Origin of the sequence: Xanthobacter sp. NM-25, assembly GCF_022138605.1 — a bacterium.
GTDB lineage: Bacteria > Pseudomonadota > Alphaproteobacteria > Rhizobiales > Xanthobacteraceae > Xanthobacter.
Genome location: NZ_JACBFS010000006.1, coordinates 53853 through 167426 on the forward strand (window position 1 = coordinate 53853; position 113574 = coordinate 167426).

Sequence of the window (113574 nt, forward strand, 5' to 3'; positions counted from 1 at the left end):
ATGGGTGAGGTGAGAGAAATGGGATATTATATTCCATGAAGGACACCCTACTCGATCCTAACGCTGCCTTGCCAACCTTAGACACTTGCATGCCTTCTTCCGATCCTTTGGCCGATTTGCCCGACCGTCCGGCGTTAGAGCAGCTTAGCCGGGCGCTATGGCAGCGCGGGACCTTACGCGGAGCGGCTGTCCTCGTCGGTGCCGGCGTCAGCCGCGGTGGGGTGCGGCTTCTCTCCGACGACGCCCCGCCTCCGCCCTTATGGTCTGATCTCGCAGACGACATGGCGCGCGAACTTTACGGTGAGCACAGCGCGAATGCGCCGAGGGACCCTCTGCGTCTTGCAGAGGAGTTTCGTGCCGGCCTTGGTGACGCGGCGCTGACGGACTTTCTGCGCCGCCGCATCCGCGACGACGCCTTCGAGCCGGGACAGATCCATCGCGACTTGCTCGACCTGCCTTGGGCTGACGTGTTGACCACGAACTATGACACGCTGCTCGAGCGCGCGGAGCCGGGCTCGCGGCGCAGCTACGATCTCGTTCTGACGGAAAACGACCTGCCCCACGCCCGGGGTGCGCGAATTATCAAGTTGCACGGCTCGCTGCGGGATGGGGCGGGCGTCGTGATCTCAGAAGAGGACTACCGGACTTACCCGCAGCGCCAAGCGGCGTTCGTGAACACGGCGCGGCAGGTGTTCATCGAAAACGAGTTGTGTCTGCTCGGCTTCTCGGGCGATGACCCAAACTTCCTTCAGTGGGCCGGGTGGGTGCGCGACCGGTTGAGCAGCCGCGCCCGGCGCATCTACCTCGTCGGCGCACTCGACCTCCCGCCCGTCAAGCGGCGCTTGCTGGAGGCGCACGGAGTTGCGCCGATCGACCTTGCCCCGGCAGTAAGGAACGAGCGGGCCGATCAGCGCCATACGGCTGCGATTTCCATGTTTCTCGCGCACCTCAAGGCCGCCCGGCCTGCGGAGCCGGACGATTGGAAGCCCGCATCGTATCAGGATTATCCAAGCTTGCGTGCCGGAGACCACAATGCGTGGTTCCGCAACTTGCGAAATCCTGAGAAGGTCGTCGAAGCGTTCCGTGCGGCGTTGGTGATCTGGCAAAAGGACCGGCGGATGTGCCCGAGGTGGCTGGTCTGCCCCCCCAACGTGCGTCTTTTGCTCCAGCATGGGACAGATGCCGTCGATAGTCTTTCGCTCGCCCTGGACACCTTGACCGTGAACGAGCGTCGGGACGCGCTGCTGGAGCTGGCTTGGCGCTACGATCGCGGAGTACGTCCGCTTCCACCGTGGCTGGCTGAACGCATGGAGGCGATTTTGACGCCCGAGGCGTTGGCCGAGGCCGAGCCGGAGTTAGTGCGCTCGCTCGCCCGAGCCCTGCTGGGTGCAGCGCGTGTGGCTGATGACGAAGCGGCACTCGCGACGCGCGCAGCGCGCCTCGAATCGTTTGCCGCGCCCGGCGATTTGCCCGCCCTCATCGCGGACGAGCGCTGCCTTTTCGCGCGCGACCGGCTCGATTTCGCGTTCGTGGCGGAAAACGCGAATAAGGTCGAGGGCGACGATCCCGTTTGGAGTCTGCGGCGGGCGGCATTGCTCTATTGGGTCGGGGAGGCGGAGGAGGCTCTGCGAACTATTGGCGCGGCGGTCCGGGAGTTGCGATCGCGGGTTTTGCGGAATCCGGACAGTGTAGCGCTTCGTTCGCGTTTGGCGTGGGCAAAGACGTTGGCTGATGCACTGCGCTGGGAGGACAAGGGCATTCTTCTTGCTGAATTGGACGACCTGGATCGCCTGGCGCTACGCAATTACGACCCCTGGGCGCAGTTGCGCGCGCTCGACGCCGAGGTCGATGATGGGCTCCGCAAGCGCTTGGAAGCGAGGCAGATCGAGCCCGGCTTTGAGGTGGGAACTTACAGAGACAACGGTAACACTGTCACCTTTAGTAACTCCGCGGAGGTCACGCCGTTTGGCGAGTTGCGCCACGTTGCCGAGCGGGCTGGATTGCCGATCCGTACGCGGCACGTGAACGTGCTTGGCACCAATCTTGCCGATGCGCTCCGGCTCGTCTTCGAGCCGACTGTGGCGTGGCACTCTGCGTTTCTTACGACAAAACCGAATTACTCTAAGGGGCCGATCGACATCCATCTTGGTCGCATTCCCGTCGCCCGTCTTGATGCGGATACGATCGCCGAGCTTCGGGAGCGGCTTGAACGCGCGGTCATCTTCTGGCGGGCGCGCGTTCGCAAGGGAACCAACGACTCAGACGACGTTGGCGTACTGCGCCTCTACGTCGAGGCGCTGTCCCGCGTGACGGCGCGCGACGACACTGACACCGCCAAAGCGCACGCTCGCCTCGCGGTAGAACTCGGAAGCGATGAAGGGCTGAAGCATTGGTGGCTAAACGAACCGATCAGCCACCTACTAAAACGCGCAGTCGCTGCCGTGCCCCCCGGCGAGCGCAGTGAGTTGTCATCGGAACTTTTGCGCTTTCCCCTGGCTGCGGAGCGAGACGCCGGCGGTCCATCGAGGTCCTGGTACGACCCGGCTCCGGATGCCTACCGCTTCATCCGCCGAAGCGGGAATGAGGCTATCTTCGACGCTCGCGTAGCCGCGTTCCTTCACCATCTGGCACCCGGTGCACCCTCTCGACCTGAGGCTGCCGTACGCCTGCTTGAGCTGCACGAAAATGGGCAGTTGACGGATGACCAGATTTCGTCATTTGCCGACGGACTTTGGAAAGACGTTCCACTGGACAACAACGCGTTGCCCGAGAGTACGAATCTGCTCTTGCATGCTTTCCTGATTGCACCCGCTCCATTTCACATAGACGCTCGTGCGCGTGTCTATGCGCACCTTTTCGGACCTGGTGAAGGAGCGGATCCGGTCCACCTGGTAAGTGCGGCCACGGGTCGAAAGCCTTACATACAGCCAAGCGAAGCGGACGCGGTCCGACTGTTCCGCAATGTGACCGGCTGGCGTCCAAAAGCGCTCGATCCCGACACCATCCACGATGTCTTCGCTCGTTCGGTGCTCGGGGAAGGGGACCAGATGATGGCCTCCGTCCTTGGCATCGTGGCCGCGCCCGCGCTTGCCCGGCATGATCGCACGGTTGAGCGGGCTGAGGCCGCGCTGACCTTTCTGGATGAGACAGGCCTGCTGGAAGCCCTCTCCGCTTTGCCCGTTTTCTACGGTCTGGACGCGGACATCGATCGCCGGATCGAGCACGCCTTTCGTCGGCCGCTTGCGAGCGGCGACCGCCGTGCTACACCCACCGCTGTCAACGCACTTGACCGGTGGCTGCGCCTATCCGAAACCGATCAGGCGTTACCCTTGCCCGATGTCCTGCGCGATCAGGCGCTTCGGGTGCTGGAGCGGGGGCGGATCGGCGGACTGCCCCATCTCATCTATCTCGCGCGTCGCCTGATCGAGGCGGGCTGCTGCGGTATTCCTGAACTCGATCGGATTACCGAAGTGCTCGATGAACTCCGCGAGACGACGGATTACGGTCCGCCCGATGGCGACGCGGATATTGAGTCCGAGCGGGTCGTTTCCTTACCCCTTGTCCGCGCTGAGTGCGTTCGCCTGGCACGAGCGCTGGAGGGGAAGGGAGTGACAACCGAGCCGGTCCATGCGTGGCGTGACCTCGCCGCCCACGACCCACTTCCCGAAGTTCGCAATGCCGTGCGTGAGGTGAAGGACGAATGACGTTTCTGTTCTGGGCTTAGCCACGGCGCAAGGGCCTGTAGCGTGTTCACCGGACATGCCCATCGCGCACATTTAGGGAACCAATCGGTGCCGTCTATTCCGATTTCCGCTTCTGGCCATGCTTACCCCTCGACGGCCCTTTCAGGGACATCGCGCTTTGCGACCTATAATGGTCGTTCTGCCCATCCATCAACGATCCAGTAAGCGCTTATTCGCTGAGGTGGGGTAGCCAGCCGGTCCTTAATGTCCGTCTGCGGTAATGTGCTGGTCTTCATGTCGTGATCCCGTTTCCCCCACCTCTTCGAACCCGGCATCCCCTTGGATGAACGCGGCCATCCGCTCACTCAGCTCCATTGGCGTCAGTCGGTGCTTCCCGCGGAGCGCGCATTCCCATACCCAGAGGCTCCGCCAGCCCGCCGCACGCAGGCCGGTAACCGCCGCCTCATCACGGTAGCGGTTGCCCGCGATTTTGGATGACCAGAAGTCCGTCCGGGTCGCGGGCATGCGGAACAGCGAACAGCCATGCCCGTGCCAGAAACAGCCATGGACGAAAATCGCTGTCCGATAACGGGGCAGGATGATATCGGGGCGGCCCGGGAGATCACGGCGATGCAGCCGAAACCTGAAGCCCGCATGATGCAACAGTCTGCGCACCGTCATTTCGGGCCACGTATCCTTCGCGCGCACCCGGCTCATGTTGAGTCGCCGCTGGTCCGGCGTCAGCTTATCGACCATCGCTCCCGGCCGCCTGATTCGGGGCGGCGGCATCCTCATCCGCCGGCGGCACCCCGACAGCGAGATCCGCGGGTACCGCCGGGAAGGCGGCGCTGAGCGCGGTAAACGCGTCCGAGCCTGCAGTCACCATCGCGACACTGTCCCTGAACTCATCTTTGAGGCTGGCGACGATGCCGGCGTGCAGCAGCCGTTCGCGTTGCCGCCCGATGAAGGTCATCAGGATCGGTGCATCGCCGTCGTTGCCGGCGATCGAGCGCAAAAGTACGAAATCCTTGCTGTCGAGAAACGCGCAGGCATTCGCGGTGATCTTGCGACCGCCGAGCCGCCAGTTTCTGCCGACCTTACCAATGTTGCGCCGCTCGCGGTTGCCATAACCGCCATAGACGCAGATCAGATCGAGATCGGAGCCGCCGCCGATGAACAGGCGCTCGCTCAGCAGGCGGCGCGCGACAGGGGTGGTAAGTGCGATCGCGCGCTGTTTGCTCGTCGCGCTCAGGCGGTGCATCGAGAAAATGCCGAGATCAGATTCGGCGAGTGAGCGGACGACGATGATCTCGTCGCGCTTCGCCATCAACGGCCAGCTCCAGCGGTTCGGGGCTCTCCGGCCTCGGCTTCCGTTTCCGCAATTTCACCGAGCAGTTGGCGGCGCAGCGTCGCCGCGACTGCTCTGGCGAGCAGGGGTGGTACGGCATTGCCGATTTGGCGGAAAGCTGGGTTCATCGTGCCGGCGAAGCGGAAACCGTCCGGGAAAGACTGCAGCCGGGCCGCCTCGCGCACCGAAATCGGCCGAGCCTGTCGACTGTCGTAATGGATATGGCTGTAGCTGTCCTTGCCGAGATGGGCGAGCAGCGTCCTCGCCGGCGTTGACGCTTCCATCTTGCGCCATTTGTTCGGGAACTTGCCGGCATCATAGGGCGGCACAAATTTAGCCTTGAGCGCCTTCCACGCCTCGCTGTCCTCTCTGGGACATTCGCCTTCGGCTTCGAGCCGGTTGAGCTCTGCTTTGAACAGGCTCAATGCATGACGGTGCGCCTCGGGATACTGGTCGCCCGGCTGAAGTCCGGCGAAGATCCGATAGTCCCGTGGGAGATAGCGGATGACATGGTCGCGGACATACGAGCCGCCTTCGAAGCCTTTCCAGCCGCGCATAAGTGTCACATAGTCATGCTGGCAGTCGTGCCCGCCATAGGGCAGGCTCGCATCGAGCCTGCGGGTGCCGCGGCGCAGCTCGCCCGCCGCCAGCAGTTCGCGCGCGAAGATTTCAGGAAGGTCGCTGATCGCCTGTTCCGTGGTAATCGCTGCGGGCAGGCTCTCATCGGCGTCCGGCGCAGCTTTATACGCGCTCCCGCCCGTAGCAAGCGTCAGCAAATCACGGCCGGTCGCCAGCTTGAGTGCGACCGCGCGTGAGCCCTGATAGCCTGACGGGAGATCGACCCAGTGGGTCGGCGCGGGAAAGTCGACATCGTCAGCAATCTCTTCACGGATCGCGATCAGGATCATCCGCTCGCGCATCTGCGGGACGCCATAGAAAGCGGCATTGAGCAGCGTGTAGCGCACGACATAGCCCTTTGCGGTGAGGATCTCACCGATCTCGGCCGCCAGATTATGCCCTCCATGATTGAGCATGTCGGGGACATTCTCGATCACCACGGCCAGTGGTGCGCAGACTTCAACATAGCTCAGATATTCGATGTAAAGCCGCGCGCGCGGATCATGGCGAAACGCTTCGGGATGTTCGGCGATCTCGCGTAGCTTCGACCGGCCGACACGAGCGAATGCCTGACAGGGTGGGCCGCCGACGATGACGTCAAACGCCCCTGACGCCGGTCCGAGCCCGAGTGCCCCGGCCAGATCATCGGGCGAGGTCGCGGTAATGTCGCGCGCAATGCTGTGCCGGTCTTCGCCGCCATGGAAATTGAGGCCATGCGATCGCGCCGCATCGGGGTCATTCTCGACCGCCGCGACGATCTCGTAGCCCGCCGCCTGAAACCCCAGCGAAATGCCGCCGCAGCCGGAAAACAGGTCGAGCACCCTCGGCTTCATGCCGGCGCGCAGGCGCTGAATCTTCTGCCGGATCAGTTTCGGATCGGCGTTCACGGCCGGTCAGTCCCGAGCGGCAGTTCGGGCCGGCCGGTTCGCGTCGATAGATAATGGAGAACCGCCTGTCGGATCACCCAGGCCGACGATACGTCATTGGCCACCACGACAGTCTGCGCCCGACGGTGGACGCGCTCGGGCAGCAGCACGGTGATTCGGATGTTTTTTCCAGTGGCCAAGATGCGCGGCCTCCCTGCGTTCCGAGACACCAACCCTAGCCAGCATGCACCGCTTTACATCATCTGTCTCCAACTCAATGGAACCGGAGACAGATGAACCCGTCAAAGCCCTGGTGGAAAGGCGCAATTGCCGTCATGCGCGGCCTGCGTGTATTCTGGTATTGGTTCGACTCCGGTGCACGTCGCCAGTAATGCGAATCAGATGCCAGCCACCGGGGACTTCCGTTGCGACCTGTCGAGATCAATCCATCCCCCCGCGCGCTGCTCCGCTCCCTTCGAGGGCTTGGCTATTCACCGGAAACGGCACTTGCCGATCTGATCGACAATTCGCTCGCCGCCGGCGCTCGCCAAGTCGATATCGGGCTCAACTGGCGTGACGGCGATCCGCTTGTCGAAGTCCTCGACGATGGCGCGGGCATGGACTTCGATCGCCTGATTGAGGCGATGCGGTTCGGTGGCGAAGGTCCGGATGCCGAGCGCGGCAGTGATGATCTTGGTCGGTTCGGGCTTGGGCTCAAGACCGCGTCGCTCTCCCAGTGCCGGGAGCTGACTGTTGCCTCTCGCCGGGATGGGGCCGTGGCACGGCTTGCCTGGGACGTCGATCGTGTCGGTGGTGGCTGGTGCGCTGATGCACCGGAAAACTCTCCCGCCGGTGAGCTTGCCGCACGGTTCGAAGAGGCGGGCGACGGCACATTAATCAGTTGGAATCGGATGGACCGCCTCGGTGGCCTTTCGGGTCTCGATCGAGACGGGTTCAACGACCGCATCACCAGCATCCGCGCGCATCTCTCGATGACCTTTCACCGTTTCCTGAGCGGCGAGGCACGGCGGCTCGCTATCGGCGTCAACGGGTTGGCGCTCCGCGCCTGGGATCCGTTCTGCCGCCAGCACGATGCGACCATGGTGCTGACGCGCGACATCATCCGCGGACCCGACCAGTCGATTGCGGCGCGATCCTACATTCTGCCGCACCGCGACCGCTTCACCAGCGAGCTCGAATGGGAGGAGGCCGGGGGGCCGGGCGGCTGGGTCGAGCGCCAAGGCTTTTATGTCTATCGTGGCGACCGTCTGGTGTCGCCGGGCGGCTGGCTGGGGCTGGGTGGCGCGCGTGCCTGGACGCGCGAGGAATCGAGCCGGCTCGCCCGCATCACGCTCGATCTGCCGACTACGATGGACGAGGCTTGGCGGATCGACATCCGTAAGTCACTCGCCCGCCCGCCGGCCTGGGCGCGAGCTCGGCTGGCCGGTATTGGCACTGACGCCCGCCGGCGCGCTCGCGAAGTATTCGCCTGGCGAGGCGGCGGTCCGACCGGGCGCCGCAGCGGGGCAAACAAAGACGGCGAGGTCTGGCCATGGGAGGCCAGAGGGGAGAAGTTGGTGCCGCGTTACCGTGTGCGGCGCGATCACCCAGCTGTTGCAGCTGTCTCTGAGCTACTCGGCGACGATGCGGCACTGCTCGAAGGACTTCTGTCGGCCGTGGAGCTGACCGTGCCAGTCGAGCGCATCTGGCTCGATGTTGCCGAACAGGGCGGGGCGGAACCAGAGCGGCCGACGAGCTCTGAAATTGCCGCACTGGCGGCACCGCTTGCCAGCCTCGTGCGCAGCATGAACAACCCAGGGGAAGCCGGAGAGCGTCTTGATTCGGTGCTGCGGTCACTCGGCGTGGTCACACCCGCGCTGCGCGCTGCAGTGATCCGGCATCTGGGGGAGAACTGACGTGATAGATCCGATCACACAGCTCGCGAACATAGCGCGAGTTGCGCTCGGCCCGCGCGCCGGCGACCGCACCCTGAGCGTCGAGGAAATCCGGGCGGTGGTGGCGGCGAGCGCACCTCTGGTCACGCTTGCCACCGGTCACAGTATCGGGAACAGCGAGATCGACGCGGCGACACGCGATCTGGAGGCGCTGTTCGTAGTGGCACAGGGGCCATCGATCCGGCTTCAGAATGATCAGCTGCCGCCGCCCTGGTATCTCGGCGAGAAGCGGCGGCCGGGCCACTGGTTGAAACGTTATCTCCAAAAACTTGCCGAGGACAATTGGGCGCCGTGCGCGCTTAAGGGGCTCGAGGAAAGCACGTCCGAGGTCATGGAGCTTGTCGATGATCCGAGGCGCGCCGGTCCGTGGGACTGGCGCGGTCTGGTCGTCGGCAACGTCCAGTCGGGCAAGACTGCCCATTATGCCGGGCTCATCAACCGCGCCGCCGACGCCGGTTACCGCGTCATCATCGTGCTGGCCGGCATGCACAATGTGCTGCGCCGCCAGACTCAGCTGCGCCTCGACCAGGATTTTCTCGGCTTCGATACGGCAGGGGTCAGCGGCAGCGGCGGGCGCCGCCGGATCGGCGTTGGGCTGTTGCCGGGACCGATCATGCTCGTTGACAGCCTGACCACGTCACAGCTCAACGGGGATTTCAACCGCGCAGTCGCGAAGAATTCCAATTTCGCGCCTGGCGAGCGGCCGTTCATTTTCGTCGTCAAGAAAAACGGCGGGGTGCTGAAGAACCTCAACCGCTGGATCGCGCGGCTCCCGGCGCTCTCGCGCGATGCCCCGCTGCTGGTGATCGACGATGAGGCTGATCAGGCCTCGCCCGACACCGGCGACCAGGGGTTCCTCGCCGACGGCAGTTTCGATGAGGATTATGATCCCAAGCGGATCAACGGTGAGATCCGCAAGCTGCTCGGCTCATTCAGCCGTAGCGTCTACGTCGGCTACACCGCGACGCCGTTCGCTAACATCATGATCCATGATGAGCGGACGGCTGAGAATTATGGCGCCGATCTGTTCCCCTCGACCTTTATCGTCTCGCTGTCGGCGCCGGATGATTATTTCGGGCCGCTCGCGGTATTCGGCCGCGACGACGATGCAGATTCGGTCGGGCTGCCAGTGATCCGGCATCTCGATCAGACGGCGGAGGCCTGGATTCCCGATCCGCACGACAAGACGTTGAGGCCGGTATGGCAGGGCGCGGCGCGGGTGCCGCCGAGCCTGTCAGCCGCGATGCGCAGCTTCATCCTCGCCTGTGCCGCGCGCGCCGCCCGCGGGCAGGTCAATACCCACCGAACCATGCTCGTCCATGTGTCGCGCTTCCAAGATGTCCATGACTTGGTCCACGCCCAGGTCGGGGCCGAGCTCCGAGCGATCCGCAACGCCGTCGGCGCCGGCGACACGGTCGAGCTGGCCGGGCTCAAGCAGCTGTGGAACGACGATTTTGTGCCGACAACTGATGCGATGGCATCGACCGTGTTTGGCCGGTCGCTTCGTCCGGTCAGCTGGAGCGAGGTGTCGGCCAGGCTTCCCGAGGAAATCGACCGCATCCAGGTGACCGTCGCCAACGGCCGCAGTCGAACCGGCATCGACTATGATGCGGCTGAGGCGGCGGGTCAGAGCCTATCCGTTATCGTCATCGGCGGCGACAAGCTGTCGCGCGGGCTGACTCTGGAAGGGCTTTCGACCAGCTATTTTCTACGCATCTCGCGCCAATATGACAGCCTGCTGCAGATGGGGCGCTGGTTCGGCTACCGGCGCGGCTATGCCGATCTCTGCCGGCTCTACACCACGCCGGACATGGAGGCATGGTTCCGCCATCTGGCGACTGTCAATGAAGATCTCCGTGCGCAGCTGGCGCACATGAAGATCACGCTCGCACGGCCGAAGGATTACGGGCTCAGCATCGCAACCCACAGCGTGATGACCGTCACTGCCGCGAACAAGCGCAGGTACGCCGTCGAGCGGCCGGTGAGCTACGGTGGGGAGGGCAAAATCCAGACCGTGCAGTTCCGCGATACCGACAATGTAAAGGCCAACGCAGTCGCAATCGACGCCCTGCTGGAGGAACTGGGCGCGCCCGGGATCGATCCGGCGCGGCCGGGCGGTCGCAGCAGCGCATCGGGGCTTATTTGGCATGGTGTCCCTGGTAGCCGCATCGCCGCACTGCTCAATGCTGTTGCATTCCCACCGGAAAGCACCGACGTCGACGGACTCCGGATGGGCGCCTATGTGAACGCACAGCTCGCCCGCGGCGAGCTCACCGAGTGGACCATATTCGTCCCGGCGGGAACCGGCGCGCCCGTCTCCGTCGGCGGACACAGCCAGCGTTCGGTGCGACGCTCGCCGATCTCCAAGACCGATACGCGGTTCATCACCAAATCGATCCTCAGTCCGCTCGATGAGGCGATCGACCTGACCGACGATCAGTATCGCCGAGCGCTTAAGAAGACCAACCGTATCCTGGAGGAGAAAGGTGAGCCGCCCGCCGCCCGTCCGTCCGGGCCCCAGATACGCGCGGTGCGCGGTGACGACCCGCGCCGCGGTCTTCTGCTGCTGTATCCGATCGACCCGGCCGATGCCGGCCTGGAACCGGGCACGCCAATCTATGGCATTGTCGTCAGCTTTCCGAGCTCGCCGACAGCCGCAGCCGAATGGCGACTGGAGAACTCCGTGCAGCAGCGTGGCACATCGTGAGCAGCGGTGCTGCCGGGCCTGCGGACCTGCTTGCTGAATGGACAGCACTGGAGGCCGTATCGCCGGGCGACCGGCTGTTCCGGAGCCGGCGGCTCGACCGGCCGCGCGGCATTGATCTGCGCACCGGCCTCAGGGAAACCGACGGCGCACCCTGTCTGATCGCGCGGCCGGAGAGTGTGTCCGAGGGACTCGCGCTGTTCGAGACCGGCGGACTAAGACTGGCGCGCGCGGCGGATCCGGGTGGCAATCTGCTGGTGTTGTCACTTGAAGAGCGGTCGCGCCGCGATCTGTTTGCGGAAGTGTGTAGCGACGTCGTGCGGGCGCTGGTGCTTAGCGAGGAGGAGGGTGAACTCGACCTGCTGTCCGAACTTGGCGCGCGTCTCGCGGCGTGGCGTGCGTTTCTGCGCGATCAATCGGGTGGCCTGACCCGGCAGGAGACGGTGGGGCTGATCGGAGAACTGCTGCTGCTTGAACAGCTCATCACCCGAGTGCCCGACGCCCTGGGCGTATGGAAATCGCCGGACGACGGCCTGCACGATTTCGAGAATTGCGGCCATGCGCTTGAGGTGAAAACCTCGCTCGGATCAGCGCGACGGCTGCATATCTCGGCGCTCGATCAGCTCGACTTCGCTGGCCTCGCGTCGCTCCATGTCACGCATGTCCGCCTGATCGAACAGGCCGACGGCGTCACGCTCGCACAGCTCGTCGAGCGGCTTTCCGCAGGCTTCGCATCTGATCGCGACCGGCGGAGGTTCGCCAATGCACTGCTGCGGCGCGGTCTCGCGCCCGGCGCCGATGGCGCTTCCGGACCTGCCGTTCTTCATGCCGGCATCGAATATTACGAGGTTCGTCCGGGCTTTCCGTGTCTCAGCCGATCGACCGTCCCGGCGGGGATCGCGGATGTCGCGTATCAAATCGAGGTGCAGGCGTTGGCCAGTTTTCTCGTCGACGGCAAGTTTGTCATGAACCGGCTGGGGGGCAGGAGTGATGGCTGAGGATGCGACCGCAGAATTCGCGCGAACACTGGCGGCCGAGATCGACGAGGCGCGTGATGATCCGGCCGTGGGTCTGCCATCGACCGAGGGGCTGTTCACCCGCATCGTCATCAACGAGCTCGAAGAAATCGGCCATTTCGAGGCCGCTTTCGACCTCCCACAAGAGGGCCGGGTCGGACGCTCGCCCTTTCAGATCAGCGGCTATGCGATCGATGAGGATGCCGGCCACCTGACACTGTTCGCGACGCATTATTTGGGCGACCTTCCGCCGCGGCTCGTGCCAGCCTCCGATCTGCTGAAGACCGCCCAGCGTGCCGGCACCTATGTCGCTGCCAGTATCGGAGGACTGGCCGATCGGCTCGAGCCGTCGAACACTGAGGCCGGCGATCTTGCGCGCAGTGTCGCCGCGCTTGGCGGGCGTATCGACCGGTTCCGCATCGTCGTGCTGACCGACGGCATCGCCGGCGGTACTCTTCCGGCTGCCATCCAAAGCTATGGCAAGGCCGTCGAGCTCGAGCTCTACGACATCGTTCGCCTCCACCGTGTGCTGGGTGAGGGGCAGACCCGCGCCGACATTGATGTTGATCTCGTGGGGCTCGCCGGTCACCGCATCGCCTGTCTGCCGGTGGCGTCGGGCGCGGGACATTATGAAGCGTACCTAGCCGCTTTCCCTGGCGAGACGCTCTCGCGCATCTACGACCGCTACGGTACCCGTTTGCTCGAACTTAACGTGCGTGCGTTCCTGGGGTTGTCTGGTCGCAAATCTGTCAATGCTGAGTTGCGCCGGACGCTGGTCGATCAGCCCGAGATGTTCCTCGCATTCAACAATGGCGTGGTGGCGACCGCTGACGAGGTGCTGCTCCAGCGCGAGGGCGGCGCGGTGTTCCTGACCGGGCTGCGCGGCCTGCAGATTGTCAATGGCGGGCAGACCACCGCGTCCCTGCACCGCGCGCGGCGCAAGGACAGCATCGGACTCGAATCGGTTGAGGTACCAGTCAAGATCATCCGGGTGACGGACGGTGATCTGGAAGAGATGGTCTCGTCTATTTCGCGCGCAGCGAATCGCCAGAATACCGTGCAGCAGGCCGATTTCTCGGCCAATGACCCATTCCATCGCGAGGTCGAGACGCTGGCCAACAACGCTTGGCTCGAATCCGGGCGCGGACGTTGGTTCTATGAGCGCGCGCGGGGTTCCTGGCTTGCCGCCGAGCAGAAAGCATCCTACCGCACCACCGAGCAGCGCCTGTTCCGCGAGCAAACTCCAAAGGCCCGCCGGCTCGGCAAACTCGATCTCGCGCGCTATCTGTCGGCCTGGAACGGATACCCGTGGCGTGTCGCCCATGGCGGCCAGAAGAATTTCCAGGCATTTATGCAGCGACGCAAGGAACAGAGCGCGCCACCGCCGGACGCGACTTGGTTCCGCCACCTCATCGCCATAACGATTCTCTATCGGAGTACCGAAAGGTTGGTCCGGACGAGGAAGTTTCCGGCCTATGGCGCCAATATCACCGCCTACTTGGTTGCGGCGCTCGGCGAGCGGACCGGCGGGCGTATCGATTTCGATTTGGTGTGGCGGCACCAGAGGCTGTCGGCTGAACTCGAGGCTCTGGTCACCGCCTGGGCGCCGCTGGTCGACGAAGTGCTGCGCGCCAGCGTCGGCAGCCGTAATCCGACGGAGTGGTTCAAAAAGGAGGACTGCTGGGCTGACGTGCGCACGCGTCTGCCCGCGCTCGTCGATCCGCTGCCGCCCGAACTCAGGGGGACGCCGGTGACAGGCGGCACGTCCACCGCTGATCAGCCCGCTCCCGGCCTCAATGTCGCGGACTACGATCGGATCGAGGAATGTATGCGGGTGCCCTCGTCAGTCTGGGTGGCAACCGCGGAAGCAGGCCAGCGCAGCGGCGTACTGCACTTCAAGCTCGCCGGCATCTGTATGACGCTCGCCAACTATGCCGCGGGCGGATGGTCGCGCCGGCCGTCGGTAAAGCAGGCGAAACATGGCCTGGAGAGCGTCGCGAAAGTGCGTGCAGCTGGTCTGTTCGACGAGGATCAGCGCGAGGTGGGGTGATGTATTGGCCTGCCCGTCCGCTTGAAATCTAATACATTGTGACGCTGCCGGATTATATGCTGACTCTAGCTTTCGATCACGATGGGCGCTTCCGCTAGGCTGCGCCGCATGGTTTTTCTCCTGATCGAAGGGCGTAACTTATTCACGGCCAGAATTCAGGGAAGCATGTCAACGGCTGGGAAGCAGGTGACGAGTGAAGCCGAGAAGAGCTGGACATCCACAGCTCGCACCCCGAGTAGGCGAGCATCCACTTCCTGAAAAGACGCTGATGTCTGCGTTGGCGCACATCGGTCAACGAGGCTGAATGCCCCAAATAGGTTACAAGGCGAGTGTACTTGCCCCCAGCTCCGCAAACCAGCGCGTTTTGGAGCGCGACAAGCATTTCCGGGAGTCATGCACAGGTGCTTGTCGCTTCCCGTCCCAGAGCTTCGACAAGCACCTGCAGGGCGTCGTTCAGCAGCGGCCACGCCCAGTCTTCATAGACCTCGCCCTCCGCGACAGAGAGCGACAGGGCACAGGATGTTCTTGAGGTGGCGGAGGCCGCGTGTGTGCCCGCCGCAAGATGGAGCGTCGGCGATAGGGTGAGACCGAGGCGCATCGCGTAGGGGTCATCGGTCGGACCGGCGACATGCCGCTCGCCGCCGGGGCCGCCCGGCTGATAGCTCATGCAGAGGGGCAACCGCTCCTGGATCTCGTCGTGGGGCCTGCCGAGGATGATGGAGGCGTTCTGCTTGTCTGCCGGATCAATGCTGAACACCACGCGCATGTCGGGCTCGGCCGCGTGGAGCTTGATGAAGAGGGCCGGATTGCACCACGCCCGGATGATGGCCTCGGACGGGGCGTGGATCAGGCGGCGGTGGCGGACGAGAAGCTGGTGCTGGCCGGTGGCGGAAACGTGCGGGAACATGAGACGACCTCTCGCGTGAGAAGAGCGCCTCATCCCGGCCTGGGTGGCTTTACGGAGAAGGTCGAGAGAAGAGCCCAGCGGAGGAAGCCGCTGGAGTAGAAGAGATGGGAAGAAAGAGGTCTGTTGTTGGTCTTGAGGCAGAGGGACCCAGGCCAGGGATGAGGCGCTGCCGAGCGGGAGTGCTGCGGCTCGCGTCATATAAAAAGGCGGCGCGGGCCGAAATACACGGCACCTCTTCAGGGTATGAACCCGCCGTGGCCGTGGGTTTTCAATCCGCTGCCTCTTGGATCAATGGCGCGATCCGGTCCGCCAGTTCGTCTTCGCTCAGCTCGCTTGCGGCCAGCGCCAGCCAAGTGGTCACCGCCGTAGCGTCGTCCATGGTGAGTTCGTAGCCGTTGAGGGCCAGGAACAGCTCGCACACCACGAAGGAGGTGCGCTTGTTGCCGTCCACGAAGGGGTGGTTCTTGGCGATGCCATAGGCATAGGCGGCGGCCAGTGTAGCTATGTCGGAGGTGGACACCTGCGCTCCGGCGGCCTCCTCCGGCTGCATGTAGTGATACCGGTTCTTCGGGCGATCGAGAGCTGTCTCCAGCAACCCTTCGTCCCGCACGCCCCGGCCGCCACCGTGCTCCGCAAGCTGGGCGTCATGAACGGCAAGCACCACCGCCTTGGTCACCCAGCGCGGCTCGTCCCGATGGTGCTCGCTCATTTCGCGAGTTCCCGGAGCACGTTGCGGCGCTTCTTCATGATCTTGCGGGCTTCCTCCATCTGCGTCTCGAACTCGGGCTCGTAGGGCGACAGGTGGTAGCCGTCCGGGGTCTCGGTCAGATAGAGGGTATCGCCCTGGCCCACCTTGAGGCGCGCCAGCACCTCCTTGGGCAGAACTGCGCCCACCGAGTTGCCGATCTTTCCAAGCTTCAGCGCGACCATGACCATGCTCCCTTCTGTATGAACGATTGTATGAACCATATGGCGGCATCAAGGCCAGTCCGCTCCGCTATTCCGGACAGGGAGCGGATCGGCCTCGTGCGGCTCACTCATCGGTGAACGGTTCCCAATCCTCGATGAGGCGATGGACCGGCGTGAAGTCGGTGTAGCGCTCGTGCAGGCGGGCGGCGAGGTCAGGGTCCCCGGTCTCGCCGATAGCCGCAATCACGGCCTCCAGCGTCAGGGCCATGAAGGGCACGCTGTCTGTCCGGTCGGCCAGCATGGTGCGGTAGAGGTCCACGGCATTCCAGACGTCGCGATTGCCGGCGGGAGCGATGACCACGAAGATGGCGCGGGCGCCCGGCCCCAGCCGTTCGCGGATGAGGGCTGCAAGCAGGTGCTCGGCGGTCAGCTGAACCAGCGGATCGGCCAGGAGGCCCGGCGCCTCGGGATCGAGGTGGAGGGCGCAGGTGCGGGTCAGCTCGCGGTAGCGCGCCGTGCTGCTTCGGCCCGGCTGGCGCATGGCCTCGGAATATTTCATCTCGATGGCAATGAAGGCCGGGCCGCCGTCCGGGGCAAGGCCACTCACGAAGAGGTCGAAGGCGGTGTAGTCGCCGAGATAGGTGGGGTCGCCCCGGCCGGGCGAGTGCTCGAAGGCGAGCTTCCTGACTTCGCCGAAGAAACCGGGGAAGAGGTGGTTGAAGAGGGCAAGGCCGTGGTCAAGTGCGGTCTGGCAGCGGGCAAACAGGTTGAAGGTGAGCGGCTGGCTCGACAGGAGGTTCTCCCAGAGCCTCTGCTCTTCGATGAAGGCGCCAATCTCCCGATAGGCCGTCGCGCGGCGGGTCAGGCGGGCGATGTCGGGGGTCAGGAGGTTGCGGCCCCGGCGGGCGTCGTCTGGATCGAGGCGGCTGCCGAGGATGCGCTGGCGTCCGTCCCTGCTCCGATGCCAGCCCGGTGCCAAGCCTCGGCTTTCCCGCCAGATGGATTGAAGCAGGCGGGCACAGCTCGCAAAGCGCGTGTCACCCGGCTCATTCACATGGTAACGCCGGAGAATATCCCGAGGCACAATCGGAAGAAGTGAATTGTCGTAACCATATGTATTATTGGGCATTTCGTCACCCGATTGCTGATCGGTGACGATATTTCCTGTCGGCCCGCGACAACATCACACAGCAGTGCGTTGATATGCCGCAGCGCGCTGACCACTCGAATTTCGGCGAGAAACGTATATATTATAAGCTTGGGCTGTGCCCAGGCAAAACGACCCAACGATGCCTGGAGGCTCAATTGCCAGACCTCTCCGAATTTGATCCCCACACTCCTCTCGCGGCGCGAACGCTAGACGAATTGTGGCTGCCTTACGCCGATCGGGACGAGCGGCAGATGCGAGATATGGTTTTCGGGCCCAATCAGGCAGCGTACGAGCAAAGCCTGAAACCATGCCGTGTAAACCGCCATATAACTCACACACAGCTTGAGAATGTTTACGATGCGGTCCTGTTCGCCAATGAGCTAGGGTCAGTTCTAAACGTCGAGATTACAGTGACATGGAGGTATGCAATAATTTTAGACTACAATGAGATTGAGATTAATTACAAAAAATTTTCGGATCGTCTCAGAAAATTTCTAGAGTATCATAACTGCCCCGTACATTATTATGCCATCTTTGAAAATGGTCCTAGTGAAGGGTATCATACTCATTTTGCAGCACATATCCCTGATCGCATTCGGCCCGAATTTAAAAGCTGGCGGAGGCGAGCTGCGCGGGATTGGGCAGTTGCACTTGATGTGAGCGCGCGTTTTCTGCATGTGCACATGCATCGCGACGACAATGTCGCAGCGCAGTGGAATCTTTTCAAGTACCTCATGAAGGGCCTCAATCCGAAGCTGTCCCGTCTCCAGAAACGAGTCATGCCTAAAGCGGATACAGCCAATTATTATTATGGGGTTCAGAAAAGAGAAGCTGGAGCAATCATGTTAAACCGGGTTCGGATCGCGCGGGCACTCGGACCTTTAGCCCGATCTAAACTACCATTTTATGATAGACCACATGCGATAGATGGCGTTTCATTTGCTGATAGGTATTCGGATCTGGTATTTCGTCGGCGTGGGGTGGTAAGGGCGTTACAAGCAATGGTGCTGATTTGATCAGCCTTCATTGCCGCTTGGAAAGCTGAGCATGACCTGACGGCCCCGGTTCCCGACCGGGGCCGTTCGCGTATTGAAGCGCGGAGACATGGAGGCGCAGGTCACGCGCTATCCGGTGAAGCGGCATAAAATCAGGTAGCAGCAATCTATTCGGCTGGCGCCGTGAAGCGCGGTCGGAGCTGAGGTAGCATCCCCACATGAACCTCTGTTATTTTTCATATCTGTTATTTCACCTCTTTTATTTCACCTCTCTTTTGGTGGATTTTCTCAAAAAATGGACGTAAACCGAATTCAAAATGGAGGTACAGAGGCATAAGTTATTTGGCGCCAATGCCTTAATGAAGGTCGCGGGGCTTAAAAGCGATTTTGGGAGGCCCCTATGCGCGCCAGCAGGGCGGCGAGGCCGTGAGCCGGTTCAGCGGCGGGGTGGCCGTCGCGGACGATGGTGCCCCGGCCGGGATAGAAATTCTATTCGTCGATTTTGAGCTGATAGGCGGTCTTGCGCTCGAAGCAGATGCCGAGGGCGTTCAGGCGATGGATGGCATGAACCATCCGGGGCGGGTCATCGGGCAGCGGGGCGTCGCTGGGGGAAAATGCTTCTGCTCATCTTGGTTTTCTCCTCCTGCTGCCGAGGTGGTGGCAGAGCGCACCAGGGCATGGGTGATCTGGGGCAGATGGTCAGGGGAGAGGGAGAGGGAGAGGGAGAGGGAGAGGGAGAGGGAGAGGACGGCAGGGGGATCGTCATCGCAGGGGGGTATTGCGAATATGGTGCGCGAGGCCGCGCGTGAGTAGTGCTGACCTGCGTCTCGTTTGCCGGGGGCGCCCTCGCGCCGTGCTGCTGGGCAAAATAAAAGCCTCCGCGCCGGGTTGAACGGCAGCGGAGGCTGTGAGAGTCCGATTTGTCGAAGGTCTCAGGTGTTCGTGGGTGGCCCGAAAGGTCCCCACGGTCCCGGATTGAATGTGGGCTCAGGTGGGAGTTCGTCCCGGCTGCGGCCCAGCAGCGCCAGCAAGGCGTCGATGCCCCGTTCGGGCAGCAGGCCGTAGCCGTGCCGGACGATCCGCCCACCGGTGAGGCAGAACGTCAGATCCTTTATTTTGAACACCTCCATGTCGTCATCCATTGTGAAGGGGATGTTGAAGATCTCCAACATCTCGATGAAATCTCCAATGGGGTCGTGTCCGCCGATCCAATCAGCGGGGAGGGCTTGGTTCTGCATGGTGATGTCTTTCGGTGTGTGGGAGGCTGCGGCGTCAATTGTCGGGCCGTGTCGTGCTGGCGGCATGGAAGGCGCACTCACCCGGCGCCGCTGGGCAAAGCATCCAGCCAATTGCGCGCCGCATCCATGGTGATGAGGGTGCGCCGGCCCACCTTCTTGATGCGGAGCTTGCCGCACTCGATTTCCTTGTAGGCCAAGGTGCGGCCGATGCCGGCCCACTTGCAGAACTCAAGAATGGAAAGGGCGCCGTGCCCGTCTGCCTGTGCCATCGCGATCTCCGTTGATGTGGCACTGGCCCATATAGAAGCGGCTTTTCCGCCGACTCATCGCAGGCCGCGAAAAAATTGGCGCGCCCGGTTCTGACGAAGCAGGCGATTACGCTCCCGCTGGGCTGCACCTGCTTGGGCGTGCAGCAGGAGCGGAGGCCGGCGTGGCGCGAATTCTGCGATCAGCGATAGTTGTTGGTATTTTAGTAGTGCTCTTTGCGGGCGAGGCCACCGCGCAGCAAGGCGTGACCTACGGCCGCTGGGCCGACAATCCGGCAGGGTGCGGCGACACCCAGCATAGCGGCGTCGTGAATTTCGAGGGGTTCGTCTTCAACAAGCTCGCCTGCCGCACGAAGACGACACGGACCTTCTATGGCGGCGAGGAGCGGGTGATGACCTGCGACATGGGCGAGACCAAAGGCAGCGAGGGGCTTCTCACCTTCGTCCGCACGTCCGACGCCACCCTGGAACTGGAAATGCACATCTTTGCCCCGGCGGCGCCGATCAATGGTCGGATCGCACTTTTCGCGTGTCCGACCCGCTGAGGCCGTGGGCCGGCGTCATTTTTTCGCGGGAGCGGCCCTGCCATCCCGCTCTGGCTGCGGATCAGAAAGCGATGCCCGAAAATGACGTGGCATGGGGCCATCATTCCCAGATCGGCTTCCTGTCAGAGGAGGAACATTCATGAGCATGATCGCTGTTGTCTTGATGCTTGCTGCGGCTCTTGTCCTCGGCTTGTTCCTGGCTGGTGCAGCCATGGGAGGGGCGCTGGAGGCCGGAGATCGCCACCGCTGAGAGAGCCGGGCTCTTTCAACGGTGAGAGGGGTAAAAATTATTCGGCTTATTTCGCAGCATTACTGGCGAATTGCATGCACGAACGCCGCTATCAAATACCACTGCAACCGCGCCATTGGGGGCGCCAGGCGCTTTGATCCCGACCAACTGCCCAATCACACTTTTTGCGTGCGCAGGCGCCGGTAATCATCCTGCTACGCCCAAGATTGACGTAGGTGTGTGGTAACCGTTCCGACCCACGCGATAACAGGGGGCGGAACATGCGCGCGACAGGACGATGGCGGGGTGGGCGGACGGACGCGGTGGCGGTTGCCGCTGCCCAGCTCTGAGGCCCGCTCATGCGTGTACGCATTCATCGCGGGACGAAGGAGATCGGCGGGACGGCGGTGGAGCTGGAGGCCGAGGGGCAGCGCCTGCTGCTCGATTGCGGCTTGCCGCTCGATGCCGAGCCCGATGTTCCTGTCGTGCTGCCGGAGGTGGCGGGCCTCGCGGCCCCTGATCCCTCCCTGCTCGGGGTCGTGCTCTCCCACGGCCACCGCGACCATTGGGGGCTGCTCGGCCACGCGGCCGGGGCCCCTCAGGTCTATATGGGGGCGGGAACCGAGCGCATCCTCGCCGCTTCGTCCTTCTTCATCAAGGACGTGCCGGCGCTGAAGGCGGCAGCGCATCTGGAGGATGGCCGGCCGCTCGCGCTCGGGCCCTTCACCGTCACGCCCCATCTGGTGGACCATTCCGCCTTCGACGCCTATGCCCTGACGGTAGAGGCCGGCGGGCGGCGGCTGTTCTATTCCGGGGACATCCGCAGCCACGGCCGCAAGGGCGCCCTGTTCGACCGGCTGGTGAATCGCCCGCCCAAGGACATCCACGTGATGCTCATGGAGGGCTCCAGCCTCGGCCGGCTCGATGAAGAGGCGCGCTTTCCCACCGAAGCGGAGATCGAGACGGAGCTGACCGGGGTCATCGCCCGCACGCCCGGCATGGTGCTGGTGGCAGCCTCGGCGCAGAACATCGACCGGGTGGTGACGATCTTCCGTGCCGCCAAGCGCAACGGGCGCACCCTGATGGTGGACCTCTATGCGGCCGAGATGCTGCACGCCACGGGGAAGGACACCATCCCGCAAACCTCCTGGCCGGCGGTGGCGCTGTTCACGCCCTGGCATCAGCGGGTGAAGGTGAAGAAGGCCGAGCGCTTCGACCTGATCGAGCGCCACAAGGCCGGCCGGGTGTTCCCGGAGGACCTCGCCGCGCACCCTGAACGATACGTCGTGCTGTTCCGGGGCAGCCTGCTCGATGACCTCGTGAAGGCCGAGTGCCTGGCGGGCGCCCACGCCGTCTGGTCGCAATGGGCGGGCTATCTGAAAGATGAGAAGACGGCCGCCCTCCTCGCGGCGCTGAAGGCGCAGGGCATCGGCTTCGAGGTCATCCACACCTCGGGCCATGCGGCCATCCCCGATCTGAAGCGGCTTGCCGGCGCCATCGCGCCGCAGGCCCTGGTGCCGATCCACACCTTCGAGGCGGATCGGTTCCCATCCTTGTTCGAGAATGTCGTCGTGCGGCGCGACGGCGAATGGTGGGAGGTGTGAATGGCTGAGTTCAAGCGGGGTATCCGCAAGAAGGGCATGATCGAGGCGTTGGCTGATCTGGCGACCCGGCCCGGCTGGTGGCGGGACGTGCTCCAGGACAAGAGCCTCGTCATCGGCGTGCGGGACGACTATCTCAACATCTATTGGCGCGGGCAGTCCATCTTCAAGGTGGAGATGAAGCATGACCGCATCATCGCCACCACCCATCCGAAGTATCTGCTCGATCCCGACCTTTCCGGTCAGGTGGCGCTCGACACCGAGACCGGCGCCTTCGCGCTGGACGGCCTCGACGCCCTGACCCGCATTTATGTGCCCGGCGAGACGCTGCCCAAGCTGAAGCGGGCTGCCGGTCTGTTCGCGGGGGACGAAAAGGCGGGCGTTCAGGCCATCGTCAATGCCAATCCCAACGTGGTGGATGTGGAAGTCGCCTTCCCCGCCGAGCCGGGCAGCCGCAGCGCACCCCGCATCGACATCGCCACCTTCGACGAGACCGATGCGGGCGTGAAGCTGGTGTTCTGGGAGGCGAAGGTGCTGGGCAATCCGGAACTGCGTACATCCGGGGAAAAGAACGTCGTCAAGCAGATCGAGACCTACCGGGCACGCCTTGCGCAAGACCCAGGTCAGGTGATCGAGACCTATCAGACCATCGCCGCCAACCTCGTCGCTATTGCCGGAATGAGCGGCGGCGCACGTACGGTCGCGGATGCGGTGCGCAAGGTGGCGGAGGGCATGCCGCTCGCCCTCTCGTCGCCTCCTGATGTGCGGCTGATCGTTTACGGCTTCGACAAGGACCAGCGCGACGGCGCCTGGAAGAAGCTGCTGGCGGACAATGCCGAACAGCTCAAGGACATCGAGATCCTCGCCCGCGGGAATCCCGGCGACATCCGGCTGTAAAGGTCATCAGGCGGTAGCTGCGGCGATCCCCGCTTTCAGCGCCCGCATGAGTTGCTCTGCGTCCGCCCCGGCCCGGTGCCGGGGCGGTTCTGCTTCCAGCGCGGCCATGGCACTCTCACGGTGCGCATCGGGCAGGCTGAGCAGGAGGGCTGACCAATTGCCGAGGGAGAAGCTCGGCTTCAGGCTGCTGGCGGTGAACAGGGTGCGCAGCCAATAGGCATCATAGGGGCCGCCGTCGCACCAGACGAGGCCACTGCCCAGCTTCTCATTGAGCAGAGCCGCGACATCCTGCGCGGCCATGCCGGCCGAAAGCTCGCTCATGGCGATGCCGTGGACCCGGCGTGACGCCAAGCTCCAATGGCCGAAGCACCGCCAATCGTCGGTGGGCCGGATCAGGGTGGACCAGACCGTGATGGGAGCGTCCTTCCGAGGCCACACCGCGACGCCCACCTCGATGGGATAGCTACGCTCCTCCAGGGAACTCGCCTCGAAGTCGATGATGCGCACGGGCCAGGAGAGGGTCATATCGTTCGCCATCCTTATCGATCTCGTGGTTCTTGACGGCATATCTGCGGGCCTGAGCTGGCGCTCGTGGCGCATGCGCACGGACCTCTCTTCGCAGAAGTCCCTGAGAAAGCTTGTCTCTTTCCAATGTGTTATGGAGGCCAAAACCGGCCGGAAACTCAAGATGCGCCGGAGCTGGCGGGCTGGCCCGAGACCTTGAATTTCGCGCCGCTGTAATGGGCATCGAAGGCGAAGCGGGTTCGCTCGGGGGGCAGGCGGAAAGCTTCGAGGATCGCTGTGCGGAAGCTGTCGCCGGACAGGTGCCGGTCGATATAGGCGGTGAAGACTTCATCGCGGACATGATAGACAACGCGCCCGCGCGGCCAGTCTTCATATTCGCCCATGAGCTTCAGCTTTTTCCGCAGGCTCGGCCAGAAATCGTAATGGGCCATCGCCTCGGTTTTGAAGTCGCCATAGTCCTCCGCCTCCGGCCACGGTGTGCGGCAGGTGAAAAGCTCGGGGCGGCCCGCCTGCATCACGAACCAGAAGATGCCAACGCAGGGAACCGCATCGGCGGAGTCGGAAGGGGCAGAGCCGATGCCAGTCTGTTGCTTCGAGGTCATCATGAAGGGCTCCCGCGCGGTCGCGAGTAAGGGTGGAATGCGGCGCACAGGGCACCGTGAGGCGCGGGGCTATTTCTTGATGTCGACGCGGGTGGCCACAGCAGAGGGGGCAGCATGACGGGGAACCCGCGACGCTTCACTTCGCCGCCGTCCCGGGGCTGCCCGCCGGGCAGAAATGATAGGTCGTGGGATCACCGGCCCCGGATGCTGCCTTGTCGTTATCCCGCGTCCTCACGATCAACATATCGGGAGGCTGCGGCGTGAGCTCATAGATGCGCGGTGAGAACTCGCCTTCGCTCTCGCACTCCATCTTCAGGATATAGGAGGCGGAAAGGGGCTGCACCGACCGGATCTTGCAGTGATTTTCGTATTGGTGCAGTTCCGTTTTGTCGATGTAGAGGTGATCCATCCCGTCGGGATCGCCGCAGCCCCCATATTCACCAAAGGAATAAAGACCGGGCCGGATTTGCGCCAGCGGCCCCTTCTGCGCAAAAGCCGGGCTGATGAAGCTGATGGCCAGCACAGCCAGGGCCGGAAGAGCGAAGGCCATGGGTCGTGCGATCGTCGGATGCGCTGCCATTCTGGGACCTCTGTGATGTCGCGGAACGCGTCGGTACCATTGCGAAGAGCAAAGGGGCGGCTCTGCATTTACGATGCTTGCTCAGCGTGAGGAGCAACGGCTTCGGCAGAAGACTTTCTGACTTCGGCGCTGCCCGGCGAGGTGACGACGCGAGCGGGATGCTCCTCACACAGCGCAGAAAATGAAGTTCCGGGCGCCGCCGCCGATCGCGGCGATGCCATGCACTACCGGGACTTCACGGTGGTGCAGAATTCTTTATTGAATGCCGAGTAAGTGGGGATTTTCTTGGTGTCGCAAACCTTAAAGCAGATTCCATCAAAGTCCTGACGATTGCGAACCGTGAAGATGTTATCCAGCGCGCTCAATCCCCGCTGCGTCGACATGGACATATCGCTGGTGTCGGTGCAGTCGGTGAGGTTCTTGCACGCGTCCAGAACCTGCCGATGCAGCCACCTGCACTCTTTGTCGGTCCATCTTTCCACGTCCGGGACGACGATCTGCGCCGACACGCTTGCTGGGAGCAACAAGGAGAACAGTGCAAGTGCGCTCAGGGAGAGACGCTTCGGAAAAGTCGACATTGTGACCTCGTCCTGTTCGATGGCGTTACGCCCTCAGGGCGCACCCTGTATTCACGTTGCTCGCTCAGTTTGTGACAGCAAGCTGCGCAGACGTTCCGGCCGCACCGCCTCCACATGGTCACGCCAGGGGGCCAGGAAATGCGCCAGCTCCATGAGACCGCCGGCCTCTAAGGTCACCTGAAGGCGCCCGTCTGCCAGCTCTCGCATCTCCTGCGTCGGATGGAAGGCGGTGTTGCGGGCCTCGGCGGCAGCGGCGGGAGCGAACAGCAACTCGATGCGCTCCGGCTCTTCCTGGAAGAAGCGGAAGGAACGGTCCGCATAGGCCCGAAGGTCGAAGCCTTCCGGCCGGCGGCCGGGCTCGTCCAGCTCGGTGGCATGGTCGATGCGGTCGAGGCGCAGCAGATGGGGCTTCGGCCGGTCAAGAAAACCCGAGACGATATAGTGACGCGTGCCCAGGATGAGACCGAACGGCACGAGGCGATAGAGATGCGGCTCTTCCTCCCCGATCTTGCGGTAGCGGACCTCCACCGCGCGCTCGGCCAGAAGGGCGTGGCGGATGGTCTTCAGCACCTCGGGCCGGCAGAGCTGCGCCGGGCCGGGCACATGGGCCCACACCTCCGTGCTCAGATGAGCTTCGATATCCGGGTCAAGGCGCAACGCCTCCTTCGGCAGCAGGGCCGCGCCGATCTTCCGCCGGAGACTGTCGAGCAGGTCGGCCCGTGCTGGGTCACGGGCCCGCATGGCCTCAGCGAGGTTGCTGAGTTCCGCCAGTTCCTCCGCCGTGGGCATGGTGAGGAAGCTGAAGCCCTTTGGCAAAGGCAGGCGGTAGCGCACCTTCGGTCCATTCGACTCGTAGTCCGGCAGGCGCTCCAGTTCGCCGAAGGCTTCCTCCACCAGATCGCGCATGCGCTCGGCGGTGCGGCGGGACAGCTCATATTCCTGCTGGATGTCGTCGATGGTCCGGCCGCTAGTATTCGCGGCAAGGTACAGCGCCAGGTCCAGGGCGACCTTCACCTTGCTGAAGCGGCTGTCCTCAGTGGGCTTCCTGTCCTTGGTGACCATGGGATGAATCCGCCCTTTCCGTTCCGCCTTCTGCCGACCCGTGCCTGACGCTGCGGCGCTGCAACTTGAGGGCGAGCGCGCGGAGGCACAATGCGGCATTTTATCTGAAATCTCGATTATCCGAAAAGCCGATTAACTGAGCGGCTCCCGTCGAAATCCCATTGGGGATCGGAAGCTCGATGTGCCGCGTGACCTGCGCCAGCCCCGCTATGCCTGCCTGCGCCAATTGGTGATCGAGGCCCGCAAGACAGCCGGCCTCACCCAGGCGGCCGTGGCCGAGCGGCTGGGCCGTCCCCAATCCTATGTGGCCGACATCGAACGCAATGAGCGCCGCATCGACGTGATCGAGTTCCTGGCGCTCGCCGAAGCCATCGGCGTCGACCCCTTGGGCCTGCTCCGGCAGGTGCGCGACGTGCCGGCCGAGTGAGATGGCGTGGCGGCCGGGGCCGAGAAGGCGCGCTTATGGTGTCATCTGAAGGCGCATCCAAAAACGCGTGGGCCCCCCTTTGTCCACATAGATGCGTCCCGTGCGGCGTTGGCCGTCGTAGTCCGTGAAGCTCACCTCATATCCGGTGAGGCCATCACCATCCGTCAGCGGATCATAGTGATCGATGATCAGGCATTGGCCGGCAGGAAGGCTCGGAAAGTGCCGGGTCGAAACCGAAGTGGTAAGTGGCCCGCCGGTCTCGGGATCGGAAAGCTGAGCGGTGATGCCGGCTGAAGTGACCTCGATCCCGGTCAGCGGATCCGCCCCCGGATTGGCGAGGCAGACGGACATGCGCCGGTCATCCCCGTGCCGCCGCAGCCAAAGGGCGACCTGCTCGCCTGGGCCTGTCGGGCAGGGGATGAAGCTGCCGAGTGGCTCGGGGCTGCGCGGCAGGAACGTCACCGGCACGCTGGAGATCTTTGGCACGAACGGGTTCCCCCGGCCGATGGCCTCGACGCTGGCAATCAGCAGGGTCGCGCCAGCTGTGTTGCAGGCCCGTTGCGCCGCCGCCAGGGCCGGACGCACCAGCCCGCCGTCATCCGTCTCGCAGAACTCACCGACGACAGTGACATCGCGCTGTGCGAGATCGGCCGCGACGGCAGCTTTTTGCTCGTCCAGCGCCACAGCGGACGCAGCTGGCTCGGCCGGACGTGTGCGGTAGTAGATCACGATCGTCTTGGCGGACATGCGGGACATCCTGGAAACGGCGGAACGGTTGCGGCGATGGACGGGAGTACCTTCTGCCGTCGTGCTATGAAGCCAGCCCCCGCGCCTGGAGGTTGGACCGCAGCCCTTCGACCCCGCCGAGGTCCCGCACCACGATGCGCACGTCGAGGGGCCACGTCCGCGCCAGCTCCAAGGCGCGCAAGATGGCGTCGTTGATCCAGCGGTCGTCATTGCCGAAGGCCCCGCCTCCGAGCCGGGTCAGGTACACGCGTTGCGAACCGCCGCGCGCGAGGTTCTCCAGGGCGCAGAGCAAGGTCGCCTCATAGGCGGCCTCCAGCACCAGCCTCGCGAAGATGGCCCACAGCGCCTTGGGCACGCTGCGCTGGTAGCTCACCGGCAAAGCCGAGCAGAACGCCTGCGTCACGCTCTGGCCGGGTGTCTCCGGTTCGTCCGTCACTTCCACATCGGCATGCACCCCGATCCGCAGCAGGCCACGCAGGGTGTCCAACCCTTCGGCGTCGAGGTCCGCCACGGCCGCGTCGATGGCGGCGAGGCCGTCTTTGGTGCACAGGGCATAGCCGTTGCGCATCTCCCACAGGTCGCTCACGGGTTGAGCCGTCAGCGCGCCGAGCCGGGCGCCGAGGTCCGCCAGCCCGTCGAGCTGCCGGTCGCGGGTCTGGCCGATGCCGTCGCCCACGGGGGCGAAGTAATTGCGGAAGATGGTGGCCGCACCGGCCGCAATGGCGCAGGCTGGCCCCTGGGTGGGGTCACCTTCATAGCCGGCGACACCATGCTCGGGGGTGACGCAGTAATCCATCATCTCCAAGAGGTTGAACTGGGAGGCCACCTGGAACAGCGCCCCGGCGCTCTCGTGCCGCCGATGCAACCGCCGGGCATCCGCCTGGATGAAGTCGACCTTCAGGCCGCCCGTGTCGCCCGGCACCACGGCGCGCCGCCGCAGCTCGTCCAGCGACACCAACTCCAGCGTGCCGATGCCGAAGGACCGGCCATTGACGTGCGAGTGCAGGCGTCCGTCCCGAACCTCCAAGCGGTCTCGCGTCTCGTGGTAGCCGGCCTCTTCAAAGCCCGTCAGTCTGCTAAACCAGCTCATGCGTCCCCGCGATGTGGTGTGCCGGGCGCTCAGCACGGCAGATCTCTACGTTTCTCTCGTGAGGCAAACTCATACACGTTCGCTGCGTCAATTCCGGTCGCAGGTCAGCTGGTGCGTGAGACGAGCCACCCGGATTCAACAGTTCGGGAGCCACAAGCGCGGCTGCGATCTACTCGACGTTATTGGAAAACCGCACTATCGCCGCTGACTGAAGACAGTGCGGATGAGCAAAGGCACCGTACCCTTCCCCATGTTCTCAATTGAGCCGTTCCCGATGCCCCGCGCGATCTCGCCGAAGACGGCGCAATGGCGCGGGGCTGCAAGGTGCTCGCGGCGATTACAGAACGATGCTGCCGGAGGCGAGAGACGACACCCCCGCGAGCTTGACGGAAAGGTCGGCCGTCTTGTCTCCGTTCACGTCGGCCTGGAGCACCCCCTTGGCGAAGCGCAGTTCCCCTGCCGTGCCCGAGAACGCCTTCGTGCCGATATAGACGAAGGTGTCGTTCGTCTTCGTGGCACTCCTGGCGTCGAGGGCAGACAGATCGATCTTGTCTCCCGCCTTGGCGGAAAAGTCGGTGATCGTGTCGGAGCTCTTCGAGGTGGAGTCGGCGAGCGCGGTATAGACGAAGATGTCAGCTCCGCTGCTTCCGATGAGGGTGTCCGCCCCGGCCTCGCCATAGAGCTTGTCGTTGCCCGACCCGCCCGTGATCTTGTCGTTGCCGGCGCCACCCTTCAGCGTGTTGGCTTTGGCGTTGCCGGTGACGACGTTGGCGAGGCTGTTTCCCACGCCGTTGATGGCCGCCGTGCCGGTCAGCGTCAGATTCTCGACGTTGGACGCGAGCGTGTAGCTGACCGAAGACTTCACGAGGTCGGCGCCCTCGCCCGCCTTCTCCACCACCTTGTCACGGGAGCTGTCCACCACATAGGTGTCGTTGCCTGCACCGCCGTCCATCGTGTCGTTGCCGGTTCCGCCATTGAGGATGTCGTTGCCCGCGCCCCCGTTGAGGGTGTCATTGCCGTCGTCACCGTTCAGGGCATCGTTGCCCCCCGCTCCCACCAGATTGTCGTTCCCGGAGCCTCCATCAATCCGGTCGTCGGCACCGATGTCGGACGCCCAGTCCCCATAGAGCCAATCAGCGCCATCGCCCCCAATCAGGCGGTCCTTTCCATCGGCTCCGATCAATGTGTCGTTACCGGCGCCGCCGTCCAGGGTGTCGTTGCCGGTTCCGCCGTCCAACGTATCGTTGCCGGCTCCACCATTGAGGATGTCGTTGCCCGCGCCCCCGTTGAGGGTGTCATTGCCGTCGTCACCGTTCAGGGTATCATTGCCACCCTCGCCCACCAGATTATCGTTCCCGGCCCCTCCATCGAGTCGGTCATCGCCGCCGACGCCAGATGACCAGTCTCCGTAAAGCCAATCATTGCCGTCGCCGCCAAGCAGCCGGTCATTGCCGTCGGCTCCGATCAGGTTGTCGTCGCCCGTGCCCCCGGTGATGGTGTTGTTCGCGGCATTGCCGGTTCCGGTGAAGGCCCCGGTCCCGATGAACGCCAGGTTCTCCACATTGGTGCCGAGGGTGTAGCCGGCCAGCGTCGTGCGCACCGTATCGGTGCCGCCGCCACTGGCCTCAGTCACCGTATCTCCGTAGGAATCAACGACATAGGTGTCGTTTCCGGTTCCCCCGATCAGCATGTCGATCCCGGCCCCGCCATCCAGCGTATCGTTGCCGGCTCCGCCGTTGAGGGTGTCGCCCCCGGCGCCGCCCTTCAGCACGTTGTTCCCGGAATTGCCGGTGATGACATTGGCGAGAGAATTGCCTGTGCCGTTGATGGCGCCCGAGCCGGTGAGGATCAGGTACTCAAGCTCCTGTCCCTCCATGTTGAACGACACCGAGCTCTGCACTGTGTCGGTGCCCGCGCCGTTGGCCTCGATCACCACGTCGCGGGTGGAGTCCACCACATAGGTGTCGTCACCGGTCCCGCCCGCGAGGGTGTCGTTGCCTGCGCCGCCGTCCAGCGTGTCGTTGCCGGCTCCGCCGTCGAGCCTGTCGTTGCCGGCTAAGCCAAAGATGGTGTCGTAGCTCGCGTCGCCCGTGAGCGTGTCGTTGCCGCTCGTGCCGTAGAGGGTGCGGACCGCGTTGGTCCCTGTCACGACGAAGTCTGCGTTCGTCAGCGCAAGGCCGGTCGAGAGCGTGGCGATCTGCACCGCGGCGCCGGAGCCCGTGCCGTCCGCATCATAAAGAAGCGCGCCGGTGGCCGAGTTGTAGATGATCCGGTCGCTGGCATCGTGAGCGGCCGAGCCGATATGGAACTGGTCTGCGCTCAGGGTGCCGGTGGTGAGGAGGGCGATGAAGACATAATTGTCCAACTCGATCGTGTCGTCAGCCACCGAGAAGTCGGTGATGATATCCGCCTCACCCGCAGTGCCGATGCTCGTATTGAAAACAAATGTATCCTTTCCGGCCCCTCCGGTCAGTGTGTCGATGCCATAGTGACCTTTGAGGATGTCGTTTCCGGCGCCGCCGTTCAGGATGTCGTCGCCGGCATTGCCGCTTAGCGTGTCATCGCCGATGCCGCCGTTGACCGTATCCTTGCCGGTGCCGCCATAGAGCGTGTCATTGCCGGCGCCACCCTCCACCGTGTCGTTGCCATCGCCGCCATAGACATTGTCGTCGCCATCGCCACCATCGACGATGTCGTTCCCGACCTGACCGTCGACCCAGTCATTCCCGGCTCCGCCATCCAACGTATCGTCGCCGGCATCACCGAGGACAGTGTCGGCGCCCCCATAGCCGTAGATGGTGTCGTTTCCGCTGCCGCCGGAGAGGGTCTCGTTCGCATCCGTGCCGCTCAACGTCGCCATGGTTCAAATCCCTGAAAATCAATCGGAGACAGGTCGCAGCAGGTTGCTGGAGGAGAAATGAACTCACGCCTCTCCGTCCCCGCTGCACGAAGCTTCAACTCAAGCCACCTGTCTGAAAGTCCGCTATCTGCAACACCCAATAGGCGTGCGGACGCTCGGTCACAAGCCGGGAGGTTGCATCCGAGCGGGTTTCTATGACAGGTGGAGGATCTTCGGAAGATCGATCGCGAAAGCGACACCAGCGTGCCGATTCCGAAGGATCGGCCATTGGCGTGCGAGTGCAGGCGTCCAGCCGGTCCTTTGTGTCGTGACAAGAGGCCTTTTCAAAGCCCGTCAGTCTGCCAAACCAGCTCATGCGTCCCCGCGATGTGGTGTGCGCCAGGGTGTGACCAACCCAATGGCAATCCGCATTTCTCTCGTGGGTTGAACTTATACACCGGCGCCACGTCAATTCCGGGCATAGGTCGAATGGGGCACCGAGCGGCCTCTGCACATCGGTGCAGCCAGCACGGGACCGATCCGTTCGAGTCAGGGGGACCGAGAAGGCGGGCTCGGTTCACGGGCTCGTGGATCAGCCCGCCCAGGTATTACGCCTCGCTGTGGCCTTCCGCCGGAACCTCCCGCTTCGGATCGCCCGGCTTCTGAGCCAGGAAGGTCGCCCACGCCTCCATCAACTGGCGCCGTTTCTCAAGCGCATCCGCACGCCGGTAGGCGCGCTCCACAGCGTCACCCACGGTGTGGGCCAGCGCCGCCTCCGCGACCTCGCGTGGAAACGGTGTCTCCTCACCCGCCCAGTCTCGAAAGGACGAACGGAAGCCATGCACCGTGTCCTCGTTCTTGAGACGCCGCAGCAGCATGTCCAGCGCCATCACCGACAGAGCCTTGCCCGGCTTTCCTCCGGGAAAGATGAAGGCGTCGCCTTCAGGGTGCTCCTGAAGCTCCTTCGCGCGCCGCAGCACATCCAGGGCTGATTCGGACAGGGGCACACGGTGCGCCCGCCCGGCCTTCATGCGGTGCGCCGGAACCGACCAGACCCTGGCGTCGAGATCAATCTCCGACCAGATGGCCTCTCGGATTTCCCCGGAGCGCGCGGCGGTCAGGATCAGGAACTCAAGCGCAAGGCTCGATGAACCCGAAAGGGCGTGCAATCGCGTCATGAAGGCGGGCACCGCCGAATAGGCCATAGCGGCGTGGTGACCGCGCTGAAGCTTCTGGCGTTTGGGCAAGAGGCTGTCGAGATGGCCACGCCAACGGGCCGGGTTTTCGCCCGACCGGTCGCCTTTGGCCTTGGCCGCATCCAGGACGCGCTCGATGCGCCCGCGCAGCCGGGAGGCCGTTTCGCTCTTCGTGGTCCAGATGGGCTTCAGCACCGAGAGCACATCCTCGGTGGTGATGTCCGCGACCGACTTGGACCGCAGCGGCGCCGCATACTCCGTCAGGGTCATACGCCATTGTTCGAGGTGCTTGGCATTCCGGAAGCCGGGGGCGATGTCGTTCACCAGGGCGTCCGCTGCCTCGCCGAACGTAGGAATGACCCGCTCACTTCGCTTCAGCTGCAAGGGATTGATGCCCTCCGCCAGCTTCGCCCTGGCCGCATCCGCCAATTCCCGCGCCCGCGCGAGGGAAACATCACGCGCCGAGCCAAGCCCCATTTCCAGCTGCCGGCCCTCCCATCGAAACAGGAAGATCCACCGCCGGCCGCCATTGCTGGAGATGGACAGGTAGAGGTTGCCGCCATCGGCATGGCGTCCGGGTGTGGTGAGGGTCGCCACAGTGCGTGCATTCAGTCGCTTGGTCTCGCGTCCCACATCCGCCACCCTACTGCCCCAGCATCTGCCCCAGCGCCGGGCCGGGATTGTAGCGGACGACACGGAACGCCGACAAACGCCAAGCGCTATAATCCACTGACGCTCATATATTTTCTAAATGTTGGCGGGAGTGGCCGGATGTCCGCGACATGAAGTAGGTCGGACCCCCTCTCCGCCACTTCGGTATAAAGCCGGGAACGCCGGTTCCCGCCGTTTTCCCTCCTTTGGTGGCTACCAGCGTTCGCAACAGGACGTTTTTGTTCCCTTTGATGTAGATCGCGTCATCCGCGACCTCGACGTGCTGGGCAAAGGCCCGGACGTGTTCCCGCCGATAGCCGCCCTTTCCAAGCCGGAGCCGGGTGCGTGCTTCGCTCGCCAGTTCCCGCACGGCTGCCCCTGTGAGACGCTGGTGGGTGGAGCTTGCGAGCATGGCTTCGATCCGCGTGGCGTCGGCCCGCGCCTGATCCCGAAGCGCCGTGAGGCCCGCAATGCGCTCGCCAAGGGAAGACTCGGCCGGGTCGAGCGAACCGGCTTCAATGGCGTCGTAGAGGCGCTTGAGGCGGTTGTCGGCTTCGGCCGCGCGATGGTTCAACTCGGCGATATGCTGGCTGCGCCGCTCGACGCCCTCCTGCCGGCGATCAAGAAGCGAGGCGAGCACGCCTTCGATTCGCTCGGGGTCGAGCAGCCTTTCCTCGATATGGCTGACCACGATGCGGTCGAGCTTATCCATGGGGATTGCGCGGCCCTTGCAGCCCGTGTCGCCCTGCCGCGCCCGTATCGAGCAGGCATAGTAGCGATAGCGGCCGTTCTTGCCGGTGCGCAGCGTCATCGCGCCTCCGCAATTGCCGCAATGGCAAATGCCGGTCAGCAGGTTCGGGCCGCTCACGACGCGCGGCGGCGTCACCTTCGGGTTGTTGACCTTCAAGCGGTTCTGAACGGCCTCGAATATCTCAAGGTCGATCAGCGGCGGTACTGCGACGGTGACGATTTCATCCTCGGGCTTCACTACGCCCTTGTTGGAGCGGCGATTGAAGCGATGCTCGCCGATATAGGTGCGTCGGGTCAGGACACGGTGAAGCTGGCCGATGCCCCAACGCCCGCCGTTGCGGGTGAACATGCGGTGCTTGTTCAGGTGGCTGACGATGTTCTTGACGCCCATGGGGCCGGACGTGCCATCGCCCTCCGATGCAAGGCGGAAGATCAGCCGCACGGTTTCGGCATGAAGCGGGTCGATCTCCAGCTTCTTCTTTGTCTTCGCGCCGCGCTGTTCGGCATCGACCACACGGTAGCCGATAGGCGGCAGCGAGCCGTTCCAGAAGCCTTGCCGCGCGTTCTCCTTCAAGGCCCGCATGACGTGCTTGCCGTTCTCCTTCGACTGGTATTCGTCGAACAGCGCCATGATCTGCCGCATCATAACGTGCATGGGATCGTCGCCCATTTCCTGCGTGATGGAGACCAGCTTGACGCCGTTCTTGGCGAGCTTCCTGACGTTGAACTCCAGCTCGAAGTGATCGCGGAAGAACCGGCTGAACGAATGGACCACGACAACATCGAAGGGCGCGGGCTTGGACGTGCCGGCCTCGATCATCCGTTGAAACTCGGGGCGGCGGTCATTGGTGGCCGAAGCGCCGGCTTCCACGAAGGTTTCGACAAGCTGGTAGCCGCGTGAGGCGCAATAGGCTTCGCCCTGCTTGCGCTGGTCAGGGATCGACACGTCATGCTCGGCCTGCCGCGTCGTGGAGACACGCAGGTAGAGCGCGGCGCGCAAAGCGACATGGGGACTTTGCATATTCATAGCGCACTTCCTTTCGCGGCCCGGCGCTCGATCAGCGGCAGTTCCAGCGCCACGCGATCATGCAGCACTTTGGGAACGACCTTCTGGCCCTCGCCGGGGTCCATGCGGACGAGGCCGTAGTTCGCCATCGTCTTGAGGGTTCGGGACAGGCTGGGCTTCGACCGCCCGGTGATCCGCGACAGTTCCTCCAACGAGCCGGGCGATTGCTCGTAGATGACGCGCAGCAACTCCCGGTTTCCGCTGGACAGGATTTGCGCGAAGGATTCCGTGGACGTGAACCACACCTTCGGGTCGCCGGGTGCGGGCTTTTCCTCGCCCTTGGCAATCCGCATGGTGCGGGCCTTCATTTCTTCATAGTCGGCAATCCCGACTTTCAAGGTGGTCATGTTACGCCTCGCTCCTTCAACACCGCGTCCACCGCCTGCCAGAAGTCGGCCAGCAGCGTGGCCGCGTCCTCGTAGGCGTAAGGCTTCACGGTCTGGAGGCGATGCCGATGGTCCATCGGCTCGCCCCTCCTGCCTCGGCCGACCGGATGGGCGTTATCGAAGCCGACCAGCCGCTCGCCCGAAGGCCCGTGAAGCGTGAGCGAGTAATCGAGGCCGTGCGGCCTCGAAGGCGATGCCGGAACGCGGGTGACAACAAACTTCACCCAATGGCCGCCCTCGGGATCGACAACGAGCACCTGCCCGTCGAGGTCCAGAAGCGTGTCGAGGCTCGGGTCACGATCCTCGCTCATGGCTTGCTGTTACCATCTGTTGTTAATGTCTGCAAGTCCTGATTGTCGGGATCGTCGATTGGGCCGAACAGCCGGTCGAGCACATCGCCGAAATACCGCTCGAAGATTTGCAGTTCTTCCTCTGTGATCGGCACCTTCTCGGGCCAGTTGTCGAAGACAGGCAACGACTCCACATCGACGATGCGAAGCGGCGACCTGCGGCGCTCCCGGCCGTCCGGCGTAGGTTCGTCGGCATAGTCGAAAAGGTCGTTGGGAAGTGTCTCGGGGACCGGCTGTCGCGGTCGCCCTTTGCGGGCGCGACGGCGCTCTGCGCACATGGAATCCTCCTTGGCTCGGTGTGGATTCCGGGGCGCTCAAGGCCCCGGAATTTGGCGAACCATGGAGGGCAGTCGGCGGGCTGTAGCGTGCCGCATTTGCGTCTATGCGCTGGCGGCACCCCTGCGGGTTGGGACTTAGCTTGCGGCGCGTCGTGCCTTGGCGAAACCGCGATCCGTGGCGATGAAGCGTTCAAGCATCGGCACGATGAGCCTGACAGGATCGGCGGCGGGCTGGCCCGTCTCGCGAGCCAACACCTCGGCGTAGGCGGCCAGATCGCGGTGGAGCGGCGCGGGAAGTTCCACGGTGATCTTCACGGGCTTGTCGTCGGGTAGCGGGCCGAGTTTGAGCTTGGTCATGGTCAACCTCCTGTCGGCTCGAACACAAGATCGCGGGTGACAATGATCCTGACCGGGAAGCCGGGCCGGATGGTCAGCGTTGGCGCAACCTGCAACTGGCGTTGCACGATCTGCTGGCCCGCCTGATTGACGGTATCCTGCGCCCCGTCGCGGATGGCCCGGATAAGCCGGTCTTCGTCGCTGGTCGCCAGCTCCGTGCCGACTGCAAGCAGCGTGGACAGCCCTGCGGCCTTCATCAGATCCCACCAATGATAATCGACGCCATCCTCAAGGCCGGCGTAGCCGCTGGCGTCCGCACCCGGCAGGCGCTCCAGAACGATGGAACGGCCGCCCGGCAGGATCAGGCGGCTCCACACCAGCAGGACGCGGCGCTGCCCGAAGGTCACGCCGTCATCATATTGGCCGATGATCCGCGTGCCCTGCGGAATCAGGAGCAGCGAGCCGGTCGGGCTGTCATAGACGTTCTCTGTCACCTGCGCGGTGATCTGGCCGGGCAGATCGGAACGGATGCCGGTTATCAACGCGGCGGGGATCACGGCCCCGGCCTGAAGAATATAAGGCGAGGCCGGCGGCGCGACGCGATCCGGGGCGACGGTCTGCCGGTCCACCGGCCCGTTGAGAAACGCCGCGTGGCGATCCTGTGTCGCGGGCTGCCCGCCGAGGCCAAGCCCTGCAAGGCTGGGCATGGCCGTTCCTGCCGGCGCTCCCGTGCGCGGGCCGGACTGGAAGAACACGTTGCTCAAGCGCGCGGCTTCTTCCTCGGCGCGTCGGCGTTCTTCCGCTGGATCGACGGCGGGCGTCGCCATGACGGGCGGCGCAACCGGCTGGCCCCGGTTCTGCGCGTCGAGGATCGGACGGCCCAAATCTCCGGGTAGCGCAGGGCCAAGCACCGGACCGGTATAGTCGCGCGGCAGGCCGGACAATCCGTCCGCCGTGGGTCGGTTCTCGGTCGAATAGAGTTCTTCGCCTCCCGGTCCCCCTTCACGGGTCTGTAGCGCGTAGATCAGCGCGCCGCCTATCCCGAGAAGCGCGACGGCTCCGACGCCTGCCAGCATCTTGCGGGACAGGCGTGTGACGCGGGGCGGCTCGGCGCGCAGGCGCATGGTCGGAGCAGTATTGGCTATGGTGTTGTCGGTCATGACGGGGAGCCTCCGGTCACGCTGGCAGGCTGCGCGTCTGCCGCCTGCGTCGGGTTGGTGCGGACGATCCTGACGACCTGCTGGCGATTGCCGCTGCCAAGGCGCAGCTCGGCCGCGCCGAACAGGCGGTCCACGATCAGGACGTTCTGGTGGATGCGGGAATTGACGATCTGCGGCTCGCCGTTCGTGCCGAGCACGAAAATGGGCGGCATCTCGCCCTGCACAATCCCGGCCGGGAAGACGACATAGACGCGGCGTCCATCATCGAAGACGGAAACCGGCCGCCATGGCGGGCTGTCGCCCTGCACCTGCAAGCCATAGCGATAGTTCCGCGCAGCCTCGGGCGGGATGATTGGCGCGGCCGGGACGGTCTGGCGCTGGCCGGCAGGCGGTGCCGGATAGGCCCATGCCACGGCGGGCATGTAGAGCGATTCCCGCGCGCGCAGCTCGATCATGTAGGTGCGTCGGTCGGTGGTAACGACAAGGTTGGTGGAAATGTCCGGCCGCGTCGGCTTCACGAGGATATGGACACGGCGGTTTGCGCCGCTGCCGCTCTCGGTGTCGCCGATGATCCAGCGGGCGGTGTCGCCGGCCGCGATCGGCCCCCCGCCTGTCAGGCTCTCGCCCGGCTCCAGCGCAATGGTGGTGATCTGCCCGACTGCGGCATAGACCTGATAGAGAGCGCCTTCGGACCACGGATAAATCTGGATGGCGTTGTAGTAGCCTTCCCGGCGCGGCTCGACGCGGGCGGCTGCATTGGCGTTTTCGACACGGCCGGTCGGCGTGCCGGCGACGGTTCCGCCGCGCGCCACGGTCCATGCCGGGGGCACATGCAAAGGCCGGGGCGTCTCGTTGGTGACGGCCGTCTGCACGGTCGGCAGCGGCGGCACGCTGGCGTCATAGCTGAATTGCGGCGTCCGGTTGGTGGCGCAGCCTGCGAGCATGGTCGCCGAAAGCAGCACGGCCGCGATTGCCGGGGTGCGGGTGATCGTCCTCATTGGCTCATCTCCCGCGACCACGAAATTGCATTGACGTAGATTCCAAGCGGATTGGCGCGCAGACGCTCGGCGTCGCGCGGCGACTGGATGACGATGGTGAGGATGGCCGTCCATCGTTCTGTGGTGGAAAGCTGGCCGTTCTCGAAATGGCGCTCGGTCCACGCCACACGGAAGCTGTTGGGGGACGCACGGATGACGCTCGACACCTCGACGGCGACCTGCTGGCGGCCGACCTTGGCGAAGGGATCATTGGCGCGGGCGTAGTCGTTCAATGCCGCCGCGCCGCGATCCGTGGTCCACTCATAAGCGCGAAGCCAGTTCTGGCGGACAATGATCGCGTCGGCCGGGATCGCGCGCACCTGCTCGATGAAGCGGCCGAGATGGAAAGCGATCTGCGGATCGGTCGGGCGATAGTCGGCGTTCGCGGGCGCGACGGTCTGCGCCTGACCGAGATTGTCCACCTGCACCACCCACGGCACCACGGTCCCGCGTGCGGACTGCCAGACAAGGGCGGACGCGAAGCCGGCAGACAGGATCAACGAGCCGAACGCCATGTAGCGCCAGTTTTTCGCCTGCACGCGGGCCGAGCCGATACGCTCGTCCCAGACTTGCGCGGCGCGCTGATAGGGCGTCTCGGGTTCCGGCGATTTGCCGTAATGGGTGGCTGGTCGTTTGAAGATGCTCATGAGCGGTCACTTTCGGAAAGGTTGATGGAGGAACCGGAGCCGTGGCTGTCGCCCGAGCGGACGGCATGGGCGGTCATGGTCGCGCCGTGGCTCATGGCCTGCGAGCGCCGCATCCGCTGCGCCCATGCGGGCGGGCTGCCGGCCGGGCCGGATGCTGCTGCGACAGGATGGGCGCTAGCGCCGCCGACCGTGCCTGCGGTGGATGAACCGCCCGTCACACCGAAGGCCGCGCGTGCGCCACCGGAAAAGCTGGATTTGACGGATTCGGCGGCTTTCGAGACGGTGCGCTTCAAGGGAGAGACGGCCGCCGATCCTGCGGCGCGGGCAACACCGCCAAGGCCGGAGGCGACGCCGGCCGCGCCGGACTGGCCGAGCGCGCCGACGCTATAGGCTGCGGTTGCCGCGCCCGCGGCCGTCGCGCCGCCGCGGACGGCCGTGGCCCCACCGGACAGGGCGGCAGCACCGCCCTTGGCGGCGAGCATGGCCCCGCCGCCAGCGGCAACGCCTGCACCTGCGACGGCAAGCCCGGTTCCCACGGCTGCGCCCGCGCCGAGCTGCGGGCCGCCAGAGACGATGCCGTTGGCAATGCCGGGGCCGAAGATGCCGAGGCCGAGCAGCGACAGCGCGGCGAGCACAATCGCCATGGCGTCGTCGATGGTCGGGGTCGCCCCGCCGAAACCGGCCGTGAATTGCGAAAACAAGGTTGAGCCGATGCCGATGATGACGGCGAGCACCAAGACCTTGATGCCGGAGGACACCACGTTGCCCAAGACCTTCTCGGCCATGAAGGCGGTCTTGCCGAAAAGGCCGAAGGGGATCAGCACGAAGCCGGCGAGCGTGGTCAGCTTGAACTCGATAAGGGTGACGAAAAGCTGGATGGCGAGGATGAAGAAGGCCAGCACCACCAGCGCCCATGCAAACAGCAGGCACGCGATCTGGATGAAGTTCTCGAAGAAGGCGATCCAGCCCATCAGGTCGGAAATGGAGTCGAGCAGCGGGCGGCCAGCGTCGAGGCCGGCTTGCGCCACGCGACCCGGCCGCATCAGGTCGGCAACGGAAAAGCTCGTTCCCGATGCCATCAGGCCGAGGCCGGCGAAGCTCTCGAAGACGATGCGCGCGAGGTTGTTCCAGTTGGAAATGATGTAGGCGAAGACGCCGATGAACAGGGTCTTTTTCACCAGCCGCGCGATGATGTCGTCATCCGCACCCCATGCCCAAAAGAGCGCGGCAAGCGTCACGTCGATGACGATCAGCGTCGTGGCGATAAAGGCGACCTCGCCGCCGAGCAGGCCGAAACCGCTGTCGATGTAGGAGGTGAAGACCCCAAGGAAATTGTCGATGACGCCCGTGTTGCCCATGGTCAGCGCGCCTCGCTGCGATCACGGCCGAGGAAGCGGTCGCGGGATTCAGCCCATGCGGCGAGGCAGCCGGCGTCACTTGCCGCCGCCTCGCCGAGCTGCTGGCAGCGGCGCAGGGTTTCGCGCAGGGGATCGGCCGGGGGCTGGAGGGCCGGCGCTGGGGGTGGCGCGGAAGGCTCGTCCTTCCGCGCCATGTCGATTGCGGTCGCCGTGACGGCGATGGCGATGAACACCACGGCCCCGAGCCGCACCAGCATCTTGCCGTCCATGGCGAGCCTCCCGGTCAGTTGTTGCCGTTGTTGAACATCTGCGCATTGCCCGGCTGGTAGCCGGTGCCGGGCGTCAGGAACCGCTCGCGCTGGATGCGGCCCTGTTCGGCGGCAGTCGCGCGCTCTGCCTCGGTCAGCGCGTCGGCGCGGCCGTTCGCGGAAATGACCGCAATCAGGTCGGAAAGCTGCTGCGACTGGAGCGCAAGAAGCTGGTTGCCGGCCTGCGTGGCTTGCAATGCCCCGGTCGCACCCTGACTTTGGCCGACCAGCGCGGACATTTCGGCGCGGTTGCTGTCGATGTTGCCGACCGCGCCGGCCTGAACGCGCATGGCGTCCTGCAAGCCGCCGACCGTGTTCTCCCACCGGCCGCGCGCATCGGCGACAAGCTGGGCGTCGGTCGCCGATAGCGAGACATTGCCATATTGCTGCTGGAACACTTGGTCGATCTGCCCGACCTCGAAAGCGATGTTCTGGGCTTGGCCGAGAAGCTGCTGCGTGCGCTGGACGTTCTGCTGGAGCTGCTGGAGCGAGGAATATGGCAGGCTCGCAAGATTGCGGGCCTGATTGATGAGCATCTGCGCTTCGTTCTGGAGGCTGGTGATCTGGTTGTTGATCTGCTCCAGCGTGCGTGCGGCCGTGAGCACGTTCTGCACGTAGTTGGTCGGGTCATAGACGATCCATTGCGCATGTGCCGGGCTTGCCAGCATGGGCGAAAGCGCGGCGGGCACGGCAAGCGCCAGCGCGAGGGCCGAGGCCCCGACGATCTTGGTATAGGTCATGGAAGAATCTCCTGCGTGGGGTGGATATCCGGCACGGCCGGCGCGGCGGATTCCGGCCGGTCGGCAAGATTGGTGAGGTTCGGGATCAGCTCAGCCGCCCAATCGACGCCACGCTCGCGCAGCCATGCGGCGAGGAAGCCGTCGCGGCCGTGTTCGTCGACGATCTGCGCAATGAGGGTCTGGTCGGATTTGGCGGATGCGGCGCAGAGCGCGAGGCCGACTTCGGACAGGCCAAGCTCGAACAGGCGATTGCCCCTGCGGCTTTGGCAGTAATAATCCCGCTTGGGCGTGGCCCGTGCGAGGATTTCGATCTGCCTGTCATTGAGTCCGAAGCGGCGATAGATGGCCGTGATCTGCGGTTCTATAGCCCGCTCGTTCGGCAGCAGGAGCCGCGTCGGGCAGCTCTCGATAATGGCCGGCGCGATGTTGCTGCCGTCGATGTCGGACAGGCTTTGCGTGGCGAAGATGACCGATGCGTTTTTCTTGCGCAGCGTTTTCAGCCATTCGCGGAGTTGGCCGGCGAACCCTTCGTCGTCCAGCGCAAGCCAACCCTCGTCGATGATGAGCAGCGTGGGGCGGCCGTCGAGCCGGTCGCCGATGCGGTGGAACAGGTAGGACAGGACGGCCGGGGCTGCGTCGGTCCCGACAAGCCCCTCGATCTCGAACGCCTGCACGTCCGCCGAGCCGAGGTGTTCGTCTTCGGCGTCGAGCAGCCGGCCATAGGCACCGCCGACGCAGAACGGGCGTAGCGCCTGTTTCAGATCGTTGGATTGCAGCAGCACCGCAAGGCCGGTGATCGTGCGTTCCTCGACCGGCGCGGACGCCAGCGAGGTCAGCGCCGTCCAAAGATATTCCTTGACCTCCGGCGTGATGGCGACGCCCTCGCGCATAAGAATGGCGGCGATCCAGTCCGCCGCCCATGCGCGTTCATAGGTGTCGTGGATGCGGGCGAGCGGCTGGAGCGAAACCGACGCCTCGGCCCCTTCTGTCAGCCCGCCACCAAGGTCGTGCCAGTCGCCGCCCATGGCGAGCGACGCGGCGCGGATGCTGCCGCCGAAATCAAAGGCGAAGACCTGGCTTCCGGCGTAGCGTCGGAACTGCAAGGCCATGAGGGCGAGCAGCACGCTCTTGCCCGCCCCTGTAGGGCCGACGACAAGGGTGTGGCCTACGTCGCCTACATGGAGACTTAGCCGGAACGGCGTTGAGCCTTCGGTCTTTCCAAAGAGCAAAGGGGGCGCACCGAAATGCTCGTCCCGTTCCGGCCCCGCCCAAACGGCGCTCAACGGCACCATATGGGCGAGATTCAAAGTGCTGATGGGCGGCTGCCGCACATTCGCGTAGGCGTGGCCCGGCAGGCTGCCGAGCCATGCGTCAACCGCGTTGACCGTCTCGGGCATGGCCGTGAAGTCGCGGCCCTGAACGATCTTCTCGACCAGGCGCAGCTTCTCGTCGGCAATGCGGGGATCGGCGTCCCATACGGTGATGGTCGCGGTGACATACGCCATGCCCGCCACGTCCGCCCCAAGCTCCTGCAACGCCATGTCCGCGTCGAGCGCCTTGTTCGCCGCGTCGGTGTCCACCAGCGCGGACGCCTCGTTCGTCATGACCTCTTTCAAGATCGCGGCGACGCTCTTGCGCTTGGCGAACCATTGGCGGCGGATGCGGGTCAGCAGCCGGGTCGCATCCGTCTTGTCGAGCAGGATCGCGCGGGTGCTCCACCTGTAGGGGAACGGCAGCCGGTTCATCTCGTCGAGCAGGCCCGGCGTCGTCGCGGTGGGGAATCCCACGATGGTCAGCACGCGCAGATGCGCGTCGCCAAGGCGCGGCTCCAGACCGCCGGTCAAAGGCTGGTCGGCGAGCAGCGCGTCGAGGTGCATCGGCACCTCGGGCACGCGCACGCGATGGCGGTTGGTCGAGATGGTGGAATGGAGATAGGTCAGCGTCGCGCCGTCATCCAACCAACGGCACTCGGGCATGAAGCCGTCGAGCAAGGCCAGAACGCGGTCAGTGCGGTCGATGAAACCGCGCAGCAGCTCCCACGGGTCCACGCCGGTTTTCTCCCGGCCCTCATAGAGCCATGTTTCGGCGCGGGCGGCTTCCTCGGCCGGGGGCAACCAGAGGAAGGTCAGGAAATAGCCCGACACGAAATGCGTGCCTGCTTCCTCGAAACCGGCCTTGCGCTCGGCATCGACCAGCGCCGATGCGGCATCAGGAAAGGTGCTGTCTGGATAGGTCGCCGCCTCGCTGCGCTGCGCCTCGACGAAGATGCTCCAGCCGGAGCCGAGACGGCGCACGGCGTTGTTGATGCGGCCGGCGACGGCGACCAGCTCGGCGGCGACAGCGGAATCCAGATCGGGACCGCGAAACTTCGCGGTGCGCTGGAATGAGCCGTCCTTGTTCAGCACGACGCCGGAGCCGACTAGCGCGGCCCATGGCAGATAGTCGGCGAGCCGGGTGGCGGTGCGGCGGTATTCGGCAAGGTTCATCATCGACGCGCCTCCCTCAAACCGCCAGATGGCCGGGGATGCGGAGATGCCGCCGCCCGACCTCGACAAAGAGGGGATCGCGTTTTGCTGCCCACACGGCGGCAAAATGGCCGATAGCCCAAATGGCGATGCCGACCAGCCAGAGGCGCAGGCCGAGGCCCACGGCCCCGGCCAGCGTTCCGTTCATGATGGCGATGGCGCGCGGTGCGCCGCCGAGCAGGATATGCTCGGTCAGCGCCCGGTGGACCGGGATTGAAAATCCCGGCACCGCGTCGAGTTGTTCAAGGCTGCCCGCCATCAGATGAGCGCCCCGCCGCCGAACGAGAAGAACGACAGGAAGAAGCTCGACGCTGCGAACGCAATCGACAGGCCGAACACGATCTGGATCAACTTGCGAAAGCCGCCGCCTGTATCGCCGAAGGCCAAAGTCAGGCCGGTCACGATGATGATGATGACGGCGATGATCTTGGCGACCGGCCCCTCGATGGATTGCAGGATGCTTTGGAGCGGCGCTTCCCATGGCATCGACGAACCGGACGCATGGGCAGCCGGGGCGAACATGAGGCTGATGGCAAGGGCGGATGCGGCGGTCGCAGCGAGGCGATAGCCGCGCGAAAACGTGCGGATCATGAAGATTCTCCTGTGCTGGTTTGGATTGGGGTGGTGATGCGGTAGTCGCCGTCCGGCCCCAGCCCTTCGACGCGGGCGAGTTCAGCCAGCCGGCGCGCGGAACCGCGCCCGGAAAGGACGGCAACGAGGTCGATTGTCTCGGCGATCAGGGCGCGCGGGACGGTGACGACAGCCTCTTGGATGAGCTGTTCAAGGCGGCGCAGCGCACCGATACCAGTGCCTGCATGGATAGTGCCTATCCCGCCGGGGTGCCCTGTGCCCCATGCTTTGAGCAGGTCGAGGGCTTCCGATCCGCGCACCTCGCCGATGGGGATGCGGTCGGGGCGCAGGCGCAGCGAGGAACGAACCAGATCGGAAAGCGTCGCAACGCCGTCTTTCGTCCGCATGGCGACAAGGTTCGGCGCGGCGCATTGCAGCTCGCGCGTGTCCTCGATGATGACGACGCGATCCGCCGTCTTCGCTACTTCGGCGAGCAGAGCGTTGGTCAGCGTGGTCTTGCCGGTGCTGGTGCCGCCCGCCACGAGGATGTTGGCGCGGTAGGAAACGGCTTCGCGTAACGTCGCGGCCTGATCGGCGGACATGATGCCCGCCGCCACATAGTCGTCGAGCGTGAACACCGCGACGGCGGGTTTGCGAATAGCGAAGGTCGGGGCGGCGACCACGGGCGGCAGCAGGCCCTCGAATCTTTCGCCAGACTCTGGCAGCTCGGCCGAGACGCGCGGGCTGCGGGCATGAACTTCCGCGCCGACATGATGTGCGACTAGTCGCACGATGCGTTCGCCATCGGCGGCGGACAGGCGCTCGCCCGTGTCGGAAAGCCCTTCGGACAGGCGGTCAATCCACAACCGCCCGTCCGGGTTCAACATCACCTCGACCACGGCCGGGTCTTCCAGAAACCGCGCGATGGAAGGCCCGAGCGCGGTGCGCAACATGCGCGCGCCGCGTGCGATTGCTTCCGGTTTATGGTGGTTGGCAGTCATGTCGGCCCCGGTTCTTGGCGGGGACGCGACAGGCGATCCCCGGATCGGGGTCGATTAAGAGAGGCCCAAATCCGGCCGGTTCAACAAGTATCTAGCTGCTTGCGGTGATCGGCGGCGAACGGCGGTAAATAGGATGGGTTAGCCTTTGCTTGTCGAGGCCATGGCAACCCGGCTCCGTGCTCGCGCGGCACTCCAAGCATGAATCGAATCGTGAGAAGTTGCTGTCGACGATACAGATGTTCGTGGTTTAGATCGCGGCCGTTCGGTCCATCCAAGCATGGAATTGTAGATGTTGGAGCTTGTGAAAACCCGCTGATTGTCTCGACTGGTCGAGGCATCTAGCTGCATCCTACCCACCACGATGCGTGTCATCGTGAGCTGCGAGGGTGCATAGGTGTATTTTTCGCAGGCCTAATCCATGAACATCTCACGCAGCGAACAGCGCGTTCTACACGTGCTGGCGCAGGGCGGTTGTATCCGTCATCTACGTGCCGACAACGGCCGCATCATTGAAGTCCTCTGCTTTACGCGCGACGGTCATGTGCTGACTGATTGCACGCCAGAGGTCTTCGCCAAACTCCGACGCAAGCGCCTGATAGAATCCAAAGCGTCCAGCCCCTATCGGATTTCGGATAGGGGCCGGCGCTCCGTTCGCGCTCAACTCGACAACCGCTAAGGAAGCTACATGTTGATCCGTAACGAAACTATCGATGACATACCGGCAATTAGCCGCGTCGTCACTGAAGCTCTAAAGATACTTGCGCAATCCACCGGAACCGAGGCAGGCATCGTTGAAAGGCTAAGAGCGGAGGGGGCACTTACCCTCTCGCTTGTCGCCGAGGATGAAGGCAAAGTGATTGGTTATCTCGCCGGCTCTGCGGCACGGATCGGGTCGCAAGATGGTTGGGGTCTGATCGGCCCGCTTGCTGTTCTGCCCACAAGGCATCGTCAGGGTATCGGCACGGCTCTGATGGCCGAAGCACTCAAGCGACTGCGGGCGACGAGCAAGGGCGCAGCGCTGGTGGGTGATCCCTCCTACTATAGCCGGTTCGGCTTTCGGGCCTTCCCCGAATTGGGCGTAGCTGGCGTTCCACCCGAGGTCGTCCAAGCCTTACCATTCGACGGCAATGAGCCTCGCGGCGAACTGATCCATCATCCGGCATTCGGTCTGGATCAACAGCGATAAAAAAGGCCGGGCTGTTTTCAAACAGGTGCAGCCCGGCCTATTCCTAATGATGGCGGGCTAAAGCTGTGTTTTGCTCGCATCGGTAATTTCAGGTTGGGCAGGATCACGGTCAAAAACCTCGGCGTCGCGCGACAGCTCCTTGAGGAACCTGTCGCCCGTCGCCAGACGCCGGCCGAGATTTTGCATGAAGCCCTCGAACCGCTCCGCGCCTTTGGCGCGGGCAGCGGATTGTGCGGCTCCCGTAAGCGGCGGTGTGATGGTCATCCAGAAATGGATGAACTGCGCGACCGTCTCGCCGAGGACGGCGAGATCTAGGTCGAGCGCGTCGATCTGGCGGCCGAGCTTGTCCAGGCGGCGAGACATGGCGGCTTCAAGCTGGTCGTCGGCATCACCGGACAGGTAGGACATGACCGCCGCCTCCACGATGGCGGATTTCGAGACATTGCGGCGCAGCGCCACCGAGCGGCGCAGCGCCATCGCCTCGATCTGCGGAATGAGCGCGGGGTCGAAATAGATATTCAGGCGGGTTCTGGTTGCCATGGGCGTATCCTCAAAGGTCGATTCCGTCATCGGGGTTCAGCGCCACCTGCCGCGCCACCATCCGCATACGCTGGCGCATGGCGCGGGCCTTGGCGGCGTCAACGTCCGGCTCGTCGTCCACAAACTCGAACTCCTGTTCGGGCGACGGCGGCGGGGCGACGATTTCCTCTTGGCTTGGCAGCTCCGGCTCGCGGCGGATGCCGGCATTGGCCGGATCGCCCTCGGCCCCGTGTGCGGCGTCGGTCGCGGAACGGCTTTCCGCCGCAACCACACGGCCGGACCAATCATCGGCAGATGGGCTGGGCGCCAGCGGAGCGGCGACCAGATCGGGCGGGGTCAGGATGCGTTCCTGAAACCGCACGTCCTCGAAATAGCGGGCCTTGGTCGCGCGGATCGGCGGTGTGCCCGCGACCATCACGATTTCGTCCGTTGGCGGAAGCTGCATGATTTCGCCCGGCGTGAGTAGCGGTCGGGCCGTTTCCTGCCGGGAAACCATCAAATGCCCTAGCCACGGCGCAAGGCGATGGCCGGCGTAGTTGGTGGAATCGCGCAGCTCGGTCGCGGTGCCGAGTGCGTCACTCACCCTCTTGGCGGTGCGCTCGTCGTTCGTGGCGAAGCTGACGCGCACATGGCAGTTGTCGAGGATCGCATTGTTCGGCCCATAGGCGCGCTCGATCTGGTTAAGGCTCTGCGCGATCAGGAAGCCTTTGATTCCATATCCCGCCATGAAGGCGAGCGCCGATTCAAAGAAGTCGAGCCGGCCGAGCGCCGGAAACTCGTCCAGCATCAACAGCAGCCGATGGCGCTTGCCCGAGGTAGTCAGTTCTTCGGTCAACCGCCTGCCGATCTGGTTGAGGATCAAGCGGATGAGCGGCTTGGTGCGGTTTATGTCGGACGGCGGCACAACCAGATAGAGCGTGACGGGCTGGCGGCTGCCGACCAGATCGGCAATGCGCCAGTCGCACCGCGCCGTCACCCGCGCCACCACGGGATCGCGGTAGAGGCCGAGAAACGACATGGCGGTGCTCAATACGCCCGACCGTTCATTCTCGGATTTGTTCAACAGCTCGCGCGCGGACGATGCGATGACGGGATGAACGCCTGCCTCGCCGAGATGCGGTGTGTCCATCATCGCGCGCAAGGTTGCCTCGACAGGGCGGCGCGGATCGGACAGGAAGTTGGCGACGCCCGCCAAGGTCTTGTCCTTCTCCGCATAGAGAACATGCAGGATCGCGCCGACCAGCAAGCTATGGCTGGTCTTTTCCCAATGGTTGCGCTTGTCGAGACTGCCTTCGGGATCGACCAGAATATCCGCGATATTCTGCACGTCGCGGACTTCCCATTCCCCTTGGCGGACCTCCAGCAGCGGGTTGTAGGCCGACGACTTTGCGTTAGTCGGATCGAACAGCAGCACGCGGCCGTGCTTCGCGCGAAAGCCCGCCGTCAGCGTCCAGTTCTCGCCCTTGATGTCGTGGACAATGGCGGATGCCGGCCATGTCAGCAGCGTCGGCACCACCAGCCCGACGCCTTTGCCGCTGCGCGTCGGGGCGAAGCATAGGACATGCTCGGGACCGTCATGGCGCAGATAGTCCCTGTCGTATCGGCCGAGCAGGACGCCATCGGGGCCGAGCAAGCCGGCGCTGCGGATTTCCTTGTCCTCGGCCCATCGCGCCGATCCGTAGGTGGCGACGTTTCGCGCCTCCCGTGCCCGGATGATCGACATCAAGATGGCGGCGGCGATGGCGAGGAAACCGCCGGACACGGCGATGATGCCGCCCTCGACGAAGATAGCGGGGGCGTAGGCGTCGAACGAAAACCACCACCAGAAGAAGGCCGGCGGGTAATAGATCGGCAGGCCCGCCAGCTCGAACCATGGTGCTCCAAGCTGCGGCTGGAAGCCGAGGCGGAACGCTACCCATTGCGTCGCCGCCCATGTCATCACCAGAACGATGGTGAAGACGACAGCGATCTGACCCCAAAGGATTCGGCCTCCGCGCAATGCAGGCTCCAGTCGGCAAAAGAGACGGAGCCGATCAGAGAGTAGGCAATTATGGGACAGGCAACCTGAAAGAGGATGCGGGAGGGCTACCGGATACTAGCGGCGGCAAATAGGACGGGTAGCCCCGTGCCCTCCTACACTGTTGCTTCTCTACTCTGGTCGAGACGAATCAGGAATCTTCCCCGGTCGGATCGACCGCCCCATCTCGTTTGCGAGACTGAGCAGGTTTCGCAGCGCCGCACCCCGATTGAACGGCGACCATACAGCCGAGAAAGGAATTGTCTCTGGCTCGTCCGCAATTGGGAGGAAGACTACGCCCGAAGTTGGCAACAACGATGTAGCCGCTCCAGCGATGGTTATGCCAAAGCCTTGTCCGACCATCGATAGCAACGTGCCGCGTTCAACATCGAAGCGTTGAATCGACGATGCGGGCCAGCGTCCGGCAAGACGTAGGACAACATGATCGTGCATCTGCGGGCCTGTGCCACCGACGCGAACAAGGAACGTCTCGCCTGCTAGATCAGGCCAAGTGACAGCAGGCCGTGAGGCTAGCCTATGCCGATCTGGCAACGCTGCGATGATTGGTTCAGTCCATATCTGTCGAGAATGGCAGTCGGGAGGCTCCGGCGAGCCGGCCACAAATGCGATATCGAGGCGGTCGGCACGAAGCTGCATAATTGCATCGCGCGCCGTTCCCTCTGTCATCTCGACCTCGATACCGGGATAGTCCTCCCGGTATCGCCCAATTAGTTCCGCGAGGAAGCTGTGAGGAATCAGAGCGTGGACGCCAATGCGGAGGCGACCGCATTCCCCTGACGCTGCTAGGCCGGCTGCCTTCACCGCATGGTCGAGTTGGTCCACGCCGGCCGCCACACGTTCGACGAAATGGCGTCCGGCCTCTGTCAGACGGACGCCTCGCGCATGGCGCTCAAATAGGAGAACACCAAGGTCTTCCTCAAGCATCTTCACCCGTGCGCTCATACTCGACGGGCTAACGCCAAGCGCCTTCGCAGCATGGCGAAAGTTCAAAAACTCAGCAACAGCGAGAGTCTGAATTAGTGACACCATGGGTATTCGCAACCCGAGGGAAGTTTTCCATTCTTGGCGAGAATCTGTCCTAGAGCGCCGCATGACGGTGCTCCGACAGATAAGAAAAAGTCGAACTGCCTGAAATGACGTTGGCGACTAGCGCCCAAGCCAATCGCGCGGATCGAATGGCAAAATGGCGGTTTCGGTAGGCGGTGAACTGGCCTGAATAGATGCGTCCGCCCCGCAACGAGGCGTGCAGCATATGCCGCGTATTTTCTGGATTGTGCATTGGAGAAGCCTTGCAAGCGTCGCAATAGCTTGCCGCTCCGCAATCGCTTATCCGATCACGGACCCAAACCGACAAGCACGAAGCCGCTCACTGTCAGCGCGAACGGCTAGCGACGTGCCACAATCTCCAACACAAGCCTCTCCATCGTAGGTAGGGAAAGGATAGTCATCGGCGTGCCTTATCGTCAACGCCGGAGAATTTGATGGCGATACAACCGAGGCAGGTTTGATTCACACACCAAGACCTCGTGTTTTGCCGAGCTGCCACGACACCGATCCGCCCTGCACGACGCCCATAACCTCACGGCCGAGCTGGCGGTCGATAACAGGCCGCCACGGGACAAGGGTAAATTCATGGGATTGCTCGACCACGGCGAACTTGCCGCTCGATAGCTGCACGGTGCCGGTGAACTTGCCGCGCACGTTCTCGCCGTCCGTGGCAGCGCGGAACGGCAGCCCCTTGCTCTCGACCATCTCCGCGCCGACGCGGGCAACCTCGCGCTCGCGCAGGGTGGCGAGAAGGTTGCGCCGATAGAAAATGCGGCCGTTCCGCGCTCGGGTGGCATCGCCCTGTTCGATATGATGCTCGCGCCGCTGGTCCATGGCGTCGCGCACCTGCTGGCCGAAGCCGGTCGGGGCAAGGTCGGCCGTCTCGCCATGGATCAGCCGCCGGTCCAGCCAGGTCGCGCCGTCCGATCCGATCTGCCTGTCCAGATTGACGGGAGATAGGACGCGAACGCTGGCCTGCCGGTCTCGGCCGGCATCGTAGTCGGCCGCTCGGCTGACCAGATCATCGGGGATGCGCCATTGGTCGGCGTCGATGCGTTCTACGATCCCGGCCCGGCGCAGCGCCTCCAGCCGGCGCACATGGGCATCGACATAGCCCTCATAGTCGCCGCCCGGAACGCGACCCTCGAACTTCGCCTGCTCCAGATGGCGACTCGGCCGATAGATGCCGTCCTCGGCGATGGCCGTGATGGTGCGGTCGGACGGCCGGGCCGTCGCCTCGGCCGGGCCGATCTCGATGGTGCTGCCTATGCGGGCGTCCTCCAGCCGCTCGGGCGCGATGCCGGCGATGTGGTGGGTGCGGCCGTCGATCCCGTCCACCACAACGGTCAGGCTCTCCCCCAGCTCGTCGGACAGGTGCTTGTCCACGACGCGGCCGACAACGGGCGTCTCGGGCGATCCATCATGGATTTGGAAGCTCATGGGATCGCGTTCGCCGCCTTGCGGGCCGAGCGCCCTCTGCATGGTGCGGATAATGTCGCCGCGCTCACCTAGCTCGCGCAGGGCCGGCTCCATGTCCTTGCTCAATTCCCAAACGCCGGGCGCGTGCTCGGTCGCCAGCCCCATCTTCTCTAGTTTGGAAAGACGACGCAGGCGCAGCGTCCGCTCAAACTGCCGCTTCGGTTCGGCCGGTTCATGGCGCAGGTCGAGGAAACGGGCATCGGCTTCCTCAGCCATGGCGCGGTCGATCCGGGTGAAACGGTCTTGGTCAATTTCGGCCGACAGCTTGCGGGTCTGCTCGATCTCCGTCACGGGACCGAGTTCCAGACTTGCAAGCTCGCTGGCGCGCTCGCGCAGGCCGGCGGAAAGGTAGTCGCCATTGATGACTAGATCCCCGCCGGTATCGTCGCGGCCGTTGACGACGATATGCACATGGGGATGGCCGGTGTTGTAGTGGTTGACGGCGACCCAATCGAGTTTCGTGCCGAGGTCCGCTTCCACCTGTTTCATGAAATCGCGGGTGTAGGCTGTCAGGTCCGACAGCTCCGCGCCGTCCTCGGGCGAGACGATGAACCTGAATTGGTGGCGGTCGTCCTTGCCGCGATCAAGGAAGGCGTCGCCATCGGCGCAGTCCTCGGTCGCAGAATAGAGCCGGCCCCGCTCGCCATCGCGTGACGTGCCGTCGCGCTGGACATAGCGCAGATGCGCGCGGGCGCGTCCGCCCTTCCACGCGGCCCGAACGCTGCGCTGCTTGACGATCACACGGCGGCTGCCCTGCTGGCGATGATGCCAGTTGCCGGATATGTTCCGGGCGCGCACGAAGCTCGCGCCCCGGCCGCGCTTCACGCCCTTGCCGCTGGCAACCATGGCGCGGGACCGCCCCGGCGATGACGGGCGCGCGGATGACGGCATGGAAGGATCGCGTGAGGCTGCTGCCTGATGCTGGCGGGTGATCTTCCTGACCTGCGTGAAAAAGCTCTTGGTCTTGCCGGCCTTCGGCGTGTCGGATCGGATGCGGCCGGGCTTCGGACGGAAGCGGTTTTCGTCGTCGGCGCTCAAGGGCGCGACTCCAGCCCAAACCGCCGGAAAACGGCCCATCTGCGCCTATGGTGCCGCTCGAAACCCAGCCAAGCTAGGGCTTTGCGCAAAATCGCGGCACGCGGCCCCTCAAAACCATGGTGCCGGAACCGGCCACCTAACCAGTGTGCAGACAACAATAATTTCCAGAAGCGGCCCGACATGGTGCCGTCTTCTTTAATCTTGCCCTCCGCCCTTTCTGCCTTTTCTGCCCCTCCTGCCGGGAATCCAGCCGGGCAAAAACGTGCCTGACTGGATGCTGAAACCAGCGTTGCCGAGCGCAGGAACGCCGCCCTCATGGCGTTTCCTCGTCGCTGGCGCTCGCCACGAAAATGCTGCCGTCCTGCGACTCCGCACGGGCGGGATCGCGCGCCGGGACGGCAGCGCGAGCGTCGCCTGATTGCACCTCGGACGGCGGCGCGGCGACAGCCCGCGTGTCGGCCGGACGCATAACGAACAGCGGTGCCTCGCGCCAGTCGGGCGGCGGTGCCGGTGGTTGCAACGGCGCATCCGATGGGGCCGCGCCGCCAAGGTTCGGGGCGAGCGCGGCGACATAGGCGCGCGTCTCGGCGGGAAGCGGTCGGCCCGTCGCGCGGTGCTCGTCGTAGCGGCCGGGACCGGCATTGTAGGCCGCCAGCATCGCCGCGACATTGCCATAACGGTCGAACATTTCGCGCAGGTAGGCGGTGCCGGCGAGGATGTTGTCGCGTGGGTCGTAGGGATCGCGGCCGAGGCCATGGCGGACGCGCAGGCCCGCCCATGTGTCGGGCATCACCTGCATCAATCCCATTGCTCCGGCCATTGAGACCGCGCGCACATCGCCCGTACTCTCGGCGCGCAGCACGGCGCGAATCCAGTGCTCGGGGATGCCGAAACGCTGCGACGCCTCGGCGATGTGGGCCGCATAAGGATGGGTAGCGGCCGGGCGCTCGACCGACGCGGATTGCGCGACAGCGACGCCCGATCCGGCGCAGACGGAAAGCGCGCCGGCCAATATCAGGACGGCAAAATGTCGTGCAGCCCTGTCTCCGCTTCGACACCAGCCTGCCAGCGTGCTCGCTGCGGTCAAGGGCGAGGCGCAAGCGCCGGCCGATGGCCGCCCCTGACCTTCGCTGCGCGCGCCGGCAGGCTGGTGGCCGAGCGGGACGGAGGGATGAGACGGCTTTTCCGCGAACAAAGGGATGACGATCTTGGACCGGATAGCGGGCCGGACGCGCGCGGCCATCATTCCTCGTCCTCGACTTTCCGGGGGTGCTTCCAACGCAGCGTCCAGACCGAAGGATCGTCGTTGGACTGGAACAGTTTGGCCCGGATCGGGAACGGGAAGATTGGTCCCTCCAATCGCATCGACACGAACTCGCCGGCATTTTCGCTGGAGTCTTTCCATGCGGGTCCGGCGTCCGGGCCGTCCTCGCTATCGAGGCGCACGCGATAGTCGGGCGCGTTTTTCACGTCGCTCGGCTTGGCCGGGACGATGAACAGCTTTTCGTGGAGGCCGAACGAATGAAGCTCTCCGGCATAGCCGGTTTCGGTGCGGGTGAAGGTGCCTATCTCTGCCATGGAAATCTCCTGTGATTGGCTTTCGGGGGATGGTTTCAGTGTGTCGGCGCGCGCCACTCGTAGCGGCCGACGCCTTCCTCATCGGTCCAGAGCGGGACCGCTCGGCCGATGACGGAAGCTGCGGGGATGGGTCCGAAATAACGGCCGTCGAGGCTGTCGCTGACCTCCCAATTCATGAGGAAAAGCTGATTGTCGCCGACGACGCGGCAGCCCTGCCAGACGGGCAGATCGCGGCCGAGGCTGTCGCGCTCCAGCGCCTCGCCCATCTCGATCCCATTCACCGTGATCGTGGATCGCAAGCGGCAAACCCGCTGTCCCGGCAAGCCGAGCACGCGCTTCAAGAGCGGGACGCCTCGCGCGATATAGCCGCGCTCGACCATGAAGCTGGCGAGCGGTTCGGGCGGCATGAGGACGACCAGCTCGGGCACGTCGAGCGCGTCGGCCGGCTCGACCGTGTAGAAGCCGACCGGCGCGCTGGCCGTGGCGTTCCAGATGAGTTTTGCGGGCCAATCGACGGCGCTGGTGGCGACGATGCCGATGACTGACAGCGCCGCCACCGTAAGGATGCGGCGGCGCGTCATGGGTCGATCCTTCGGCGATGAAGCCACGCAGCATGTCGCTCGGGGGTGTAGGCGTGTGGCTCCAGATTGGCGGTCAAACGGTTGTGGACGTGCCGCCAGTGCTCCGGCGAGGCGTCGGCCGGATCGAGGCCGAGCGATTCCACGGCGTCGATGGCGGCAAGCGCGCGCTGCACCTTCGGCCAGCCGTCGAGGCGCAACAGGATTTCGCCGCCGGGGCGCACGAACGGCAATGTCTGGAACGGCTCGCCCCTGCCGATGGCCCGCACAATGTCGATGCGGGAAACGACAGTGCCATGGTTGCCGCTCGCCCATCGGACGAAGGCGAAGACGCTGCCGGGCGCGAAGCCGACGACGCTTCGGCGGCGGTCGATGATCTGTTCGTAGCTCTTGCGGCCGAACCTTATCCAATGCTCGACCTTGCGTTTCTCGAAGGTCAGCTCGACCAATGTTGTGAAGGGCGCAGGCCCGTCCGGCAGCGGACGGCCGTGCGCGCTGCGATGGGCGCGACGGGTCATTGGTCGTCTCCGGCGATGTGCTGGTGGGAGTTGCGCGCGTGCGCTGCGTCAACGGCGGGCGTCATGGCTCGCCCCTTCGGGCAGAACCGGCACCACGCTTCGCCTGCGCGCGCGTCAAAGAAAAAGAGTTAGATTCTCTGTTAGATAAGTTAGCGGTCGGATTCCGCGTTTCAGGCCAAAGCGTTAGCTGCGGTTCGTGCGCCTGATGTGCCGATAGTGTTGCGCCTGATGTGCCGATACCCCGTGCGCCTGATGTGCCGATGGCATTAACAGGGTTATCAACAGTGCCTGCTGATAAGTTTTCGGGGCGGATGCGCAGCAGCTCGCGGCCGTTTTCCCGCTCGATCTGGAGCAGGTAGCCGGGGAGTTGCTGGCGGGCCGCGATCCGGCGCAGGTCGAGCGCGAAGTCGGACGGCCGGGCGAGGCTGCCGGATTTCTGGTGAAGGTGCGCAACCTCGAAAATCCAGCCGTGGCGCTGGTGCCCGGCGTGTTTTCGGGCGACGCGGTAAAGCCATCGCTCGATGCCGCCAGTCAGCCGGAAATAGGCCGGGTCGATGGTCAGGACCAGCGAGCGGTCGATGACGCTATTGTAGAACCATTCGGGCAGGACGAACTCCATGCCCTCGATGCGGCCGGCGCGCGTCGTCATTTCTTCCCACTCGTTGATCCATGAGAATTGCCGGCGACGCCAATGCGGGCCGTTGCGAATGGTTGTGGCGATGACGGTCGATTGCAGCCGCGCCAGCGCGGCTTTCAGAAGCCGGTATTGGTGATTGCCGGTCGGGCGTCCGATGGCGCGCAACAGGTGGTAGGGCGTGAAGCGGACGAAGCGCGAAGTCGTGAGGCCGTTGTTCTCGGCCGCGACGATCTGCGAGGCTGCCCATATGAGCACATCGGCATCCCATATCGTCGCCATGCCGTGCTCGGGTATCCCGAACACCTGCACCTCTATGTCGGCGGCCTTGTAGAGAATCGGCTTGGTGCGCGGGGTCTTCGCCAGCGAGAAGAACGGCCGTTCCATCAAGTCGCGCTGGTCGCGCGGCGGCGCATCGCCCGTTGCGACCACGAAGGGGTCTAGGCGGCTGCGCTCGCTGTCGTCGCTCGGCGGCGCGGGGGCGTGATCGTCCTCGCGCAGCATCTAGCACTCGTCCCGTTCTTCGGGCGTGAGTGGACGCGCGGGAAACACCGTGCCGGCGGTCTTGTCGCGGGTGGATTTGCGTTCACCCGCCGCGCTCCAGTCCTCCAGATCGCGGACGGTGTAGAGGACGCGACCGCCGACCTTGCGATAGGTCGGGCCGGTGCCGTAGGTGCGATGTTTCTCAAGGGTGCGGATGGATATGCCGAGGAATCGCGCGGCTTCCTTGGTGCGCAACAGGCGCGGCGGCAGGCCCGCAAGCGGGTTTGGCATGGATCACCTCCAGTCGGGATTGGGCTGCCGGAGGGCGGCAGCGGACTGTGGCGAACCATGGCGAGGGATCGGCGGCGCGTAGCGTGCCGCATTTGCGCCTATGCGCTGGCGGCACCCCCCTTTGGGGTGCTGCGCGCCGATAGGTGAGGGATTTCAGCGGCTCGTTGCCTGTTGCGCCGAATAGGCAAAGACATTCGCGCGCGGTTCAGCTAAGAACGTGGGTAGAGCAGACGCGCTGCTCCGGGGCGTCGAAACCCCTCACGAATGGCTGGTGCTGGCCAGAACTGCACCAACTCCTTGACCTATGGTCGGGGAGCCTGTGGCGTATACAACAGGCTTTCCGAGCTAAAGGCCATGGGGCCGTTTCGTGACGGTTTCGAACTCCCCGATCACCAAGAGTCAGAGAGAATCGTTTGCGGGGGCGCACCGCAGACAGTCTCTCTTGGATGTGGGGAACGGCTATGCGGGTTCACGTCGAACTCGATCCCGATGTGGATGACGAAGCGCCGACCGGCGACATCATAACCGTGTATGACGAGCGGCATTACGTCACCTATCTGCGGTTGCTGGATGCGAAGGCCGAGGGCGCAGACTGGAATGAAGTCGCCCGGATCGTGCTGCACCGCGATCCGGCTGCCGAGGAACTTCGGACCTATCGTTGCTGGCAAAGCCATCTCGAACGCGCGCAATGGCTTTCGCGTGAAGGCTATCGAAAGATTCTGGAACAGGCAGCAGCAAACAAGGCGTGAAAATTAGCGGGCTGCAAGCTGGCTTCCAGCCGGCTTTCTGTTGCGGATTTTAGAGCCGCTAAGAACATCAACCCCCATCTTCCTAGTCATGAGAAAGGATTTTCTAAGTTGGATATTCCTCGGATTTTTAACATCACCGAAAGTGCACACCGTATCCATAATCCGTTTACAGCCGACAAGTTCGCCACTCTTGGCGCAGCGTTGCGTTTGGAACCAGCAACCCATGTTCTGGACCTCGGTAGCGGTTCGGGCGAGATGCTGTGCACTTGGGCACGCGACTATAGGATTAGCGGCACAGGTATCGACATGAGCCAGTTGTTCACCGAGCAAGCGAAACTGCGTGCCGCAGAACTCGGGGTCGCCGATCAGGTGGAGTTCATTCACGATGACGCTACCGGCTATGTTGCTGACGAAAAGGCCGGAGTGGCGGCCTGCGTCGGTGCTACGTGGATCGGTGGGGGAGTCGCCGGCACCATTGAACTTCTGGCCAAGAGCCTCCACCCCGGAGGGATTATCCTCATTGGCGAGCCGTATTGGCTGCGGTTGCCGCCGACGGAGGAAATTGCAAAGGGATGCGGTGCCAGTGCGATCACCGATTTTCTGACGCTTCCCGAGCTTGTCGCGTCTTTTGATGGCTTGGACTATGACGTTGTGGAAATGGTTCTGGCAAATCAGGATGGCTGGGACAGGTATGAGGCGGCCAAGTGGCTAACCATGCGTCGATGGCTGGAAGCAAATCCCGAGGACGACTTCGCGAAAGACGTTCGAGCCCGGCTGACGTCCGAACCCAAACGCTATACTGCCTACACGCGCGAATACCTCGGCTGGGGCGTGTTCGCGCTGATGGCTCGGTGATGCCCAGCATTGCGGCGTAATGTAAACAGATGCCGCTGGGCCGACCATCAACGCTTGTTGGGCTTGATTGGATAGCGAAGTAGCAAGCGATAGCCGCCGCGCATCATCTTGATGCCGTGTGCGACCAGCCGGCGGGCCTTGTTCTTGCGCGGGTCGCTCTCAAAATCCTCCTTGGAGCCACGAAAGCCAAGCAGGACTTCGGCGATGGTGCGATAGCTCTCACCGCGAAGCCGGGCGTCGAGCGCGCGCAGGGATAGGATATGCCATTGCCGGAGTTGGGCGGGAACGGCTCGGAAATCGGGACCAGGTGCGCGGCCGTTGAGGGACCGCCAAACACGGCGGGCGGCGTGGGCGCGCAGCTCCAGAAAGGAATCCATCGGTAGGATGGCGGCGTAGAAGGCCGCCGCGTCCGGCATCGCCTCGGGTAGCCAAAATTGATGTGCGACGCCATCCACCTGCCAGATGCCATGCCAGCCATCGGAAGCGCGGCGTAGGTCGAGGCCGTCAAGATGTGCCAGCGTCAATATCGGTTCAGTGTCACTGTCATTGCGCTCAACCGGGGACAGCATCACCGCTTGCGGTAGAAGGTTCGGACTCCAGATCGGCGCTTGCCCATCATGCGGCGCGTCGGGATCGCATGGGAAATCGCAACCCCCAGCGATCCGCAAACACTTCAAGCTCGCGGCCGGGCAGTTGTTGGTTCAATGCGATGGCGTGGTAGTCCTGACGGTAATCGTCATTTCGGCGCAGATATTCCCAAGCGAAACCGGCGACCGGGATATGCTTTGCGTGCCGATAGGCCACAGGCAAACGCCAATCGATAGTAAGCATGACGCACCCTCTCTACTCAAGAGCGCAAACCGCGCCCGGAGTGAGAGCTTCCAAGACAGTCAATTTTAGAAAAAGATGGGATTATCTGACACGTTGTCCGCCCTAGGAGAACAGTTATATTATGTTTTTATTAACGATGTTTTTAATGGTATTCTAGACTTCAGAAATTCTGATCGTTGAACAGTGTCTTCGCCCGGATATGCAGGCGAAACCACTTACTACCTACTCGAAAACAGATGCACCTCGTCGCGTGCAGTTTCCACCGTGAAGAACTCGCCATTCATCTCGGCATCGCGTGCCATCGCGTCCCAATCGACATAGTAGCGCAGGGCCTCGGGGATCGTGACGCTCTCGGTGGTCAGCTCCTCCATGTAGTCGGCGAGGCTGGCGAACTGACCATGATAGCAGTCCTGCAAGGTGGTTTCGGCTTGGTCCATGTCGCCACCGAATTGCTCCAGCAGGCCCGCGCCTAGTGCGCCGTGCTCTGCGATGAAAGCGCCCATCCGCGCCACGTTGTCGATGCCGGCATATTCGCTGATGGTGACGCCCTCGAAACCCTCATAGTCATGGATGGCGTATTCCTCCGCGTTCTCGATGGGGGAACGCGCGAGCATCGCCGCTATCTCGTCCCTGATCGCGTCGGCGTCCTGATCCGCGTCGATCCAAACACCGTGCAGATAGCCGTTATTGTAAGCGGCAAGGCAGGCGATATAGATGCGGGGATTGCTGTCGGATACGTTGGTCATGTCTCTGATCCTCGGGTCTGAAGGTCAGCGAAGCGGAACGCCGCGCCTGACCTTCTGGCCGTCGCCGAGACTGGGGTAGCAAACAGCAAGGGCGGCCGGGGTGGAGGGGGATCACCCGGCCTGCACAAGCCCCTTGGGCGCGGAAGGCTGGGGATACCGCCCCGGGACGGTTCCACTTACCTTGCTGGCGCGAGGGCAACGCCCTTAGCAGACCTATCGAGGGTAACGCGGCGGCAGCCGCGCCGGCCCGGAGGCGAACGCGCTTCCACATTGCGCTGTAGAGAGCCGGAGGACCGCTATGAAAAATGCCCCGGCGCTCTTGCGCCGGGTCCGTCTTTCATATCAGCGAGCGAGCGCGGAACTGTTGGGCAATGGTGCAGCCAGTCGCATCAACGCCGACACGCCAACGAAACCGCCCCCGACCAGACCGAAGATTTGCCGCCAGATTTCAGATGGCACCGCCTCCTTGGTGATGCCGTAAACCAGCGCATACCCCGCGACGGCGGCAGGTGCGGCAAAGATCAGCGTCACGATCAAGCGCAGGATGGGAGTGCGCAACGTCTCGAACAGCAGAGCGGGGATGCCAAACGCCACGCCAGCAGAACCAAAGCCGACCAGCCCGGCACCTATCACGCCGGAGCCGGTCTGATAGGCGAATTGCGCAGCAGTCAATCCCCAGCATGAAGGGCAGAGCATAGACTGCGAGCTCATAGGCCACGACTCAAAGGACGGCGACTAGCGCCACGCTCATCAACATCACGGCTACCATGGTTCTGCTCCTTCACGGTCTGCGCGGATTGCCGTTCGTTACAACCGCCAATCACACGCTATGGCGCGAACGGCGGCGCGTTTATCCGGTTCTGGCCCAGCACGATAACTGTGCAATGGTTCTGCGCGCGCGTGATGCCGTTGTATAGCAGCCTGCGCAGATGTTCCGCGCCGCCTGTGGCGGTATGCGGCCAAAGCACGATGACGTTAGGAAACTCGCGGTTCTTGGCACGCTGGATTGTCATCACAAGATGACCACGTTGCTGCCGGAAGCCCAGACGAGAACGGTTGCGCACTGACTCCCGCACAAACTCGGCGACTTGCGCGGCGGTGAAAGCCGCTTGCCCATGTGCGCGGCGCAAACGGTCCATGCGATTGATGGCTTGCGCGATTGGCGCATGTCCGGCCAAAGGCGTGAGAAGCGCGCGAAGATCGGCGCAGGACGCCGTTTCCGGCAAGGCGATATCGGCCAGCAAGGCGTTCGCTTCTTCGTTGTCATGTCTATCCCATGTGTGCGGATACGGCCCGAAGGTCGCACCATTGTTGCGCGTCCACTGTCTTGTCTGAACGGTAGTAAGCGCCGCGCGGATAATTGCGTTGCTTCCATCCGGCGTGAGAATGACCACCGGGCCGTGGCGCTGCGCAATATCATTGGCAATTGCCCATGCGAGAAGCCCTGTGTTCGCCTGCGTTGCCGCTGCGTCTTGAAGGCGGAAGCCTGCACCGTTCCATGATGTTCGGTTGTTGAAGGTGTTAGCTGCCAGAACCGCCTTCATATCGCGGCCTTCGCGCACGGCGAGCGCGGCAGCCAGCAAGCCCTGCTGCGTGGTGCGCCGAACCTGCGTGAGACGGTGGGTTTGTCCCGCGCCTTCAAGCCAGCCCATGAGGGGCGCGGTATCGCGCCCGTTGTGAAGGCACTGGAAGGCGTCCGCCGCTGCCACGATCCGGCAAGAGGGCGAAAGCCCTTGCAGGATGCGCAAGCGGTGTTCATCAAGGTCTTGCGCTTCATCGACCAGAACGAGCGGGAAACTTCGCGCCACCCATTGGCGGACGGCATCGTTGTCCAGAAGGCCCGCCGCCAGCGCACATGGTCCGTCAAATTCGCTCAACGTATCGGCCTGCGCCTGTATCGCTTGCGTAATAAGGCTCCTGCGCCGCGCCGCCAGTGTTCGGGCGAACACATCGAAGGTTTGGCAATCGAAGCGCCGGCGGAAGGCCGGGTTCTCGCCAAGACGCGCATCCAGACGGCGGCGCGCGCCGTTCATAAAGGTGAGCGCCAAGAGCTTGTGGCCTTCACCAAGCACCCCGTCCTGAACGATCTCTCCCGCGCGGCCCACGAGATTGTGGGTCTTTCCTGTCCCTGCCGCGCCCTCGAAGAAATCGAACGTCATGCAGGCACAAACCGGAAGACGTGCATGTCGGCGGTCGAATCTGCCGCGATGCGCGTAAAGAGCGGCGTGTTGGCGTTTGCAGGATCGCGCAACACTTCGCACAAAGCGTTGAGCACCTGCGCGGCGCGTCCCCGGCAAGCCGCATTCCCCATAAGGATGATGGCGGCGCTCTCATGGGTCGGTGCATAAGACTTCCGGGTAAGCAAATAGGTGGTGAGCGCCTGCAAGTCGGCAAACGGCGTTCCGAGTGCCGTTCCAAGCGCGGCCAGCATTGCGGCATCGTCCGCGCCCGCAATCCATGAAACCACATGCTCCATCGCCCAGCCCTGCGGCCAGAACACGACCGCGCGCGGCGGCGGGTTGCTGGTTCTCACTGCATCGAAGTAGCCGCGTCCCTCATTGTCGCCGTCCACGAGGATGCAAGGCCGCGCGTGAACGGCCCGAACAAGCGCGAACGTGTCGGCAATTTTTGCGTCGATGGTCGGCACGACGCCTACGAAGGTGGAGAGAAGCGGCGCGCCGTCTCCGGCGTCCTGCCAGCCTTGATGCAGTTCAAGGGCGGTTTGCAGCGCCTCAAGCCATGCCACGTCCGAAACCCCTTCGGGGATCAGGATGCATTCGTGCATGAGCGCGGCCACGAGCTTCTGCCGCCATGCAAAGAGCAAGTGTTGCTGGTGATTGGTTGGCTGCGCAGGCAACGGGTCCATGAGCGGCTTGGCGTTCAGGATTCCCCCGCGCGTTTCGATAAAGAGCGTGTCGGGGGCGGGAAACATCGCGGCCACGATGGGCGAATGGGTGGTCACGATTGTCTGGTTACAGAGCGCATTGAGGCGGTTGACCAGCCGCTTCTGCTGCGAAGGCTGGATATGAAGCTCGGGTTCCTCGACGGCCAGAACAAATGACTGGCCCGTTTCCGCGCGCGCCTTGCCGAACTGCATGAGCAAGAGAAGGCTTTGCAACGAGACAAGCCCTGTACCCTGCCGCTGCGAGGGAAGGGTTGGCCCCGTGCCGTGCGCAAAGTGCGGGACAACGCTTTCCAGAACGGAGTCGCTGTCGGTCGAAGTCAGACGCAATTGGAGTCTGGGCGCACTCGCCATGAGCGAGCGCAACTCGTCATTGGCCGCGCCAACGATCTCGGAGAGTCCCGGCTGGTCCTCAAGCCGCGTCCCTTCGGGCGGAGTCCAGAGACGCGCGCGTTCGGCCCGGACGGCCTGCACGGGCATGTCCCCGCGCGTCGCCACCACGCGGCGGAACAACTCGGACGAAAAGGAAATCCACTTATCCCAAGTGCGCGAGGCCGGGACCAGAAAGAAGCCCAACTCTTGGAGAATCTTCGTGTGGATGGTGCGCAAGTGCGCGTCTTCCGCGAACGGATCGCCCAGCGTGGCCTCATCGTCCACAAAGAAGCGGATCGTCTCGGCTTCGAGCTCGTCCAAGTCGAACCGCGCGGCGAAGCCAATCTGCACGGCCAGGTCGGTATGCTGCGCGTCCGGCGCGGCGCTCAAGGTCTTGGCGTTCGGGTCGTACCATTTCTCAACGCCTCGTTCCGGGCTGAACCAAGAGGAATGGTGCTGCGGGTCGTTCGGCGTGAAGCCCGTCACGGTGGCGATGCAGAGGATGCGGGCCTGCTCGTCGGGTGCGCTGCCGTGAAAATCATGCTCAGTGAGGCGGCGCACCAGTCGGTCACGCCCAAACAGCAAGGCTAGCGCCTCGATGATGGTGGTCTTGCCGCTATTGTTAGGCCCGACCAGCACGGCATGGCGGCCCAGCGTAATGTCCGCCGAACGAACACCCCGGAAGCCGGAGATTTTGAGACGGACAATGTGCATTCCGATAGCCCTCGTTTTTTGGTCTGCGTCACAAGCCTCCGGTTGGGCCGTCTCCAAATCGTTCGGGCAAATGATCGCCGTTCGCCTATTTCAGCAGCGCATTGAGATGCTTGAACGCGGCCTCGAAGCGGTCCTTGGTGGCATCCGAAACCTTTGGCCAGAGCGTAACCGCGTTTTCCGAGAAATGGCGGGCTGGGCGGTAGTGGCCGAACGCGCCGGATTTGAACGGATTAGCTTGGAGATAGGCTTCGATGGCGCGAAGCGTGCGCGGCTCCTTGGCGTTGAGTGCGGAAGCCGGAATCGGCGCTTTCAGTTCCTTTGCAAACTCGGCGTTGACAAGGCTCACATAGAAGTCGCGCTCGAACATATCCTCCACGTCCGCCTCGTTCGTCCCGGCGAAGTCCGCGTAGGTGGCGACCTGCTTCTTCTTGAGCAGCTTCTTCTTGTAGAGGTCTTCAATCAGGGCGCGGTCGCTGTTCTGAATATCGAGCAGCGTGGCGACATTCATGCCTTTCTGCGGGGCGAGCAGCGAAACGAAAGCCGGAACCTTCCCGCTGCCGCCCGTGGGCGTAATCACCCAATCTTCGGAAAGGCCCGTGCGGCCTTCGCGCTCAAGCTGCGCAGATATGGCCCGCAGGAACAGCATGTCGGCGGGGCCTTCCACCACAAGCGAGTTGGGGCCGACGAAGAGCGTCTGCTGGATTTCGTAACCGAGCGCACCCTGCAAGGGAAACAGGCTGTCGTCGGTCGCATCGAACACGTTGGTGAGAACCTTCGTGCCGTCCTGATCCTTGGACAGCGGCTCCTTCGCGTCGATTCCCAAATCTTGCACGATCCGCACCCGCTCGAATTTCGCGGGGTCGATCATGAAGGGCGAATGAGTGGTGTAGATCAATTGGTGGGCGGACAACTCCGCCTCGAAGTATTTGAGAAGGTCGGCCTGCGCGCGCCCGTGCAGCGAAAGACCCGGCTCGTCGAGCAATAGGATGACGTTCTGCTTCTGGCGCTTAATATCCTCGTACCAAGCAAGGAACGAGAAGAACCAAACGAAGCCGCGCGAACGTGTGCGTAGCGGTGTGTGCGCCCAATGCACGGTGTCATACACTTCGCCCCAGACGTTGATGCCCTGCCGCATACCTTCCGGGTCTTCGGGCTTGGCGTCGCGCACATCGAACCGCATCTGGATATGGCGGTTCTGGGACCAGTACTTGACGATCCGGTTGGTCAGGTGGTTTCCGGCCCCTTCAAGCTTGTTTTTCAGTTCGGTCGTGTTTTTCGTTTCGACAAGCTTCCTGTGATCGAGGCGCGCCAGATTGATTAGCCCAAGCAGCGGATAATCGGAATCCTCAAGGGTTTTGGCGTCCTCGCGGGCAATCAGGGCGTTGAGATTGGCTTGCCCCTCCATCTGGTAGTATTCGTCGAAGTAGAGAAACTTCGGCGCACGCGGCCAAATCAGCGAATTGAAGATGTAGGAGCCAAGGCCCTTCTCGCGGACCTTCGCTACCAGCCCGTTGAGCGCCTTGACGGCTTCGGTGGCTTCCGCTGCGTCCAATGCTGCGGCGAACGCATCCCAATCCGCAGCCCCAGTAAGCGCGATCTTGAGGTGGTCGGGTAGCGCGGGATTGTCGGCAAGGTACTTGCGCGCGGCGACTTCATCCGTCACCAGCCAGAACTTGCTGTTCGTCTTCCCATAGTAAGTCTTGCGGGTGAAGGTTTTCCCCTTGAGCACCTTGGGTCCGAAGACGGATGTGACGGTCTCGGTATCGTCCGCGTCGAGTTCATACAAGCACTCAACGACAACCGCTTCGTCGCGGTCCCCGTTCTCAACCGCAAAGCGGTAATCCTCGACTTCGCGCTTGGGGTAATCATAGGTTTCATTGAACGCCGCATCTGCGGGAATGATCGGGTTCGTGCGGTAGAGCGCCGTGAGAAGCGTTGTTTTCCCGGCTTCGTTCTTGCCAACAAGGCAAGTGGTTTGCCCGTCCACCTTGATCGGGCCGGAATCCCAGATGCTACGAAATTCGCGGACGGTGTATTCCTTGAGTTTCATCTTCCATCCCCCCTTTGCCTCAATCTAACCGCTGTGCTTAGGTGAGACGCACTCTTAGTATTCGTCGTCCCTGCCGTTCGCTACGTTGGCAAAGATGCCCTATGCCAACGCAGATTCCACGTCGTCATCAGCCTCATCCTGAACCTTTGCAGCTCCAAGGCGACGACTTATACTGCGATAGGCGGTGCTAACTGCATCGCGCCACCCATCGGCAGCCAAGCTTAGGCTTTCCGGTTCAAGCGCCTTCTTCACGTCGTCGGAGGTCCACTCACGAATGAGTTGCTTCGCCTGGGCATAGACAACGGCGTAGCCCACGCGGCCCATCACCAGACGCTCCGACCATTGTCGTGCCAACTCGCGAACGATCTCTGGGTCTTCATAGGTCGCGTAGCGCAGTCCAAGGTGATCCTGTGCCGCGCTGACAGCCGAGTAAGTGAGATTCACAAACAGTTGGTTCGTTTCCCGAACATAGCGGGCGGATTTGCCGGTGATTCCCTTTTCAGCAACGTCATCTTCGTCCCTCAACGGTATAATCTCGGGGGCTTGCTCCAAATTCTTGGAGATATTGGCTCGCTTCGCCCCAGCAGGATTGAAAATAAGGTCGGTCGGACTGGTTGGTGTTTTGTTGCTGTCGCCCGCCGTGCCTTCCTTATGCTCTGGTCGAGCGCCCCTTGCGCCGCCTTCATCGACAAAATGTAGGCCATCCTCCATCTCGCGTGGGCTCTTGGTCTTGACCCGCAACTCGTTCAGCAGGTCTTGTAGCTCCTTTCGGAGGTCATCGGTCGAGGCGGACGACTTCGGCGCGAGCGAGTTGACTATTTCAATGAGCCATTCTGGCCGATTGCGGAATACAAGCTCGGCGAAGTCCTCGACCATGACTTGGCGCTGGTCGCTGCCAATAAGTTGCACGAAGCGGCGATACGGCTCATGCCGAACAGGGAAGCTGTCAGGCAGTTCGACATGGATGGAAATATGGCGGGCGCCGAATGGGATGCCGAACGCGGGCGCATCGGCAGCCCACTTCCGACCCTTCCGCACGTCGTACATCTCACCCCGGAATACAATGGCGGCGGTGCTCACCGAGGATGTCAGCGACCCCGATATCGACTTGTTGTGACCCCCGTCTTGATATGCAGGGTCATAGAGATAATGAAGACGAACTCCCTCGCCGACCTCAACTGCTTCAACGCGGCCGAACGCATCGGCACGCTCCGGGATCGGCTTGAACTGCCGCCGACCATCGCGCGGATGGGTGCCTTCGTGCAAATATACCTCTACGCCGGCCGGAAGACTGTAAAACCGATGGTATAGATATGTCGTAATCCACTGCCGATCCTGCTTCGGGTCGCCATCGTAGGGGTCAGCTACAGTGTCCTGATCCGGGCGGTTGCCGAACAGGACAACCTCCGTCCAATCTTCACCTAGCTGGTACTCACCCTCGTCGCGAACTTGTTCGGTAACGTCGACCACCTCCTCAAAGGAGTCCTCGACCGGAATCCATATCTTTCCGTAGATACCTTCGCGCTTTCCTAGGATTACTTGACTAACCACACCATCACGACAGGAGCGGTAGCGCATCCCAAGGGTGTTCGACGGAAGAGAAGCCACCTTCGCGCCCATGCCGAAGTTGCCCTCCATCGCCATGTCTTTGCCGAGCGAAGCGGCAAGATCGCAGATGTGGTCAAGCTCAGTGCTGCTCAAGCCTGGGCCTGTGTTCCAGATCGCCAGCTTTCGGGTTTCGCCACACTCTGCAACAGACTTGCCTTTGATCTCCACGATACGCCGACCGGCAGGCGCTTTCGCGGCGGCCTCTACGGCGTTCATCACCAGCTCCCGCAACATCATCGTCTTTGGGCACTGTTCGATTTGGCGCGTGACTGTGAAGTCAATGTCGCGGATCGTGATCGGCGTAATTTGCTTGATGTGGCTCACAACGGCCCCCCGCCTTAAAGCTTGAACTCGCCGCCCCCTCGGCCTGTGGACGTGCTGAAGCGCGCCTCGACCTCCGACACCGCGTCCCGCAGCGCCTTCACGATCTTCCGGACTTCCGCTTCCTCATAGACATAGGTTTGACGGTTCGAGAGGTTGCCAATGAGCCGAACCGCCTCAAGCGCCTTGTTGGTCCGCTTTTCGGCCAGCTCGCGAAACTTTGCGCGCTTGTTCTCGTCAGCCGTCATGCGTGAATCGCCTGAATATGTTGCTCTCATGCGATATATGTGTCGTAGGCTGCGGGTACAGTCAACATATTCTCGAAATATTTTCATAATATGTGCAATCCAGATCGACTCCTAGGTGACGGGGGTCGGTCAGAAAGCGCACAATTCGCGCCATTGACGCAGCACTGGATGACGGCACGTCGCCAGCAGTGCGAGGCACGCATCTGCACCAAATGTTGGGTGCCGCACCACGCGGCGACACCCGCGCCGGCCTGGAGGCGAACGCGCTTCCACATTGCGCCGCAAGGATTCGGAGGGCCGCCGGTGACAAAGCTTCGGCGCTTTAGCGTGGGGTCCGCCCAAATCCACGAATGAAGAGGAAGCGGTCGGAACCCGCTGTGATTTCAGCGGGCCCGGCCGATTTTTAGGCGTCATTTTGGAGGGCTATAGCGTAGACGTAGTTCTCGGCTTCATCGGCTTCGGCCCGCCACTTCAGACCGTCTCTGGGTATGCCGACTTCCCGCGAGAGGCCGAAGTAAGGGCGCGCAGCAGTTCGGCCTGCGATGTTATGACGCGAACATGGCGTTCTCCGACTTCGACGCGCGGGGCAAAAGCGCGCAGATGATCCCGCCGGTGGCCGCCGCCCTCCTGTCTGAGCCGACGCCGAGCGGTGGTGGCGAACTTTGGTAAAACAGCCGGCGTCAGCGCCATGCTGCCGGAGCTTTCGAGCGAGGCTTGTGCTCGCTCGAAATCGACTTGCGCTTGGTCGCGTAGCGCCCGGAGGGCGACGACGCGCTCCTTCAACGCCGGATGTTCAGGTCGATCGCCCGCTTCTATGGCCTCGTAGAGGCGTTTCAGGCCACGCTCGGCCTCCGCCGCCCGCTGGTCGCTCGACTTCGTGTCGGGCCAGTTCACCGATGACTTCCGCATCCTCACCGACGTCGACGACGGCGCCCGGGAATGCCTCACCCGGGTGTGCCCATCGGCGCTGGTGGTGGTGAGGGTCTCTTTGACGAAGCTTCCGTCGGTGTCGTAGGCCTTCACGCGGATCGAGGTGGTGCCGTCGCCATTGGCCGTGGTGGTGCTCTGGACGAGATAGCCGTCGGCGTCGGCGGTCAGCACCACGTCGGCGGCGGTGCCGGTGGTGCCGTTGGCGCGGGTGAAGGTGGTGGAGCCGAGCACCTGCGTGCCGTCGGGCAGCACCGCCATGGTGTTGTCGGGCTCAAGGTCGATGGCGGTGATGCCGAGCGCGGCCAGGGTCTTCAGCGTGGTGGTGCCGTCGGCGTTGGTGACGAGCACCTTGAAGCTCGACCATTGGGCGTCGCCGGCATCGAGCGCGCCGTTCCCATTGGTGTCGAACACATTGGCGAGGGCTTCCATGTCGCTGTCGGCGGTGGGATCCCACAGCGTGAACTGGTAGGCCTCGGGCGCATCGACATCGCCGGTGCCGGTGCAGTCATAGACCAGCACGCCATCTCCGGCGGCCGCCCAGGAGGTGCGGTGCGCGGTGCCATCGCCATTCACGTCGCGCCAGACGGTGGATGTGTCGCGCTGGGTGATGCTGATGCCATCGCCATTCAAATCGAGCACGATAGGGAACTGGAAGGTGAAGCCGACCGAGACGCCCTGGCTGTAGAAATTGACCCCCAGCCCGCCGAAGTCAGCGCCGGATTCGAAGCTGTCGTTATTCAGATACGCCGCATAGGACGGCTCCACCCCATAGCTCGACGCATAGGAGTAGCCATAGTTCCAGTCGACGTTGCTCAGGTCGTCGGCATAGATGTAACTAACATCCATATCTCCAACATAATCACTAACACCAGATAGATCGTATAAGCTATAATTATATAAATAATCTAAATTCAAATAATCAAAATTTATGGCATCATTTCCGCGATCGAGCGCGCTCATGTTACCGATTGAGCGCGATAATGCGCCGTCCGGGAAGGCGACTAGAGACGGAGTAAGCTGAGACGAGCCTCCGAGATCATGCGTCGCCTTATCTTCCACCACCATGGCTGCAAACACCATAGGGCCAAAGGCATCAAACGCTTCGTCTAACCTAATATCATCGTCATAAAAATCGCTCAATACATAATTTTCAACATAAAAACCTAGCGTTTTATCAAAATAAATATTTATTTTATTTCCCATATTTTTAGGATCAACGAGCGGCCTTAGCAATAAATCATTCCCAATTTGAGTAATACCAGGCTCTGTAATGAAATTAAAATTATCATTGTATGGCCTAATTTCAATATCTACAATATATCTATTATTTACATTTGAAATAAATTTTCTATTTTGAGAAACGGTATAAGCTGTCGAATTATATATGTAAGTTCTTGTAAAATAATCATACGATGATGTATCTATGTTAAACTGCTTTTGATAAATATTAAAATCTTTAATATTGTATCCATAATTAGTAAGATCGTACTTTGTGTATACTCCATCAGGCAGATTCATCTTTTGATTATCATTGCGCAACATAAATGCCCTAATTTCCGGTGACGCTGCAGGCAGCGCGTATCGCCCTGGCCCATTTAGCATATAGTCGGACGTATTTAGCACAATTTTTGGTATTGTATTTGTGCTATTTATGAAGCCGCTTTCGCTGGAAATCGGCATGTCTGTTCCATAAACGTACAAATTGCTTATAAGTTTTGCAGTTAAATACTCCGTTTTTTCGAAATAATATTCATTATTATAGATATTAAATTTATACCCAGCCATATCCGCACCCGATCTTTGATTCGTTTTGCTAAAATATGCGACCGCACATATCTATTCTTACAATAGATTCACGATCATCATATTTTATTATAACAACATAGTAATTATTATACACCATACTTGTTGTGTATTTTGATGTGTTTTCAATGCTAACGCTGCAGCAATTATCTCCAAATACATCTAAAAATTCCTTTGGATTATTTATCTTTTTTTTCCATATTACATATCCACCATATTCAAGGGACAGTTCGTTTTTTATTGCGATGTCTATCATCTCTGAATTCGACATATTTCGCACCTCGCACGAACCGTCATAGCATCCGCCCAGTGTCATGAGCGCGATGGCGCAGGGAATTATTCTGAACTTTTCATGTTTTATAAAATATTTAATATATACCAATTTCTCCACTATCTCTCCCTCCCAAAATCATGCCGGTACCTCAGGATGGGCGACAGCAGGTACTCGATCAGCCGCCGCTGGCCCGTCTTGATCTCCGCAGTCACGGCCATGCCCGGCTCGATGGGGCGAAAGCCCTGTTCGGTCTCGATGCCCGTTTCGGTGACGGAAATGTGCGCCACATAGGCCGGCTGCTGCGCCTGCCGCTCCGCCTCGTCATCGGCCCCTCCCGCCCGCGGCGCGCCCTCGCCGCCAGTTCCCTCATATAACAGCTCATGTGCCGCCAACCACCGCACGTCGGTCAGCGGTTGTCGCAGGTCTTGCGTGGCACCGCGACAGGTGGTGAGCACGCAAACCGGAAGCGGGTATACGCTCGCATTACGGGGGCGTCGGCTCTGCAGGCAGATCCGCCCTCTCGAGATCGAGAGATGCCGCACGCCATCTCAAATGACGCCCCCCCGGCTGGGCGCAGGACGGCAGATGACGCGGCGGCCTGGTGGAACGCAGGCTTTGGACTTCGGCGCCCCCAGGCCTTCGTCAAGCTATTGGCCGCGTCAAGATATTGCCCACGACGATCTCGCTTCTTTGACACGCCAGTTCGCGAACGCCCGTATCGGCCCCTCGCTCAAACGGATCGGCGCCGGCAGGATGAGGCAGAAGGTCTTTGAGATCGGCATGCCGTCGGGCCAGGGCGCGACCAGGCGGCCTGCCGCCAACTCGGTTTCGATCTCGCGGCGCGGCACCAGCGCGACGCCCGATATGACCATGCGCTTCGCGTGCGTTGACGGCAACGAGAGGCGACGCCATGAGGCGGTTCCGGTCTTCTGCAAGGCTATGGCGTCGGTGTCGTTCTCTGTCTTGTCGCCTTCGGCCTGCAGACGTTCCCGCGACCCCACCCATCAGGCCGAGACGTGAGAAGCCGCAGCATGAGCGCGCCGCCGTGTCGCTTTCGGCCGCGGGCATGAGAGGTCAGCTGGCGTCCGAGCGCCGATGACGGGCTTCCCCTGTTGGAGCAGGTGGCGGCACGGGCATCGGGAATTGCAACGCCCCCCACCTTCGCGTCATTGTTCCGGCCTGAACATCGCATGCATGGACACCCATGGCCGACGCCTATGCCCATTCCCTTGCCGACGCGCCCCTGGATCAATGGGAAACACTGGCCGATCACGGCGCCTCTGTCGGGGCACTCGCGGCGGCGTTCGCCGCGGACCTCGGATGGGCCGAGGTGCTGCGTCTTGCCGGGCAGTTGCACGACATCGGCAAGCTCTCGCCGGAATTCCAGGCCTACATCACCCATCAACGGCCATCCGGCGGCGACCACTCCTCCGCCGGTGGACGGATCGCGCTGGACCGGTATGGCCCGCAGCTCGGCAAGATCCTGGCCATCATCATCGCCGCGCACCATGCGGGCCTCGCCGATGACGCGGACCTGGCGCGGCGCATGGAGGCGGCCAGGCAACGCATTCCGGGTGGCTGGCAGGAGCACACGGGCCCGCTGGCGGAGCGCGCGCAGCTGGCTCCGGATCAACCACCGCCGACCGGCGGCCCGAAGGGCTTCGCCGTAAGCTTTCTGGTGCGCATGCTGTTCTCCTGCCTTGTGGATGCGGACTTCATCGCCACCGAGCGCTTCTATGCCCGCGCCACCGGCACGCCGGTGGCGCGCGGCGGTCACCGGGCGCTGTCCGACCTGCGCGATCGCCTCCGCACCTTCATGGCCGAGACACGCGCCGGTGCCGCCCCCACGCCGCTCAATGCATTGCGCGCAGACATTCTCGCCCACGCCCTGGACAAAGCGGCGCTCTCGCCGGGACTTTTCAGCCTCACCGTGCCCACCGGCGGTGGCAAAACCCTCGCCTCCCTGTCCTTCGCCCTCGAACATGCGGTGCGACACGGCCTCAAACGCATCATCTATGTCATCCCCTATGCGGGAGCGTGGATCGAAACGCCGTCGAGTTCGAGAGTGCGGCCTATGAGGGTGGTCGCTCCCCATGCGGGAGCGTGGATCGAAACAAGGACGGGTTCCGCGTCGTAGATGCGTGATCCCGTCGCTCCCCATGCGGGAGCGTGGATCGAAACTATCGAGTTCCCAGAGAGGGGACAGTATGAGCTGGTCGCTCCCCATGCGGGAGCGTGGATCGAAACAACTGCACGGCGGTGGAGAGACATCGCCGCGAAAAGGTCGCTCCCCATGCGGGAGCGTGGATCGAAACTCCCCCCCGGTCAGGCGTGTGATGGCCGCCTCCATCAGGGGGTCGCTCCCCATGCGGGAGCGTGGATCGAAACCATATGCCGTTGCATGGCGGAAGAGTGCTCACTGGTCGCTCCCCATGCGGGAGCGTGGATCGAAACATGGCCGATCTGGTGCAGAAGACTGGTGGGAGCCAGTCGCTCCCCATGCGGGAGCGTGGATCGAAACTGCCGCAGATAGGCGATCGCCTCGTCGAACGTCCGTCGCTCCCTACACGGGAGCGTGGATTGAAACGTCTCCGTCTGCGCCGTGATCCGCGACCCGGCGGTTCGACGGTGGGATGCCATCGGCCGGGCCCATGATGCGGGGCTTTGCTGTATAGCAGGCGCGAAACGGCGGAGCAGAGGGCTGGAGATGGGTCTGAGGTTGACGGGGACGCTGCGGCGTGCCCTTGCCGGCGCGGCGCATGTTCTGGTGGTGGCGTGCGGCCTCTATCTCGGCCTCGCCATCCATTATTGGATTCCCTGGCCCTCCGCCGCGCGGCAGATCGGCAGCATCGCCTTCCCCGTGCTCATCTGGGCGCTGTGGTTCGTGCCCGGCCGCTGGCGGCGCCGGCGCCGCGTCGTCGCCGGCGCGGGCGTCGTCCTGCTGTTCGCGGCCTTCGTGACAAAGGAACCCGCGCCGCAGGACTGGATCGCGCTCCAGGCCCACAATCCTACCGCGCAGATCGATGGGGACATGGTCACCATCCATCATTTCCGCGATGCGCTCCACCGGCCGGGCGCCGCCGCCGTGCCGCGCTGGACCACCGCCACCTTCGACCTGAGGCACCTCACCAGCGCCGACCTCATCATTCAGCCGTTCGGCCAGATGAAGGCGCTGGCCCATGTGATGCTGTCGTTCAATTTCACCGACGGCCGGCACGTGGTGGTGTCCATCGAGGCCCGGCAGGCCAAGGGCGGCAGCTTCGATGCCCTCGCCGGCTTCTTCCGGCGCGACCCCATCTATCCCGAGATCGGCACCGAGCGCGACCTCATCTGGGCCCGTCTCGCCCGCACGCCGCCGGACGAAGTGCAGATCTATCCCGTGCATGCGGACCCCGCCGCCGTGCGGCTCTATTTCGAGCGGCTGCTCGCCTTCATCAACCGTATTGACGCGCGGCCGATCTTCTATTCCACCCTGCGCGAGAGCTGCATGACCACGCTCATGAATCTCGCCCCTGAAAGCTTCGCCGCGGTGCCCTGGCACGATGTGCGCCGCTGGATCCCCGGCTACGCGCTCAGCCTGTTCCAGCAGATCGGCCTCGTGGACAACGGCCTCGATCCGGAGGAAATGGCCCGCCGCCATGGCGTGCGTGAGGGCATCCGTTCGCCGGAAGCCTTCCCATCGGATGCCGCCTGGAGCGCCTATCTGCGCGCCGAAATCCGCATGGGCAGCCTAGTGCCGCGTCCGTGAGCGTGCGTGCCCCCGGCGGCGGGCTACGGCGCGGCGCCGGGCACCGGGCGGCGGGGTGAGACCTGGGTCGCCAGCCACTCCCGGAAGGCCAGGGCCGCCGCCCGCTGCTGGCGGCCTTCCGGCTGCACCACATAATAGCTGTTGTCTGTGGTCATCGGCCTGTCGAAGACAATGCGCAGCGCGCCCTCCGCCAGTTCCTGCTCGATGAGGTAATCGGGCAGCAGGGCGAAGCCCAATCCCGCCAGAGCGGCGGCGATGATCATGCCGAACTGGTCGAAGCGGTTGCCGGCGTAGGCGCCCAGGCCTTCGCCCGCATGGGCCTGGAACCACTCGGTCCACAGCTTCGGGCGGGTGTCGAGATGCAGCAGCGGCCCGCGCCGCAGGTCGCCCGGCTGGGCGATGTCCGTCGCGGCCAGCAGGGCCGGGCTCGCCACCGGAACGATCACCTCGCTGCACAGATAGCTGCAGCTGGCACGCGCCCACACCGGCTGGCCATAATGAATGGCCAGGTCGAAATCCTCCGCAGCGAGATCGAACGGCGCCCCGCGCGAGGCGATGTTGAGCACCGTGCCCGGATGCCGGCGCAGAAAATCGGGCAGGCGTCGCGCCAGCCAGCGGCTGCCGAAAGTGGGCAGGGTGGCGATGGAGAGCACCGTCTTGCCATCCGAGGCCGCCAGGGCCCGCAGCACCACCTCTTCGGTCTGTCCCAGCAGGCGCGAGACCTCCGGCAACAGGCTGCGGCCGGCATCGGAGAGCACCACACGCTGGCGCACCCGCTCGAACAGGGCCACGCCCAATTGCGCCTCCAGGGCGCGGATCTGCCGGCTGACGGCGCTCTGGGTGAGCTGCAGCTCGGCCGCCGCGCGGGTGAAGTTGCCGTGGCGCGCGGCACACTCGAAGGCCTGCAGCACGGCCAGATCGGGAACCAGTCGGCGGCTAAGCTTCATTCCCCACTCACATCAACTCAGTCGAAATATGCGCAATCCCTCGGCGGCGCCTTCCCTTATCATGAAGGCTGAGAATGATCGATCGCGCCAGCGCCGCCGATCCGGCGCCGGGCGCCTGACCATGGAGACGCGAAGTGTCGAATGCCGTCGATGTGACGTTGGAAACGGCCACCCTGCTCGACAGCCTCGGTGTCGCGCGCGCGGCCTGGACCGGCGGCGACAGGCCCTCCTTCAGCCCGGTGAGCGGCGCGGAGATCGCCCGCTTGCCGACGGTCTCACCGGCGCAGGTGGATGCCGCCATCCGGGGCGCCCATGAGGCGTTCAAGGCGTGGCGTCTGGTGCCCGCGCCCAAGCGTGGGGAGCTGGTGCGGCTGCTGGGGGAGGAACTGCGCGCCGCCAAGGCGGAGCTCGGCCGGCTCGTGTCCATCGAGGCCGGCAAGATCGCCTCCGAGGGCCTCGGCGAAGTGCAGGAGATGATCGACATCTGCGATTTCGCGGTGGGTCTCTCGCGCCAGCTCTACGGTCTCACCATCGCCACCGAGCGCCCCGGCCACCGGATGATGGAGACCTGGCACCCGCTGGGGGTGGTGGGCATCATCTCCGCCTTCAACTTCCCCGTCGCCGTGTGGTCGTGGAATGCGGCCCTTGCCCTGGTGTGCGGCAATGCGGTGGTGTGGAAGCCCTCGGAGAAGACCCCGCTGACGGCGCTGGCCACCCAGGCGATTCTGGAGCGGGCGCTGGCCCGATTCGGTGCGGCGCCGAAACATCTCAGCCAGGTGCTGGTGGGCGACCGCACCGTCGGCGAGGCGCTGGTGGACCATCCGCAGGTGGCGCTGGTCTCCGCCACCGGCTCCACCCGCATGGGCCGGGAGGTGGGGCCGCGGCTCGCCCGGCGCTTCGCCCGTTCCATCCTGGAGCTGGGCGGCAACAATGCGGGCATCGTCTGCCCCTCCGCCAATCTCGATCTCGCGTTGCGCGCCATCGCCTTCGGCGCCATGGGCACCGCCGGCCAGCGCTGCACCACCCTGCGGCGCCTGTTCGTGCACCGGAGTGTCTATGACCAGCTGGTGCCGCGCCTGAAGGCGGCCTACGCCAGCGTGTCGGTGGGCAACCCGCTGGAGACCTCCGCCCTGGTGGGCCCGCTGGTGGACCAGGCGGCATTCGATGCCATGCAGCGCGCCCTCGAGGCCGCCCGGGCCGAGGGCGGCCAGGTGACCGGCGGCACGCGGGTGCTGGAGGCCGGCGCGGAGCGCGCCTATTATGTCCGGCCCGCGCTGGTGGAGATGCCGCGCCAATGCGGCCCGGTGCTGGAAGAAACCTTCGCGCCCATCCTCTATGTGATGGCCTATGAGGATTTCGACGCCGTACTGGAGGCCCATAACGCGGTGGCTGCGGGCCTGTCGTCCTCTATCTTCACCCTCGACCTGCAGGAGGCCGAGCGCTTCCTTGCCTCGGATGGCTCCGATTGCGGCATCGCCAATGTCAATATCGGCACCTCCGGAGCCGAGATCGGTGGTGCGTTCGGTGGCGAAAAGGAAACCGGTGGCGGCCGCGAATCCGGCTCCGATGCCTGGAAGGCTTATATGCGCCGTGCCACCAACACGGTAAACTTCTCCCAGGCCCTGCCCCTGGCCCAGGGGGTGTCGTTCGACATCGCCTGACACCTCATCGTCTGACATCCTGGACGGGGGTGCAGGCACCCGCGCCCCTGCTGCGGCCCATCGGCGAGGTGGGCACCGGCGAGGTGGGCACCGGCGGGGGAGCCTACTGGCCGACGGGGGCGCGCTCCAGGGCCGCGCTGAGGATGCGCTGGGCGGCCTCGTCCCCATCATCGGCGAACTGCAACAGGCCGGCCTCGCGGGCGGTCTTAACCGTCAGTTTGCCGCTGAGGATCGCCGCAAGCACGGCTTCGTCGGACAGCACCACCGCTTCGCCGGCACCCGCCGGCGGCGTATGAACCTCGACGCGGGCCCCCTCGGGGCCGACCGTATATTGCGCCCACAGGCGCGAGCGCACGAACACGAAGGCAAAGCGCCAGCCGTGCGCCGCGGCAAAGCGGGGGGCCACCCGCGTCAGCCGCTCCTGCAGTTCCTGCAGCTCGCGCACCGCGCGGCGATACTCCTGCCCGGGAAAGCCCGGCAGGCCCGCCGGCGCCGGCGGCAACATCCCGTCGTTCTGGGCCCGGTTCAGCGCAACGGCGACGCCCAGCGAGCGCGGATGCACCGCATCGAAGGTGTCGCTCGAGAGGCCGGGGTGATAGCCGCAGGCGCGCGCGGCACCGGCACCCGCGGCAAGCAGCGCCGCGCACAGCATCACCAGGACGGATGGTGTCTTCATCTCGGCCTCACGAAACGGCGGGATGGGGCCCCCGCGCCCCATCCCTTCGAGTTCAGTTCTGCGTGGCGACGGGCGTCACGATGTTGAACCAGAACTCGAACTTGTCGAGCATGGCGAGCAGTTCGCCGAGCTTGTTGGCATCGCCCTGCACCACCACGCTGCCCGCCGACACCTCCTTCTCGAAGGTGGTCTGGCCGAGCAGGATGTCGTCCAGCTTCGCCCGCGACAGCGCGATGGTGGCATCGGCGTCGGGCACCTGGTAGCCGGCGATGTGGTTGAGGGCGGAGTTCTCCAGCTCCAGCACGTATTGCTGGTTGGTGTCGGTGAAGTTCCAGTTGATCTTCATCACCTTGCCGGCCGCCTTGTCGCCGTTGAGACGCATGGCGGCATAGTCGAACAGGAGATCGAGGGTCATGGAACGGATGGTGTCCGGGCTGGCGGTGGAGGGCGCGCCCAGCTTGGCGACCCCTTCGCGCAGCTCCTTGGCGCCGCTCAGGTAGAAATTGCGCCAGGGGCCGCTCTCGGCCTGGTAGCCCATCTGCTCCAGAGCCGCGGCCTGCAGCGCGCGGGCGGCCTTGTTGCCGGGATCTGCATAGACCACATGGTTCACCACCTGGGCGACCCAGCGATAATCGCCCGCGTCATAGGACGCCTTGGCCTTCTTCAGGATGGCATCGGCACCACCCATGAATTCCACGTATTTCCCGGCGGCGATCCGCTCGGGATACTGGTGCAGGGTGGCGGGATTGCCGTTGAACCAGCCCAGATACCGCACATATGTCGATTTGACGTCGTGATTGACGGTACCGTAATAGCCGCGGGCCGACCAATCCTTCTGCAGCCCCTCCGGCAGGTTCAGCATCTCCGCGATCTCGATCATGTGGTAGCCATGATTGGCGAGCCGCAGGGGCTGATCATTGATGTAGCGGTAGAGATCGCGCTGGTTCTTCAGGTGCTGCACGATCTTCTTGTTCCCGGTCAGCGACCAATGGTGCGGCGCGAACAGCACCTCCACATCGCCACCCCAGTTATAGAGAGCCTCGTTGAGGTATTTCGACCAGGCCAGCGGATTGCGGATCTTCGCACCGCGCAGGGAATAGGTGTTGTGCAGCGTATGGGTCGCATCCTCCGCCGTGCACAGGGCCTTCAGCGACGGGATGTAGAAAAACATCTCCGCCGGCGCCTCGGAATCCGGCGCCATCCAGAACTCAATGGTCAGGCCGGCGATCTGCCGCTTCTCGCCATTCTGCTTGATGGTGTCGGTGGGCGGAATGAGGGTGACGGTGCCGAACGAGGTGGTGGGGCCGAGGCCGGCGCCCACCTGCCCGGTCGGGCTCGGCGGCAGAAGGTTGCCATACATATAGGAGGCACGCCGGCTCATGGCGTTGCCGGCCATCACATTCTCCGAGACCGCCGCGTCCAGGAAGCCCTCCGGCGCATAGATCTTCACCTTGCCGGACTTCACGTCGTCTTCCGAGACGACACCCCGCACGCCGCCGTAATGGTCCACATGGCTGTGGGAATAGATCACCGCCACCACCGGCTTCTTCGGCCGGTGGGCGTAATAGAGCTCAAGGGCATATTTCGCCGTCTCTTCCGAGATCAGCGGGTCGACGACGATGATGCCGTTGCTGCCCTCGATGAAGGTGATGTTGGACAGGTCTGCCGCCCGCACCTGATAAATCTTGTCGGTGACCTTGAAGAGGCCGCCGAGCATGATCAGCTGGGACTGCCGCCACAGGCTGGGATTCACCGTATCCGGAGCGGGCTTGCCCTCGCCGATGAAGGCGGTGAACTGGGACAGGTCATAGACCGGCTGGCCCTTGCCGTTCTTGATCACGCCATTGTCGGGCAGCGGCGCGATGAAGCCGGCCTTGGCCTCCTCGAATTCCTGCATGTTGGCGAAGGGAAGCTCGGTCAGCAGCTTGGCGTTGGCCGCCTTGGTGGTGGCGCTGGCCGGCTGGCTCCCCGCCTGCTGCGCCGCCGCGGGCACGGTGGCGATGGCCAGGACCAAAGCGACGCCTGCGGCGCAGCTCACGCCTGCCCGGCGCTTCAAGGGGCTCGTCGAGAGTGTCCGTGTCATGGCACCCGCCTTCCCTTCCGAACTGAATCGCCTGCCGGATCCTGCCACCCTCTGCAGCGGTCCGAGGCGCCCGGGCCCCCTCCGAGGCCGCGAACGGCATCTGTGACGCTGTGTCAATCATACGCCGGCACAAGACCTCGCCCATAGCGATCAATCCCGCGCACGACATCAACCCCAGGACGCAGCGCACCATCGGCGGGCCGACAGGCCGACAGACCCGCTCTCGTGCATCCACGAGGCCGTAATTGAGCCCAGATCCGCAGGGGCAGCTTGGCATTTCACGTCAGTCGGGCGACCGGACGCACCGACGCGGCGCGCGATGACGGCGCGCAATGGCCGGGACGCTGCGAAGCGGGGCGGCGAGCGAGCCAGCCGTGCACGCGCACGCGCCTCGGGCGGGCGGGCGTCAGCGTGACAGCCTGCCCTCAGGCCGGCACCCGCGTGCACCCGGGTCCGGCGGCGTCCTGACGGCTCAGAGGGAAGGCGGCGTCCACTGCGCCAGCAGGTCCTCCGGCACGATGGTCACACCCATGGGGCGGTCGGGCACCTGTGATGGCGTGGCGGAGAAGCGTGGGGCCGGCGCGGCCTGCCAGAGGCCATCGCGATCGATGAAGCTGCCGCGCGCGCGCAGGTGCGGGTGAGAGGGGGCCTCGTCGAGGGCCAGCACCGGGGCGACGCAGGCATCGCTGCCCTCGAACAGCGCCGCCCATTCCTCCCGCGTGCGGCTCGCAAAGACCTCGGCCATGCGTGCGTGCATGGCCGGCCAACGGCCCCGGTCCCACTGCTGGTCGAACAGCGGCTCCTCAAGCCCAGCCCGGCGCCGCAGCTCCGCGTAGAATTGCGGCTCGAGAGCGCCGACGGCGATGAACTTGCCGTCGGCGCAGCGATAGGTGCCGTAGAAGGGCGCTCCACCGTCCAGCGAGTTGGTGCCCGGCTCGCCCCATTTGCCCAGCGCCGCCTGAGCGTGGAACAGGGACAGCAACGACACCACGCCGTCGCACATGGCGGCATCCACCACCTGGCCCCGGCCGGTGTCGCGAGCATGCACCAAGCCGGCCAGAACCCCCATCAGCAGGAACATGGTGCCGCCGCCATAGTCGCCCACCAGGTTCAGGGGCTGGGTCGGCCGCCCCTCGGCGCCGCGAATGGCATCGAGGGCGCCGGTGATGGCGATGTAGTCGATGTCGTGGCCGGCGCTGGCGGCGAGCGGCCCCTCCTGGCCCCAGCCGGTCATGCGGCCGTAGATCAGCCGCGGATTGTCGGCGAGGGCAATCTGTGGGCCGAGCCCCAGCCGCTCCATCACCCCCGGGCGAAAGCCCTCCAGCACCACGTCGGCGGCCGCCATCAGCGTTCGCGCGTTCGCGCAATGCGCGGCCGCCTTCAGATCGAGCGCGATCCAGCGGCGGCCGCGGCTGACGATCTGGCGCGGATCGGTGGGGATGGCGCCGGGACGGGCGATGCACACCACGTCCGCGCCCATGTCGGCCAGCAGCATGCCGGCCAGGGGCACCGGGCCGATGCCGGCGAATTCGATCACCTTCAGGCCGGCCAGAGGGCCGGCAGCGGGTTCGGACACCATGGGAACTCCCGGTTCGGCCGGCGGTACGCCGCGCGCTCACGCCTTGGCGGGCAGGGTCTGGAACGTGCCGAGGGCGGTCGCCAGAAGGGCGCCCTCGGCATCGCGGCATTCGGATTCGATGGTGAGGGTGCGCCGCCCGCCGCGCACCCGGCTTTCCGCCACCACCCGGCCGGACCGCACCGCCCGGATGTAGTTGATGGTCATGGACAGGGTCACCACCGTGCCGCGCGCGCTGCCTTCGGCGCCGAGGCCGGCGGCGATGCCGCTGGCGGTATCCATCAGGCTGAACAGGATGCCGCCATGGGCAATGCCCAGCCGGTTCAGGTGCATCTCGTCCAGGGTCAGGGTCAGCTTGGCATAGTTCGGCTGCCGCTCCACCTGGGTGATGCCGAGCAGGCGCGGAAACGCCCCCTCCATAGGGATTCCATCGGGCATCCCATCAGTGGCGCCATCCGGCGCGTCCGCGGCCATCAGTGGGTGGCAGCGTAGTGCTTGATCATGCTCTTGGCGATGATCAGCTGCTGAATCTGGCTGGTGCCTTCATAGATGCGCAGCAGGCGGATATCGCGATAGAGCCGCTCCACCGGATATTCGGCCATGTAGCCCGAGCCGCCGTGGATCTGCACCGCCCGGTCGGCCACCCGGCCGGCCATCTCGGTGGCATAGTATTTGGAGCAGGAGGCGAGCATGGGGGCGGCGCCCTCGCGCTCATAGGTGTCGGCGGCGGTCAGCATCAGGGCCTTGGCCGCGGCGTGTTCGGTCTGGCTGTCGGCCAGCATGGCCTGGATCAGCTGGAATTCGGCGATGGGCTGGCCGAACTGCCTGCGCTGCATCGCATAGCCCAGCGCCTCGTCGATCATCCGCTGGGCCGAGCCGATGGCCATGGCCGACACGTGCACCCGGCCGCGATCCAGCACCTTCATGGCGGTCTTGAAGCCCTTCCCCTCGAAGGCGGGCCCGCCGATGATGCAGCTTTCGGGAACCCGGCAGTCCTCCAGGATCACGTCACAGGTGCGGGTGCCCTTCTGTCCCATCTTCTTGTCCACCTTGCCGAGGCGGACGCCGGGGGTGTCGGCGGGAATGAAGAAGGCGGTGATGCCGGCGGCGCCCTTCTCGGCCGGATTGGTGCGCGCCATCAGCGTGAACACCGAGGCCCGGGTGGCATTGGTAATGAACCGCTTGGTGCCGTTGATGACGAAATGGTCGCCATCGCGCCGGGCGCTGGTGCGGATGCTCTGCGCGTCCGAGCCCACATCCGGCTCGGTCAGGGCGAAGGAGGCGATCATCTCGCCGCTGGCGAGGCGCGGCAGATACTGCGCCTTCTGCTCCGCAGTGCCGTCCATGACCAGGCCCTGGGCGCCGATGCCCACATTGGTGCCGATCAGCGAGCGGAACGACAGGGAGGCCTGGCACAATTCCATGATCACCCGCGCCTCCTGGGTGATGGACAGGCCCAAGCCGCCAAACTCCTCGGGGATGGAGAGGCCGAACAGGCCAAGGTCCCGCATCTCCCGCACGATCTCCGCCGGGATCTCGTCTTCCTGCTCCACGCGCCCCTCATTGGGCATGAGGCGTTCGCGGGTGAAGCGGCGGACAGTCTCCAGCAGCTGCTCGAAAGTCTCGGTATCCACGGCCATGGGGGCCTCCCTGAAGTCTTTGTCGTTCTTGTGTGATGACTGGCGATCAGAGGGTGCGGGCGATGATCTCCCGCATGATCTCGTTGCTGCCGCCATAGATCCGCAGCACCCGGGCATCGGTCCAGGCGCGGCCGATCTCGTATTCGGTGGTGTAGCCATAGCCGCCATGCAGCTGCAGGAACTCGTCCAGCAATTGGCCGAGCAGCTCGGAGCCGGTGAGCTTCACCATGGCCGCCATCTCCGGGCTCAGCTTGCGCTCCATGTGCAGGGCCAGGCAGTGATCCACGAACACCCGCAGCATGGTGCCCCGCGCCTTGGCGTCGGCGAGCTTGAAGCGGGTGTTCTGGAAATCGAACACCGACTGGCCGAAGGCCTTGCGCTCGCGCGTGTAGTCGATGGTCGCCTGCAGCATGGCCTCGATCATGGCGGCCGAGCGCACGCCGATCACCAGCCGCTCCTGGGCCAGCTCGTGCATCAGATAGGAGAAGCCCCGCCCCTCCTCGCCGAGCCGGTTGGACACCGGAACCCGCACCTCCTCGAAGAACAGTTCCACCGTGTCCTGCGCATGCTGGCCCACCTTCTCAATGGAGCGGCCCTTGGCGAAGCCGGGGGTGTCCTCGTCCACCAGGATCAGCGAGACGCCCTTGGCGCCGGCGGCGGGATCGGTCTTCGCCACCACGATCACCACCCCGGCATTGGCGCCGTTGGTGATGAAGGTCTTCTGCCCGTTGATCACATAGTGGTCGCCGTCGCGCCGCGCCGTGGTGCGCACGGATTTCAGGTCGCTGCCGGTGCCCGGCTCGGTCATGGCGATGGCGCCGATGATCTCGCCGGCCGCCATCTTGGGCAGGTAATGCTGTTTCTGCGCCTCGCTGCCGTAGCGCAGGATATAGGGCGCGACGATGTCGGAATGCAGCGAGAAGCCGAGGCCGGAGGCGTTGGCCCGCGCCAGCTCCTCGATGACCACGGCGGAATGGCCAAAATCGCCGCCGCCGCCGCCATACTCCTCCGGCACGTTGCACAAAAGGAAGCCGAGCCGGCCGGCGTCGCGCCACACCTCCTTGGGCGTGATGTGGGCCTTTTCCCATGCGTCATAATGGGGCCGGACCTTCTCCTCGATCCAGCGGCGCACCTGGGTGCGCAGGTGTTCGTGATCCTCGCGGAAGACGGTACGCATGGTGTTCATTCCCCGTTCCATCAGGCCGCGTCGTCGTAGAAGCCGCGACCGCGGTCGGCGAGGTCGCGCAGATAGGCCGGCGGCCGGAACCGCTCGCCATAGGTGTCGGCCAGCGCATCGCACTCGGCCACGAAGCGGGCGACGCCGATGGTGTCCATATAGGAGCACACACCGCCAGTGTGCTTGGCGAAGCTCCAGCCCAGCACCGAGCCGATGTCCGCATGGCGCGGATCGGCGATCACCCCCTCGCCGAAGCAGCGCGCCGCCTCCACCGCCTGCACGTGGAGCAGCCGGGTGCGCACCGCCTCCGGCGTCGGCTGCTCGGCCGCCACCGGGTAGAGGGTCGCCAGCTCCGGCCACAGGGCCTTGGAGCCATCGGCGGCATAATCATAGAAGCCCTTGCCGTTCTTCATGCCATAGCGGCCGAGACCGGCCAGGTGCTCGACCACCTCGAACTCCACCCCCGGCACCCAGGCATCGCCCTTGTCCCGTCCCTCCTGGACGCGGACCTTGTGCATGGTGTCGATGCCGATGCCGTCACCGAGAGTGAGCGGGCCCATGGGCATGCCGGCCTGGCGGCCGACATTCTCGATCAGCGCCGGGGACACCCCTTCGCGCAGCAGAGCGATGCCCTCGTTGAGATAGGTGGAGACACAGCGGCTGGTGAAGAAGCCCGGCCCGTCATTGACCACGATGGGCGTGCGCCCCAGCACCTTGGAGAGGTCCAGCGCCTCCGCCACGGTGGCGTCGGAGGTCTGCGCGCCGCGGATGATCTCCAAGAGCGCCATGCGCGGCACCGGCGAGAAGAAGTGCAGGCCAATGAAACGGTCGGGCCGGTCGGTGGAATGGGCGAGCTGGGTGATGGGCAGCTTGGAGGTGTTGGAGCCGAACAGCACGTCGCTGCCCGTCACCGCCAGCGTCTTGCGGATCACGTCATCCTTGATGGCGCGATCCTCGAACACCGCCTCGATGATGGCCTGGCAGCCGGCAAGGTCCCCATAATCGGCGGTGGGGTGGATGCGCTCGAGCACCGCCGCGCGGGTCTGCGGCGAGGTGATGCCCTTGGCCACCAGCCGTTCGAGGCTGGCGGCGAGCTTGGCCACCGCGGCCTGCGCCGCCTCCAGGGACTGGTCGAGCAGCACCACCTCGAGGCCGCCTTCCGCCGCCACCTGCGCCACGCCCACACCCATGGTGCCGGCGCCCAGAATGCCGATCTTGGAGAAGCGGCTGGCCGGCGCCGGCGGACGCCCCTTCAGCTTGCGGGCATCGTTCATGGAGAAGAAGAAGGTGCGGATGGTGTTCTGCGCCACGTCGCCCCGCACCAGCTCCACGAGATAGCGGAACTCGATGGCGAGCCCCACGTCGATGGGCACCCGCAGGCCTTCGTAGACGCAGGAGAGGATGGCCCGCGGCGCCGGGAAATTCCCCCTGGTGTCCGCATGCACCTTGGAATCGAGGGCCATGAACCAGCGGTTCATCTCCACGCCGGCGATGTCGCCGCCCGGCGGCACGAAGCCGGGCTGGTCCCACGGCTGCGCCGCCTTGGGGTGGGCGAGGATCCAGGCCCGCGCTGCCGGCAGCAGCTCCTCGGCGGCCACCAGCTCGTCGATGAAGCCGAGCGCCTTGCCGCGTGCAGCGGACACGCGGCTGCCGTCCAGCATCAGCGGCAGGGCCGCCTTGATGCCGATGAGGCGCGGCAGGCGCTGGCTGCCACCGGCCCCCGGCAGCAGCCCCAGCCCCGCCTCGGGCAGGCCGAACACCGCGTCGGGCCGATCGACGGCGATGCGATGGTGACAGGCAAGGCAGATCTCCAGGCCGCCGCCCAGGGCGGTGCCGTTCATGGCCGCCACCACCGGCTTGCCGGCGGTCTCCATGCGCCGCAGGAAATCGCGCAGCGCGCTCATCTTGCCCATGATCTCGGCCGCCGGCTTGCCGCGGAAGCTCTGCAGCAGGGTGAGGTCGGCCCCGGCGATGAACTCCTTCTTGGCGGAGGTGATGATCACCCCCTTGACCGCCGGATCATTCAGCGCCGCCTCGGTGACGGCGATGAACTTCAGGCGGGCATCCATGGACAGGACATTCACCGGACGACCCGGAAGATCCCAGGTGACGGTGGCGATGCCGTCGGCGTCCAGGGCGTACTCGATCATGTGCTTCCTCCGTCAGCGGCCCCTCGCCCCGCGCGGACGGGACCGGCCCTCATCTTTGCGGCGATAATTTCATAATCAATACCGCTTAGCAAAACATAATTTTGCGTGGCGATGCGCACACAGCCGCCCGCACTGACGTCGCGTCGATATTAAATTTTGCATTTATTTCAAATGACTATTCCGCGTTCCTGGCGATTTCCGGAGAACCAGGCGCGCTCAAGCGGCGACATAGACGTCACGCAATCGACGATTTTCGCGAAAATTGCGCTCCAAATGTTTCGCTCAGCGGAATATAAGCATCGGGAGCTGGCTGCGGGCCGGCCAGGGAGGTTGAAGAATGAGCGATGTCTATATCTACGACGCGGTCCGCACGCCGCGCGGCAAGCTGCGCGGCGGCGCGCTCCAGCAGGTCACGCCGATTCGCCTGGCGGCCTCGGTGCTCACCGCCCTGCGCGAGCGCAACGGCTATGCGGCCGATGCCATCGACGACGTGGTGTTCGGCTGCGTGGTGCCGGTGGGCGAACAGGGCGGTGACATCACCCGCGCCGCGGTGCTCGCGGCCGGCTATGACCAGTCCGTCCCCGGGGTCCAGATCAACCGCTTCTGCGGCTCGGGGCTCGATGCGGTGAACATGGCCGCCGGCCAGGTGGCCTCGGGCCAGTGCGGCCTCGCCATCGGCGGCGGCGTGGAAAGCATGACCCGCGTGCCCATGGGCTCCGATGCCGGCGCCTGGACCTCCGATCCGCGCGAGACCTTCGCCAGCCATTATGTGCCCCAGGGCATCGGCGCCGACGTCATCGCCACCCTGCGCGGCTACGACCGCGTCGCCGTGGACGGCTTCGCCGTGGAGAGCCAGCGCCGCACCGCCGTCGCCCAGGACGAGGGGCGCTTCGCCCGCTCCCTGGTGCCGGTGCGGGACATGCACGGCGCCATCCTCCTGGAGCGCGACGAGCATCCCCGCCGGGGCGCCACCCTGCAATCCCTCGCCAAGCTGGAACCCGCCTTCGCCGGCCCCGGCAAGGCGGCGGGCTTCGACGAGCGCATCATCATGCGCTACCCCGGCATCGAGAAGATCAATCACGTGCACACCGCCGCCAATTCCAGCGGCATCGTCGACGGCGCGGCCGCGGTGCTGGTGGGCAGCGCCGCGGCGGGCGACGCCCTGGGCCTGAAGCCGCGCGCCCGGGTTCGCGGCTGGGCCACCGTGGGCTCGGAGCCCGCCATCATGCTCACCGGTCCGGTGGAAGCCTCCAACCGCGCCCTGAAGCGGGCCGGCATGGCGGCCCGCGACATCGACCTGTTCGAGGTCAACGAGGCGTTCGCCTCGGTGGTGATGTTCGTCGCCGAGGAACTGGGCGTGGGCCTCGACCGGGTGAACGTGAATGGCGGCGCCATCGCCCTCGGCCATCCGCTCGGCGCCACCGGCGCCATGATGCTCGGCACCGTGCTGGATGAGCTGGAGCGCACCGGCCGCAGCACCGGGCTCATCACCCTGTGCGTGGCCGGCGGCATGGGCACGGCCGCCATCATCGAGCGCCTCTGAGGGCGCGGCGCCCGCCCGCGGGTGGGCGCCGCCCATATATGAAGCCCGCCGCCGGCATCCCGGCGGCGGGCTTTTTTCGTCGGGCCCCGCGCGGCCTCTCAGCCGCGCGCCGCTTCCGGCGTCACCAAGGGCAGGCCGGTTAGCGCGCGGCGCTTCAGCCAGGCGCTGGGCCGGTAACGCGGGTCGCCATAGAAATCCTGCATGCCTTCGAGGATGCGCAGCACCTGCGCCGGGCCGATCGCCTCGCCCAGGCTCAGCGGCCCCTTGGGATAGCCCAGCCCGATGCGCACGAACGTGTCGATGTCGCCCGGCTCGGCGATCCGCTGCTGGGCGATCTCGCAGGAGATGTTGACGATGGTGGCGACGATGCGCTGCGCCACGAAGCCGACGCTGTCATTGATCACCGAAACCGGCCGGCCGCCGCGGGCCAGCGCCGCATGCAGCGCGTCCCGGTGGGCGGCGGCGGTGTTCACCGTCAGCATCAAGGTGATGCGGCCCTCGAAATAGAGCGGATCCACCGCCGCCGTCCGGGTGGGATCGAGCCCCTGGGCGCGCGCCGCCGAGGTGGCGTCCTGGCCCACCGGCGTCACCAGCGCCAGCGCCTCCGGGCCGGGCCGCTCCCCCTCGTCCAGGGGCACGCCGGCGGCCTTCAGATAGGCCACCACGGGCGCCGCCAGGGCGGCCTCGGCCCGCGACACCCACACAGGGCGCAGGGCGACATCGGGCGCCGCCGGCTCGGCCGGCACCACCTGCCTGCCATCGGGATAGGCATAGAAGCCCTCGCCCACCTTGCGGCCATACAGGCCGGCGGCGATGCGCCGGGGTGGCAGCGGGCTGGGGCGCAGCCGCGGGTCCTGATAGAATTGATTGTAGATGAGCTCGGTCACGGCGAACGACACGTCGAGCCCAGTCAGGTCGAACAGCTCGAACGTGCCCATGCGGAATGACACCGCATCGCGCATGATACGATCCACGGTCAGCGGATCGCTCACGCCCTCCTGCACCACCCGCAGGCCTTCGGTGTAGAGGCCACGGCCGGCGTGGTTGATGAGGAAGCCGGGGCTGTCGATGCAGCGCACCGCCTGGTGGCCGCAGCGGGCGGACACCGCGAACAGCGCCGCCATCACCGCCTCCTCGGTGCGCTCGCCGGCGATGATCTCCACCACCTTCTGCAGCGGCACCGGATTGAAGAAATGGAAGCCGGCCACCCGCCCGGGGCGCGCGCAGCCGGCGGCCACCGCCGTCACCGACAGGGAGGAGGTGTTGGTGGCGAGAATGGCATCGGCCGCGACGATGCCCTCAAGCTCGCGGAACAGGGCGATCTTCACATCGAGCCGCTCGGCCACCGCCTCGATCACCAGATCCGCGTCCCCCATGTCGGCGAGGCTTTCGGCGATGACGATGCGGTCGGTGGCGGCCTGGGCGCTCTCGGCGCTCAAGGTGCCTTTGGCGGCGGCGCGCTTCAGCATGTCTGCGATGAAGGCGAGGGCGTTGTCGGCCGCCGCCCGATTGCCGTCGAACATGCGCACCCGATAGCCGGCCTGCGCCATCACCTGGGCGATGCCCCGCCCCATGGTGCCGGTGCCCACCACGCCGATGGTGGTCAATTCCCTGGTCATTGCGTTTCTCCCTGTCACGCTGCCGCGACGTCCGCGGCCGCGCGCGCGGCCGCTTCCGTGGCGCCCGGCAGGCGCGTCGCATCGAGCACGGCGAGCGCCCGGCCCGCCTCTCCCAGCAATTGGTCATAGATGTCCGCCAGCGGCGCGACCCTGTCGGCGAACACCGCCGCCTGGCCCATGGCCAGCATGCCCTTCTCCACGTCGCCGCTGGCATAGGCCTCGAACTGCACCTTGCCTTCCACATGGGCGCGGTAGGCCTCGAAATCGGCGATGCCCGCCGCCTCCATCTCCGCCACCTGCCGCGCGGTGCCGTTGTCCATCACCCGATAGGTGTTGCGCAGGATCGACAGCACCAGCCGCGAGGCGCGCTCATCGGCCGCGATGATCCGCTGCTTGTAGGGATCCTTGGCCCAGATCTCCTGCGCAACCAGGGTGCGGGTGCCCAGCACCACCCCCGCCGCGCCCATGGCGAGGCAGGCGGTGATCTGGCTGCCGGTGCCAATGCCACCGCCGATCACCACCGGCACATCGAGCCGGGCGGCCGCCAGCGGCGCCTGCACCATGGTGCCGATGAAATCCATGCCCGGATGGCCGCCGCACTCCATGCCGACGATGGCGATGGCATCGGCTCCGTCCTTCACCGCCCGTGCGGCATGGCGCAGGATCGAGACCTTGTGCATCACCTTCGCCCCCGCCTCCTTCAAGGGGGGCAGGAAGGCGGACGGGGTGTTGCCGGCCGTCTCCACGGCGCGGATGCCCTCCTCCAGCAGCACCGCCACGTGGCCATGCAGCATGGCGTTGGCCTCGGGCCGGTTGGAAATGTAGAGATTGACGCCGATGGGGTGGCCCTCCGCCAGGGCCTTGCATTTCTGCAGCTCCGCCCGGAACGCGCCGAGGTCGGGAAAGCTGCGCGCCGTCAGGAAGCCGAGGCCGCCGGCGCGGCCCGCGGCAGCGACATAATCCGCCGTCGACAGCCACATCAGCCCGCCGCACAGGATGGGATGGCGGATGCCGAACAGTCGGGTGATGCCGGTGGCGAACACGGGGGTCTGGTGAAGGGGGGTCATGGCTGCACCGCCTTGAAGGTCGCGCCGCGGCGCGGATGTCGGGAAAGGATCGCCGGGGGCGGGCCCGGGCTCAGCGCGCCTGAAAGCGCGGCGCCCGCTTGGCCATGAAGGCCGCGCGGCCCTCGGCGAAATCCTCGGAGGCGAACAGCACCGCCTGGGCGTCCACCTCGGCGGCCAGCATCGCGTCGAGGCTCGCCGGCATGCGCGCCACCATCGCCTTGGTCAGACCGAGCGACAGGGGCGCGAGGGTGCTCATGCCGGCGGCCAGGGCCTGTGCGGTTTCCAGCGCCGCGCCGGGCGCGGTGAGCACATCCACCAGGCCGAGCTTCTCGGCAGCGGCGCCGTCGAACTCCTGGCCGGCCATCATCAGATATTTGGCGCGCCCGGCCCCCAGCCGTTGCACCAGGGTGTAGGCGGCGCCGAGATCGGGCATCAGGCCGATCTTGGCGAAATTGCAGGCGAAGCGGGCATCGCGGGCGGCCACGATGATGTCACAGGCGGCGGCCAGCGCGGTGCCGGCGCCGGCGGACCAGCCTTCCACCGCCGCGATCACCGGCTTCTCGCAGCTCCACAGCAGGCGGATGACGCGGTGGATGCGCTGCAGGCGCTTCCGGCCGGAAATCGGCGTGACCTGCTCCATGGTGGAGATGTCGCCCCCCGAGCAGAAGCACCCGGCGGCCCCGGTCAGCACGATGACCCGGCAATCCGGGTCCTCCAGCAGGTCCACCAGGCGATCGTGCAGCGCCTCGCGCAGCGTCAGCGACAGGGCGTTGCGGCGGCGCGGGTAGTCGAGAACCAGCGTGCCCACGCCGTCGACCACTGTTTTGTGGACCGTGCCCTGGCCTTCGGGCGCTGCAGTGGCGTTCATCCCGCTCATTCCTCCACATTGTTCCGCTAAGCGGAACTATATTTTATGGGGAGGGATGATAGGGGAATGATAGGGCGGCTGTACAGACGTCAACCACAAAAGTGATGCATTAATTTCGCTTAGCGGTACACACCAGCGCGAAAGAGGCTGAGACAAGCCGGTTCATCGCCCCATCATGGGCGAGATGGTGCGCGCCAGATGCACCAGCCGCGGGCCGAAATCCTCCACCATCCGCTTGGGATCGAGGGCGAAGGAGGGGCCGCCGCAATTCATGGCCATCACCGTGGTGCCGTCGGCGGAGATGAGCGGGGCGCCCACCGCGCGCACCTCGCGCTTCCATTCATTATCCACGTAGCAGAAGCCCCGCTCGTGGATCTCGGCGATGGAATCGAGCACCCGCGCCTTCAGGTCCGGCCAGTCCGCGCCATGGCGGCGCGCCAGCTGCTCGAACATCTCCTCGCGCACCGCATCGGACACCCCGGCCAGATAGGCCCGACCGATGGCGCTGATGCCGATGCCGACCCGCGAGCCGATGTCCAGCCACAAGGTGGTCAGCGCGCTGGAGGAGCATGCATCCACATAGATGAGGCTGAGCCGGTCGCGGCAGGCCAGCGCCACCGAGGCATTGGCGTGGCTGGCCAGCTGCTGCATGTATTCGTGGGCGATCTGGCGCACGCGCATGTTGGCCAGCACCGGATAGCCCAGCGACAGGATGGAGGCGGCCGGCTCGTACTTCCCCAAGCGCTTGATGAAATTGAGATAACCAAGCTCGGTCAGGGTGTAGGTGAGGCGCGAGACGGTGGCCTTCGGCAGGTTGGTGAGCTCCGACAGCTCGGTATTGCCCAGCGGCCCCTGCCCCGGTTTGAACGCGCGCAGAATCTCCAGTCCACGGGCGAGCGCCCAGATGAACTTGCGGTCGTTGGCGTGCTTGGCGCTGATGTCGGCATCGTCGAAGATCAGCGGCACCGCAGAGCGCGAGCCCCGGGCCGCGCCCCCCGTCGTGCGCTCCGTCGTGCGCTCCGTCGTGCGCCCTTCCTGGGCGGGGCGGGCGACGGTGGTGCCCTTGGTTTTCTGCCTCGGCATTCTGTCCACTCGTTAGGGATGCCCACCCGGCGCCAACCGGCGCTGAGCCGGGACAGACATCGCGACCACGGCATCTTTTAACATATAGCTTCGCCCAGCGGAATTTAGCAGCGCTTTTCCGCACAGCGAATGCCGGCCGCGGCGTAAGATGCGGAAATGCGGGGCCACGTGCCCTATTTTGATCCGCTAGTCGACTTTCTTATTCCGTAAAGCGGAATTCATTTGCCGCAACCATGCGTTCTGCTACAAAAGACGAAACACGCCGCGGTGCCGGACCACCCCTTCGACCGCCCGCCGGACCAAAGAAGGAGAGGAAGCAGCCCATGACCACCACCACCGCGCCACTGGAGCTGCCCCGGCGCGTCAGTGAACTGCCGCTGCGCTGGAGCGCCGAGACCCCCGACGCCATCGCCTATGACACCCGCAGCGGCCGCTTCACCTGGGGCGAGGTCGGTGCCGCCATCACGCGCACCGCCGCGCGCCTCACCGCGCTCGGGGTGCGGCCGGGCGACCGGGTGATGGTGATCTCGGAGAACGGCATCGGCACGGTGGTCCTGTTCTTCGCCATCACCCATCTCGACGCCTGGGCCTCCATCGTGAATGCCCGCATGTCCGAGCGCGAGATCGCCACCATGCGCGACTTCGCCGGCGTGCGGACGGTGATCTATGCGGTGGACGATTCACCGGCGGCGGCCAGGCATGCGGCAGCCCTCGCCGATCTGCAGAGCATCGAGGATCCACTGTTCGGCCGCGCCCTCGCCACCCCGGCGGATGCCGCGAGCGTCGCCGAGCCGGTGCAGGCGAGCAACGACCAGATCGCCGTGCTCACCTTCACGTCCGGCACCACCGGCGCCCCCAAGGCGGTGATGCTGTCGCACCGGGCCGTGTCCTACACCGCCTACAGCCAATGCCTGTCGCGGCACCTGACACCCGGCGACGGCATCTATATCGTCTCGCCCCTCAGCCACTCCATCGGCCTGTCCAGCAACCTGCTGGCGGCCGCCATGGCGGGAGCGAAGGCCATTCTCGCCACGGGGTTCGATCCCGCCCACATGACGCGATCCATCCTCGATGGCGACGCCACGTTCCTGGTGGCCGTGCCGCAGCTGTTCTCCCGCCTGCTGGATTATGCGGAAGCGCAGCGGATCGACCTGCGCCAAGGCCACGTCCGCGCCCTGGCCTGCGGCGGCGCCGCCCTCGACCCCACCCTGAAGCAGCGCATCCAGGCGGCCTTCGGCGTCGCCATCGGCAATGGCTATGGCGCCACCGAGATGGTGCCCGTGTGCCGGGTGCCCGATGGGGTGGATGTGGAAGCCAATGTGGTGGGCGTCGCCCAGCCGGGGGTCGAGATCCGCCTGATGGGGAATGACGGCACCGATGCCGCCGAGGGCGAGACCGGCGAAATTTGGGTGCGCGGCCCCTCGCTGATGTCCGGCTATTACCGCAACCCCCAGGCCACTGCGGAGGTGATGCGGCCAGGCGGCTGGCTCGCCACCGGCGACCTCGGCCAGCGCGATGCCGACGGCCACTATCGCATCGTCGGCCGCCTCAAGGAGCTGATCATCCGCTCCGGCTTCAACGTCTATCCCATCGAGGTGGAATCGGTGCTGGGCAGCCACCCGGCGGTGGGCCAGTCGGCGGTGGTGGGCCGCGATGTGCCCGGCAATGAGGAGGTGGTGGCGTTCGTCCAGCTGCTGCCGGGCCGGCAGGCCACCGCCGAGGAGTTGACCACCTACCTGCGCGACCAGCTGGCGCCCTACAAGATCCCGGTGGAGATCCGCATCGGCGAGCTGCCCATCGGCCCTACCGGCAAGATCATGAAAAGCGCCTTGAAGCGGGAGGCGCAGAACACCCCCCTCGCCTCCTGATCCGCAAGCGGGGCACCCGGCCCGCATCGGATGCCCCGCGCGCCCTAAAGGTCCAGCAGCACCCGCCCCACCGCCTGGCGATCGGTGACGAGGCGCATGGCGTCGCGGAACTCGGCCAGCGGACGGCGGGCGTGCAGCACCGGCGCGATCCGTCCTTCGCACCACCAGGCGAGCAACTGCTCCATGCCCTGCCCATAGCGGGCGGCGAAGCGCGCGCGCTCATCCACCACGCCCCAGCCCACATACTGGCCAAGGTTGAAGCCCGCCACGGCGATGTTCTTCAACAGGATCAAGTTGGTGGCAACGGTGGCGATATCGCCACCGACGAACCCCACCACCAGCAGCCGGCCATCCTCGTCCAGGCATCGCAGCGAACGCTCGAAGACCGAGCCGCCCACCGTGTCGAGGATCACATCCACCCCGCGCCCGCCGGTCGCCTCCCGCGCCACCGCCTGGAAGTCGGCGGTGGTGCTGTCGATGACGTGGTCGACCCCGCGCCGGGCGAGAAAACGGCGCTTCTCCTCCCCACGCACCACCGCGAACACCTCGCAGCCATGGGCCTGGGCGATATCGACGGCGCCCAGCCCCACGGCACCGGCGGCGCCGTGGATCAACACCCGGTCGCCGGCCTTGATCTTCGCCCGCCACAACAGCGCGCCATAGGCCGTCATATAGGAGATGGGCAGGGCGATGGCGGCATCCAGCGGCAGCCCGTCCGGCACCTTGAAGACATGGCGGCGATGGATGACCGCCTGTTCCGCATAGGCACCGAAATCCGCCACCGCGCAGACCCGGTCGCCGGGGACGAGGCCGCTCACCTGCGGCCCCACCTCCAGCACGATGCCAGTGACCTCGGTACCCGGGGAAAAGGGCAGTGGCGGCTTGCGCTGATATTTGCCGGCCACCACCAGGGTGGTGGCCCAGCTGACCCCGGCGTGGCGCACCTCGATCCGCACGTCCTCGGGGTGCCGCAGCGGCGGCACCGATACCCGCGTCAGCTCCAGCTCATCGAAGGGGCGCCAACTTTCGCAGACGACCGCGCGCATGGTTGCATTCATGATCATCCCCCTCAGATGGCGCGGGCCTGGTCCTGCCAGAAGCGGTCGCGGATCTTCCGCTTCAGCACCTTGCCCACCGAGCTCTTGGGCAGCTCCTCCCAGAACTCGTAATGCTTGGGCGTCATCACCCCGCTGAGGCGCTCGCGGCTCCAGGCCCGCAGCGCTTCGGCATCCAGCGCCTGGCCGGGCGCCAGTTGCACCACGGCGGTGAGCGCCTCGCCCCACTTCTCGTCGGGAATGCCGATCACCGCGCAATCCTGGATCGCCGGGTGGGCGAGCAGCACCTTCTCCACCTCGCCGGGGAAGACGTTGAAGCCGCCGGTGATCACCAGGTCGCGCTTGCGGTCCACCAGGTAATAATAGCCGTCGCCATCGCGATAACCGAGATCGCCGGTATGGTGCCAGCCATAGGCGAACACCTCGTGGGTGGCCTCCTCCTGGTCCACATAGCCCGCCATCACCTGGTTCGAGCGGACCACGATCTCCCCCACCTCGCCATCGCCCAGCAGCTGGCCATCGGCGTTCATGATGCCGAGCACGGAGAAGGGCCCGGGCCGGCCGGCGCTGCGCAGGCGATGGGCCAGCTCGGGCTCCGCCACCGCTTGCGCATATTCGCCCGGCGACATCCAGGTGATGGTGGTGGCCACCTCCGTCTGCGCATAGAATTGCGCGAAGCAGGGGCCGAAGATGTCGATGGCGCGGCGGATCTTCTCCGGCGCCATGGGCGCCGCGGCGAACATGAAATAGCGCAGCGAAGAATAATCGAAGTCGCGCACCTGCGGGTGGTCCAGCAGCATGTAGATGGCGGTGGGCGGCAGCATGGCGGCCGAGATCCGCTCCGCCGCGATGACCTGCATGATCCGCAGGGGATCGTTCTTCGCCATCATGCGCACGGTGCCGCCCAAAGCGAAGACCGGCGGCGCCAGCGCCCCGCCCGCATGGGTCATGGGGGCGACCAGCAGAAACCGGGGCGGCGCCTCGAAGCTCCACAGAGCGAGATAGGCCGCCACGTTCATCTCATAGGACAGGTGATTGTGGCGCACCCCCTTCGGCGTGCCCGTGGTGCCGCCGGTGCAGGAGATGCGAAACAGATCGGCGCTGTCCACCCGCCCCGCCGGATAGGCCACCGGCGTGGCGTCGAACGCCTCCAGCCGCGCGCGCAGCCCCGGCCCCTCGGCGCCCGCCGCATCGATGCAGATGGCGTGGGTGATGGAGGGCACCGCTGCCCGATAGGCCGCCACATCGGCCTCGAAGCTGGAATGGTAGAGCAGCGCCTTGGGACGCCCCACCTCGAGATGGTGGATATTGTCGGCCACGGTGTTGCGGACATTGAGCGGCACCCAGCCGGCCTCCGCCCGCAGAATGCCGAGCGCCGCCACATAGCCGAACGCATCGTTGGGCGAGATGAAGGCCACCGCGTCGCCGGGCTCCACCCCCAGGCTCCGCAGCAGCCGGGCCGCCTGATGGGTGAGCGCCGCCGCCTCCCGATAGGAGATCGCGGTCGCATCGTCGCTCAGGCACGCCCGCTCGGGCGCGAGCATGAGCCCCCGGTCAAAAAAGTCGATAACCCGCATGACGCTTCCTCGCTGTACCGCTTAGCGGAATCTTTTGCTCAACCAAGCTCGCAACCGGGATGCCGGGAACACCGGAAACATTCACAAAGCGTTGCGCACTCGGCACGGCTTATTGTGTCGTTCTTCTGAAAACCTGCGAAAAATTCAGGGGCAACACCTCCCGCGATGGGTCGCTGCGGTTTGACAGTCTCGAGATTTTGCGATTATGTGATACCACTCTGCGAAACAAAAATCTCACAATAAATGGCGACCGTATCCGCAGGCGGCGCACCCCCGGGAGGACATTCATGACGACGGCTCCAGGAGTATCGACCCGCCAAGCCCTGCCCGGGGCGCTGGTCGCGGCCGGCCTGCTGATCAGTTCGGCGGTCGCCGCCGGCGAGCTGAGCTACGGCAGCATCAGCCCACCCACCCACGCCCTCATCACCGAGGGCTTCCAGCCCTATGCCGACAAGGTGAAGCAGGAGACCGGCGGCAAGGTGAGCTTCCAGCTGTTCAGCGGCGGCTCGGTGGTCAGCGCCAAGACGGTCCTGTCCAGCATCGGCGACGGGCTGGTCTCGTCGGGCTATGTGGTGGACGCCTACATTCCCCAGGTGCTGCCCAACTCGAACCTGTCGTCAGACCTCGGCGTCTATAACAACAACGCCCTGAGCGCGACCGCCGCCGCCACCGAATATCAACTCCTCAACTGCCCCGGCTGCCTGAAGGACATGGACAAGGCCGGCGCCGTCACCTTGGGCGTCCATTCGCTCGCGCCCTATGTGCTCATGTGCAAGACCGAGGTGAAGAACCTCGCCGACCTCAAGGGCAAGAAGGTGAAGACCGCGGGCCTGTGGGGCCGGCTCACCGCCGAGTTCGGCATGACCCCGGTGAACCTGCCCGTCACCGACATCTATGAGGCGCTGGAGCGCGGCACCCTCGACTGCGTGCTCGGCCCCGAGGGCTGGCTCAAGTCCTACAACATCTGGGATTCCGTGCGCTTCGTCATCGAGGAGCCCCTCGGCACGTGGGCCGGCGGTCACGGCATGGCCGTGAACAAGGCCGCCTGGACCGCCCTCACCCCCGACCAGCGCGCCGTGATGCTGGCCAACGCGCCGGCCCTGCTCACCGGCATGACCCTCGCCTATGACCACGAGGCGGCCATCGCCCGCGCCGAAGCCAAGAAGCGCGACATCACCTATGTCCCGACCCTTCCCGGCCTCGATGCCGCGTTCCAGCAGGCCCGTGAGGGCGTGCGCGCCGAAGCGGTGAAGAAGGCCGCCTCCCGCGGCGTCCAGGATCCCGAGACGGCGGCCAAGACCTATCGCGCGCTGCTCGGCAAATGGGAGAAGATCGTGGCCGACGCCAAGGGCGATCGCACCAAGATCGAAGCCGCCATGAAGGCGGAGATCTACGACAAGCTGCCCAACTGAGCCCGGTCGCCCCATCCTTCGCGGCCCGGGTCGCGCGCCCGGGGCGTGGAGGATGGCGCTTGCCTGCGGAGCCCCCCATGTCTGTGTTCCGAATGTCGAGGCGCCTGGTGGAACAGGCGGCCAAGGCCAGCTATTTCGTCGCCGCGCTGTTCATTCTTGCCATGATGCTCCAGGTGGGCGCCGACGCGGCGGCCCGGACCCTGTTCGGCGCGCCCCTCACCGGCACGCTGGAGATCGTCTCCAACTGGTACATGGTGGGCATCACCTTCCTGCCCCTCGCCCTCATCCAGTTCCGCCACGAGCATCTCATCGTCGAGCTGTTCACCCAGAATATGAGCGCCCGCCGCATCGCCGCCCTCGATGCGCTGATGCAGCTTATTTCGGCCGCCCTGCTGCTGGTGTGGACCGCCTCGGCGGTGGAGATGGCCATGGCCAAGACGGCCATTTCCGAATCCCTCGACGCGGTCTTCTTCGAGGTGCCCATCTGGCCCACCCGCTGGATCTTCGCCTTTGGCATCGGCCTGTGCGGCCTCGCCTTCGCCCTGTCGGCCATCGAAACCATCTGGTTCGGCCTCACCCGCCGCAGCCTGGCGCCCAGCCCCGCGGGCACGCCGCAACAAAACCCGCACCACCGCGAACAGGATCAGGAACGCCCGTGATGACTTCCGGCATGGTCACCATCATCGTCTTCCTGCTGCTGTTCGCGCTGCTGGGCCTGCGCGCGCCCATCGCCATCGCGCTGTCCCTGGTCTCCATCCTCGGCATCGCCATGCTGCGCGGCACCGGCACCGCCTGGTCGGCCATGGCCGCCATCCCGTACGACTTCGCCGCCCACTGGTCGTTGTCGGCGATCCCACTGTTTCTGCTGATGGGTGCCATCGCCTATCATGGCGGGCTCACCACCACCCTGTTCGCGGCCGCCCGCGTCTGGCTCAGCTGGATGCCCGGCGGCCTGGCGGTGGCGGCCAACGCGGCCAGCACCATGTTTTCCGCCGCCTCCGGATCCAGCATGGCCACCGCCGCCGCCATGACCCGCCTGGCGGTGCCGGAAATGCTCAAGCGCGGCTATGACCCGGGCCTGTCCACCGGCGTCATCGCCGCGTCCGGCACCATCGGCGCCATGATCCCGCCCTCCATCGCCTTCGTGATCTACGGCTGGTACACGGAAACCCCGGTGGGCAAGCTGCTGATCGCCGGCATTCTCCCGGGCCTGCTGACCGCGGCCTGCTACATGGGCCTCATCATCGTCCGCGTGAAGCTCAACCCGGCGCTCGCACCAGCGGTAACCGAGCGCTATGGCTGGGGCGAGCGGTTCCGCATGCTGGCGGGCATCTGGCCGGTGCCGCTGCTGATCTTCTCGGTGATCGGCTCGATCTACACGGGGTTTGCCACCGCCACCGAATCCGCCGCCCTCGGCGCCATCGCCACCTTCGTGCTGTGCCTGATCCGCCGCTCGCTGGACTGGACCGCCTTCAAGGCGGCGCTGGCGGATAGCCTGCGGGCCTCCGCCACCATCTTCTTCATCGCCCTGGGCGCGGCCCTGTTCACCCGCTTCCTCGCCCTCGGCGGGGTGCCGATGCACATGGCCGAGGTGGTCAACGCCTTTGATCCCAATCCGCTCACCATCATCCTGGTGATGATCGTGCTCTACCTCGTCATCGGCATGTTCCTCGATCCCATCGGCATCATGCTCATCACGCTGCCGGTGCTGCTGCCGGCGTTCAAGGCGGTGGGCCTCGATCTGGTGTGGATGGGCGTGCTCGTGGTGAAGATGATCGAGATCGGCCTGCTCACCCCGCCGGTGGGGCTGAACATCTATGTGGTGAAATCGGTGATCGGCGATCAGGTACCCCTCGGCACCATCTTCAAGGGGGCGGCGTGGTTCCTGCTGGCCGAGGTGTTCATCGTCGCGCTGCTGATCGCCTTTCCCTCCATCAGCCTGTTCCTGCCGAGCCTGATGTGAGAGGTGGGCTAGAGCGTCCTGCTATAGGCCATAGGCAAAAGAATTATTCGATCTGTGGCGGGGCATAACATAATCTATACTTTCTAATGCTCGAAATGCGCCCGCAAACATGAAGAATAAGAGAGCCCCCGCTGCGCTGCCGGGGCTCCCGCTCCTGGGTTGAGGAAGAGACGATGCAGACCATCGGCAGTGACCAGTATCAGGACATCCGCGACGCGGTGCGCGCCCTGTGCGCGGACTTTCCGGCGGAATACCACCGCAAGGTGGACGAGGCCCGCGGCTATCCCGAAGCCTTCGTCGATGCCCTGACCAAGGCCGGCTGGATGGCGGCACTGATCCCGGAGGCCTACGGCGGCTCGGGCCTCGGCCTCACGGAAGCCTCGGTGATCATGGAGGAGATCAACCGGGCCGGCGGCAATTCCGGCGCCTGTCACGGCCAGATGTACAACATGAACACCCTGGTGCGGCACGGCTCGGAGGCGCAGCGGCAGAAGTATCTGCCGAAGATCGCCGCCGGCGAGCTGCGTCTGCAGTCCATGGGCGTCACCGAGCCCACCACCGGCACCGACACCACCAAGATCAAGACCACCGCCGTGCGCAAGGGCGACCGCTACGTCATCAATGGGCAGAAGGTGTGGATCTCCCGCGTCCAGCACTCCGACCTGATGATCCTGCTCGCCCGCACCACGCCGCTGGCCGAGGTGAAGAAGAAGTCGGAAGGGCTGTCCATCTTCATCGTGGACATCAAGGAGGCCATGGGCGCCGGCATGGCGGTTCGGCCCATCCTCAACATGGTGAACCACGAGACCAACGAACTGTTCTTCGACAATCTGGAAATTCCCGCCGAAAACCTCATCGGCGAGGAAGGCCAGGGCTTCAAATACATCCTCACCGGCCTCAACGCCGAGCGCACGCTGATCGCGGCGGAATGCATCGGCGATGGCTACTGGTTCATCGACAAGGTGTCGGCCTATGCCAAGGAGCGCACCGTGTTCGGCCGTCCCATCGGCCAGAACCAGGGGGTGCAATTCCCCATCGCCGAGGCCTTCATCGAGGTGGAGGCGGCCAACCTGATGCGCTTCGAGGCCTGCCGGCGCTATGATGCCCACCAGCCCTGCGGCACCCAGGCCAACATGGCAAAATACCTTGCCGCAAAGGCGTCCTGGGAGGCGGCCAACGCCTGCATCCAGTTCCACGGCGGCTTCGGCTTCGCCTGCGAGTATGACGTGGAGCGCAAGTTCCGCGAAACCCGCCTGTATCAGGTGGCCCCCATCTCCACCAACCTCATCCTGAGCTATGTGGCCGAGCACGTGCTCGGCCTGCCGAGGTCGTTCTGATGACGGCGCCCGCCCGCCTGCCGCTGGACGGCATCACGGTGGTGGCCATCGAGCAGGCGGTGGCCGCGCCCTTCGCCTCCGCCCGCCTCGCCGATGCCGGCGCCCGCGTCATCAAGATCGAGCGGGCGGAAGGGGATTTCGCCCGGGGCTATGACGATGTGGCCAAGGGCCAGGCGAGCTATTTCGTGTGGCTCAACCGCGGCAAGGAATCGGTGGTGGTGGATCTCACCACGCCCGATGGCAAGGCCGAGGTGGAACGCCTCCTCGCGCAGGCCGACGTGATGATCCAGAACCTGAAGCCGGGCGCCCTGGAGCGGCTGGGCCTCGGCCGGGAGCATCTGCGCACGGCCTTTCCCCGCCTCGTCATGTGCTCCATCTCCGGCTATGGCGACAAAGGTCCGCTCGCGGAGCGCAAGGCCTATGACCTTCTGGTGCAGGCCGAATCCGGCCTTGCCTCCATCACCGGCGGGCCGGAGAGCGCCTCGCGCGTGGGCATCTCCATCGTCGACATCGCCACCGGCGCCACCGCCTATGCCGCCATTCTCGAAGCGCTGATCGCCCGCGCGACCAGCGGCGAAGGGGCGGACATCCGCATTTCCATGTTCGACGTGATGGCCGATTGGCTCACCGTGCCCCTGCTGCACGCCGAGGCCGGCAAGAGCCCGGCGCGGGCCGGCCTCGCCCACCCCTCCATCGCCCCCTATGGGGTGTTCCACACGGCGGACCGCGTGGAGATTCTCATCTCCATCCAGTCCGAGCGGGAATGGAAGACATTCGCCGAGAGGGTGCTCGCCGATGCCGCCCTCGCCGAGGATCCGCGCTTCTGCTCCAACGTGGCGCGGGTGGCCAACCGCGCCGCCACCGACGCGGTGGTGGGCGCGGCCTTCGCCAGCCGCGCGGCCGAAGACATGATCGCCCTGCTGCAGCGGGCGGATGTGGCCTTCGCGGCGGTGAACGACATGGCCGCCTTGTCGCGGCACCCGCACCTGCGGCGGATCACTGTGGAGACCCCGGCCGGCCCGGTCTCCTTCCCGGCGCCCGCCCCCATCGTCCAGGGGGCGCCGCGCGTCTATGGTCCGGTGCCGGCCATCGGCGCCCACGGGCCGCTGCCCGCCGCCGCGACAGGGAGCCCCACGCCATGATGCCCGCCAACGCCCCACTCGACATCGCCCCACTCGACATCGCCCCACTCGACATCGCCCACTTGCAATCCTGGATCGGTCGCACAGAGACCGCCACCGAGGTGGCCACCGCCGATCTGGTGCGCCGTTTCCACGCCACCTTCGATGTGGAGCCTGGCGCGCCACAGCCCGGCGAGGCGGCGCCGCCCCTGCTGCATTGGTGCCTCACCCAGCCGGCCGCCCCCACCGAACAGCTCGGCCCCGACGGGCACCCCATGCGCGGCGGCTTTCTGCCGCCGGTGCCCCTGCCCCGGCGCATGTGGGCCGGCGGCGACCTGCGCTTCGACGGCGAGATGGCGGTGGGCGATACCGTGCGGCGGCTGTCGCGGGTGGACGACGTGACGGTGAAGACAGGGCGCACCGGCACCTTGTGCTTCGTCACCGTGGCCCATGAGATCACCAGCGGCAGCCGCCTCGTCGTGCGGGAGCGGCAGGACATCGTCTATCGCGGCCTCGATCCGGCCCCCGAGACGGCTTCCGCCCCCAAACCGGCACCGGTCGCCGCGCCCGCCGGCGCCCACCAGCGCGTGGTGGACCCGAGCCCGCCGCTGCTGTTCCGCTATTCGGCGCTCACCTTCAACGGCCACCGCATTCACTATGACCGCTCCTATGTCACGCAGGTGGAAGGCTATCCTGGCCTGATCGTGCACGGCCCGCTGCAGGCCACGCTGCTGCTGCGCTTCGCCAGCGAGATCCATGGCGCCGCGCCGGCCCGCTTCAGTTTCCGCGCCCTCTCGCCGCTGTTCGATACGGCGCCGGTGCAGCTGCACGCCGATGCCGATGGCAGCAGCCTCAAGCTCTGGACCGCTCGCCCCGGCGGTCCGCTGGCCATGACGGCGGAGGCGCAGTGGTGATGTCCGTCGCCGATGCCGTGAGCTTCCTGTTCGTGCCGGCCCACCGGCCCGACCGCTTCGCCAAGGCGGCGGCGGCCGGTCCGGATGCCATCATCCTCGATCTTGAAGACGCCGTGCCCGAGGCGGCCAAGGCCGCGGCCCGCGCGGCGCTCGAAACCGGCTTCAGCACCGGGCCGGTGCTGGTGCGCATCAATGCCGCCGGAACACCCTGGCATGGGGACGACCTCGACGCCGTGCGGGCACTGCGCCCCACGGCGCTGATGCTGCCCAAGGCCGAGCAGGTGGACACCCTGGACAGGGTCGCCGCGCAGGCGCCGGGCCTCCCCATCGTGGCGCTCATCGAGAGCGCCGCCGGCCTGGCCGCCGCCCGCGCCCTCGCCGCCCATCCGGCGGTGGCGCGGCTCGCCTTCGGTTCGGTGGACTTCTGCGCCGATCTCGGCTGCGCCCATATCCGCGAGGCCCTTGCCAGCGCCCGCGCCGAGCTGGTGCTGGCCGCCCGCCTGGCGGCCCGGCCCGGCCCCATCGACGGCGTCACCACCGCCATCGCCGATGCCGTGCAGGTGACCGACGATGCGCGCCACGCCCGCGCCCTGGGCTTCACCGGCAAGCTCGCCATCCATCCCCAGCAGATCGCGCCGCTCAATGCCGGCTTCCGGCCCACGGATGACGAGATCGCCTGGGCCCGCAAGGTGCTGGCTTCCGGCGACGGCGCCGCGGCGGTCGACGGCGCCATGGTGGACGCGCCGGTGCGCGCCCGCGCCCGCACCATCCTCACCCGGGCCGGGATGCCGGTCGGCGCCCCATAACGTTCCGCCTAGCGGTTTTTATGACCCAGAAAGACGCAGCATCCCTTCCCTCCCCGGCGCGATTGTGCACCATAAGGCTGCATCGCTCCCACGCGCAGGATTCGAGGGTGGACCTTCGTCAGCTCCGCTATTTCATCGCCATCATCGAACGCGGCTCCTTTTCCAAGGCGGCGGCGGCGCTGAACGTGGCGCAGCCCGCCCTCAGCCTGCACGTGCGGAACATGGAGGCGGAGCTCAATGCACAGCTGCTGTTCCGCAGCGCGAAAGGCGTGGTGGCCACCGAGGCGGGCGAAACCCTGCTGCGGCATGCCCGGCTCATCATCGACCAGCTGGCCACCGCCGAAACGGAGATCCGCCGGCACGACGAGGCGCCCGCGGGCGAGGTGCGCCTCGGCCTGCCGGGCACCATCAGCGAAATCCTCTCCGTGCCGCTCATCATGGCGGCCCGGGCGCGCTATCCGGCCATCAAGCTGCGCATCGCCGAGGCCATGAGCGGCTTCGTGCTGCAGTGGCTGCGCGAAGGCCATGTGGACCTCGCCCTTCTCTATGGCGCGGCGCCGGATGCGACGCTGGTCTCCCAGCACATGCTGAGCGAAACCCTCTACCTGCTCAGCCCGTCGCACCCGCCGGAGGGGCTCCGCCTGCCCGGCGGCGCCACGCTGGCCTACCGGCAGGTGGCCGCGCTGCCCCTCATTCTGCCCAGCCTGACCCACGGGCTGCGGGCGCAGCTGGAGCACGAGGCGGCCGCCATCGGCGTCACCCTGAACACCATTCTCGAGGTGGATTCCTACAACAATATCAAGCGCCTGGTGGAAAATTGCGTGGGCTGCTCCATTCTGCCCTACACCGCCATCGCCCGCGAGGTGGAAGAGGGGCGCCTGCGCTTCCGGGCCATCGGCAAGCCCGTCCTGAAGCGCACCGTGCACCTCGCCCGCGCCGCCACCCGCCCCATGACCAACGCCGTCGCCGCCATCGAGGCGCTGAGCCGCGAGACCCTGCTGGCCCTGGCGCTGGACGGCCGCTGGAGCGGCGCGGAGCCGGCTGCATGAGCGGCGCATGAGCCCCGCCCTGCCGGCCCGCCCGCCGGGGTGATCCCGCAATCCCCTCCCCGCCCGAGGGTGGGAGGGTTCGCCGCCACGGCCTTTTCCGCGCCCCGCGCGGGCGAGGCCCCAACGCCACAGGCGCGACGGCTGCCGCCAGTCGCGCAGGATGAGAGCCATGACACACACACCAACCGACGCGGCCGGGCCGCAGGCGACCTACGAGGCCTTTCTGCGATCCGGCCGCTTCATGATCCAGCGGTCCCGGTCCACCGGCGAATATGTCTTCTATCCCAAGGTGGTGGCGCCCTCGGGCGCGACCGATCTGGAGTGGCAGGCCCCCTCCGGCCTCGGCAGCGTCTATGCGCTGACCGTCAACCGCGACAAGGCCGGCAGCTACAACATCGCCCTGGTGGAGCTCGATGAGGGGGTGCGGATGATCAGCACCATCATCGGCGTGGAGAGCGTGCCGGTGGGCACCCGCGTCAAGGCCGAGATCGAGGGCACGGGCGATGCCGCCCGTGTGGTGTTCCGCCCGCTCGCGGGCGCTGAGGAGGCACGCTGATGAGCCGCGATTACCGAGGCAAGGCCGCCATCGTCGGCATGGCCACCGCCGGCGTGGGCGAAGCGCCCGGCTTCAGCGCCATCGAGCTTCTGGGCCTCGCCGCGGTGGCGGCGCTGCGCGATGCGGGCCTGTCCACCCGCGATGTGGATGCGGTGTTCGCCGCCACCTCCAGCCACGCCTTCCCCACCATGAGCGTGGTGGAGCACCTGGGCCTCAAGCCCCGCTTCTTCGGCGGCACCAACGTGGGCGGCGCCAGCTTCGAGTTCCACCTGCTGCAGGCCACCATGGCGCTGGAAGCCGGGCTGTGTGACGTGGCGCTGATCTGCTACGGCTCCAACCAGCGCACCGCCGGCGGCAAGCTCGCCTCCATGAGCGAGGCGCAGTGGCACGAGGTGCCCTACCGCACCCGCCATCCCATCACCGCTTATGCCCTCGCCACCAGCCGGCACATGGCGCAATACGGCACCACCCGGGAAAACCTCGCCGACGTGGCGGTGGCCGCCCGCGCCTGGGCCAATCTGAACCCCGATGCCTTCGCCCGCGGCCCGCTGACCCGCGAGGACGTGCTGGCCAAGCGGATGATCTCCGATCCCCTGACCACCGGCGACTGCTGCCTGGTCACCGACGGCGCCGCCGCCTGCGTGCTGGTGCGCGCCGAACGTGCCAAGGACCTGCATGATCGCCCGGTGTATTTCCTCGGGGCCGGCGGGGCCAACTGGCATCGCTCCATCCAGGCCATGCCCGATCTCACCGTCACCCCGGCGGCGGAATCCGGCCCGCGGGCGCTGGAGATGGCCAAGGTGGCGCGGGCCGACCTCGATCTGGTGATGGTCTATGACGCCTTCACCATCAACACCATCCTGTTCCTGGAGGACCTCGGCTTCTGCCCGAAGGGCGAAGGCGGACGGTTCGTGTCCGACGGCAACATCCTGCCCGGCGGACGGCTGGCGGTGAACACCAATGGCGGCGGCCTGTCCTGCGTGCATCCAGGCATGTACGGCATGTTCCTGATCGCCGAGGCGGTGGCGCAGATCCGCGGCGAGGCCGGCGAGCGGCAGATCCAGGACTGCAACCTCGCCCTGTGCCACGGCAACGGCGTCACCCTGTCCGCCCAGTGCACCGCCATCCTCGGCTCGCAAGCCGCCCTGTAGAGCGCATCCCGCACCCGCGCCCCCATGGCACCCCGACGGTGACGGCGCGGGTGCCATGGCCCCTCCCCCAAAAGAGGCGTGAAAGCCCATGACGGAAACGACCCTCACCCTTGCCCGCTTCGTCGCCGACCTCGCCGCCGCCGACCTGCCGCCGGCGGTTCCGGCCCGCGCCCGCGACCTCACCATCGATCTCGTCGGCAGCATCATCCGCGCCGGGCGCGAGGCGGATTCCAGCCCGTCCCTGTTCGCCATGCTGCGGCGCCTGGGCCTTGATGCCCCCGGTGATGCCACGGTGTTCGGCGCCGATCGCGGCTATACGCCGGCGGTGGCGGCGCTGCTGAACGGCGCGCTCGGCCACTCCCTCGACTTCGACGACACCCATGCGGACAGCTCCCTGCACCCGAGCGCGCCCGTGGTGCCGGCGGCGCTGGCGGCGGCGCAGATGACCGGAGCCTCCGGCCGCGACCTGCTCACCGCCATCGTCGCCGGCTATGAAGTGTGCTGCCGGCTGGGCAATGCCCTCGATCCCACGCGCCATTACGCCCGCGGATTCCACCCCACCGCCACGGCGGGCACGTTCGGTGCGGCGGCCGCCGCCGGCAAGCTGCTCGGCCTCGATGCGGCGGGCATTGCCTGCGCCTTTGGCGTGGCGGGCTCGCAGGCCGCCGGCTCCCTGCAATTCCTGGTCAACGGCGCCTGGAACAAGCGCTGGCAGGTGGGCGCTGCCGCCATGAACGGTCTGATAGCGGCCACCCTGGCCGCCGAGGGCTTCCGTGGCGCCAGCGCCGCCATCGAGGGGCCCCACGGCTTCCTCCACGCCTATACCGACGACGCCCGGCCGGAACTGGCGGTGGCCGATCTCGGCCGCGTGTGGGAAACCATGAAGATCGGCGTCAAGCCCTATCCCGCCTGCCGCTACACCCATGCCGCCGTCGACGGCCTGCTCGCCCTGCGGCGGGAGGCGGGCCTTTCGCCCGACGACATCCTGGCGGTGCACATCGGCCTGCACCGCAATGGCGTGACGCTCACCGGCGCGCCCCTGGAGGAGAAGCAGCACCCGCGCAACATCGTCGACGGCCAGTTCTCCATGCCGTTCGCCGCCGCCGTCGCGCTCCATCGCGGGCGGTTCGGTTGGGACGACTATGCCCTTATCGGCGATGCCGCCATCGAGGCCACCGCGGCACGGGTGGAGGTGCACCGCGACGCCCGCCTGGAGGGGCTGCGTCACCCCTTCGGCGCCCATATCAGCCTGCGCACCACCAAGGGCGACATGGAGCGCCACATGGCCGATCCCTCCGGCGAGCCGGAGACCTTCCCCAGCGACGAGGTCATCGCCGACAAGTTCATGACCCTGGCGTCGCCGGTTCTGGAGAATGCGGCCGCGTCCCTCCTGGACCGGCTCGGCAGCCTGGAAGAGGTGGCCGACATGCGCCGGCTCGCCGGCTGAGCCGCCGCCACCGATGCGGCATCGAAGGACCTGAGAGACAACGGCTCCCCCAGCCCCTGGGGCCGCCACGCATCGCCGGCGCTGGACCCCGCACAATAGTGGTGGTGCCCGCCGGCGATTTCAATTATGGGCGGCAATCCGGCGGCATTTCGCGGCGTCGGATCCGGGGACTCCATCATGGTCTGGGCGCTGGCGATTGCCGAACGCAGTGTATTGGCTTTCGGTCTTATCCTCTTCATCGTGCAAAATGTGGCCCATGCGGCGGGCTTCTGGCTGGGCCAGCGCCATCGCGCCGAGCAGGTCAGCCACGAGGCCGTCGGCGTAGTGGTCGGCGGCATGCTCGGGCTATTGGCCTTCGTGCTGGCGCTCACCCTCTCCTTCGCCAATGGCCGCTTCAACGAGCATCGGCAAGGCAGCCTCGCCGAGGCGAATGCCATGTCCACCACCTGGCTGCGGGCTAAGGCCATCGGCACGCCGGAAGCCGAGGCCATCGCCACGCTGGTGGAGGACTATGCGCGGGTCCGCGCCGATTTCGTCGCGGCCGGCCGCGACCAGGCCGCCATCGACGGCATCAACCAGCGCACCTCTGTTCTGCAGAACGAGATCTGGGCGCAGGTGTCCCTCATGGTGCGTGCCCAGCCCAATCCGGTCACCACCTCATTGATGGCCGCGACCAACGACATGTTCGACGCCACCACCAAGGAGCGCTTCGCATTCAGCGTCATCCTGCCGCCGCAGCTGTTCTGGCTGCTCATCGGCATGACGTTGCTGAGCATGGCCTGCCTCGGCTACCAGTTCGGCCTCAAGAACCGGGCGTCCCACGCCCTCATCCTGCTGCTGACCCTGATGTGGACCTGGGTCATCGTCGAGATCCTCGATCTCGCCTCGGCGCGCGTGGGCGCCATCCGCACCGGCACCGCCGTGTACGAATGGACCATCGAGGGCTTCGAGCCGACGCCCGTTCCCCCGGCGCCCGCGCGCTGAACGCCGACACGTGCGGCCGCGGCGTTGCGGCGATGGCACCAGCGGCGCGGGTTGAGACGCCGGCAGCAGGCTGTTATCCCTCGCCCGGAACCGGGCCCGCCACGGCGCACGCTGCGGCGGGCGACCGGTGCATCGGCGCGCGGGCGGCTTGATCGCGGGTGTTCTCGGAAATGACGGCAATGCGGGATCACGGCGGCGATCTTGACCGCGCCCTGGCGCTCCATGGGGCCGGCGACTGGCTGGACCTGTCCACCGGCATCAACCCGGTGGCCTATCCGCTGCCGCCCCTGCCCGCCTCGGCCTGGACCGCCCTGCCGGCGCAGGAGGCCCACAAGGCGCTCGAGGCCACCGCCCAGGCGGCCTTTGGCGCCGCCGCACCGGTGCTCGCCGTCGCCGGTGCCCAGGCCGCCATCCAGCTGATGCCGCAGCTTGTCCCACCCGGGCGCGCCCGGGTGCTGGGCCCCACCTACAACGAGCACGCCGCCGCCCTCGCGGCCATGGGCTGGACGGTGGACACGGTGGCGACCGCGGAGGCGCTCGCCGGCGCCGATCTGGCGGTCATCGTCAATCCCAACAATCCCGACGGCCGCCGCATGATGCCCGAGGCGCTGATGGGGCTGGCGCCCCAGGTGGGGCTGCTGGTGGTGGACGAGAGCTTCGTCGATCCCGAACCGGATCTGTCGATCCTGCCCCATCTGGGGCCGGCGCCGGCCAACATCCTCGTGCTGCGCTCGTTCGGCAAATTCTATGGCCTCGCCGGAGTGCGCCTGGGCTTCGCGGTGGGCGCGCCCCATCTGGTGGAGCGCCTGCGGCGCCTCGCCGGCCCCTGGCCGGTGAGCGGCCCGGCCCTGGTCATCGGCCAGGCGGCGCTGGCCGATCGGCGCTGGCAGCAGGACACCCGGAGCCGACTGGCGGCGGATGCCCGCCGGCTCGATGGGCTGGCCGCCGCCGCCGGCTGGCGCCTCATCGGCGGCACGGCTCTGTTTCGCACCTACGACACCGGCGATGCCGCCGCCGCGCAGGCACGCCTGGCGCAGGGCCGGGTGTGGTCGCGCATCTTCCCGTGGTCGCGGGGCTGGCTCCGGCTCGGCCTAGCCGGCAGCGCCGGGCAGTGGCGACAATTGGAACGCGCCTTCGCCCCCATCGGCCGGCGCGCGGGCGAGTGACAGCAGGCCCGGCACGTCCAGATGCCGCTCCAGATGCTCCGCGAGGGCATCGAGCGTCGCTTCGAGGGTGGCCTCATAGCCGAGATCGGACACCCCTCCGAGGCCGCTGAGGAATGCGGCGCGAAAAGCGTCGTCGCGAAACATGCCGTGCAGATAGCTGCCGGCCACCCGCTGATCGGCGCTGATCGCGCCTTCCGAAATGCCCGCCACATGGGCGAAGGGCCGGGCCCGGTCGGGCCCATCGGTGCGGCCCATGTGGATCTCATACCCCGCGAACGGCAGGCCGGTGGGCCCATGCACCGCCTCCACCTCGGCCAGGCGCTTGTCGGTGCTCATCACCGTATCCACGTCCAGCAGGCCGAGGCCGGGGTCGATGCCCGGCGGCCCTTCCACCCCCTCGGGGTCGGCAACGGTGCGGCCGAGCATCTGGTAGCCGCCGCAGATGCCGAGCACCCGGCCGCCCCGGCGCCAATGGGCTATCAGGTCCAGGTCCCAGCCCTGGGCGCGCAGGAAAGCGAGATCGCCACGGGTGGATTTGGTGCCCGGCACGATCACCAGATCGGCGTCGCCGGGGAGCGCCGCGCCGGCGCCCAAGAGGGTCAGCCGCACGCCGGGTTCCTGCGCCAACGGGTCGAGATCATCGAAATTGGCGATGCGCGACAGGGCGAGGCACACCACGTGCAGCCCCGCGGCGCGGCGGGGCGCGGCGAGATCCTGGGCATCCTCGGCGGGCAGCTTCCAGGCGTCCGGAAACCAGGGGCACACGCCGAAGCCGCGCCAGCCGGTGCGCGCGGCGATCATGGCATAGCCGTCGTCGAACAGGCGGGGATCGCCGCGGAACTTGTTGATGAGGAACCCCGCCACCAGGGCCCCATCCTGCGGCGCCATCACCACCTGGGTTCCGACGATCTGGGCGATCACCCCGCCACGGTCGATGTCGCCGGCCAACACCACCGGCACCTGCGCCGCCTGGGCGAAGCCCATGTTGGCGATGTCGCCCGGGCGCAGATTGACCTCCGCCGGGCTGCCCGCGCCCTCGACGATCACCAGGTCATGGGCCGCGCCGAGGCGATGGAAGCTCTCCAGAACCGGCGCCAGCAGGCTGGCCTTCAGCTTGAAATAGTCGCGCGCCCCGGCGGTGGCCAGGCGCCGGCCCTGCACGATGACCTGCGCGCCCACCTCGCTCTGCGGCTTGAGCAGCACCGGGTTCATGTCGCTGTGGGGGGCGAGGCCGCAGGCGCGCGCCTGCAGCGCCTGGGCGCGGCCGATCTCGCCCCCGTCGGCGGTCACCGCGGCATTGTTGGACATGTTCTGCGGCTTGAACGGCGCCACCGAGAGGCCCCGCCGCCGCGCCGCCCGGCACAGCCCGGCCACCAGCAGGGACTTGCCCACATTGGAGCCGGTGCCCTGGATCATCAGCGCGCGTGCCATGGCGCCGCCTCAGGCCGGATGAAACAAAGCGGCGAGCAGATAGCCCTTTGGCAGCGGCAAGCCGGTCGCCCCCGCCTCGCCCTGGGCCAGCAGATCGGGCAGCAGATGGGTGTGCGGCCCCTCCGGTGAACGACCATCCGGCGGCGGAATCACCGCATCGATCTCGGCTCGCAGGCAGGGTGTCTCCACCACGCGCACCGGGCTGTGTTCCACCACCGCCGCGCCGATGCGCGCCAGGTCCTGCGGCCAGGGCGTGCCGCAATGCGCCGCAATGCGCGGCGCCAGCGCCGGCGCGCAGCG

At 65.2% G+C, this 113574-nt stretch carries 104 protein-coding genes, 2 pseudogenes and 1 CRISPR repeat array (1 of these 107 cut by a window edge); of the genes and pseudogenes, 32 read left to right on the forward strand and 74 right to left on the reverse strand.

Annotated elements, in window-relative coordinates:
- The first annotated feature begins 281 nt into the window (after positions 1–281).
- Positions 282–3704, forward strand: coding sequence for an SIR2 family NAD-dependent protein deacylase (locus MEU52_RS16895; RefSeq protein ID WP_238123369.1), 3423 nt, complete (start codon positions 282–284; stop codon positions 3702–3704).
- 240 nt (positions 3705–3944) lie between these two features.
- Here the strand turns inward: MEU52_RS16895 and MEU52_RS16900 are convergent, their stop codons facing one another.
- From MEU52_RS16900 to MEU52_RS16910, 3 genes are read right to left on the reverse strand one after another with little or no spacing between them, the layout of a single operon-like run.
- Positions 3945–4439 carry a very short patch repair endonuclease gene (locus tag MEU52_RS16900; RefSeq protein WP_238123368.1) on the reverse strand — a complete coding sequence of 165 codons (495 nt, stop codon included), beginning with the start codon at positions 4437–4439 and terminating at the stop codon, positions 3945–3947.
- Positions 4429–5010, reverse strand: coding sequence for a hypothetical protein (locus MEU52_RS16905; protein WP_238123367.1), 582 nt, complete (start codon positions 5008–5010; stop codon positions 4429–4431). The genes MEU52_RS16900 and MEU52_RS16905 overlap by 11 nt, the downstream gene beginning before the upstream one ends.
- Positions 5010–6536, reverse strand: a complete 1527-nt coding sequence (locus MEU52_RS16910) for a DNA cytosine methyltransferase (protein ID WP_238123366.1) — start codon at positions 6534–6536, stop codon at positions 5010–5012. The genes MEU52_RS16905 and MEU52_RS16910 overlap by 1 nt, the downstream gene beginning before the upstream one ends.
- A gap of 404 nt (positions 6537–6940) precedes the next feature.
- Between MEU52_RS16910 and MEU52_RS16915 the strand changes: the two genes are divergently transcribed.
- From MEU52_RS16915 to MEU52_RS16930, 4 genes are read left to right on the forward strand one after another with little or no spacing between them, the layout of a single operon-like run.
- The gene (locus tag MEU52_RS16915) at positions 6941–8431 is read left to right on the forward strand and encodes an ATP-binding protein (protein ID WP_238123365.1); all 1491 of its coding nucleotides are present in this window, start codon (positions 6941–6943) and stop codon (positions 8429–8431) included.
- A 1-nt stretch (position 8432) separates the two neighbouring features.
- On the forward strand, positions 8433–11177 hold the full coding sequence (locus MEU52_RS21975) for a Z1 domain-containing protein (RefSeq protein WP_238123364.1): 2745 nt from the start codon (positions 8433–8435) through the stop codon (positions 11175–11177).
- Positions 11174–12172, forward strand: coding sequence for a PD-(D/E)XK motif protein (locus tag MEU52_RS16925; protein ID WP_238123363.1), 999 nt, complete (start codon positions 11174–11176; stop codon positions 12170–12172). The genes MEU52_RS21975 and MEU52_RS16925 overlap by 4 nt, the downstream gene beginning before the upstream one ends.
- A complete protein-coding gene (locus MEU52_RS16930) occupies positions 12165–14240 on the forward strand; it encodes an AIPR family protein (RefSeq protein WP_238123362.1) in 2076 nt (691 codons plus the stop codon). Before MEU52_RS16925 ends, MEU52_RS16930 begins: the two co-directional genes overlap by 8 nt.
- Before the next feature lie 391 nt (positions 14241–14631).
- On the opposite strand, the gene MEU52_RS16935 is transcribed toward MEU52_RS16930, so the two are convergent.
- From MEU52_RS16935 to MEU52_RS16950, 4 genes are all read right to left on the reverse strand, one after another.
- On the reverse strand, positions 14632–15147 hold the full coding sequence (locus tag MEU52_RS16935; RefSeq protein WP_238123361.1) for a hypothetical protein: 516 nt from the start codon (positions 15145–15147) through the stop codon (positions 14632–14634).
- Between the two features lie 268 nt (positions 15148–15415).
- The gene (locus tag MEU52_RS16940) at positions 15416–15856 is read right to left on the reverse strand and encodes a type II toxin-antitoxin system death-on-curing family toxin (protein WP_238123360.1); all 441 of its coding nucleotides are present in this window, start codon (positions 15854–15856) and stop codon (positions 15416–15418) included.
- Positions 15853–16077 carry an AbrB/MazE/SpoVT family DNA-binding domain-containing protein gene (locus MEU52_RS16945; protein ID WP_238123359.1) on the reverse strand — a complete coding sequence of 75 codons (225 nt, stop codon included), beginning with the start codon at positions 16075–16077 and terminating at the stop codon, positions 15853–15855. Before MEU52_RS16945 ends, MEU52_RS16940 begins: the two co-directional genes overlap by 4 nt.
- A gap of 103 nt (positions 16078–16180) precedes the next feature.
- Positions 16181–17185 carry a PGN_0703 family putative restriction endonuclease gene (locus tag MEU52_RS16950; protein ID WP_337927149.1) on the reverse strand — a complete coding sequence of 335 codons (1005 nt, stop codon included), beginning with the start codon at positions 17183–17185 and terminating at the stop codon, positions 16181–16183.
- 272 nt (positions 17186–17457) lie between these two features.
- On the opposite strand from MEU52_RS16950, the gene MEU52_RS16955 reads away from it, so the two are divergent.
- Complete coding sequence (locus MEU52_RS16955) at positions 17458–18222, forward strand: hypothetical protein (RefSeq protein ID WP_238125021.1); 765 nt, start codon at positions 17458–17460, stop codon at positions 18220–18222.
- Between the two features lie 911 nt (positions 18223–19133).
- On the opposite strand, the gene MEU52_RS16960 is transcribed toward MEU52_RS16955, so the two are convergent.
- On the reverse strand, positions 19134–19439 hold the full coding sequence (locus tag MEU52_RS16960) for a hypothetical protein (RefSeq protein ID WP_238123356.1): 306 nt from the start codon (positions 19437–19439) through the stop codon (positions 19134–19136).
- A 77-nt stretch (positions 19440–19516) separates the two neighbouring features.
- On the reverse strand, positions 19517–19708 hold the full coding sequence (locus MEU52_RS16965) for a DNA-binding protein (protein ID WP_238123355.1): 192 nt from the start codon (positions 19706–19708) through the stop codon (positions 19517–19519).
- Between the two features lie 161 nt (positions 19709–19869).
- On the opposite strand from MEU52_RS16965, the gene MEU52_RS16970 reads away from it, so the two are divergent.
- The 3 genes from MEU52_RS16970 to MEU52_RS16980 all read left to right on the forward strand — a co-directional run bounded on the left by MEU52_RS16970 (position 19870) and on the right by MEU52_RS16980 (position 22977).
- The gene (locus tag MEU52_RS16970) at positions 19870–20250 is read left to right on the forward strand and encodes a hypothetical protein (RefSeq protein ID WP_238123354.1); all 381 of its coding nucleotides are present in this window, start codon (positions 19870–19872) and stop codon (positions 20248–20250) included.
- 588 nt (positions 20251–20838) lie between these two features.
- On the forward strand, positions 20839–22083 hold the full coding sequence (locus MEU52_RS16975; protein ID WP_238123353.1) for an MBL fold metallo-hydrolase: 1245 nt from the start codon (positions 20839–20841) through the stop codon (positions 22081–22083).
- A complete protein-coding gene (locus MEU52_RS16980) occupies positions 22084–22977 on the forward strand; it encodes a hypothetical protein (RefSeq protein ID WP_238123352.1) in 894 nt (297 codons plus the stop codon).
- A 6-nt stretch (positions 22978–22983) separates the two neighbouring features.
- On the opposite strand, the gene MEU52_RS16985 is transcribed toward MEU52_RS16980, so the two are convergent.
- The 5 genes from MEU52_RS16985 to MEU52_RS17005 form a co-directional block, all read right to left on the reverse strand.
- Positions 22984–23514 (reverse strand): hypothetical protein, encoded by a 531-nt coding sequence (locus tag MEU52_RS16985; protein WP_238123351.1) that lies wholly within the window; start codon positions 23512–23514, stop codon positions 22984–22986.
- A gap of 146 nt (positions 23515–23660) precedes the next feature.
- Positions 23661–24152: a hypothetical protein gene (locus tag MEU52_RS16990; RefSeq protein WP_238123350.1), complete on the reverse strand. Its 492-nt coding sequence runs from the start codon at positions 24150–24152 to the stop codon at positions 23661–23663.
- Positions 24153–24240: 88 nt separating this feature from the next.
- Positions 24241–24654, reverse strand: a complete 414-nt coding sequence (locus MEU52_RS16995) for a hypothetical protein (RefSeq protein WP_238123349.1) — start codon at positions 24652–24654, stop codon at positions 24241–24243.
- Between the two features lie 254 nt (positions 24655–24908).
- The gene (locus MEU52_RS17000; RefSeq protein WP_238123348.1) at positions 24909–25262 is read right to left on the reverse strand and encodes a hypothetical protein; all 354 of its coding nucleotides are present in this window, start codon (positions 25260–25262) and stop codon (positions 24909–24911) included.
- 51 nt (positions 25263–25313) lie between these two features.
- The gene (locus MEU52_RS17005) at positions 25314–26324 is read right to left on the reverse strand and encodes a helix-turn-helix transcriptional regulator (RefSeq protein WP_238123347.1); all 1011 of its coding nucleotides are present in this window, start codon (positions 26322–26324) and stop codon (positions 25314–25316) included.
- A gap of 181 nt (positions 26325–26505) precedes the next feature.
- On the opposite strand from MEU52_RS17005, the gene MEU52_RS17010 reads away from it, so the two are divergent.
- Positions 26506–26751: a helix-turn-helix domain-containing protein gene (locus MEU52_RS17010; RefSeq protein ID WP_234050711.1), complete on the forward strand. Its 246-nt coding sequence runs from the start codon at positions 26506–26508 to the stop codon at positions 26749–26751.
- Positions 26752–26784: 33 nt separating this feature from the next.
- Here the strand turns inward: MEU52_RS17010 and MEU52_RS17015 are convergent, their stop codons facing one another.
- The 19 genes from MEU52_RS17015 to trbB form a co-directional block, all read right to left on the reverse strand.
- A complete protein-coding gene (locus MEU52_RS17015; RefSeq protein WP_238123346.1) occupies positions 26785–27498 on the reverse strand; it encodes a hypothetical protein in 714 nt (237 codons plus the stop codon).
- A gap of 64 nt (positions 27499–27562) precedes the next feature.
- Entirely contained in the window at positions 27563–28588 is a 1026-nt protein-coding gene (locus MEU52_RS17020) for a hypothetical protein (RefSeq protein ID WP_238123345.1), read from the reverse strand.
- A gap of 337 nt (positions 28589–28925) precedes the next feature.
- Positions 28926–31448: a calcium-binding protein gene (locus MEU52_RS17025; RefSeq protein WP_238123344.1), complete on the reverse strand. Its 2523-nt coding sequence runs from the start codon at positions 31446–31448 to the stop codon at positions 28926–28928.
- 587 nt (positions 31449–32035) lie between these two features.
- Positions 32036–33256 carry a tyrosine-type recombinase/integrase gene (locus MEU52_RS17030; RefSeq protein WP_238123343.1) on the reverse strand — a complete coding sequence of 407 codons (1221 nt, stop codon included), beginning with the start codon at positions 33254–33256 and terminating at the stop codon, positions 32036–32038.
- Between the two features lie 103 nt (positions 33257–33359).
- Positions 33360–35051, reverse strand: a complete 1692-nt coding sequence (locus MEU52_RS17035) for a recombinase family protein (RefSeq protein WP_238123342.1) — start codon at positions 35049–35051, stop codon at positions 33360–33362.
- Complete coding sequence (locus MEU52_RS17040; RefSeq protein ID WP_238123341.1) at positions 35048–35437, reverse strand: HVO_A0114 family putative DNA-binding protein; 390 nt, start codon at positions 35435–35437, stop codon at positions 35048–35050. The genes MEU52_RS17035 and MEU52_RS17040 overlap by 4 nt, the downstream gene beginning before the upstream one ends.
- Complete coding sequence (locus tag MEU52_RS17045) at positions 35434–35787, reverse strand: toxin-antitoxin system TumE family protein (protein ID WP_238123340.1); 354 nt, start codon at positions 35785–35787, stop codon at positions 35434–35436. The genes MEU52_RS17040 and MEU52_RS17045 overlap by 4 nt, the downstream gene beginning before the upstream one ends.
- Complete coding sequence (locus tag MEU52_RS17050) at positions 35784–36104, reverse strand: hypothetical protein (RefSeq protein ID WP_238123339.1); 321 nt, start codon at positions 36102–36104, stop codon at positions 35784–35786. Before MEU52_RS17050 ends, MEU52_RS17045 begins: the two co-directional genes overlap by 4 nt.
- Before the next feature lie 135 nt (positions 36105–36239).
- Positions 36240–36461, reverse strand: a complete 222-nt coding sequence (locus tag MEU52_RS17055; RefSeq protein WP_238123338.1) for a DUF2274 domain-containing protein — start codon at positions 36459–36461, stop codon at positions 36240–36242.
- Between the two features lie 2 nt (positions 36462–36463).
- The gene (locus tag MEU52_RS17060; RefSeq protein WP_238123337.1) at positions 36464–37600 is read right to left on the reverse strand and encodes a TrbI/VirB10 family protein; all 1137 of its coding nucleotides are present in this window, start codon (positions 37598–37600) and stop codon (positions 36464–36466) included.
- Positions 37597–38598 (reverse strand): P-type conjugative transfer protein TrbG, encoded by a 1002-nt coding sequence (trbG, locus tag MEU52_RS17065; RefSeq protein WP_238123336.1) that lies wholly within the window; start codon positions 38596–38598, stop codon positions 37597–37599. Before trbG ends, MEU52_RS17060 begins: the two co-directional genes overlap by 4 nt.
- Positions 38595–39284 carry a conjugal transfer protein TrbF gene (gene trbF, locus MEU52_RS17070; protein WP_238123335.1) on the reverse strand — a complete coding sequence of 230 codons (690 nt, stop codon included), beginning with the start codon at positions 39282–39284 and terminating at the stop codon, positions 38595–38597. Before trbF ends, trbG begins: the two co-directional genes overlap by 4 nt.
- A complete protein-coding gene (gene trbL / locus MEU52_RS17075; RefSeq protein ID WP_238123334.1) occupies positions 39281–40642 on the reverse strand; it encodes a P-type conjugative transfer protein TrbL in 1362 nt (453 codons plus the stop codon). Before trbL ends, trbF begins: the two co-directional genes overlap by 4 nt.
- A 2-nt stretch (positions 40643–40644) precedes the next feature.
- Complete coding sequence (gene trbK-alt, locus MEU52_RS17080; RefSeq protein WP_238123333.1) at positions 40645–40911, reverse strand: putative entry exclusion protein TrbK-alt; 267 nt, start codon at positions 40909–40911, stop codon at positions 40645–40647.
- Between the two features lie 14 nt (positions 40912–40925).
- The gene (trbJ, locus tag MEU52_RS17085; RefSeq protein WP_238123332.1) at positions 40926–41690 is read right to left on the reverse strand and encodes a P-type conjugative transfer protein TrbJ; all 765 of its coding nucleotides are present in this window, start codon (positions 41688–41690) and stop codon (positions 40926–40928) included.
- Positions 41687–44179, reverse strand: coding sequence for a conjugal transfer protein TrbE (trbE, locus tag MEU52_RS17090; RefSeq protein ID WP_238123331.1), 2493 nt, complete (start codon positions 44177–44179; stop codon positions 41687–41689). The genes trbJ and trbE overlap by 4 nt, the downstream gene beginning before the upstream one ends.
- 13 nt (positions 44180–44192) lie before the next feature.
- Entirely contained in the window at positions 44193–44474 is a 282-nt protein-coding gene (locus MEU52_RS17095; RefSeq protein WP_238123330.1) for a VirB3 family type IV secretion system protein, read from the reverse strand.
- The gene (locus MEU52_RS17100; protein WP_238123329.1) at positions 44474–44806 is read right to left on the reverse strand and encodes a TrbC/VirB2 family protein; all 333 of its coding nucleotides are present in this window, start codon (positions 44804–44806) and stop codon (positions 44474–44476) included. Before MEU52_RS17100 ends, MEU52_RS17095 begins: the two co-directional genes overlap by 1 nt.
- Entirely contained in the window at positions 44803–45786 is a 984-nt protein-coding gene (trbB, locus tag MEU52_RS17105; RefSeq protein WP_238123328.1) for a P-type conjugative transfer ATPase TrbB, read from the reverse strand. Before trbB ends, MEU52_RS17100 begins: the two co-directional genes overlap by 4 nt.
- A gap of 418 nt (positions 45787–46204) precedes the next feature.
- Between trbB and MEU52_RS17110 the strand changes: the two genes are divergently transcribed.
- Both MEU52_RS17110 and MEU52_RS17115 read left to right on the forward strand, forming a co-directional pair.
- A complete protein-coding gene (locus MEU52_RS17110) occupies positions 46205–46462 on the forward strand; it encodes a YjhX family toxin (RefSeq protein ID WP_238123327.1) in 258 nt (85 codons plus the stop codon).
- A 9-nt stretch (positions 46463–46471) separates the two neighbouring features.
- Positions 46472–46972, forward strand: coding sequence for a GNAT family N-acetyltransferase (locus tag MEU52_RS17115; protein WP_238123326.1), 501 nt, complete (start codon positions 46472–46474; stop codon positions 46970–46972).
- Positions 46973–47029: 57 nt separating this feature from the next.
- Here MEU52_RS17115 and MEU52_RS17120 read toward each other — a convergent pair whose 3' ends face one another.
- The 12 genes and pseudogenes from MEU52_RS17120 to MEU52_RS17170 all read right to left on the reverse strand — a co-directional run bounded on the left by MEU52_RS17120 (position 47030) and on the right by MEU52_RS17170 (position 57196).
- Entirely contained in the window at positions 47030–47512 is a 483-nt protein-coding gene (locus tag MEU52_RS17120; RefSeq protein WP_238123325.1) for a CopG family transcriptional regulator, read from the reverse strand.
- Positions 47513–47522: 10 nt separating this feature from the next.
- Positions 47523–49511, reverse strand: coding sequence for a conjugal transfer protein TraG (locus MEU52_RS17125; protein WP_238123324.1), 1989 nt, complete (start codon positions 49509–49511; stop codon positions 47523–47525).
- A gap of 150 nt (positions 49512–49661) precedes the next feature.
- Positions 49662–50642 carry a LysR family transcriptional regulator gene (locus MEU52_RS17130; protein WP_337927660.1) on the reverse strand — a complete coding sequence of 327 codons (981 nt, stop codon included), beginning with the start codon at positions 50640–50642 and terminating at the stop codon, positions 49662–49664.
- A 417-nt stretch (positions 50643–51059) separates the two neighbouring features.
- Positions 51060–52292 carry a DUF3363 domain-containing protein gene (locus tag MEU52_RS22020; protein WP_273546377.1) on the reverse strand — a complete coding sequence of 411 codons (1233 nt, stop codon included), beginning with the start codon at positions 52290–52292 and terminating at the stop codon, positions 51060–51062.
- Between the two features lie 168 nt (positions 52293–52460).
- Positions 52461–53153: pseudogene (locus MEU52_RS22025) on the reverse strand (relaxase/mobilization nuclease domain-containing protein); the annotation flags it as partial.
- A complete protein-coding gene (locus tag MEU52_RS17140) occupies positions 53111–53431 on the reverse strand; it encodes a hypothetical protein (RefSeq protein WP_238123322.1) in 321 nt (106 codons plus the stop codon). The gene MEU52_RS17140 and the pseudogene MEU52_RS22025, both read right to left, overlap by 43 nt.
- Positions 53428–54360 (reverse strand): lytic transglycosylase domain-containing protein, encoded by a 933-nt coding sequence (locus MEU52_RS17145; RefSeq protein ID WP_238123321.1) that lies wholly within the window; start codon positions 54358–54360, stop codon positions 53428–53430. Before MEU52_RS17145 ends, MEU52_RS17140 begins: the two co-directional genes overlap by 4 nt.
- Positions 54357–54692 (reverse strand): DUF736 domain-containing protein, encoded by a 336-nt coding sequence (locus tag MEU52_RS17150; RefSeq protein WP_036284009.1) that lies wholly within the window; start codon positions 54690–54692, stop codon positions 54357–54359. Before MEU52_RS17150 ends, MEU52_RS17145 begins: the two co-directional genes overlap by 4 nt.
- A gap of 35 nt (positions 54693–54727) precedes the next feature.
- Positions 54728–55273, reverse strand: coding sequence for a S26 family signal peptidase (locus MEU52_RS17155; RefSeq protein ID WP_036284011.1), 546 nt, complete (start codon positions 55271–55273; stop codon positions 54728–54730).
- Positions 55270–55788: a DUF2840 domain-containing protein gene (locus tag MEU52_RS17160; RefSeq protein ID WP_036284013.1), complete on the reverse strand. Its 519-nt coding sequence runs from the start codon at positions 55786–55788 to the stop codon at positions 55270–55272. Before MEU52_RS17160 ends, MEU52_RS17155 begins: the two co-directional genes overlap by 4 nt.
- Before the next feature lie 61 nt (positions 55789–55849).
- Complete coding sequence (locus tag MEU52_RS17165) at positions 55850–56926, reverse strand: replication initiator protein A (RefSeq protein ID WP_238123320.1); 1077 nt, start codon at positions 56924–56926, stop codon at positions 55850–55852.
- Positions 56927–57196, reverse strand: coding sequence for a helix-turn-helix transcriptional regulator (locus MEU52_RS17170; protein ID WP_036284017.1), 270 nt, complete (start codon positions 57194–57196; stop codon positions 56927–56929).
- Between the two features lie 461 nt (positions 57197–57657).
- On the opposite strand from MEU52_RS17170, the gene MEU52_RS17175 reads away from it, so the two are divergent.
- Together MEU52_RS17175 and MEU52_RS17180 are read left to right on the forward strand one after the other, a co-directional pair.
- Positions 57658–57945 carry a DNA -binding domain-containing protein gene (locus tag MEU52_RS17175; RefSeq protein ID WP_238123319.1) on the forward strand — a complete coding sequence of 96 codons (288 nt, stop codon included), beginning with the start codon at positions 57658–57660 and terminating at the stop codon, positions 57943–57945.
- 108 nt (positions 57946–58053) lie between these two features.
- Complete coding sequence (locus MEU52_RS17180; RefSeq protein ID WP_036284021.1) at positions 58054–58800, forward strand: SAM-dependent methyltransferase; 747 nt, start codon at positions 58054–58056, stop codon at positions 58798–58800.
- A gap of 47 nt (positions 58801–58847) precedes the next feature.
- On the opposite strand, the gene MEU52_RS17185 is transcribed toward MEU52_RS17180, so the two are convergent.
- From MEU52_RS17185 to MEU52_RS17245, 13 genes are all read right to left on the reverse strand, one after another.
- Positions 58848–59369, reverse strand: coding sequence for a DUF2285 domain-containing protein (locus tag MEU52_RS17185; protein ID WP_036284023.1), 522 nt, complete (start codon positions 59367–59369; stop codon positions 58848–58850).
- A gap of 46 nt (positions 59370–59415) precedes the next feature.
- A complete protein-coding gene (locus MEU52_RS17190) occupies positions 59416–59631 on the reverse strand; it encodes a transcriptional regulator domain-containing protein (protein WP_036284025.1) in 216 nt (71 codons plus the stop codon).
- Positions 59632–59849: 218 nt separating this feature from the next.
- Positions 59850–60377 carry an antirestriction protein ArdA gene (locus MEU52_RS17195; RefSeq protein ID WP_238123318.1) on the reverse strand — a complete coding sequence of 176 codons (528 nt, stop codon included), beginning with the start codon at positions 60375–60377 and terminating at the stop codon, positions 59850–59852.
- Positions 60378–60719: 342 nt separating this feature from the next.
- Positions 60720–61088 carry a hypothetical protein gene (locus MEU52_RS17200; protein ID WP_238123317.1) on the reverse strand — a complete coding sequence of 123 codons (369 nt, stop codon included), beginning with the start codon at positions 61086–61088 and terminating at the stop codon, positions 60720–60722.
- Positions 61089–61204: 116 nt separating this feature from the next.
- Positions 61205–62536 carry an ATP-binding domain-containing protein gene (locus MEU52_RS17205; protein WP_238123316.1) on the reverse strand — a complete coding sequence of 444 codons (1332 nt, stop codon included), beginning with the start codon at positions 62534–62536 and terminating at the stop codon, positions 61205–61207.
- On the reverse strand, positions 62533–64365 hold the full coding sequence (locus MEU52_RS17210) for an ATP-dependent nuclease (protein ID WP_238123315.1): 1833 nt from the start codon (positions 64363–64365) through the stop codon (positions 62533–62535). The genes MEU52_RS17205 and MEU52_RS17210 overlap by 4 nt, the downstream gene beginning before the upstream one ends.
- A gap of 85 nt (positions 64366–64450) precedes the next feature.
- The gene (locus tag MEU52_RS17215; protein WP_238123314.1) at positions 64451–66415 is read right to left on the reverse strand and encodes an ATP-dependent nuclease; all 1965 of its coding nucleotides are present in this window, start codon (positions 66413–66415) and stop codon (positions 64451–64453) included.
- Positions 66416–66514: 99 nt separating this feature from the next.
- Positions 66515–68347, reverse strand: coding sequence for a hypothetical protein (locus tag MEU52_RS17220; RefSeq protein ID WP_238123313.1), 1833 nt, complete (start codon positions 68345–68347; stop codon positions 66515–66517).
- 14 nt (positions 68348–68361) lie between these two features.
- Complete coding sequence (locus MEU52_RS17225) at positions 68362–68592, reverse strand: hypothetical protein (protein ID WP_238123312.1); 231 nt, start codon at positions 68590–68592, stop codon at positions 68362–68364.
- Positions 68593–69063: 471 nt separating this feature from the next.
- Entirely contained in the window at positions 69064–71307 is a 2244-nt protein-coding gene (locus MEU52_RS22030; protein ID WP_443267459.1) for a hypothetical protein, read from the reverse strand.
- Between the two features lie 28 nt (positions 71308–71335).
- A complete protein-coding gene (locus MEU52_RS17235) occupies positions 71336–71596 on the reverse strand; it encodes a hypothetical protein (protein ID WP_238123311.1) in 261 nt (86 codons plus the stop codon).
- A 119-nt stretch (positions 71597–71715) separates the two neighbouring features.
- The gene (locus MEU52_RS17240) at positions 71716–71991 is read right to left on the reverse strand and encodes a hypothetical protein (protein ID WP_238123457.1); all 276 of its coding nucleotides are present in this window, start codon (positions 71989–71991) and stop codon (positions 71716–71718) included.
- Between the two features lie 267 nt (positions 71992–72258).
- A complete protein-coding gene (locus tag MEU52_RS17245; RefSeq protein ID WP_238125022.1) occupies positions 72259–72534 on the reverse strand; it encodes a hypothetical protein in 276 nt (91 codons plus the stop codon).
- A gap of 269 nt (positions 72535–72803) precedes the next feature.
- Between MEU52_RS17245 and MEU52_RS22035 the strand changes: the two are divergent.
- Together MEU52_RS22035 and MEU52_RS17255 are read left to right on the forward strand one after the other, a co-directional pair.
- Positions 72804–73265 (forward strand): annotated as a pseudogene (locus MEU52_RS22035) (CRISPR-associated endonuclease Cas3''); the annotation flags it as partial.
- A gap of 351 nt (positions 73266–73616) precedes the next feature.
- A CRISPR array of direct repeats spans positions 73617–74186; the repeat unit is 32 nt; unit sequence GTCGCTCCCCATGCGGGAGCGTGGATCGAAAC.
- A 120-nt stretch (positions 74187–74306) separates the two neighbouring features.
- Positions 74307–75347, forward strand: a complete 1041-nt coding sequence (locus tag MEU52_RS17255; protein ID WP_238123309.1) for an Lnb N-terminal periplasmic domain-containing protein — start codon at positions 74307–74309, stop codon at positions 75345–75347.
- Positions 75348–75370: 23 nt separating this feature from the next.
- Here MEU52_RS17255 and MEU52_RS17260 read toward each other — a convergent pair whose 3' ends face one another.
- Positions 75371–76294 (reverse strand): LysR family transcriptional regulator, encoded by a 924-nt coding sequence (locus MEU52_RS17260; protein ID WP_238123308.1) that lies wholly within the window; start codon positions 76292–76294, stop codon positions 75371–75373.
- Between the two features lie 134 nt (positions 76295–76428).
- Between MEU52_RS17260 and amaB the strand changes: the two genes are divergently transcribed.
- On the forward strand, positions 76429–77955 hold the full coding sequence (gene amaB / locus MEU52_RS17265; RefSeq protein ID WP_238123307.1) for an L-piperidine-6-carboxylate dehydrogenase: 1527 nt from the start codon (positions 76429–76431) through the stop codon (positions 77953–77955).
- A gap of 103 nt (positions 77956–78058) precedes the next feature.
- On the opposite strand, the gene MEU52_RS17270 is transcribed toward amaB, so the two are convergent.
- The 7 genes from MEU52_RS17270 to MEU52_RS17300 form a co-directional block, all read right to left on the reverse strand.
- Complete coding sequence (locus MEU52_RS17270; protein WP_238123306.1) at positions 78059–78631, reverse strand: hypothetical protein; 573 nt, start codon at positions 78629–78631, stop codon at positions 78059–78061.
- A gap of 52 nt (positions 78632–78683) precedes the next feature.
- Positions 78684–80714: an alkyl/aryl-sulfatase gene (locus tag MEU52_RS17275; protein ID WP_238123305.1), complete on the reverse strand. Its 2031-nt coding sequence runs from the start codon at positions 80712–80714 to the stop codon at positions 78684–78686.
- 472 nt (positions 80715–81186) lie between these two features.
- Positions 81187–82293: a CaiB/BaiF CoA transferase family protein gene (locus MEU52_RS17280; RefSeq protein ID WP_238123304.1), complete on the reverse strand. Its 1107-nt coding sequence runs from the start codon at positions 82291–82293 to the stop codon at positions 81187–81189.
- 36 nt (positions 82294–82329) lie between these two features.
- Positions 82330–82710 (reverse strand): PaaI family thioesterase, encoded by a 381-nt coding sequence (locus MEU52_RS17285; protein WP_238123303.1) that lies wholly within the window; start codon positions 82708–82710, stop codon positions 82330–82332.
- Positions 82711–82763: 53 nt separating this feature from the next.
- On the reverse strand, positions 82764–83930 hold the full coding sequence (locus MEU52_RS17290) for an acyl-CoA dehydrogenase family protein (protein ID WP_238123302.1): 1167 nt from the start codon (positions 83928–83930) through the stop codon (positions 82764–82766).
- A gap of 46 nt (positions 83931–83976) precedes the next feature.
- The gene (locus MEU52_RS17295) at positions 83977–85116 is read right to left on the reverse strand and encodes an acyl-CoA dehydrogenase family protein (RefSeq protein ID WP_238123301.1); all 1140 of its coding nucleotides are present in this window, start codon (positions 85114–85116) and stop codon (positions 83977–83979) included.
- 11 nt (positions 85117–85127) lie between these two features.
- Positions 85128–87257 carry a 3-hydroxyacyl-CoA dehydrogenase NAD-binding domain-containing protein gene (locus MEU52_RS17300; RefSeq protein WP_238123300.1) on the reverse strand — a complete coding sequence of 710 codons (2130 nt, stop codon included), beginning with the start codon at positions 87255–87257 and terminating at the stop codon, positions 85128–85130.
- Positions 87258–87594: 337 nt separating this feature from the next.
- Here MEU52_RS17300 and MEU52_RS17305 point away from each other — a divergent pair, with 337 nt between their 5' ends.
- Complete coding sequence (locus MEU52_RS17305) at positions 87595–88800, forward strand: acetyl-CoA C-acetyltransferase (protein ID WP_238123299.1); 1206 nt, start codon at positions 87595–87597, stop codon at positions 88798–88800.
- 98 nt (positions 88801–88898) lie between these two features.
- On the opposite strand, the gene MEU52_RS17310 is transcribed toward MEU52_RS17305, so the two are convergent.
- The 4 genes from MEU52_RS17310 to MEU52_RS17325 form a co-directional block, all read right to left on the reverse strand.
- The gene (locus tag MEU52_RS17310) at positions 88899–90419 is read right to left on the reverse strand and encodes a 3-hydroxyacyl-CoA dehydrogenase (protein ID WP_238123298.1); all 1521 of its coding nucleotides are present in this window, start codon (positions 90417–90419) and stop codon (positions 88899–88901) included.
- A 14-nt stretch (positions 90420–90433) separates the two neighbouring features.
- Positions 90434–91486, reverse strand: coding sequence for an NAD(P)H-dependent flavin oxidoreductase (locus tag MEU52_RS17315; protein WP_238123297.1), 1053 nt, complete (start codon positions 91484–91486; stop codon positions 90434–90436).
- A gap of 70 nt (positions 91487–91556) precedes the next feature.
- Positions 91557–92354: an enoyl-CoA hydratase/isomerase family protein gene (locus MEU52_RS17320; RefSeq protein ID WP_238123296.1), complete on the reverse strand. Its 798-nt coding sequence runs from the start codon at positions 92352–92354 to the stop codon at positions 91557–91559.
- A gap of 162 nt (positions 92355–92516) precedes the next feature.
- Positions 92517–93437 (reverse strand): IclR family transcriptional regulator, encoded by a 921-nt coding sequence (locus MEU52_RS17325; RefSeq protein WP_238123295.1) that lies wholly within the window; start codon positions 93435–93437, stop codon positions 92517–92519.
- Positions 93438–93760: 323 nt separating this feature from the next.
- Here MEU52_RS17325 and MEU52_RS17330 point away from each other — a divergent pair, with 323 nt between their 5' ends.
- Complete coding sequence (locus tag MEU52_RS17330) at positions 93761–95305, forward strand: class I adenylate-forming enzyme family protein (RefSeq protein ID WP_238123294.1); 1545 nt, start codon at positions 93761–93763, stop codon at positions 95303–95305.
- Between the two features lie 44 nt (positions 95306–95349).
- Here the strand turns inward: MEU52_RS17330 and MEU52_RS17335 are convergent, their stop codons facing one another.
- Both MEU52_RS17335 and MEU52_RS17340 read right to left on the reverse strand, forming a co-directional pair.
- On the reverse strand, positions 95350–96351 hold the full coding sequence (locus tag MEU52_RS17335; protein WP_238123293.1) for an NADPH:quinone oxidoreductase family protein: 1002 nt from the start codon (positions 96349–96351) through the stop codon (positions 95350–95352).
- A 23-nt stretch (positions 96352–96374) separates the two neighbouring features.
- Positions 96375–97937, reverse strand: a complete 1563-nt coding sequence (locus MEU52_RS17340) for an AMP-binding protein (protein ID WP_238123292.1) — start codon at positions 97935–97937, stop codon at positions 96375–96377.
- Positions 97938–98224: 287 nt separating this feature from the next.
- On the opposite strand from MEU52_RS17340, the gene MEU52_RS17345 reads away from it, so the two are divergent.
- The 13 genes from MEU52_RS17345 to cobD all read left to right on the forward strand — a co-directional run bounded on the left by MEU52_RS17345 (position 98225) and on the right by cobD (position 111843).
- Positions 98225–99349: a C4-dicarboxylate TRAP transporter substrate-binding protein gene (locus MEU52_RS17345; protein ID WP_238123291.1), complete on the forward strand. Its 1125-nt coding sequence runs from the start codon at positions 98225–98227 to the stop codon at positions 99347–99349.
- 77 nt (positions 99350–99426) lie between these two features.
- Positions 99427–100008 carry a TRAP transporter small permease gene (locus MEU52_RS17350; RefSeq protein ID WP_238123290.1) on the forward strand — a complete coding sequence of 194 codons (582 nt, stop codon included), beginning with the start codon at positions 99427–99429 and terminating at the stop codon, positions 100006–100008.
- Positions 100008–101312, forward strand: coding sequence for a TRAP transporter large permease (locus tag MEU52_RS17355; RefSeq protein WP_238123289.1), 1305 nt, complete (start codon positions 100008–100010; stop codon positions 101310–101312). The genes MEU52_RS17350 and MEU52_RS17355 overlap by 1 nt, the downstream gene beginning before the upstream one ends.
- A gap of 173 nt (positions 101313–101485) precedes the next feature.
- On the forward strand, positions 101486–102649 hold the full coding sequence (locus tag MEU52_RS17360; protein WP_238123288.1) for an acyl-CoA dehydrogenase family protein: 1164 nt from the start codon (positions 101486–101488) through the stop codon (positions 102647–102649).
- Positions 102649–103791 carry a CaiB/BaiF CoA transferase family protein gene (locus MEU52_RS17365; RefSeq protein ID WP_238123287.1) on the forward strand — a complete coding sequence of 381 codons (1143 nt, stop codon included), beginning with the start codon at positions 102649–102651 and terminating at the stop codon, positions 103789–103791. The genes MEU52_RS17360 and MEU52_RS17365 overlap by 1 nt, the downstream gene beginning before the upstream one ends.
- Positions 103791–104684: an FAS1-like dehydratase domain-containing protein gene (locus MEU52_RS17370; protein ID WP_238123451.1), complete on the forward strand. Its 894-nt coding sequence runs from the start codon at positions 103791–103793 to the stop codon at positions 104682–104684. Before MEU52_RS17365 ends, MEU52_RS17370 begins: the two co-directional genes overlap by 1 nt.
- The gene (locus MEU52_RS17375) at positions 104681–105490 is read left to right on the forward strand and encodes an HpcH/HpaI aldolase/citrate lyase family protein (RefSeq protein ID WP_238123286.1); all 810 of its coding nucleotides are present in this window, start codon (positions 104681–104683) and stop codon (positions 105488–105490) included. The genes MEU52_RS17370 and MEU52_RS17375 overlap by 4 nt, the downstream gene beginning before the upstream one ends.
- A gap of 107 nt (positions 105491–105597) precedes the next feature.
- On the forward strand, positions 105598–106539 hold the full coding sequence (locus MEU52_RS17380) for a LysR family transcriptional regulator (protein ID WP_238123285.1): 942 nt from the start codon (positions 105598–105600) through the stop codon (positions 106537–106539).
- 169 nt (positions 106540–106708) lie between these two features.
- Positions 106709–107095, forward strand: coding sequence for a Zn-ribbon domain-containing OB-fold protein (locus MEU52_RS17385; RefSeq protein ID WP_238123284.1), 387 nt, complete (start codon positions 106709–106711; stop codon positions 107093–107095).
- Positions 107095–108246 (forward strand): thiolase, encoded by a 1152-nt coding sequence (locus MEU52_RS17390; RefSeq protein ID WP_238123283.1) that lies wholly within the window; start codon positions 107095–107097, stop codon positions 108244–108246. The genes MEU52_RS17385 and MEU52_RS17390 overlap by 1 nt, the downstream gene beginning before the upstream one ends.
- Before the next feature lie 88 nt (positions 108247–108334).
- Complete coding sequence (locus MEU52_RS17395; RefSeq protein ID WP_238123282.1) at positions 108335–109693, forward strand: MmgE/PrpD family protein; 1359 nt, start codon at positions 108335–108337, stop codon at positions 109691–109693.
- Positions 109694–109870: 177 nt separating this feature from the next.
- Positions 109871–110677, forward strand: a complete 807-nt coding sequence (locus MEU52_RS17400; protein WP_238123281.1) for a bestrophin-like domain — start codon at positions 109871–109873, stop codon at positions 110675–110677.
- 179 nt (positions 110678–110856) lie between these two features.
- On the forward strand, positions 110857–111843 hold the full coding sequence (gene cobD, locus MEU52_RS17405) for a threonine-phosphate decarboxylase CobD (RefSeq protein WP_238123280.1): 987 nt from the start codon (positions 110857–110859) through the stop codon (positions 111841–111843).
- Here the strand turns inward: cobD and MEU52_RS17410 are convergent.
- Together MEU52_RS17410 and MEU52_RS21985 are read right to left on the reverse strand one after the other, a co-directional pair.
- Positions 111769–113274 carry a cobyric acid synthase gene (locus MEU52_RS17410; protein ID WP_238123279.1) on the reverse strand — a complete coding sequence of 502 codons (1506 nt, stop codon included), beginning with the start codon at positions 113272–113274 and terminating at the stop codon, positions 111769–111771. The genes cobD and MEU52_RS17410 overlap by 75 nt on opposite strands.
- 9 nt (positions 113275–113283) lie before the next feature.
- Positions 113284–113574 carry the final stretch of a DUF1289 domain-containing protein gene (locus MEU52_RS21985; RefSeq protein ID WP_337927148.1) on the reverse strand. 600 nt of this gene lie beyond the right edge of the window, so only the last 291 of its 891 coding nucleotides appear in the window; the start codon falls outside the window, past its right edge; the stop codon is at positions 113284–113286.

Bases quoted from the DNA above. Each gene is read 5' to 3' on its own strand.
- MEU52_RS16895 (WP_238123369.1), top strand. From the start codon at position 282: ATGGCGCGCGAACTTTACGGTGAGCACAGCGCGAATGCGCCGAGGGAC.
- MEU52_RS17225 (WP_238123312.1), bottom strand. From the start codon at position 68,592: ATGACGGCTGACGAGAACAAGCGCGCAAAGTTTCGCGAGCTGGCCGAA.
- trbJ (WP_238123332.1), bottom strand. From the start codon at position 41,690: ATGACCTATACCAAGATCGTCGGGGCCTCGGCCCTCGCGCTGGCGCTT.
- MEU52_RS17115 (WP_238123326.1), top strand. From the start codon at position 46,472: ATGTTGATCCGTAACGAAACTATCGATGACATACCGGCAATTAGCCGC.
- MEU52_RS17385 (WP_238123284.1), top strand. From the start codon at position 106,709: ATGACACACACACCAACCGACGCGGCCGGGCCGCAGGCGACCTACGAG.
- MEU52_RS16945 (WP_238123359.1), bottom strand. From the start codon at position 16,077: ATGGTCGCGCTGAAGCTTGGAAAGATCGGCAACTCGGTGGGCGCAGTT.
- MEU52_RS17335 (WP_238123293.1), bottom strand. From the start codon at position 96,351: ATGCGCGCGGTCGTCTGCGAAAGTTGGCGCCCCTTCGATGAGCTGGAG.
- MEU52_RS17015 (WP_238123346.1), bottom strand. From the start codon at position 27,498: ATGTCCGCCAAGACGATCGTGATCTACTACCGCACACGTCCGGCCGAG.
- MEU52_RS17400 (WP_238123281.1), top strand. From the start codon at position 109,871: ATGGTCTGGGCGCTGGCGATTGCCGAACGCAGTGTATTGGCTTTCGGT.
- MEU52_RS17310 (WP_238123298.1), bottom strand. From the start codon at position 90,419: ATGACCAGGGAATTGACCACCATCGGCGTGGTGGGCACCGGCACCATG.
- MEU52_RS17280 (WP_238123304.1), bottom strand. From the start codon at position 82,293: ATGGTGTCCGAACCCGCTGCCGGCCCTCTGGCCGGCCTGAAGGTGATC.
- MEU52_RS17040 (WP_238123341.1), bottom strand. From the start codon at position 35,437: ATGACCACCTTGAAAGTCGGGATTGCCGACTATGAAGAAATGAAGGCC.
- MEU52_RS17025 (WP_238123344.1), bottom strand. From the start codon at position 31,448: ATGGCGACGTTGAGCGGCACGGATGCGAACGAGACCCTCTCCGGCGGC.
- MEU52_RS16960 (WP_238123356.1), bottom strand. From the start codon at position 19,439: ATGCAGAACCAAGCCCTCCCCGCTGATTGGATCGGCGGACACGACCCC.
- MEU52_RS17145 (WP_238123321.1), bottom strand. From the start codon at position 54,360: ATGATGGCCGCGCGCGTCCGGCCCGCTATCCGGTCCAAGATCGTCATC.
- MEU52_RS17020 (WP_238123345.1), bottom strand. From the start codon at position 28,588: ATGAGCTGGTTTAGCAGACTGACGGGCTTTGAAGAGGCCGGCTACCAC.
- MEU52_RS17205 (WP_238123316.1), bottom strand. From the start codon at position 62,536: ATGACGTTCGATTTCTTCGAGGGCGCGGCAGGGACAGGAAAGACCCAC.
- MEU52_RS17410 (WP_238123279.1), bottom strand. From the start codon at position 113,274: ATGGCACGCGCGCTGATGATCCAGGGCACCGGCTCCAATGTGGGCAAG.
- MEU52_RS16975 (WP_238123353.1), top strand. From the start codon at position 20,839: ATGCGTGTACGCATTCATCGCGGGACGAAGGAGATCGGCGGGACGGCG.
- MEU52_RS17275 (WP_238123305.1), bottom strand. From the start codon at position 80,714: ATGACACGGACACTCTCGACGAGCCCCTTGAAGCGCCGGGCAGGCGTG.
- MEU52_RS17160 (WP_036284013.1), bottom strand. From the start codon at position 55,788: ATGACCCGTCGCGCCCATCGCAGCGCGCACGGCCGTCCGCTGCCGGAC.
- MEU52_RS17155 (WP_036284011.1), bottom strand. From the start codon at position 55,273: ATGACGCGCCGCCGCATCCTTACGGTGGCGGCGCTGTCAGTCATCGGC.
- MEU52_RS17290 (WP_238123302.1), bottom strand. From the start codon at position 83,930: ATGGCCGTGGATACCGAGACTTTCGAGCAGCTGCTGGAGACTGTCCGC.
- MEU52_RS17325 (WP_238123295.1), bottom strand. From the start codon at position 93,437: ATGCCGAGGCAGAAAACCAAGGGCACCACCGTCGCCCGCCCCGCCCAG.
- MEU52_RS17110 (WP_238123327.1), top strand. From the start codon at position 46,205: ATGAACATCTCACGCAGCGAACAGCGCGTTCTACACGTGCTGGCGCAG.
- MEU52_RS17330 (WP_238123294.1), top strand. From the start codon at position 93,761: ATGACCACCACCACCGCGCCACTGGAGCTGCCCCGGCGCGTCAGTGAA.
- trbE (WP_238123331.1), bottom strand. From the start codon at position 44,179: ATGATGAACCTTGCCGAATACCGCCGCACCGCCACCCGGCTCGCCGAC.
- MEU52_RS17255 (WP_238123309.1), top strand. From the start codon at position 74,307: ATGGGTCTGAGGTTGACGGGGACGCTGCGGCGTGCCCTTGCCGGCGCG.
- MEU52_RS17300 (WP_238123300.1), bottom strand. From the start codon at position 87,257: ATGATCGAGTACGCCCTGGACGCCGACGGCATCGCCACCGTCACCTGG.
- MEU52_RS16940 (WP_238123360.1), bottom strand. From the start codon at position 15,856: ATGAGCGAGCACCATCGGGACGAGCCGCGCTGGGTGACCAAGGCGGTG.
- MEU52_RS17060 (WP_238123337.1), bottom strand. From the start codon at position 37,600: ATGACCGACAACACCATAGCCAATACTGCTCCGACCATGCGCCTGCGC.
- MEU52_RS17210 (WP_238123315.1), bottom strand. From the start codon at position 64,365: ATGCACATTGTCCGTCTCAAAATCTCCGGCTTCCGGGGTGTTCGTTCG.
- MEU52_RS17150 (WP_036284009.1), bottom strand. From the start codon at position 54,692: ATGGCAGAGATAGGCACCTTCACCCGCACCGAAACCGGCTATGCCGGA.
- trbG (WP_238123336.1), bottom strand. From the start codon at position 38,598: ATGAGGACGATCACCCGCACCCCGGCAATCGCGGCCGTGCTGCTTTCG.
- MEU52_RS17045 (WP_238123340.1), bottom strand. From the start codon at position 35,787: ATGAGCGAGGATCGTGACCCGAGCCTCGACACGCTTCTGGACCTCGAC.
- cobD (WP_238123280.1), top strand. From the start codon at position 110,857: ATGCGGGATCACGGCGGCGATCTTGACCGCGCCCTGGCGCTCCATGGG.
- MEU52_RS17315 (WP_238123297.1), bottom strand. From the start codon at position 91,486: ATGACCCCCCTTCACCAGACCCCCGTGTTCGCCACCGGCATCACCCGA.
- MEU52_RS16980 (WP_238123352.1), top strand. From the start codon at position 22,084: ATGGCTGAGTTCAAGCGGGGTATCCGCAAGAAGGGCATGATCGAGGCG.
- MEU52_RS16900 (WP_238123368.1), bottom strand. From the start codon at position 4,439: ATGGTCGATAAGCTGACGCCGGACCAGCGGCGACTCAACATGAGCCGG.
- MEU52_RS17360 (WP_238123288.1), top strand. From the start codon at position 101,486: ATGCAGACCATCGGCAGTGACCAGTATCAGGACATCCGCGACGCGGTG.
- MEU52_RS17285 (WP_238123303.1), bottom strand. From the start codon at position 82,710: ATGGAGGGGGCGTTTCCGCGCCTGCTCGGCATCACCCAGGTGGAGCGG.
- MEU52_RS17005 (WP_238123347.1), bottom strand. From the start codon at position 26,324: ATGGTCACCAAGGACAGGAAGCCCACTGAGGACAGCCGCTTCAGCAAG.
- MEU52_RS17365 (WP_238123287.1), top strand. From the start codon at position 102,649: ATGACGGCGCCCGCCCGCCTGCCGCTGGACGGCATCACGGTGGTGGCC.
- MEU52_RS17165 (WP_238123320.1), bottom strand. From the start codon at position 56,926: ATGCTGCGCGAGGACGATCACGCCCCCGCGCCGCCGAGCGACGACAGC.
- MEU52_RS17390 (WP_238123283.1), top strand. From the start codon at position 107,095: ATGAGCCGCGATTACCGAGGCAAGGCCGCCATCGTCGGCATGGCCACC.
- MEU52_RS17350 (WP_238123290.1), top strand. From the start codon at position 99,427: ATGTCTGTGTTCCGAATGTCGAGGCGCCTGGTGGAACAGGCGGCCAAG.
- MEU52_RS16905 (WP_238123367.1), bottom strand. From the start codon at position 5,010: ATGGCGAAGCGCGACGAGATCATCGTCGTCCGCTCACTCGCCGAATCT.
- MEU52_RS16965 (WP_238123355.1), bottom strand. From the start codon at position 19,708: ATGGCACAGGCAGACGGGCACGGCGCCCTTTCCATTCTTGAGTTCTGC.
- trbB (WP_238123328.1), bottom strand. From the start codon at position 45,786: ATGACTGCCAACCACCATAAACCGGAAGCAATCGCACGCGGCGCGCGC.
- trbK-alt (WP_238123333.1), bottom strand. From the start codon at position 40,911: ATGGACGGCAAGATGCTGGTGCGGCTCGGGGCCGTGGTGTTCATCGCC.
- MEU52_RS17340 (WP_238123292.1), bottom strand. From the start codon at position 97,937: ATGCGGGTTATCGACTTTTTTGACCGGGGGCTCATGCTCGCGCCCGAG.
- MEU52_RS17190 (WP_036284025.1), bottom strand. From the start codon at position 59,631: ATGCTTACTATCGATTGGCGTTTGCCTGTGGCCTATCGGCACGCAAAG.
- MEU52_RS17055 (WP_238123338.1), bottom strand. From the start codon at position 36,461: ATGACCAAGCTCAAACTCGGCCCGCTACCCGACGACAAGCCCGTGAAG.
- MEU52_RS17305 (WP_238123299.1), top strand. From the start codon at position 87,595: ATGAGCGATGTCTATATCTACGACGCGGTCCGCACGCCGCGCGGCAAG.
- trbL (WP_238123334.1), bottom strand. From the start codon at position 40,642: ATGGGCAACACGGGCGTCATCGACAATTTCCTTGGGGTCTTCACCTCC.
- MEU52_RS17100 (WP_238123329.1), bottom strand. From the start codon at position 44,806: ATGATCCGCACGTTTTCGCGCGGCTATCGCCTCGCTGCGACCGCCGCA.
- MEU52_RS17130 (WP_337927660.1), bottom strand. From the start codon at position 50,642: ATGCGGCGCTCTAGGACAGATTCTCGCCAAGAATGGAAAACTTCCCTC.
- MEU52_RS22020 (WP_273546377.1), bottom strand. From the start codon at position 52,292: ATGGCTGAGGAAGCCGATGCCCGTTTCCTCGACCTGCGCCATGAACCG.
- MEU52_RS17355 (WP_238123289.1), top strand. From the start codon at position 100,008: ATGACTTCCGGCATGGTCACCATCATCGTCTTCCTGCTGCTGTTCGCG.
- MEU52_RS16955 (WP_238125021.1), top strand. From the start codon at position 17,458: ATGCGAGATATGGTTTTCGGGCCCAATCAGGCAGCGTACGAGCAAAGC.
- MEU52_RS17295 (WP_238123301.1), bottom strand. From the start codon at position 85,116: ATGAACACCATGCGTACCGTCTTCCGCGAGGATCACGAACACCTGCGC.
- MEU52_RS17320 (WP_238123296.1), bottom strand. From the start codon at position 92,354: ATGAACGCCACTGCAGCGCCCGAAGGCCAGGGCACGGTCCACAAAACA.
- MEU52_RS17370 (WP_238123451.1), top strand. From the start codon at position 103,791: ATGCCCGCCAACGCCCCACTCGACATCGCCCCACTCGACATCGCCCCA.
- MEU52_RS17200 (WP_238123317.1), bottom strand. From the start codon at position 61,088: ATGAGCTCGCAGTCTATGCTCTGCCCTTCATGCTGGGGATTGACTGCT.
- MEU52_RS17050 (WP_238123339.1), bottom strand. From the start codon at position 36,104: ATGTGCGCAGAGCGCCGTCGCGCCCGCAAAGGGCGACCGCGACAGCCG.
- trbF (WP_238123335.1), bottom strand. From the start codon at position 39,284: ATGAGCATCTTCAAACGACCAGCCACCCATTACGGCAAATCGCCGGAA.
- MEU52_RS17395 (WP_238123282.1), top strand. From the start codon at position 108,335: ATGACGGAAACGACCCTCACCCTTGCCCGCTTCGTCGCCGACCTCGCC.
- MEU52_RS17170 (WP_036284017.1), bottom strand. From the start codon at position 57,196: ATGCCAAACCCGCTTGCGGGCCTGCCGCCGCGCCTGTTGCGCACCAAG.
- MEU52_RS17270 (WP_238123306.1), bottom strand. From the start codon at position 78,631: ATGAAGACACCATCCGTCCTGGTGATGCTGTGCGCGGCGCTGCTTGCC.
- MEU52_RS17120 (WP_238123325.1), bottom strand. From the start codon at position 47,512: ATGGCAACCAGAACCCGCCTGAATATCTATTTCGACCCCGCGCTCATT.
- MEU52_RS17185 (WP_036284023.1), bottom strand. From the start codon at position 59,369: ATGCTGTCCCCGGTTGAGCGCAATGACAGTGACACTGAACCGATATTG.
- MEU52_RS22030 (WP_443267459.1), bottom strand. From the start codon at position 71,307: ATGGCTGGGTATAAATTTAATATCTATAATAATGAATATTATTTCGAA.
- MEU52_RS17140 (WP_238123322.1), bottom strand. From the start codon at position 53,431: ATGAGGGCGGCGTTCCTGCGCTCGGCAACGCTGGTTTCAGCATCCAGT.
- MEU52_RS17175 (WP_238123319.1), top strand. From the start codon at position 57,658: ATGCGGGTTCACGTCGAACTCGATCCCGATGTGGATGACGAAGCGCCG.
- MEU52_RS16935 (WP_238123361.1), bottom strand. From the start codon at position 15,147: ATGTTCCCGCACGTTTCCGCCACCGGCCAGCACCAGCTTCTCGTCCGC.
- MEU52_RS16950 (WP_337927149.1), bottom strand. From the start codon at position 17,185: ATGCCCAATAATACATATGGTTACGACAATTCACTTCTTCCGATTGTG.
- MEU52_RS17260 (WP_238123308.1), bottom strand. From the start codon at position 76,294: ATGAAGCTTAGCCGCCGACTGGTTCCCGATCTGGCCGTGCTGCAGGCC.
- MEU52_RS17345 (WP_238123291.1), top strand. From the start codon at position 98,225: ATGACGACGGCTCCAGGAGTATCGACCCGCCAAGCCCTGCCCGGGGCG.
- MEU52_RS16930 (WP_238123362.1), top strand. From the start codon at position 12,165: ATGGCTGAGGATGCGACCGCAGAATTCGCGCGAACACTGGCGGCCGAG.
- MEU52_RS17195 (WP_238123318.1), bottom strand. From the start codon at position 60,377: ATGACCAACGTATCCGACAGCAATCCCCGCATCTATATCGCCTGCCTT.
- MEU52_RS17000 (WP_238123348.1), bottom strand. From the start codon at position 25,262: ATGTCGACTTTTCCGAAGCGTCTCTCCCTGAGCGCACTTGCACTGTTC.
- MEU52_RS17215 (WP_238123314.1), bottom strand. From the start codon at position 66,415: ATGAAACTCAAGGAATACACCGTCCGCGAATTTCGTAGCATCTGGGAT.
- MEU52_RS17095 (WP_238123330.1), bottom strand. From the start codon at position 44,474: ATGGCGGGCAGCCTTGAACAACTCGACGCGGTGCCGGGATTTTCAATC.
- MEU52_RS16995 (WP_238123349.1), bottom strand. From the start codon at position 24,654: ATGGCCTTCGCTCTTCCGGCCCTGGCTGTGCTGGCCATCAGCTTCATC.
- MEU52_RS17035 (WP_238123342.1), bottom strand. From the start codon at position 35,051: ATGAATATGCAAAGTCCCCATGTCGCTTTGCGCGCCGCGCTCTACCTG.
- MEU52_RS16985 (WP_238123351.1), bottom strand. From the start codon at position 23,514: ATGGCGAACGATATGACCCTCTCCTGGCCCGTGCGCATCATCGACTTC.
- MEU52_RS17235 (WP_238123311.1), bottom strand. From the start codon at position 71,596: ATGTCGAATTCAGAGATGATAGACATCGCAATAAAAAACGAACTGTCC.